The sequence below is a fragment of the Segatella sinensis genome (assembly GCF_040095255.1).
Lineage (GTDB): Bacteria > Bacteroidota > Bacteroidia > Bacteroidales > Bacteroidaceae > Prevotella > Prevotella sinensis.
Window position 1 is genome coordinate 57,672 of record NZ_JBBNGE010000001.1, and the last position, 115,343, is coordinate 173,014.

79 protein-coding genes, 5 tRNA genes and 1 pseudogene are annotated in these 115,343 nt (G+C 46.4%); 42 read left to right on the forward strand and 43 right to left on the reverse strand.

Annotation, left to right across the window (positions count from 1 at the left end; genetic code table 11):
- The first annotated feature begins 151 nt into the window (after positions 1 to 151).
- The 4 genes from rpsT (at position 152) to AAAT87_RS00230 (ending at position 6,095) form a co-directional block, all read left to right on the forward strand.
- Positions 152 to 406 carry a 30S ribosomal protein S20 gene (gene rpsT / locus AAAT87_RS00215; protein ID WP_089544091.1) on the forward strand — a complete coding sequence of 85 codons (255 nt, stop codon included), beginning with the start codon at positions 152 to 154 and terminating at the stop codon, positions 404 to 406.
- Between the two features lie 201 nt (positions 407 to 607).
- Entirely contained in the window at positions 608 to 2,578 is a 1,971-nt protein-coding gene (gene gyrB / locus AAAT87_RS00220; protein WP_295023596.1) for a DNA topoisomerase (ATP-hydrolyzing) subunit B, read from the forward strand.
- A 117-nt stretch (positions 2,579 to 2,695) separates the two neighbouring features.
- The gene (locus tag AAAT87_RS00225; RefSeq protein ID WP_298531192.1) at positions 2,696 to 5,071 is read left to right on the forward strand and encodes a glycoside hydrolase family 95 protein; all 2,376 of its coding nucleotides are present in this window, start codon (positions 2,696 to 2,698) and stop codon (positions 5,069 to 5,071) included.
- A gap of 100 nt (positions 5,072 to 5,171) precedes the next feature.
- Positions 5,172 to 6,095: a hypothetical protein gene (locus AAAT87_RS00230; RefSeq protein WP_349225292.1), complete on the forward strand. Its 924-nt coding sequence runs from the start codon at positions 5,172 to 5,174 to the stop codon at positions 6,093 to 6,095.
- Positions 6,096 to 6,126: 31 nt separating this feature from the next.
- On the opposite strand, the gene AAAT87_RS00235 is transcribed toward AAAT87_RS00230, so the two are convergent.
- From AAAT87_RS00235 to AAAT87_RS15495, 4 genes are all read right to left on the reverse strand, one after another.
- Positions 6,127 to 6,762, reverse strand: a complete 636-nt coding sequence (locus AAAT87_RS00235; RefSeq protein WP_349225293.1) for a DUF3109 family protein — start codon at positions 6,760 to 6,762, stop codon at positions 6,127 to 6,129.
- An 88-nt stretch (positions 6,763 to 6,850) separates the two neighbouring features.
- Positions 6,851 to 7,516, reverse strand: a complete 666-nt coding sequence (locus tag AAAT87_RS00240) for a uracil-DNA glycosylase (protein ID WP_264959364.1) — start codon at positions 7,514 to 7,516, stop codon at positions 6,851 to 6,853.
- An 80-nt stretch (positions 7,517 to 7,596) separates the two neighbouring features.
- A complete protein-coding gene (gpmI, locus tag AAAT87_RS00245; RefSeq protein WP_117587081.1) occupies positions 7,597 to 9,120 on the reverse strand; it encodes a 2,3-bisphosphoglycerate-independent phosphoglycerate mutase in 1,524 nt (507 codons plus the stop codon).
- A gap of 124 nt (positions 9,121 to 9,244) precedes the next feature.
- Positions 9,245 to 10,324 carry a winged helix-turn-helix domain-containing protein gene (locus AAAT87_RS15495; protein WP_428848526.1) on the reverse strand — a complete coding sequence of 360 codons (1,080 nt, stop codon included), beginning with the start codon at positions 10,322 to 10,324 and terminating at the stop codon, positions 9,245 to 9,247.
- Positions 10,325 to 10,526: 202 nt separating this feature from the next.
- Here AAAT87_RS15495 and AAAT87_RS00255 point away from each other — a divergent pair, with 202 nt between their 5' ends.
- On the forward strand, positions 10,527 to 11,390 hold the full coding sequence (locus AAAT87_RS00255) for a GLPGLI family protein (RefSeq protein WP_349225294.1): 864 nt from the start codon (positions 10,527 to 10,529) through the stop codon (positions 11,388 to 11,390).
- Positions 11,391 to 11,477: 87 nt separating this feature from the next.
- The gene (locus tag AAAT87_RS00260; protein ID WP_349225295.1) at positions 11,478 to 14,030 is read left to right on the forward strand and encodes a peptidase associated domain and porin domain-containing protein; all 2,553 of its coding nucleotides are present in this window, start codon (positions 11,478 to 11,480) and stop codon (positions 14,028 to 14,030) included.
- A gap of 271 nt (positions 14,031 to 14,301) precedes the next feature.
- Here the strand turns inward: AAAT87_RS00260 and AAAT87_RS00265 are convergent, their stop codons facing one another.
- The 11 genes from AAAT87_RS00265 to AAAT87_RS00315 form a co-directional block, all read right to left on the reverse strand.
- A complete protein-coding gene (locus AAAT87_RS00265) occupies positions 14,302 to 16,653 on the reverse strand; it encodes a beta-glucosidase (RefSeq protein ID WP_349225334.1) in 2,352 nt (783 codons plus the stop codon).
- A gap of 626 nt (positions 16,654 to 17,279) precedes the next feature.
- Positions 17,280 to 18,050: a tRNA (guanosine(46)-N7)-methyltransferase TrmB gene (gene trmB / locus AAAT87_RS00270; protein ID WP_022121261.1), complete on the reverse strand. Its 771-nt coding sequence runs from the start codon at positions 18,048 to 18,050 to the stop codon at positions 17,280 to 17,282.
- Positions 18,051 to 18,188: 138 nt separating this feature from the next.
- Complete coding sequence (locus tag AAAT87_RS00275) at positions 18,189 to 18,665, reverse strand: hypothetical protein (protein ID WP_349225296.1); 477 nt, start codon at positions 18,663 to 18,665, stop codon at positions 18,189 to 18,191.
- Entirely contained in the window at positions 18,595 to 18,846 is a 252-nt protein-coding gene (locus AAAT87_RS00280; protein ID WP_349225297.1) for a hypothetical protein, read from the reverse strand. The genes AAAT87_RS00275 and AAAT87_RS00280 overlap by 71 nt, the downstream gene beginning before the upstream one ends.
- Positions 18,847 to 18,893: 47 nt before the next feature.
- Positions 18,894 to 19,457: a GLPGLI family protein gene (locus AAAT87_RS00285; protein ID WP_349225298.1), complete on the reverse strand. Its 564-nt coding sequence runs from the start codon at positions 19,455 to 19,457 to the stop codon at positions 18,894 to 18,896.
- Between the two features lie 1,171 nt (positions 19,458 to 20,628).
- Positions 20,629 to 21,336, reverse strand: a complete 708-nt coding sequence (locus tag AAAT87_RS00290; protein ID WP_349225299.1) for an ABC transporter ATP-binding protein — start codon at positions 21,334 to 21,336, stop codon at positions 20,629 to 20,631.
- A gap of 159 nt (positions 21,337 to 21,495) precedes the next feature.
- On the reverse strand, positions 21,496 to 22,893 hold the full coding sequence (locus tag AAAT87_RS00295; protein WP_349225300.1) for a DUF5687 family protein: 1,398 nt from the start codon (positions 22,891 to 22,893) through the stop codon (positions 21,496 to 21,498).
- Between the two features lie 244 nt (positions 22,894 to 23,137).
- Positions 23,138 to 24,094: a family 43 glycosylhydrolase gene (locus AAAT87_RS00300; protein ID WP_153097492.1), complete on the reverse strand. Its 957-nt coding sequence runs from the start codon at positions 24,092 to 24,094 to the stop codon at positions 23,138 to 23,140.
- 61 nt (positions 24,095 to 24,155) lie between these two features.
- Entirely contained in the window at positions 24,156 to 25,280 is a 1,125-nt protein-coding gene (locus tag AAAT87_RS00305; protein WP_118311274.1) for an endo-1,4-beta-xylanase, read from the reverse strand.
- A gap of 33 nt (positions 25,281 to 25,313) precedes the next feature.
- Positions 25,314 to 26,717, reverse strand: a complete 1,404-nt coding sequence (locus AAAT87_RS00310; RefSeq protein WP_349225301.1) for an MFS transporter — start codon at positions 26,715 to 26,717, stop codon at positions 25,314 to 25,316.
- Positions 26,718 to 26,729: 12 nt separating this feature from the next.
- Entirely contained in the window at positions 26,730 to 27,935 is a 1,206-nt protein-coding gene (locus tag AAAT87_RS00315; protein WP_349225302.1) for an SGNH/GDSL hydrolase family protein, read from the reverse strand.
- Between the two features lie 249 nt (positions 27,936 to 28,184).
- Here AAAT87_RS00315 and AAAT87_RS00320 point away from each other — a divergent pair, with 249 nt between their 5' ends.
- Together AAAT87_RS00320 and AAAT87_RS00325 are read left to right on the forward strand one after the other, a co-directional pair.
- Complete coding sequence (locus AAAT87_RS00320) at positions 28,185 to 32,105, forward strand: two-component regulator propeller domain-containing protein (protein WP_349225303.1); 3,921 nt, start codon at positions 28,185 to 28,187, stop codon at positions 32,103 to 32,105.
- Between the two features lie 83 nt (positions 32,106 to 32,188).
- A complete protein-coding gene (locus tag AAAT87_RS00325; RefSeq protein WP_349225304.1) occupies positions 32,189 to 34,192 on the forward strand; it encodes an alpha-glucuronidase in 2,004 nt (667 codons plus the stop codon).
- 173 nt (positions 34,193 to 34,365) lie between these two features.
- Here AAAT87_RS00325 and AAAT87_RS00330 read toward each other — a convergent pair whose 3' ends face one another.
- The 4 genes from AAAT87_RS00330 to AAAT87_RS00345 form a co-directional block, all read right to left on the reverse strand.
- Positions 34,366 to 36,009, reverse strand: coding sequence for a C10 family peptidase (locus AAAT87_RS00330; RefSeq protein ID WP_349225305.1), 1,644 nt, complete (start codon positions 36,007 to 36,009; stop codon positions 34,366 to 34,368).
- Positions 36,010 to 36,110: 101 nt separating this feature from the next.
- On the reverse strand, positions 36,111 to 37,070 hold the full coding sequence (locus AAAT87_RS00335; RefSeq protein WP_349225306.1) for a hypothetical protein: 960 nt from the start codon (positions 37,068 to 37,070) through the stop codon (positions 36,111 to 36,113).
- Between the two features lie 57 nt (positions 37,071 to 37,127).
- Positions 37,128 to 38,735 carry a RagB/SusD family nutrient uptake outer membrane protein gene (locus AAAT87_RS00340; RefSeq protein ID WP_295024196.1) on the reverse strand — a complete coding sequence of 536 codons (1,608 nt, stop codon included), beginning with the start codon at positions 38,733 to 38,735 and terminating at the stop codon, positions 37,128 to 37,130.
- Between the two features lie 29 nt (positions 38,736 to 38,764).
- Positions 38,765 to 41,956 carry a SusC/RagA family TonB-linked outer membrane protein gene (locus AAAT87_RS00345; protein WP_349225307.1) on the reverse strand — a complete coding sequence of 1,064 codons (3,192 nt, stop codon included), beginning with the start codon at positions 41,954 to 41,956 and terminating at the stop codon, positions 38,765 to 38,767.
- 245 nt (positions 41,957 to 42,201) lie between these two features.
- Between AAAT87_RS00345 and AAAT87_RS15500 the strand changes: the two are divergent.
- From AAAT87_RS15500 to AAAT87_RS00355, 3 genes and pseudogenes are all read left to right on the forward strand, one after another.
- Positions 42,202 to 42,489: pseudogene (locus AAAT87_RS15500) on the forward strand (phage integrase SAM-like domain-containing protein); the annotation flags it as partial.
- Between the two features lie 93 nt (positions 42,490 to 42,582).
- Positions 42,583 to 43,212: a site-specific integrase gene (locus tag AAAT87_RS15505; RefSeq protein WP_428848530.1), complete on the forward strand. Its 630-nt coding sequence runs from the start codon at positions 42,583 to 42,585 to the stop codon at positions 43,210 to 43,212.
- Between the two features lie 749 nt (positions 43,213 to 43,961).
- Positions 43,962 to 45,281 carry an ATP-binding protein gene (locus tag AAAT87_RS00355; RefSeq protein ID WP_296971641.1) on the forward strand — a complete coding sequence of 440 codons (1,320 nt, stop codon included), beginning with the start codon at positions 43,962 to 43,964 and terminating at the stop codon, positions 45,279 to 45,281.
- Positions 45,282 to 45,338: 57 nt separating this feature from the next.
- Here the strand turns inward: AAAT87_RS00355 and AAAT87_RS00360 are convergent, their stop codons facing one another.
- Positions 45,339 to 46,595, reverse strand: coding sequence for an ATP-binding protein (locus AAAT87_RS00360; protein ID WP_295024201.1), 1,257 nt, complete (start codon positions 46,593 to 46,595; stop codon positions 45,339 to 45,341).
- 595 nt (positions 46,596 to 47,190) lie between these two features.
- Here AAAT87_RS00360 and AAAT87_RS00365 point away from each other — a divergent pair.
- The 7 genes from AAAT87_RS00365 (at position 47,191) to AAAT87_RS00395 (ending at position 56,489) form a co-directional block, all read left to right on the forward strand.
- Positions 47,191 to 50,178 carry a SusC/RagA family TonB-linked outer membrane protein gene (locus AAAT87_RS00365; RefSeq protein ID WP_349225309.1) on the forward strand — a complete coding sequence of 996 codons (2,988 nt, stop codon included), beginning with the start codon at positions 47,191 to 47,193 and terminating at the stop codon, positions 50,176 to 50,178.
- A 24-nt stretch (positions 50,179 to 50,202) separates the two neighbouring features.
- Positions 50,203 to 51,738, forward strand: a complete 1,536-nt coding sequence (locus tag AAAT87_RS00370) for a RagB/SusD family nutrient uptake outer membrane protein (protein ID WP_302205782.1) — start codon at positions 50,203 to 50,205, stop codon at positions 51,736 to 51,738.
- Positions 51,739 to 51,769: 31 nt separating this feature from the next.
- A complete protein-coding gene (locus tag AAAT87_RS00375; protein WP_349225310.1) occupies positions 51,770 to 52,666 on the forward strand; it encodes a Calx-beta domain-containing protein in 897 nt (298 codons plus the stop codon).
- 136 nt (positions 52,667 to 52,802) lie between these two features.
- Positions 52,803 to 54,941, forward strand: a complete 2,139-nt coding sequence (locus tag AAAT87_RS00380; protein WP_349225311.1) for a M6 family metalloprotease domain-containing protein — start codon at positions 52,803 to 52,805, stop codon at positions 54,939 to 54,941.
- A gap of 195 nt (positions 54,942 to 55,136) precedes the next feature.
- Positions 55,137 to 55,280, forward strand: coding sequence for a hypothetical protein (locus tag AAAT87_RS00385; protein WP_153128801.1), 144 nt, complete (start codon positions 55,137 to 55,139; stop codon positions 55,278 to 55,280).
- Between the two features lie 22 nt (positions 55,281 to 55,302).
- Positions 55,303 to 55,569, forward strand: a complete 267-nt coding sequence (locus AAAT87_RS00390) for a DUF2442 domain-containing protein (protein WP_153097229.1) — start codon at positions 55,303 to 55,305, stop codon at positions 55,567 to 55,569.
- A gap of 56 nt (positions 55,570 to 55,625) precedes the next feature.
- The gene (locus AAAT87_RS00395) at positions 55,626 to 56,489 is read left to right on the forward strand and encodes an Rpn family recombination-promoting nuclease/putative transposase (protein WP_349225312.1); all 864 of its coding nucleotides are present in this window, start codon (positions 55,626 to 55,628) and stop codon (positions 56,487 to 56,489) included.
- Positions 56,490 to 56,578: 89 nt separating this feature from the next.
- Here AAAT87_RS00395 and gluP read toward each other — a convergent pair whose 3' ends face one another.
- A complete protein-coding gene (gene gluP / locus AAAT87_RS00400; RefSeq protein WP_294968829.1) occupies positions 56,579 to 57,787 on the reverse strand; it encodes a glucose/galactose MFS transporter in 1,209 nt (402 codons plus the stop codon).
- A 126-nt stretch (positions 57,788 to 57,913) separates the two neighbouring features.
- On the opposite strand from gluP, the gene AAAT87_RS00405 reads away from it, so the two are divergent.
- Entirely contained in the window at positions 57,914 to 59,107 is a 1,194-nt protein-coding gene (locus AAAT87_RS00405; RefSeq protein WP_296971690.1) for an SGNH/GDSL hydrolase family protein, read from the forward strand.
- A 69-nt stretch (positions 59,108 to 59,176) separates the two neighbouring features.
- Here the strand turns inward: AAAT87_RS00405 and xpt are convergent, their stop codons facing one another.
- Positions 59,177 to 59,743, reverse strand: coding sequence for a xanthine phosphoribosyltransferase (gene xpt / locus AAAT87_RS00410; RefSeq protein WP_117661821.1), 567 nt, complete (start codon positions 59,741 to 59,743; stop codon positions 59,177 to 59,179).
- Positions 59,744 to 59,914: 171 nt separating this feature from the next.
- On the opposite strand from xpt, the gene AAAT87_RS00415 reads away from it, so the two are divergent.
- Positions 59,915 to 60,904, forward strand: a complete 990-nt coding sequence (locus AAAT87_RS00415; RefSeq protein WP_296971693.1) for a YqiA/YcfP family alpha/beta fold hydrolase — start codon at positions 59,915 to 59,917, stop codon at positions 60,902 to 60,904.
- A gap of 2 nt (positions 60,905 to 60,906) precedes the next feature.
- Here the strand turns inward: AAAT87_RS00415 and AAAT87_RS00420 are convergent, their stop codons facing one another.
- Together AAAT87_RS00420 and AAAT87_RS00425 are read right to left on the reverse strand one after the other, a co-directional pair.
- A complete protein-coding gene (locus AAAT87_RS00420; RefSeq protein WP_349225313.1) occupies positions 60,907 to 62,214 on the reverse strand; it encodes a nucleobase:cation symporter-2 family protein in 1,308 nt (435 codons plus the stop codon).
- 137 nt (positions 62,215 to 62,351) lie between these two features.
- Complete coding sequence (locus tag AAAT87_RS00425; protein ID WP_089544843.1) at positions 62,352 to 62,819, reverse strand: nucleoside deaminase; 468 nt, start codon at positions 62,817 to 62,819, stop codon at positions 62,352 to 62,354.
- Between the two features lie 219 nt (positions 62,820 to 63,038).
- Between AAAT87_RS00425 and AAAT87_RS00430 the strand changes: the two genes are divergently transcribed.
- From AAAT87_RS00430 to AAAT87_RS00445, 4 genes are all read left to right on the forward strand, one after another.
- Positions 63,039 to 64,175, forward strand: coding sequence for an AAA family ATPase (locus tag AAAT87_RS00430; protein WP_295023554.1), 1,137 nt, complete (start codon positions 63,039 to 63,041; stop codon positions 64,173 to 64,175).
- A 78-nt stretch (positions 64,176 to 64,253) separates the two neighbouring features.
- On the forward strand, positions 64,254 to 67,760 hold the full coding sequence (locus tag AAAT87_RS00435; protein WP_349225314.1) for a DEAD/DEAH box helicase: 3,507 nt from the start codon (positions 64,254 to 64,256) through the stop codon (positions 67,758 to 67,760).
- Between the two features lie 214 nt (positions 67,761 to 67,974).
- Entirely contained in the window at positions 67,975 to 68,442 is a 468-nt protein-coding gene (greA, locus tag AAAT87_RS00440) for a transcription elongation factor GreA (protein ID WP_117661817.1), read from the forward strand.
- Positions 68,443 to 68,553: 111 nt separating this feature from the next.
- The gene (locus tag AAAT87_RS00445; RefSeq protein WP_089544840.1) at positions 68,554 to 68,955 is read left to right on the forward strand and encodes an HIT family protein; all 402 of its coding nucleotides are present in this window, start codon (positions 68,554 to 68,556) and stop codon (positions 68,953 to 68,955) included.
- A 43-nt stretch (positions 68,956 to 68,998) separates the two neighbouring features.
- Here AAAT87_RS00445 and AAAT87_RS00450 read toward each other — a convergent pair whose 3' ends face one another.
- Positions 68,999 to 70,102, reverse strand: coding sequence for a mannose-1-phosphate guanylyltransferase (locus AAAT87_RS00450; protein WP_428848525.1), 1,104 nt, complete (start codon positions 70,100 to 70,102; stop codon positions 68,999 to 69,001).
- A 199-nt stretch (positions 70,103 to 70,301) separates the two neighbouring features.
- Between AAAT87_RS00450 and AAAT87_RS00455 the strand changes: the two genes are divergently transcribed.
- Positions 70,302 to 70,383 (forward strand) — tRNA-Leu (locus tag AAAT87_RS00455).
- Between the two features lie 50 nt (positions 70,384 to 70,433).
- Positions 70,434 to 70,515 (forward strand) — tRNA-Leu (locus AAAT87_RS00460).
- Between the two features lie 154 nt (positions 70,516 to 70,669).
- Here AAAT87_RS00460 and rnhB read toward each other — a convergent pair.
- The 9 genes from rnhB to AAAT87_RS00505 all read right to left on the reverse strand — a co-directional run bounded on the left by rnhB (position 70,670) and on the right by AAAT87_RS00505 (position 82,796).
- Positions 70,670 to 71,278: a ribonuclease HII gene (gene rnhB, locus AAAT87_RS00465; RefSeq protein ID WP_296997587.1), complete on the reverse strand. Its 609-nt coding sequence runs from the start codon at positions 71,276 to 71,278 to the stop codon at positions 70,670 to 70,672.
- A 60-nt stretch (positions 71,279 to 71,338) separates the two neighbouring features.
- Positions 71,339 to 72,553, reverse strand: a complete 1,215-nt coding sequence (locus AAAT87_RS00470) for a cysteine desulfurase (protein WP_295023549.1) — start codon at positions 72,551 to 72,553, stop codon at positions 71,339 to 71,341.
- A 36-nt stretch (positions 72,554 to 72,589) separates the two neighbouring features.
- Positions 72,590 to 73,933: a Fe-S cluster assembly protein SufD gene (sufD, locus tag AAAT87_RS00475; protein WP_295023562.1), complete on the reverse strand. Its 1,344-nt coding sequence runs from the start codon at positions 73,931 to 73,933 to the stop codon at positions 72,590 to 72,592.
- 14 nt (positions 73,934 to 73,947) lie between these two features.
- Entirely contained in the window at positions 73,948 to 74,703 is a 756-nt protein-coding gene (sufC, locus tag AAAT87_RS00480) for a Fe-S cluster assembly ATPase SufC (protein WP_022120772.1), read from the reverse strand.
- A 43-nt stretch (positions 74,704 to 74,746) separates the two neighbouring features.
- Entirely contained in the window at positions 74,747 to 76,198 is a 1,452-nt protein-coding gene (sufB, locus tag AAAT87_RS00485) for a Fe-S cluster assembly protein SufB (protein WP_295023545.1), read from the reverse strand.
- A gap of 93 nt (positions 76,199 to 76,291) precedes the next feature.
- Positions 76,292 to 79,180, reverse strand: a complete 2,889-nt coding sequence (gene infB / locus AAAT87_RS00490) for a translation initiation factor IF-2 (RefSeq protein WP_349225315.1) — start codon at positions 79,178 to 79,180, stop codon at positions 76,292 to 76,294.
- Positions 79,181 to 79,243: 63 nt separating this feature from the next.
- Positions 79,244 to 80,506, reverse strand: coding sequence for a transcription termination factor NusA (gene nusA, locus AAAT87_RS00495; protein ID WP_089544835.1), 1,263 nt, complete (start codon positions 80,504 to 80,506; stop codon positions 79,244 to 79,246).
- A 3-nt stretch (positions 80,507 to 80,509) separates the two neighbouring features.
- Positions 80,510 to 80,977 (reverse strand): ribosome assembly cofactor RimP, encoded by a 468-nt coding sequence (rimP, locus tag AAAT87_RS00500; RefSeq protein ID WP_153129660.1) that lies wholly within the window; start codon positions 80,975 to 80,977, stop codon positions 80,510 to 80,512.
- A gap of 154 nt (positions 80,978 to 81,131) precedes the next feature.
- Positions 81,132 to 82,796 carry a S41 family peptidase gene (locus AAAT87_RS00505; protein ID WP_296971685.1) on the reverse strand — a complete coding sequence of 555 codons (1,665 nt, stop codon included), beginning with the start codon at positions 82,794 to 82,796 and terminating at the stop codon, positions 81,132 to 81,134.
- Positions 82,797 to 83,006: 210 nt separating this feature from the next.
- On the opposite strand from AAAT87_RS00505, the gene AAAT87_RS00510 reads away from it, so the two are divergent.
- A tRNA-Asn gene (locus AAAT87_RS00510) sits at positions 83,007 to 83,080 on the forward strand.
- 50 nt (positions 83,081 to 83,130) lie between these two features.
- Positions 83,131 to 83,204, forward strand: a tRNA-Asn gene (locus AAAT87_RS00515).
- 320 nt (positions 83,205 to 83,524) lie between these two features.
- Here AAAT87_RS00515 and pnp read toward each other — a convergent pair.
- A complete protein-coding gene (gene pnp / locus AAAT87_RS00520; RefSeq protein WP_089544832.1) occupies positions 83,525 to 85,843 on the reverse strand; it encodes a polyribonucleotide nucleotidyltransferase in 2,319 nt (772 codons plus the stop codon).
- A gap of 194 nt (positions 85,844 to 86,037) precedes the next feature.
- Here pnp and AAAT87_RS00525 point away from each other — a divergent pair, with 194 nt between their 5' ends.
- From AAAT87_RS00525 to AAAT87_RS00565, 9 genes are all read left to right on the forward strand, one after another.
- Positions 86,038 to 87,216 (forward strand): TlpA disulfide reductase family protein, encoded by a 1,179-nt coding sequence (locus tag AAAT87_RS00525; RefSeq protein ID WP_089544831.1) that lies wholly within the window; start codon positions 86,038 to 86,040, stop codon positions 87,214 to 87,216.
- A 120-nt stretch (positions 87,217 to 87,336) separates the two neighbouring features.
- Positions 87,337 to 88,791 (forward strand): sialate O-acetylesterase, encoded by a 1,455-nt coding sequence (locus AAAT87_RS00530; protein WP_298529972.1) that lies wholly within the window; start codon positions 87,337 to 87,339, stop codon positions 88,789 to 88,791.
- Positions 88,792 to 88,854: 63 nt separating this feature from the next.
- Positions 88,855 to 89,388, forward strand: coding sequence for an NUDIX hydrolase (locus AAAT87_RS00535; RefSeq protein WP_298529971.1), 534 nt, complete (start codon positions 88,855 to 88,857; stop codon positions 89,386 to 89,388).
- Positions 89,389 to 89,494: 106 nt separating this feature from the next.
- Complete coding sequence (gene topA, locus AAAT87_RS00540; RefSeq protein ID WP_349225316.1) at positions 89,495 to 91,831, forward strand: type I DNA topoisomerase; 2,337 nt, start codon at positions 89,495 to 89,497, stop codon at positions 91,829 to 91,831.
- Position 91,832: 1 nt separating this feature from the next.
- Positions 91,833 to 92,360, forward strand: a complete 528-nt coding sequence (locus AAAT87_RS00545) for a shikimate kinase (protein ID WP_349225317.1) — start codon at positions 91,833 to 91,835, stop codon at positions 92,358 to 92,360.
- 108 nt (positions 92,361 to 92,468) lie between these two features.
- Entirely contained in the window at positions 92,469 to 94,361 is a 1,893-nt protein-coding gene (gene speA, locus AAAT87_RS00550) for a biosynthetic arginine decarboxylase (RefSeq protein WP_295023532.1), read from the forward strand.
- A gap of 19 nt (positions 94,362 to 94,380) precedes the next feature.
- Positions 94,381 to 95,154, forward strand: a complete 774-nt coding sequence (gene argB / locus AAAT87_RS00555; RefSeq protein ID WP_349225318.1) for an acetylglutamate kinase — start codon at positions 94,381 to 94,383, stop codon at positions 95,152 to 95,154.
- 65 nt (positions 95,155 to 95,219) lie between these two features.
- A complete protein-coding gene (locus AAAT87_RS00560; RefSeq protein ID WP_089544824.1) occupies positions 95,220 to 95,735 on the forward strand; it encodes an RNA polymerase sigma factor in 516 nt (171 codons plus the stop codon).
- Positions 95,725 to 96,225 (forward strand): PG0215 family putative anti-sigma factor, encoded by a 501-nt coding sequence (locus AAAT87_RS00565; RefSeq protein WP_089544823.1) that lies wholly within the window; start codon positions 95,725 to 95,727, stop codon positions 96,223 to 96,225. The genes AAAT87_RS00560 and AAAT87_RS00565 overlap by 11 nt, the downstream gene beginning before the upstream one ends.
- A 655-nt stretch (positions 96,226 to 96,880) precedes the next feature.
- Here the strand turns inward: AAAT87_RS00565 and AAAT87_RS00570 are convergent.
- The 4 genes from AAAT87_RS00570 to AAAT87_RS00585 form a co-directional block, all read right to left on the reverse strand.
- Positions 96,881 to 97,732, reverse strand: a complete 852-nt coding sequence (locus AAAT87_RS00570; RefSeq protein WP_349225319.1) for a hypothetical protein — start codon at positions 97,730 to 97,732, stop codon at positions 96,881 to 96,883.
- A 68-nt stretch (positions 97,733 to 97,800) separates the two neighbouring features.
- Positions 97,801 to 98,634, reverse strand: a complete 834-nt coding sequence (locus AAAT87_RS00575) for a CPBP family intramembrane glutamic endopeptidase (RefSeq protein WP_295023526.1) — start codon at positions 98,632 to 98,634, stop codon at positions 97,801 to 97,803.
- 51 nt (positions 98,635 to 98,685) lie between these two features.
- On the reverse strand, positions 98,686 to 99,624 hold the full coding sequence (locus AAAT87_RS00580) for a bifunctional riboflavin kinase/FAD synthetase (protein WP_349225320.1): 939 nt from the start codon (positions 99,622 to 99,624) through the stop codon (positions 98,686 to 98,688).
- Positions 99,625 to 99,669: 45 nt separating this feature from the next.
- On the reverse strand, positions 99,670 to 102,309 hold the full coding sequence (locus AAAT87_RS00585; protein WP_349225321.1) for a calcium-translocating P-type ATPase, PMCA-type: 2,640 nt from the start codon (positions 102,307 to 102,309) through the stop codon (positions 99,670 to 99,672).
- 176 nt (positions 102,310 to 102,485) lie between these two features.
- Here AAAT87_RS00585 and AAAT87_RS00590 point away from each other — a divergent pair.
- From AAAT87_RS00590 to pafA, 4 genes are all read left to right on the forward strand, one after another.
- Positions 102,486 to 102,559 (forward strand) — tRNA-Ile (locus AAAT87_RS00590).
- A 196-nt stretch (positions 102,560 to 102,755) separates the two neighbouring features.
- A complete protein-coding gene (locus tag AAAT87_RS00595) occupies positions 102,756 to 104,339 on the forward strand; it encodes an ATP-binding protein (protein WP_349225322.1) in 1,584 nt (527 codons plus the stop codon).
- A 403-nt stretch (positions 104,340 to 104,742) separates the two neighbouring features.
- Entirely contained in the window at positions 104,743 to 106,713 is a 1,971-nt protein-coding gene (locus tag AAAT87_RS00600; protein ID WP_428848529.1) for a heavy metal translocating P-type ATPase, read from the forward strand.
- A gap of 81 nt (positions 106,714 to 106,794) precedes the next feature.
- A complete protein-coding gene (gene pafA / locus AAAT87_RS00605; protein WP_349225324.1) occupies positions 106,795 to 108,405 on the forward strand; it encodes an alkaline phosphatase PafA in 1,611 nt (536 codons plus the stop codon).
- Positions 108,406 to 108,543: 138 nt separating this feature from the next.
- Here pafA and aat read toward each other — a convergent pair whose 3' ends face one another.
- The 4 genes from aat to AAAT87_RS00625 form a co-directional block, all read right to left on the reverse strand.
- Entirely contained in the window at positions 108,544 to 109,209 is a 666-nt protein-coding gene (gene aat, locus AAAT87_RS00610; RefSeq protein ID WP_349225325.1) for a leucyl/phenylalanyl-tRNA--protein transferase, read from the reverse strand.
- 6 nt (positions 109,210 to 109,215) lie between these two features.
- The gene (locus AAAT87_RS00615) at positions 109,216 to 111,492 is read right to left on the reverse strand and encodes an AAA family ATPase (RefSeq protein WP_295025284.1); all 2,277 of its coding nucleotides are present in this window, start codon (positions 111,490 to 111,492) and stop codon (positions 109,216 to 109,218) included.
- Between the two features lie 127 nt (positions 111,493 to 111,619).
- The gene (locus tag AAAT87_RS00620; RefSeq protein WP_089545125.1) at positions 111,620 to 111,922 is read right to left on the reverse strand and encodes an ATP-dependent Clp protease adaptor ClpS; all 303 of its coding nucleotides are present in this window, start codon (positions 111,920 to 111,922) and stop codon (positions 111,620 to 111,622) included.
- 10 nt (positions 111,923 to 111,932) lie between these two features.
- On the reverse strand, positions 111,933 to 112,439 hold the full coding sequence (locus AAAT87_RS00625; RefSeq protein WP_349225326.1) for a flavin reductase family protein: 507 nt from the start codon (positions 112,437 to 112,439) through the stop codon (positions 111,933 to 111,935).
- An 811-nt stretch (positions 112,440 to 113,250) separates the two neighbouring features.
- On the opposite strand from AAAT87_RS00625, the gene AAAT87_RS00630 reads away from it, so the two are divergent.
- Positions 113,251 to 115,308 (forward strand): TonB-dependent receptor plug domain-containing protein, encoded by a 2,058-nt coding sequence (locus tag AAAT87_RS00630; RefSeq protein ID WP_349225327.1) that lies wholly within the window; start codon positions 113,251 to 113,253, stop codon positions 115,306 to 115,308.
- Positions 115,309 to 115,343 lie beyond the last annotated feature (35 nt).

Consider the following 115,343-nt stretch of genomic DNA (forward strand, 5'->3'; position numbering starts at 1 on the left):
ATTCAAATAAAAGTAGTAACTTTGCACCCGCAAATAAGCAATGGTCCCTTCGTCTATCGGTTAGGACGAGAGATTTTCATTCTCTAAAGAGCAGTTCGACTCTGCTAGGGACTACAAACATTAATAAAGAATATAAAAATAAAACATAGAGATGGCAAATCACAAATCATCAGTAAAGAGAATCCGTCAGGACAAGAAGAAGGCTTTGCATAACAAGTACTATGCAAAGACTATGCGCAATGCCGTTCGCAAGTTGCGCAACATGACTGACAAGGAGGAGGCTGCAAAGCTCTATCCTACAGTACAGAAGCTTTTGGACAAGTTGGCTAAGATCAACGTTATTCACGAGAACAAGGCTGCAAACTTGAAGTCTGGTCTTACACAGCACATCGCTAAGTTGGCCTAACTTCCAAGTTAAAGCAAAAGAGATAAATAAGGCTGCTATCCTTCATAAAGGGGTTGCAGCCTTACTCTTTTTTATACCCCTTCGACCTTCAACACATCACCACCTTATTTTTTTCTCCTTTTTCGCTAATTTTCACAAAGAAAACTAGCTGTTTCTCAGCTTTTTTTTGTATCTTTGCACGGAAATAAGACAATTCTAAAAATGGCAGAAAATCAAAACACCGCAAATAATTACTCAGCGAGCAACATCCAGGTTCTTGAAGGCTTGGAAGCTGTTCGCAAACGTCCGGCAATGTACATTGGAGACATTTCCGAAAAGGGTCTTCACCACTTGGTAAACGAGACCGTTGATAACTCTATCGACGAGGCGATGGCTGGTTACTGTACCGACATCGAGGTTACCATCAATGAGGACAACTCTATCACTGTAGAAGACAATGGCCGTGGTATTCCTGTGGATATGCACGAGAAGCTTCATAAGTCAGCCCTCGAAGTCGTAATGACCGTGCTCCATGCCGGTGGTAAGTTCGACAAGGGTTCCTACAAGGTATCTGGTGGTTTGCACGGTGTGGGTGTAAGTTGTGTAAACGCACTTTCTACCCACATGTTGTCACAGGTGTTCCGTGGCGGCAAAATCTACCAGCAGGAATATGAGAAGGGTAAGCCTCTCTATCCTGTCAAGGTGGTAGGCGAGACCAACAAGCGCGGTACACGCCAGCAGTTCTGGCCAGACCCAACAATCTTTACTCACACAGTCTATAAATGGGACATCATCGCCAACCGTATGCGCGAGTTGGCATTCCTCAACGCAGGTATCAAGATTACCTTGAAAGATCTGCGCCCAGACGAGGAAGGCAAGACCAAGGAGCAGGTTTTCCATGCGAAGGATGGTTTGAAGGAATTCGTTCGCTACGTGGATCGCCATCGCACCCACCTCTTCGATGACGTCATCTACCTGAAGACAGAGAAGCAGGGTATTCCTATTGAGATTGCCGTGATGTACAACACAGACTATTCTGAGAATATCCACTCATACGTGAACAATATCAATACCATCGAGGGTGGTACCCACCTGACTGGTTTCCGTATGGCGTTGACCCGTACCCTGAAGGCTTACGCAGAAGCTGACCCAGCCATCTCTAAGCAGATTGAGAAGGCAAAGGTAGAGATTGCACCAGAAGACTTCCGCGAGGGTCTTACCGCCGTTATCTCTATCAAGGTAGCAGAACCTCAGTTTGAGGGCCAGACCAAGACCAAGCTCGGAAACAGCGAGGTTCAGGGAGCCGTCCAGCAGGCGGTAAATGAAGCTTTGGCTGATTACCTGGAGGAGCATCCAGACGAAGCTAAGCGCATCTGCGAGAAGGTGGTATTGGCTGCTACTGCACGTATTGCAGCCCGCAAGGCACGTGAAAGCGTACAGCGCAAGAACTTCATGACAGGTGGTGGTCTGCCTGGTAAGCTTGCAGACTGTTCCATGAAGGATCCTAAGGAATGCGAGATTTTCCTTGTCGAGGGTGATTCCGCTGGTGGTTCAGCCAAGCAGGGTCGCGACCGTTTCCGCCAGGCTATTCTCCCATTGCGTGGTAAGATTCTGAACGTAGAAAAGGTTCAGTGGCATAAAGTATTCGAAGCTGAGTCTGTCATGAACATTATCCAGAGTATCGGAGTTCGCTTCGGTGTAGATGGTGAGGACAGCAAGGAAGCCAACACAGACAAGCTGCGTTACGACAAGATTATCATCATGACCGATGCCGACGTCGATGGTTCCCACATCGACACGCTGATCATGACATTGTTCTATCGCTTCATGCCTAAAGTTATCGAGGAAGGCCACTTGTATATCGCTACCCCACCTCTCTACAAGTGTACTTACCGCAGCAAGGTAAGCGAGTATTGCTATACAGAGCAGCAGCGCCAGGCTTTCATCGACAAGTATGGCGAGGGCACAGAAGATAAGAATATCCACACCCAGCGATACAAAGGTTTGGGTGAGATGAACCCAGAGCAACTTTGGGAAACCACTATGGACCCAGCAACACGCTTGCTCAAGCAGGTTACCATCGAGAATGCAGCTCAGGCTGACGAGATTTTCTCTATGCTGATGGGCGACGATGTGGAGCCACGCCGAGAGTTCATCGAGCAGAACGCAACATACGCCAATATCGACGCATAAAGCGAACACCATATATTGGGGGCAGACTCTGCAGGAGTCTTCCCCCTTTTTTAGGTTGCAGCCTTCAAAAAGCAACAACCCCGACATCATGTTTTTACAACTAACAAAACTAAATTTATGAAGCATCGGCTTTTTACGTTTGCGCTAGCTGCCTCAACGTTCTTGAACTGCCAGGCGGCAACAGTTAGTAAAACTCCCCTACCCAACAAGTTGTGGTACAACAAACCTGCATACGCCTTCGAAGAGTCACTGCCACTGGGCAATGGCAAACTGGGTGCGCTGGTTTACGGCGGAGCCAACAATGATTCCATCCAGCTCAATGATATCACCCTATGGACGGGCGTTCCTGTAAACCCTGACGAAGGTGGCGAAGCCTACAAGTGGATTTCCAAAATCAGAGAAGCCCTGTTTAAGGAAGATTACAAGACAGCCGATTCCCTGCAGCACTATGTACAAGGACACAACTCGGAGTTCTATCAGCCGCTGGGCATGATCAATATCATAGACTGCAACCAGGGAGAATTTACTGATTACTATCGTGAGTTAAATCTCGACAAATCCCTTGCTACAGTACAATTCAAGCGCAATGGCATCCAGTACACCAAGGAGTATTTTGCTTCACATCCTGACAAGATGATCGCCATCAAGTTGAGTGCCTCTCAAAAGAGAGCCATCAACAGCGACATATCCCTGACCTCCCTCATTCCTCATCAGGTGAAAGCATCCAGAGGACAAATCACCATGACAGGTCATGTTCTGGGAGATGAAGCCAACAGTACGCATTACTGTGCGATGCTGCATGTAAAGAACACCGACGGACAGGTATGGGCTGACGATTCAGTGCTCCATCTAAAAGATGTAAGCGAGGCTATCATTTATCTTGTCAACGAGACAAGCTACAATGGCTTCGACAAACACCCGGTGAAAGAAGGGGCTCCGTATATCGAAAGAGTATCTGATGATGCCTGGCATCTTGCCAACTTCACCTATGATGAATTCAAGCAGCGTCATATCGCTGATTACAGGAAACTCTTTGATAGAGTAAGCCTGAACCTGAAAGGTGCCAAGTTTGACGCTTCCCGCCCTACCGACCAGCAGTTGCTCGCCTATAGCGACAATCACGAAAGCAACCCTTATCTAGAACAGCTCTACTTCCAATATGGCAGATACCTGCTCATCAGCAGTAGCCGCACCAAGGGAGTACCAGCCAATCTGCAGGGACTCTGGGCACCAGCCCTCCGCTCTCCATGGCGTGGCAACTATACCATCAACATCAATCTGGAAGAAAATTACTGGCCGGCAGAAGTTGCCAATCTTTCCGAGCTGGTTGCTCCTGTAGATGGATTGGTAGAAGGCTTGTCGGTAACAGGTCGCCACAATGCCCAGCACTTCTACGGCATCGATAAGGGATGGTGTGCCGGACATAATACCGATGCGTGGGCGATGAGCAACCCTGTGGGAACCGGAAACGAGAGCCCACAATGGAGCAATTGGGCGATGGGTGGAGCCTGGCTTGTAGAAACCCTCTGGGATCACTACGACTATACCCGTGACACGGAATATCTCCGCAATACAGCCTATCCTTTGATGAAGGGCGCTGCCGATTTCCTGTTAGCGTGGCTCATCCCAGACCCGCACAATCCGAACGAACTGATTACAGCCCCTTGCACATCGCCAGAGGCAGATTATATTACCGATAAGGGCTACCGTGGCAGCAGTTTCTATGGTGGAACCGCCGACCTTGCCATCATCCGTGAGCTCTTCAAGAACACTATCAAGGGAGCGAAAGCCCTAGGTATCGACAGTGATTACCAGCAGCAGTTGCAAGCTGCTCTCAATCGCCTGCGTCCTTACCACATTGGAAAGCGAGGCAACCTGATGGAGTGGTATCACGATTGGGATGACCAGGATTGGCATCATCGCCATCAGTCTCACCTGCTCGGTCTCTATCCGTTCCACCAGATTTCGGTAGCAAAGACACCCGAGCTTGCTGCAGCTGCAACCAAGACTTTGGAAATCAAGGGCGACAATTCTACTGGTTGGAGCACAGGCTGGAGAATCAACCTCTGGGCTCGTCTGCATCGTGCCGACAAGGCTTACCAGATATACCGCAAGTTGCTCACCTACGTTAGTCCTGAGGTTTACAAGGATAGCAAGCATCACAGTGGCGGTACCTATCCTAACCTCTTCGATGCCCATCCACCATTTCAGATAGACGGCAACTTCGGAGGAACTGCAGGTGTTTGCGAGATGCTGATGCAATGCGATGGTGAAACGATGAATTTGCTCCCTGCTCTTCCACAGGAATGGCAGGCAGGAGAAATAAGAGGTCTAAAGGCCCGTGGCAACTATGGCGTATCGCTCGCATGGAACAAAGGCAAATTGACTCAGGCAACCATCACCAGCAAAAACGAGGGTAATCTGACTATCCTCTATAATGGCAAACAGAAAATCCTTACCTTCAAGGCAGGAGAAACAAAGACCATCAGATAAAAGATCCATATCCATCTTATCTATATCTATAGAGTAAAAGACTATAGTTATCTATCAGAATAAAAGACAAAACATTAAAGAAAAGGACAAAAGTAATTCAATGAGATACATAACAACTCTCATCATTTCTATACTTTGGGTACTGAGCTCCCATGCACAGGAGTTCGGTATCCACTGGATATCCTATCCCCTGCCCAACGATTCTTCTGAGGTATGGTTTCGCCAAAGCTACATCATGGACGAGCGCCCTACCCAAGCCTTTATGAACATAGCAAGCACAGGCAACTACAAACTCTATATCAATGAGAGAAACGTAACGGGAAGCCTGAAATTCGATGGTATCAAGGACAGCATTCTTCTGAACCGAACCATCGACGTAACCCGCTTCCTCAAAAATGGCGAGAATGTAATTGCTGTATGGTACGCCCCACAAGGCAAGCCTAGCTACGGCAAGCAACTCTCACTGGAATTCTACGGATGGCAGCAGGACAGCATTCCATTCTATCAGAAAGCAGACGGCAAATGGTTCTGCCGACAACTCAAGGAATGCAGCAATGGAAAAGGCGAACGCTTCCATGCCCGCACCAATACGCAGGCTTGGAAATCTGAGGAATATCACCCTTACGGATGGATTCACCCTACAGGTTGCGTCATCACAGACGAATACAGACAGGATACAGCTTATGTAGCGAATTATAAAGCCTTCTGCGACAAGAAGGTTATCAAGGACGAGAACAAGCTCTACAAGGTATTGAAGCCAGCCTATACATACAGAGACTCCACAGGTTACAACATCGACTTTGGCAGACCTTTCTATGGCACCATCCGCCTTACGCTGCGAGGAGCTGGCAAAGGAACCAGATTAAAGATCAATGATTTCCTGTACATCTGCAACGGAGAACTGGATGAGCAGGCATTCTGCCGATTTAAATTCAGCAAGCAAAAGATATACACACTTTCCTGGAAAGGAATATTCAAGGAAAGTGATATCGTGGATATTGAAGGATTAGAGATTTCGGAATAAGCTACCAAGCTTTTCGAAATCTCTTTTTTTATTAATCTTCCAAGTCGGCAAGCAACTGCTCTGCCACTTCGCAAAGCTCATCATACCATTCCATACCGAACTTCTCAATCAGCGGACCTTCCAGGAACTTATAAACCGGAAGATTCAACTCTTCACCCTTCTTGATGGCATCCTTGCAGATGCGCCATTTGTTATAGTTGATACCATACACCTCGTTGCCGAAATCCTTGGCACGGATTGGATACAAAGCACAGGAGATAGGCTTTTTGAACTTCGACTTTCCTTCGCGATAAGCACGCTCCAAGGCACAGAGACAACAATTCGGGATCGTATGTCCATCGCCCAGGTCTTGCAAATCCTGATAGCAGGTAAACACACAATCCTTACCATTCACGATGCTCGTCACCAAATCGCCTTCAATATCGGTATAAGCCACGCCCTGCTTATCTATGATAGCCTGGGCAGAGGCCGAGAGATCATCCCAAACTACATCCAGCGCATTCTCAATCTCCATAATCTCATCCAAGGTAACAGGAGCTCCCGCATCGCCTTCGATGCAGCACTCGCCCTTGCAGGCATCAAGGTCGCAACAGAATTTTTCGGTGATAATATCAGGTGAAACCAATACGTTGCCCACCTGCAGAATACGCAGTTCGTTTTTCTTCATAATGTTTCTTGAGATGAATAAATGTCTTTGATATATTAAAATAATGATAGCTATCCATGAGTGGATAGCTATATATAATTAGGTATGCCTACCATTGGATAGGCGAAATACCATTCTGCTGCAGATACGCATTGCAGCGGGAGAAATGATGATTGCCAAACCATCCACCTCGATTGGCTGACAGTGGCGATGGATGCACACTTTCCAATATCAGGTGCTTGCTCGTATCGATGAGCTTCGCCTTGCTTCGGGCATAACCGCCCCAGAGGATAAACACCAGGTGTTCCTTATCCTTGCTGAGTGCCTTGATGGCTGCATCGGTAAACTCCTCCCAGCCTTTGCGCTGATGGCTCGCAGCCTGATGTGCACGAACGGTCAACGTGGCGTTGAGCAACAATACTCCCTGCTTTGCCCAGCGGGTTAAATCGCCCGTGGCTGGCATCGGAGTACCGAGATCCATCTGAATCTCCTTGAATATATTAATCAATGATGGTGGAAAAGTGATTCCGTCCGGCACAGAGAAACTCAGTCCCATCGCCTGACCCGGCTCATGGTATGGATCCTGTCCGATAATCACTACCTTCACATCATCAAAAGGACAGAGATTGAAGGCATTGAAAATCAAGCGGCCAGGAGGATAACAGGGCGTACGCAGGTATTCCTCTTTCACGAAGTTGGTGAGGTCAACAAAATACTGCTTGTCGAACTCTTCTCCTATATGCTGTTTCCAACTTTCTTCTATCTTTACGTTCATGCTTAATATAAATTCAAAAGTATCTTAAGATACTTACGCAAGTATCTTAGGATACTTTTTTGAGGTATATAAAATCGTTTTTACTTGTTGTCAGAAATCAAGTTCTCACCAGTCATATCAGCTGGCTGCTCCAAGCCCATGATGTGGAGGATAGAAGGAGCAACGTCTGCCAAACGGCCATCCTTAACGGTAGCTGAGTTGTTGTCAGTTACGTAGATGAATGGAACTGGGTTCAAAGAGTGAGCAGTGTTTGGTGTACCGTCCTCGTTGATAGCGTGGTCTGCATTACCGTGGTCAGCGATGATGATAGCCTCATAATCGTTAGCCTTGGCAGCCTCGATAACGTCCTTTACGCAGTTGTCAACAGCGTGAACAGCCTTAGCGATAGCGTTGTAGATACCTGTGTGACCTACCATATCACCATTAGCGAAGTTTACAACGATGAAGTCGTACTCCTGAGTGTTGATAGCACCAACCAACTTATCCTTTACCTCGTAAGCGCTCATCTCTGGCTTCAGGTCGTATGTAGCTACCTTTGGAGAAGGAACCAGGATACGGTCCTCGCCCTCGTATGGAGTCTCACGACCACCATTGAAGAAGAATGTTACGTGAGCATACTTCTCTGTCTCTGCAGTGTGGAGCTGCTTCTTGCCCTGTGCGCTCAAGTACTCGCCGAGAGTATTCATTACGTTCTCCTTAGGGAAGAGGATGTGAACGCCCTGGAAGCTTGCATCGTATGGAGTCATGCAGTAGTACTGCAAGTCCTTGATGGTGTGCATGCCTTCCTCTGGCATATCCTGCTGAGTCAATACCTGTGTCAACTCCTTGGCACGGTCGTTACGGTAGTTGATGAAGATAACAACATCACCCTCCTGAATAGTACCGTCAACCTTAGAGTTATTGATTGGCTTGATAAACTCGTCTGTTACGTCCTCATCATAGCTTTCCTGCATTGCCTTCACCATATCGTCAGCCTGCTTACCCTTACCCTCAACGAGCAAGTCGTATGCTTCCTTCACACGGTTCCAGCGCTTGTCACGGTCCATAGCATAGAAACGACCTACGATGCTTGCGATGTGTGCACCGTTCTTGTCACAGCAAGCCTGCACCTCCTCGATGAAGCCCTTACCGCTCTTTGGGTCTGTATCACGACCATCCATGAAGCAGTGAACGTATGTCTCCTTCAAACCATATTCCTTACCAATCTCAATCAACTTGAAAAGGTGATCCAAAGAAGAGTGAACACCACCGGTAGAAGTCAAGCCCATCAAATGGAGCTTCTTACCTGTCTTCTGAGCATAGCTGTAAGCGTTGATGATCTCCTGATTCTTCAAGATGTCACCGCTCTCGCAAGCCTTGTTGATCTTAACGAGGTCCTGATATACCACACGACCTGCACCAATGTTGAGGTGACCTACCTCAGAGTTACCCATCTGACCGTTAGGAAGACCTACGTCCTCGCCACAAGTCTGGAGAGTAGAATGTGCAGAAACTGCTGTCAAATAATCGAGATAAGGAGTTGGAGTCTTGAAGATAACATCACCCTTATCATGCTTACCGATTCCCCATCCGTCGAGAATCATTAAAAGAGCTTTTTTTGCCATAATTACATAAAATAATTTAAATTCGAATTTCGACTGCAAAGTTACAACAAAATAGGTGAAGGACAAAATAAATTAAGATAAAAAAACTTCCACCTTTCTAAAAAGATGAGAGTGGATAACAAGATCAACAGGTTCGCAGGATATATCCCTTCTTGATGACGGCTTCGATGCTTACCTTTTCATCCAGGTTCAATGCCCGGCGAAGATAGGTAATCTGCACGTTCAGGGCAAGGGAATTGGAGTATGAGTCATCACCCCATACTTCATTCAGTATGAAATCCCGCTCTACAAGCTGGTTCTGGTTCTCAGCAAGAAGCTTCAGAATTTCAGCTTGACGAGATGTGATGACTACTCTAGAATTACCACATTGCAGTTCATTCTGCGCATAGTAGAAAGCTATGGAACCGATAAAAACAGCAGATTCTTCACCTTTGTCGTCTTCTTTCGGTTGCTTCAACTCATAAATCATATTCTTCAGGAACTCATGACGAATGCCGTCAATGCGTTTCTGGAAGACTATGGTCTTAACCAAATAATACAGACATCCTATCAATATGAAAAAGAGAAAGATGCTTCCTATCAATTGCCACATCATGGCTTTGAGCGTTCGAGTAATAGGAATGGGCACCTGAAAAGAAATACCTTGGCGAAACATTGGATTCGTCTGATACTTCACTGTTACCAGACGTGACCATCTACCTTCGACCTCATATCTTGCACTCAGGAAGACGGTCTTGTAATCCAGATGGCGAAAAGAGGATAGCTTCCCATATCCCTTATCATCCAGCAATCTTTGATAGGCAGCCAAGGAAGGATGCTTACCTATATTAGCCAGATATCTGCTAATGATGAGATAAGCATCATCACCCGTAAGGTCAGGATCATTCAAACGGACAAGAAAGCGGTGATTGTTCCAAAAAGAAAGCGTTGTACGGCTACATCCCTTCTTCATATCATATTCAGATTCTACCTTGAGCATAATCGTATCTCTTCTACCTTTCGTAGATGAATTTTCCTGTAACTTTTTTCTATACTTCAAATCTTGCGCCAACACCTCATCACAATCCTTCTTGAATTGCTCTACCTGCTGGTCTAAGCTATATTGACATTGAAGATGGAGCCAATAAGCCTGCGTGCAGAACAACAATACGATTGCTACTCCACATACCATCCATACTATTTTCAGTTTACTGTTACTGTTCATACTTTCCTGATCTTTTGAATTTGACGGCAAAGTTACTGAAAAATCCGTAAACAAAGGCAAGAGTAATAAAATAATAATAGACGAAAAGAAGCAAAAGTAATAACTCAGTAACAGAAATCATCGATTTCATCGGATGATCTCAGTACCTTTGCATCACAAAAACGAAAGAAACAGATAAAATAATGAATTATAGACGAAGATTATGAAAAAGGTATTATTAATAGCATGGTTTGCATTATATGCTTGCATGCTCCAAGCTCAAACAGTAAACCTGTTCGATGAATCAAGCATTGGCATGGGAGATTCCATTGATCAGGTAAAGTATCAGGTAGTATATGATGCCGAGTATATTTACGAAAAGAAATATACCAAGACCGACACCCTCATTGGCCGCATCGAAGAGAAAATGCTCTTGCAGATTGGCAACAAGTATTCCGCATTCTACAGTTATCCGATATTCCAAAGAGACTCTACCATTTCCGCAAATATGGCAAAAGGAATACCAGTCAATTTCTCCGGTAATGGCGGACAGATTAATTGGAAAGTATATAAGAACTATCCAGAACAGGGCAAGACTGCCTATCTCGATTTCTTTGCTGCTGAGAGATATTTGTGCATTGAACCGATGGAACCGATAGACTGGCAACTCACAGACAGTATCAATTCCATCTGCAGTTACGAGTGCCACCAGGCTATTGCCAAGTTTAAGGGTAGAACATGGATTGCATGGTACACGGAAGACATCCCTATTGACAATGGTCCCTGGAAGCTGAGCGGACTACCGGGATTGATTCTCAAGGCTCACGACTCCGAGAACGATTATGGATTTACAGCTGTAGGACTCACAACAGGCAAAGGCTCCATACCTATCTATTATAAAGGTAAGACTTTCGAGCCTATCGACCGCAAATCATTGGCCTCCATTTACAAGAAATACTATGCCGATCCAATCGGTTATCTGCTTCAAGATGCCAAGTATGCTGCAATTGTAAAAATCAAGGATGAAAAAGGAAATATCCTGAAGCATTCCAAGCGTGCTGAGCCATACAATCCGATTGAAAGATAATTAGCAGTTTACTTTTTTGCCAGACAAGCGTCTTAAAGACATCAGCAAGATTAGTGTCTAAGGTAAAATAGAAAAGAGAGAAAAAAGATGAAAAAAATAATAGTTCTTTTCACTATTCTGTTCGTGGCGTGCCATGCGTTTGCCCAAGAGAAGATTAGCGGTTATGTGGAAGATTCACTTACACACAACCGTCTGACCAACGTATCGGTTACGCTGCTGCGCAATGGAAAGCCCTTGAAGTTTACACGCAGCAAGGAAGACGGAACTTTCCTGATTCCCATAGCACAAAAGCAAACTGGCGATATGCTGCAAGCTTCCTATATGGGCTATAAAAAGCAAAAAACGGCGATTTCATCGGGAAAAGAAACCATCATCAGTATGGCTTCAACAGCTTTTGTCTTGAAGGAAGTACAAGTAAAAGGCTCTCGCATCACAGGGCGGGATACCATTTCTTTCGATCTCACCCGCTTTGCCAATGAACGTGACAACAGTCTGAAGGATGTACTGAAAAAGCTGCCTGGCGTGGATATAGAGAAGAATGGCCGTATCAACTACAATGGTAAGCCCATCAACCGATTCACTGTGGAAGGTCTCGACCTGACCGGTGGCAAATATAACCAACTGGAGGAGAACATCAAGGCAAAAGACGTAAAAAAGGCCGAAGTCATCGAGCATGACCAACCTATCAAAGCGCTCCAGAACAAGACCTTTACGGATAATGTAGCGATGAACATCGCCCTGAAAGACAGTGCCCGCGACAAACTGATGCCCACCCTCAAGCCTTACATGCTCGTAGGGCATCCATCCCACGTAGGCGGAAGCATCAACATCATGCAAATTGGCAAGAAGAAACAGATGATGTATGATGCAGAATACGACAGAACAGGCAAAAATCTCGGCTATGCACTTAACCAACTCGCATCTTACAGCAATCGTCTGGCTCCTGCCTCCCTTCCATCATGGATATCAGTACCATCGCTTGACGCTCCTATCGACGAAGAACGCCTGCGCTTCAACACCTCGCAAAAATACTCCATCAACCATATCAAAAAGAACAAGGACGATGCAGAGACTCGCATAGAAGCCAACTATCTTCGTACGGTAACCCGACAAGAACGAGAGAACATGAGTATCTACGACCTCGGCGGCGAAGCTCCCACAGTTACCACGGAGCACAACCACAAGACCATGATCAGCGATGCCTTCAATCTGCAATGGGAGAACAAGGTAAACAAGGCTGAGCATTATGGCAACGAGAGCATCGGCCTCAGCACAGCACAAAGCGACGGTTTATCAAACATCAACGACACGCTTACCCAACGTGTCCGCATCCCAAAGTTCGACCTCTCGGCAAGTATCTACCGCCTCTTCGTCTTCAAGAAAAGTCAACTCTCTTGGCGTAGCACTGCCGACTATCACCATGGTGTGGCGGACCTCTACATTAACGACGAGCGCAATCGCATCCGCACCAACCTTTGGCATACAGCCCACGCCTTACAGTGGATGAGGAATCGCTTCCACTGGACACAGGAATATAGAATGAGTATCGACCTCAACAACATCTATGCGAAATATCAGGAAAGAAGCGATGAAATCGGCAAAAACAACGGATTCATCGAAAACAGCCACGATGAAATCGGTCAAAACAGTCTTAACATCACAGGGAAGTTCACCCCTTACTGGCAATACAAGACCGAGACGTTCCGTATGTCGTTCTCTCCCGATTTCATCTGGGAACGCTTCACCTATCCACAGAAAACTCTACTTACCATATCACCCTACCTTTACTTATATAAGAAATTGGATTTCCGTAGAGAGTTGACTATCTACACAGGATACAGTACAGGAACAGGCAATGCCACCAACTACGCCATGAAGCAATATCGGCAAAGTTATCGCTCTTGGTACACTTCGAGCGACATCATTCCGATAACTCGTTCTCTTTATAGCAAGTTGAGTTACGACTACAAGCGCCCTATCAAGGAAATCTTCTTCAGCGCATCGGTCAATGCCAGCAAAAACTGGATGAACACGGCATCCGACCTACGCATCGAGGATGGCAAATACTATACCTCATTATATAAGCAGGACAGCAAGAGCGATAACATCGGAGGTTCGCTCTACATATCGAAGGGCTTCTACGACCTGCATCTGAAAACCCGCCTGGAGGGCAGTTACAACTACAGCAAGGGGGAGCAATACAGCAGCGGCAAAGCCATCAGCTACACCGCCGACAACTATACTGTGAAGCCTAGCATCGACTTCTCGCCGTCCTGGTGTGCCTTTAGCTATGAGGGAGAATTCTCTTTTTACAACTCGAAACGTCAAAAAATGGCGAAGTCATCGTTATTTAATTGGCGTCAAAGCGTATCTGCCACCGCTACCATCAGCCATGTGGACCTCTCCTTCTCGCTCGTACATTATCACAATGAGCTGCAAGAGGGCAACCACCTAAACACCCTCCTTGGCGATGCCTCGGCAGTATGGAGAATGAAAAAGCTCCGCCTTTCAGCAGAGCTTCGAAACCTTTTCAACAAGAAGAATTATATGGAAACCATCTATAGCGGCATCAGTACATTGACCGACAGCTATTATCTTCGCCCTCGCGAACTGATGATTTCCGCCCAGTATTCCTTCTAAACAAGAACTCCCATCTCAGAAAAGAGACGGGAGTTCTTTGCTTTTGAGGATAGGAAAATAGGTGCTGCGAAATTCATAAAGAAATAACTTTACAGACCAAATATGGCGAAAAATATCTCTTAAGGGAAGATTTTATTTCCCTTAAGGAAAAATATATTTTCCCTTAAGGAAAAAAATAAAAATCCTTAAGGGAAAATTTTCAATCTCTTCTTCCCCCATTTTCCGGGAGTTTCTTCTAGATTATCTCTTTCTAGAATATTATTTACATAGACTACTTCTGCTTCAGATAGTTCAACTGAACCTTAGGAGCGCAGGCATTGCTTGTCTTCTCGGTATATTCAGCCACCTTCAAAGTAGCAGTACCCTTGATGTTCTCCACATCGCTACCTACCTTGAAGAGATAGTTACCTGCATCTACCTTCCACTGGCTGTTGGCCTCATCGAAGCTAGCAAGATCGCGCTTTTCAAGTGTCATCTTCAAAGTCTGGCTCTCACCTGGATTCAGCAACTTGGTCTTGCCGAAGGTCTTGAGTTCCTTGGCAGGCTTCTCATAAGCACCCTTAGGAGCGGTAACATAAACCTCAGCAACTTCCTTGCCGGCAACCTTACCGGTATTCTTGATAGTTACGCTAACCTCAATATTGTTGCCCTTTGCCTTGACAGATGGCTTGCCAAACTCGAAGGTAGTATAGCTCAAACCATAACCGAATGGATAAGCCACATTCTTCTTGAAGGTGTCGAAGTAGCGATAACCTACATAGATATCCTCCTCGTGGTTGCTATAATCGTAACCCTTGATATTACCCTTGCTCCAATCCAGCAGATTCTTGTAGGTGTACATATCGTAATCCTTGGCAAAGTTGGCAGTAGATGGATGATCGGTAGCAGCGATAGGCCAGGTCATGGTCAACTTACCCGATGGATTCACCTTACCGGTCAGGATATCAGCTACAGAGTTACCGCCCTCGATACCTGGCTGCCAAGCTACGAGAATAGCATCCACACGGTCTCTCCAACTGGCTGTCTCCATCACAGAACCAGAGTTGATGATGACTATCACCTTCTTGCCCTTGGCATGGAAAGCATCAGATACACGGAAAATCATATCCTGCTCTATCTGACTGAGGTTGAACTCACCATTGATCTGGCGATCCATTCCCTCACCTGCCTGACGGCCGATGGTGATGATGGCAGCATCTGCCTTTGGCTCCTCGCCAGCTACACAGCGCTCAGTAATCTCGATTTCATCGAGCTTTGGCTGACCCTGATCCAAGAACCACATCATCGGATTCTTGTCTGCCTTCAACTTAGCCTTGGCATACTTCACATAATTCTGATAGATTTCCGTAAGCTGAGGAGTAGTTGCCACACCGATGTTCTTCAAACCGGTAACCATATCTACAGAATAGCCTACATTAACGGCTCCACTGCCAAGACCACCCGACATGAAATCGTAAGAGTTGACACCGAAGAGAGCTACGGTCTTCAAGCCCTGGATAGGAAGAGCGGCATCATTCTTCAGAAGTACCATACCCTCGGTAGAACTCTGACGGGTGATAGCTGCATGAGCCTTCAAGTCTGGCTCACCACTATATTTATATCCCTTGAATCGAGGAGTCTTCACGATATATTCGAGCATGCGGCGAACATTGCGATCCACATCCTTAATATCCAGCTTGCCATTCTTTACGGCATCAACAATATCCTGCACCTGTGCAGGATAACCCGGCATCATCAGGTCGTTGCCAGCCTCAACTTCCTGTTCCAGAGGAAGGTCGGCACGCTTACCTATCCAGTCGGTCTCCACGATTCCCTTATATCCCCAGTCGTTGCGGAGAATATCAGTAAGGAGGCCCTTGTTGCCCTGGGCATAAACACCGTTTATCTTATTATAGGCAGACATGATAGTCCAAGGATTGCTCTTGCGAACCATCATCTCGAAACCCTTCAGATACAACTCACGGAGAGCACGCTGGCTCAATCGCTCATCCACCTTGGTACGGTCAGTTTCCTGAGAGTTTACGGCAAAGTGCTTGGCACTCACGCCCACGCCCTGACTCTGCACACCCCGTACAAAGGCGGTTCCGATAAGACCCGTTACGATTGGATCTTCTGAATAATACTCAAAGTTACGGCCGCAGAGCGGATTGCGATGCAGGTTCATACCCGGTCCGAGCACAACATCACAGCCATACTCCAGGGTTTCGTTACCGATAGCCTCACCCACCTTGCGTACCAAGTCGGTGTTCCAGGTAGAAGCCAGACAGGTTCCGATAGGGAAACCGGTGGCAAAGTAGCTACGGCTGTCACCTTTGCGATGAGCATCGATATGAACACCGGCAGGACCATCACACTGTACGGTAGCAGGAATGCCGAGACGAGGGATGGCTACAGTAATACCCGCAGCACCCGGCACGAACTTCTTCTGATGTCCGAGCATAGCACCGCTGCCCACGAATCCATCGTTACCACCGCCCACCAGCATCTGGGCTTTTTCTTCCAAGGTCATCGCCTTGATAACTTCGTCGATGTTGTTGGCATTCAACTGAGGTGCCGATTGCGCCATCATTGTAGTTGCCATTGCTCCTGCCGCAACGGTAAGAGCCAATTTCTTGTAGTTCATCATTTTGTCGTTTATTTAGTTAGTTATTACTTTTCTGTTCTTTTAGTCGTTTCTTCCGGTTCATGCAGTCACTTAGAATACTGAATCTTTTAAAAACTTGCTGCAAATATAATAAAATAAGGTGGAAACACCAAGCATTTCCACCTTTTTTTCTTGAATTCAACAAGATTATTCCCGGATTTTACAAAACATATAGAAAGAGAATAACATACTATACATATCCCTAACCTAAGGCTAGTTCTGATATTTAATCTGGAAGTAATCGAGCAGACGCTTATACTGCCATACAATTCACGAGTTATCGGCAAGTTTATATTCATTTTAGACTATAAAATCCATACTTTTTGCCGATATGTGCAAAATTTGCACATACCAAGAAATATGGTCGTCGCAATAACTTTAAACTGCGCACAACAGCTATTCTACAAGTGCACAACAACTGAAAGACATGCGCACAACAGCTGTTGTGCAACCGCATATCAGCTGTTGTGCGCTTCTAGATATTAACTCTTCCAACAATTACTATTAGGCTTTCCGACAACTTCTCCAGTATTATTCGAAGACTTCCGTTGCTTCTTTCAGATGCCGGCGACTATTGCGGGAGACTTTTTATATATTGCGATAACTTACTTCGCTGTATCCTTTGAGCTTCTCTTATCACGGCGATAACTGCGATAATCATCCAGCGGAATCTCAATATCAGGTTCCACCAGCTCGCCCTCACGTGGCAAGGCGAACTTCTGATACTTGATGTTCAAGCCACGCTCTATCCACATACTCTCATAATAGGTCTGGATAGAGAGAATCTTACGGGTTTCCTCATCGATACCCTCCTGATGATAGAGGTCCTCTGTGCGGAAGAGCACAGGCAGATGGTTGCCATCCACCATATAAGTAGTATAGGTGAAGAGGAAGTTGGAGTCCGTCTTCAGATGGATGATACCGCCATCCACGAGGAAGTGGCGATAACGGTTCATGAAGTATGTAGATGTAAGACGCTTGCGAGGATTCTTCATCTGAGGGTCAGAGAAGGTGAGCCAGATTTCCTGCACCTCATCCTCGGCAAAGAAGCGGTCGATAATCTCGATGTTGGTACGGAGGAAAGCCACGTTCTTCTGTCCTTCCTCTATCGCTTTCTTGGCACCGGTCCACATACGTGCACCCTTAATATCCACACCGATGAAGTTCATCTCAGGATAGAGCTTGGCAAGTTCAACGGTATATTCACCCTTGCCGCATCCCAACTCCAGCACGATAGGATTATCATTGTGGAAATACATCTCACGCCACTTGCCCTTCATATCGAAAGGCACGTCATCTACAACACTATATGGATACTGGAACACGTTCTCGAAACGCTCCATATCCGCAAACTTAGCTAATTTTCCTTTGCTCATTGATTCTTTTTTCTTCGTTTGGGTGCAAAGGTACAAAAATTATAAAAACTCTTATTACAATTACATTTATAATTTTTGATATTTAACCAAATCTACCGGAAATTCTTTTCAGAAACGGCAGAACTGTTGCCTCCATCATCAAAAATGAAAGAACATAGACATCAGTATTGTCCTACCTCGCAACTGATACTCCTTGCTCGTACGGGTCAACCCCGAATAAACGGTATAGCCGTAGGTGCGCTGATTGAAAAGATTAAATACCTGCAAGCCTACCTTCATCATTACGGTAAAAGGCTTGAGGAAAAAACCGAGCGAAGTATTGGTATGACTGAAGAATGCTGCCGAACGAACACTTTGATAAGCCGTTTGTTGCGAATTATCAACAGTCAGAGAGTGCGGATTCACCATATAAGCATTATACGTGTTAAAGGTATAAGTTCGCTTACCACTCCGATGCAACAGCTCCAGCTTGTCTGATACTTTATACTTCGGCATCTTGACCTGCTGATGATTAGGATAAGAGCCGGCAATATCCATCATGACATCATTCCAAGCCAGGTCGGTAGAAAGCTGATTGGCAACATACGACTTTTCGCCATTCGAAGAAACTTCCATCTGCCTGCGTCTTGGTAAACTTCAGGATTCTATTGCCGGCAGCAGGTCGGATGGTAACCATCACTCCCTGCAGTCCGTTGCCCGTATAAGCATCTTCCACCTTACCCGACAAGGTGACTTGCTGGGCATAGGTCAAAGTGCTCATACAGATAAACCACAGATATAAAAACAGTTGCTTCATAAATTATCTTCTTGAGAAACCAATCCGTTCTCTCTTTACGTTGATACTTATTCTTTTTCTATCAGATCATATTTCAGAGCCTCATCCGAGCCACCCAGAGATATTCCCGTTGAAGCCTCGTTGATACTGTTCCGATTTTTCAGATACTTATATTTTAATTGCAGGAAATCCTTTCTTGTCGTTTTCTGAAAGCGCTTGAATTCCTTGTCCTGTACCTCAAAAGTAATAGTTTTTGCACTAACCTGCTGCATTCCATTGATACAGAAATAGTATTGCTTTCCCCTATCATACACTTCCATAATCAAGCCAGGGAGTCCGCAGAATTTCCAGGGACCGTCACTTACAGGAACATCCAAGGCAAACCAGGCTGTCCATTGTCTTCCCCGGAAGCAGCAGGTAGCCTTTTGGCATTCATGACCGAGCACCATCTTCGTGCTGTCATTTTCCATATTCCATTCCTGCGCATTCAGGGAATCTCCATAAAGATAATATTGCCCCAACAGGAAATCTGTAATGGTCATTTCCCCTTGCGGATAATTCTTATAAATGGTAGCAGTCATTCTGCGATGGGGTATGGCATTGCGCAATTGTCGCCCTTTTAATCCCTTCACTATCGCTTCGGTCAAGAAGCTATCCCATTGTTTTATGGCTCCTAAGTCTATGAGTTCCGAAGTGGAAAACATAGAGATAAAAGGCAAAGAAAAAAATAACACGGACAAATTGAATTTGTCCGGACAATTTGTCCGGCAGCTTATAAGTTACTAATATTTAACCATTTACAAAGAGCCGGACAAAAGAGCCGGACAAATTCAATTTGTCCGTGTTTCTAATTTAACTTAATTATTTTAACTTTTCTTCGTTCATACACAACGCTGATGCAACTTAGTACCGTTACCAGGCAAGAAGTAGAATAAGCCTTGTCTTAATCTTTCAAACACCCGATAGGAACAACATAAACACCATCTTTTCAAATATTTGATTACGTGTGCAAAGATACCACTTTTTTCGATATTTCCTCAGTTGGCCGGATTTCGTTTCCTCAGTTGGCCGGATTTCGTTTCCTCAGTTGGCTACTTTTTGTTTCCTCAGTTGGCTAAATTACATTTTTCTTGAAGCATAATTTATATTAATAAGGTAAAGAAAAGACGGAAGAGTTCACAGATTGTTCAAACACCCGATGCATAGGAAGCTACTTTCGAAAACACTCTTCACTCTTCACATTCATAATGTAAGCTTATGTGTGTGAGGCACTTATGACGGTGAAGAGTTGAGCTGACTCTTCACCACTCTTCACCACTCTTCACCCTCATCATTTTTTTAAACGCATCATATAAGCAATGGTTCGGTCATCTATTATGACCAGCCCCAATCATCTATTATGACCAGCTCCAGCCATCAAAGATGACCGAGCTTCGCAATAAGGTGAAGAGTGAAGAGTGAAATCGAGAGTAGGGTTTTTCTCACGCAAACCGACTCCACCTGCAACCAGAAAGCTTCTGCCGAATCGTAGTAACAGTCCTATTGAAATTTATCTCCCGACGTATTATTTTATGCCTGGCAATGGCACAATATTGCCCCAGTTAAGGGCAACTTTGTGCCATAGCCAGGCAAAAAGTGGAATAAGCCTTCTTTCGAATTTAAATAAGGCTCATTCGTTGATGCTCCATACTTTACAGACAGAGTGAAAGAACTGGATTTTAAAAAAAGAATCGCCAGGAAGCTATTCTGTTGCTTCGCTGGCGATTCAGAGAGGGAGATTTATCTATGTGTAAATTATGTTTGCTATTCTGCCTGAATACCGAAGTACTCGTTGAGTTCGGCGATGGCAGCGCCATCAGCATTCGGAAGATCCTTCACCAGCTTGCCTTTCTCCAGCAGGAGGATGCGAGAGGATATGTCGGCAACGAAGTTGAGGTTATGGCTGGAGATGATGACCGTGGTGCCCTGCTCCTTGCAGATGCGCTGAATCATGTGGGCGATAGTCATCTGAGAAGATGGGTCGAGATAGTTGAATGGCTCATCCAGGAGAAGAACCTTCGGATTGATGATCATCGCTCCGATGATGCCAATCTTCTGTCGGTTGCCCTGAGAGAAATCACGGAGATACTTCTTGGTTCCCATGATTTCATCGTGCATAAAGCCCTCAAACTGCGCCAGTCGCTCCTGCAAGGTTTCATCGTCGATGTTATAGACATCAGCGATGAAATCGAAGTATTCCTCAGGGGTGAGGAAGTCGATGAGGAATCTGCCGTCGATGTAACTGCCGGTATATTCCTTCCAGGTTTCACTCTCGTTCACCTTTTGTCCATTGCTTTCCACGAAACCATCATCTGCCTGAATCAGGTCGAGAATCAGGCGGAGCAAGGTGGTCTTGCCCGCACCATTATTACCTACGAGTCCTATCAGCTCGCCCTTTGCAACACCCAGATTATCAATATCGAGTACGGTATTGCCATTATATATCTTTTTGAGATTCAGAATCTTAATCATATTACTTTGAACTTTATTGTTACTTTGAACTTTGAGCTTTGAACATTGAACTTTATGATTACTTTGAATTTTGAACTTTATGATTAGTAAAGCTATTGAATTGTCTTTCCCTTCGGCCGCCGAACGTTGTTTCTTCACTCTTCGTTCTTCACTCTTCACTTAACTCATGAACTTCTCCATGCGCTTGTACTTGTTCTTCTCGAAGATGGCAGCAATCTTGGCGATAAACCATTTGTGGATGGCGATGCTGATGACTGCCAGCGCTACGCAGGTGATAAACCATGCCGTCTCACCGAAGAAATGATAGATGGCACAGACGCCTGCCAGCGGGAAGAGGAAGGCGATGGCATAAAGATTGATCTTCAGATTCACTCCCTGCATGCTGAACATGGAAGTCTGGAATATCTCCAGACGGGAAGAGAAGAGTGCTGTAGGCAGATTGAAGAGATTGATGAATACTGCCAGACAGAAACCGCTGATAAGCACCTGGATTCCGATTCCTGCCTGCAGGAAAAGGAACGGAAGGGTGAGCAACAAGGCGACAGCACTCACTACCATATAATAATAGAAGCAATTCTGCAGCATCTGCTTCACCTTTACCGGCTTGGTCATCAATCCATGGAAGAAGTTTGCCTCAATACCAAAGGTCCATTGCGACAACACCACCGATGGCAGCAGGATGGCACCTGCCACATAGAGGGTAGTCATAGCCACCTTGTCCCCCATTTCCTGTCCCGGCTCTAAAGGCATCAGGGCGAAGAGATAGGCATCGAAAAGGAAGATGGCGGTAATCATAATCACCATCGTACGGACACGCTTTGCTCTCAATGTGCCGATATATTGCAGACTGAAGAGGTTGACATGGCTGAATCCACGGAACCTGGAAACCTTCTGTTTCTGCTCGTTATAAATCTTTTCGTGATAGAGATAGGCGGTAAGTCCGGTGAATACCGCTCCAGCAAGGAAGAAGAGACCTATCCATCCCATATATACCGGGAAGAAGGAAGCCACAAACATATACCCTATGAGCACGGCAAACATTCCCATCCATCCCAATATCAAGGGCCATTTCAAAATCCACTCCGTAGCCTTGCGGTAACAGGTGATGTAGATGCCGTTGATGAAAGAGAACTCCAGGAACAGGAAAAAGCTGGCTACAGCCTCACTTGCCGGCAAGAGATAGATGAACACCGGAAGCGTAAGCACCGGAAGCACATAGTTCCAAAAGCTCACGAGATTGGTAGTGAGCAGGAACTTGTTCCAGATTTTCTCAGGCACAGGGCGCGACTTCACATAATCATCCATTGCCGTAATATCCCGCTTCATCACCATCTTCATGATGATGTCAGGAATCAGCATGCCGATTACGATGCCCGCACCCAACAATGCCGGCATTTCTTCCCCCTTCAGTTCTCCTCCACTCTCGGTGAAGCCCTGGTAGAAGCCCACGCCCACCATCACATACAGAAAGATGATGTAGCAAGCCACGAAGGCGTCTCTCTTGCGGAAGTTACGGCGCTGTTGCAGCCACCATAACCTTAACAGTAATTTCAACATAATTCTTTCATTTCATTGGTTTATGGATGCAAAGGTAAATAAAAAACCGAGAAATCTATGACAAAACGAAAGAAATAACTTAAAAATAACATTAGATAAGAAACAATTTGCAAGAAGAACTGAGAAGTTATAAGAGAAAAAACAAAAAAGCAGCATCTTCATCCCGAAGATGCTGCTCGTTTCTAACTAAAACTAACTCATGTATCAACTATTCTCCAAAACTATTAAAACCTAAAAAACAATTCTATTTTACCGGCAAGATGTTACCCTCCTCATCATAGAAGAGAGGAGCCACCTTTACGCTGCGAAGCCAGGTTGTATCATTAGATGGCACACAGTCGTGATGGAACAGATACCACTGACCCTTATACTCGCAGATACTGTGATGGGTTGTCCAACCTACCACCGGCTCCAGAATAACGCCCTTGTAAGTGAACGGACCATAAGGATTATCACCTACAGCATAGCAGAGATAATGGGTATCACCTGTAGAGTAGCTGAAGTAATACTTGCCCTTGTACTTATGCATCCAGCTAGCCTCGAAGAAGCGATGAGGATCATCGGCTGGCAATACCTTACCCTCCTCGTCAACAATGACAACAGGCTTTGGCATCTCAGCAAACTGCTGCACATCATCAGTCATCATGGCTACACGAGATGGCAACGGATTCTCCTTGCCCTCTGGAAGATGCTCATCCTTCAGTGCCTTGTTGTCCTTGTACCACTGAAGCTGACCGCCCCAGATACCACCGAAGTAGCAGTAAATCTTGCCATCATCATCCTTGAACACGCAAGGGTCGATGCTGTATGACTTGCGGATTGGGTCGGCATTCGGTATGAAAGGACCTTCCGGCTTATCAGCCACAGCCACACCGAGATGGAACACGCCATTATAATCCTTGGCAGAGAAGATGAGATAGTACTTGCCATCCTTCTCTACTACATCGTTGTCCCACATCTGCTTCTCAGCCCATGGCACATCCTTCACATCGAGAATCACACCATGATCGGTTACTTCACCCTCCATCACGTCGTCCATAGAGAGAACATGATAGTCTTTCATCTGGAAGTGACCGCCATCATCGTCGAAACTTTCACCGCTATCCCAGTCATGAGATGGGTAAACATACAGGCGACCGTTAAACACATTGGCAGATGGATCTGCCATATAATCCTTAGGGAACAAATATCTTGCTTTCATTGTTATCTTATATTTAAAGAGATTGATAATATTATCTTAAGAGATTCTATTTGAAGAGATCTTATTTAAAGAGATTGACGATTTCCTTCACCACTGGCTTCACCTCGTTGTTGCGGTCGATGAGCAGCGGATAGTTGGTTCTGCCTGGGATAGGCCAGCCATTCAACCAAGAGTGACCATCGTTGACACCCCAGAAGGTAACACGACTGATGACATCCTTGTGACGCTCTACAATCTTGAAGAGATCGAGATAACGCTGGTTGAAGAGTTTCTGCGCCTTCTTGTTAAGTCCCTTCACGTATGGATTGTACTTCTTCTGAAGTTCAAACTTCTGGCTGATTTCCGCACCGCCGAATCCTTCCGGATTAGGAAGCATGTTCATATCCAGCTCAGTCAGCATCACCTTCACGCCTTCACCAGCAAAAGCCTCGATGCTCTTCTCATACTCAGCATAATCAGGATAATCAAAACCATTGTGGCTCTGCATACCTACAGCATCGATGCGGAGACCCTTCGCCTTCAAATCGCGAACCAGCTTGCAGATAGCCTCTCGCTTGGCTGGCTTCGAAGTAGAATAATCATTGTAGTAGAGTTCTACGTTTGGATCAGCCTCATGAGCAAAGCGGAAAGCCAGTTCGATGAACTCCGGACCGATAATCTTATAATATAGAGACTTGCGGTAAGAGCCATCATCCTCGAAAGCTTCGTTCACAACATCCCATCCCTTTACTCTACCTTTATAATGAGTAACCACATTCATGATGTGATTATACATTCTGCCGATGAGCACTTCACGGCTTACCAGATTACCCTTATCATCGGTAAACATCCACTTAGGTGGCTGAGAGTGCCATACCAGACAATGACCTATCAAGGTCTTGCCGTTCTTCTCAGCCCAGTCAGCCAGCTTATCGCCATCGGTGAAATCAAAGCGATTCACCTCCGGATGATTTTCCTCGCCCTTCATACAATTCTCGGCAACCACCTGGTTAAACTGCTTCTTCACTACTTCCTCACCTGCCGGGTCTTGTCCGTCTGTCAGAGAAGTATTAACGGCTGCACCAACCAGGAAATATTTGCCCATGGCCTCCTGGAATGTTGGGATTGTCGTATTATTATTGCCTTTCTGGGCAAAAGCTGCAGAAGCAAGCATCAAGCCCAATGCAAAAGTCGATATTTTCTTCATGTCTAATTTTTATATTTTTCTCAATTTTAAATGTTACTTTTTCTGTTTGTGCCGATCCTCAATCTTCTTGTTGATATCATCGATAACCGCATCTGTCAACTCATACTTCGAGATAATGAAGATGGCGAGCAGCAACAAGGCAGCAGGAATGACACATACCAACCAGAGAATACCCTCCTGAGCCTCAGGAGTCTGCTCCACGGTCTTCGGATTGTAAGCCACGTAAGCAAGGATGGCTGGAGCCACCACACTACCCAAGGTCATACCCGCCTTGAAGAAGATGCCCGTCAAGGCATTCACGATACCTGCAATACGCTTGCCACTCTTATACTCTCCATAAGAGATAACCTCAGGAACCAGAGCCCACATATAACCCGTAGCTACAATAACACCCGTTGACTTAACAAACTGGGCGATATAGACGAGCATCATACTTGGCTGTTCCATCTTTGCTACCAGATAAAGGAATGCCATACCCACGATGGCGATGCCCAGGAACACATAGAACATGTTCTTCTTGCCGATTGCCTTCTTGATCATAGGCACCAGTGGCATGAAGATGAACGATGGTGCCGAACCCAAACCCATGAAGATGGAAAGCTGCTCGGAGGTTCCGTGAAGGTTGCAGTTCATGAAGTAAGCTCCTGCCGCATTGCCGATAGACATCATGGCGAAGGCGGTGATGAAGAAGAAGGCTATGATACGCAAAGGACGGTTGTGGAAAAATTCCATCCAAAGGTCGCTTATCTTCACATTCGCACTCTCCTCGGCATTCATTACCACACGCTCCTTACACTGTGAGAAACAGAAGAGGAGCAACAACAAACCAATGACGGCATAGATGGTCATGGTGGTAAACCAAGCCACCGGATCCTTAGGCAAACCATCCGACTGCTGGTCGGTAAAGTATGCGATGAGCAACGGAAGGCCTGAGCCTACAGCCAAACCGCCACAGTTTGCCATAAACATACGAACTGACGTCAACACCGTGATTTCATCGGTATCACGAGTCAGCGATGAGTTCAAGGCTCCATAAGGTACATTGATAAATGTATAGAGCAATGTCATGGCAATGTATGTGATATAGGCATAGAGCAGAGATGGTGCAAAGCCATTCCAGAAGCAGAGGATGGCAAAGCCCGAAAGTGGGATTCCTACGAATACCAGATAAGAGCGATACTTACCCAACTTAGGATTGTGCTTATCTATAAGGGCACCTACAATAGGGTCCCAAATCACATTTGCAACATTTCCTACCGTAAACATCACGGAAACGTCAACTGCATCGAGTCCATAGATATCGGTATAGAAGAACAACAAGTACATACATGTTGTCTGGAAGATGAGGTTTTGTGCCAAGTCACCAGAACCGAATCCGATGCGCTGTAACCAACTCAATTTGTAGAATCCCTGGGATTCCTGTGAATTCTTTTCCATATCTTTATTCTTTTATTTCATTTTTTCTGCGGCAAACTTGCCCATAGCTTCATATCCCTTAGGGTTGAGATGCAACCAGTCGTCTGAATATTCAGCCTTCAGGCGCTGAGGGTCTTTCGGGTCACGGGTTAATTCATCGAAATCGATGACCTCATCAAAGGCACCGCTCTTTCTGATCCATTCGTTCACGGTTTGGCGCATTGCCTCATGCCAGAAAGAATACCATCCGTTGCCCTTGGTTGGGGTGATCGTTCCGCCATATACCTTGATGCCTTTAGCCTTGGCTTTTGCTATCAGCACCTTGTAGCAAGCTATCAGGGTATCTGTTACATGTTCATAATTTCCTCCGCAGCAACCGATATCGTTGGTTCCTTCGAAGATAATGAGCTTATCCACACCTGTCTGTCCCAGGATGTCACGGTCGAAACGCTTCATAGCTGGTTCGCTCAATCCGCCTTGCACCACGCAGTTGCCACCGATACCGAGATTCAATACACCGTATGGTCTCTCTGCATTCAGGGCATCCGAGAGGAAATCGGTCCATCGGTTCTGATGGTTGGTGGTACTTCCACGGCCATCGGTAATAGAGTTTCCGAGGATAGCCACCACAGGGGTAGTCTTATCAGTCTTCACATCAATGGCTGAAAGATTATACCAGTGGTCAGCCTTCTCCTGCTTATCGAAAGCAACATCCGTTGGCTTCACCGCCTTGCCCTTCACATTACTAACAATATAAGATGTGGTACGTGATCCGCGATGAGATGTTGCATTCACAGGAGTCTGCGTGCCATAATCGATGGTAATCGTAAGGAGCTGACCACTCTTCAAGGCATACTTCAAATCATCAGAGAAGATAGCCTTTCCAGGAGCAATGGTCACATTCTTCTTACCTCTGAATTTAAGATACTTCACCGTCTTGGTCTGAATTCCCCAGTTACTAGGAACATCTGTATCTGCAATATACACCGATTTGATTTCCACCGGTTCCTTGCTCTGCTCATTACTGAGCTTCACCCTGAGTTCCTCTCCGCCAAAGGAAACATGAACCACCTGTCGGCAAGAGCGGTTGCTCAAGCTTTTCTTAGGCATATCTCCTTTGCCAGTCCATTCCACTGCAGTAGCCCAAGATCCTTTCCATACCTTCTGGGCAAAAGCTACAGAACTTGACGCAGCCAACACGAGTGCCAAAGATAAGATTTTTATTGCTTGTTTATTCATCGTTATTATGATGCCTTTAATGTTTCTATTGTTGTTGACGATGCAAATTTACTAATAAATTATGAAAGAACAGGTATTTTATAGTTACCATTACTTTTCTATTTGTTTCATACTCACAAAAATGGCACAAAAAGATAAAGAAACAAAAAGAAACGAAACATATTGTTGCATTAGAATTTGTTTCTTTCATTGTTTTTCGTTACTTTTGCAGCCGTAATAACCTATTTAAATAAGAAACGGACAAAAAATATGAAGCATATCAGACATTGCCTCACAGCACTCTTCGCTATCGCCTTATCGCTTATGGTATGGGCCGACAGTGGTGAACTCTTCACTTCGGGCAAGCTATCCAGTTCGCTTATCAACTGTATTGTGCAAGACAAGTATGGCTATATCTGGGTGGGCACGGAATACGGACTCAGCAAGTTCGACGGCTACCGCTTTACCAACTATCTGCACAACGAAGAAGACACAACCTCTATCACCGATAATATTATCTCCGACCTTCTGGTAGATAAGAAAGGTAACCTCTGGATTGGTTGCGCCAAGGGGTTGATGCGCTATAATTATGAGACGAACAATTTCTCCCGTCTCCAGTTTCCTGATGGCAGAAAGCCACGCATCTATTCGATGGTAGAAAGCCATCGCGGCGATATCCTGCTGGGCACTGCAGGTTACGGTCTCTACTCCGTGAAGAACAACGGCATAGAGAAAACGGCAAACAACAGATTCACCATCAGATGGGAAAGAGCATACGCCGAGCGCGACTCGGATGTATTCTTCACCCATATCTACGAAGACAAGCACCACTATCTCTGGCAGAGCAGTCACCTGTTAACCTTCACCCGATTCATCGAGAAGCAAGGCAAGGTGCAGCGCAAAGACTTCAAATCGCCATACGGAGCCCCTGTGGCATTCATCCAGCATCGCCCGCAAGCCATGCTCATCGTCTGCATGTATGGCATCATCTACTATGACTATCGAACGGGGCGTATAGCCGATGCCGGTTACGACCTGGGTACTTTCAAGAATCATGTAACCATCAACAATGCCACCTTCGACCACGATGGCAACCTCTATATCAGCACCTCTGAACATGGAGCCCTGATTATCAAGAAGGGAAGCAACAAGGTGGAACAGCTGGAAAACAGCAACAGCAATTTCAATCTTTCCACCGCCTTCGTCAACGATATCATCGAAGACAAGGACAACAACCTCTGGATAGGCTGTTACAAGAAAGGTCTCTATCTGCTCAACCAGCGCCAGCAAGCCTTCAGCAGCTGGAGTTTCTCGGCACAGAACTACATCATCGGCAGCAGCGTTTCTTCCATTGCCCCTGGCGAGAATGGCGAAACATGGTGTACGGTGCAAAACAGTGGCGTATTCTGTTTCGATGCTTCAGGAAAGATTATCGCCCACCCTACCTCGCCAGCAGGCACCTGCATCATCTACAAAGACCGCCGGGGTGCATACTGGATCAGCAACGGAAGTGCGCTCTACAGCTACAATCCGCATACGGGAGCCTATCAGGAAAAGCTCACCTTTACCAGCGCAGGTATCTACTGCATGACAGATGACAATCAGGGCAATCTCTATATCTCTGTATATAGCAAGGGCCTATATATATATAATGTGGAAAGCGGAAAGGTTACCGTACTCAATATGCGACAGAGAGGAAACAAGGGATTCCTCTGCAACGACTGGGTGCGCAGCATGGCATTCGACCATACCGGTCATCTGTGGATAGGTACTTCAAATGGCGTTTCCTGCCTCAACACGAAGACACTCAGCTTCAAGGACTTCGGATGGAATAACATTCTGAAAGACAGACAGGCGAATGGCATCTGCGAAGGAAAGAACGGCAATATGATTATCGGAACGGAAGAAGGACTCTATCTTTTCGACCGAAAGAACAACAAGACCCTTGCTCTCCCTCACGCCGAAGTTCTGAAGGGAAAGCAGGTGTGCAGCATCATCAAAGACCATCAGGGCGACTTGTGGATAAGCACCACCATGGGCATCTGGCAGTATGACCAGAAGAACAGACAGTTTATCGGGCACATCAATGGCAACGGACTCACCACCCGTGAATACGTGCTGGGGTCCTCCATGCATACCGCCAGCGACCTCATCGCCTTCGGAACAAGTGACGGCATCACCACCTTCTACCCGGAAAGAGTGAGAGCCAAGAAGATGGAACTGGGAGATGTACACCTCACCAACTTTATCATCGACGGCAAGCCAATCAACTGTCTGACGGATGAGTTCACTATACCATACGAGGAGAATTCGTTCACGCTGGAGTTCTCGCTGCTCAACTACAGGAACACCGACAACATCAGCTTCCAATATCGTATCAACGAGGGAAAATGGAACAGCACCAACGAAGGCTCCAACGCAGTATCATTCAACAAGTTGAAACCGGGCAGCTACACCCTGGAGGTAAGAGCCATGAGCAATGGCAACTTCTCCAAGAAGTCAACCATCATCCACATCAAGGTGTGCGACCCTTGGTATGCTTCCACCTGGGCATTTCTCCTCTATTTCCTGACAGCAGCAGGCATCGTCCTGTATATCATCTACCGATATGAGCGCCATCGCAAGGAAGACCTGGAGGAAACCAAGATGCAGTTCCTCATCAACGCCACCCACGATATCCGTTCACCGCTGACATTGATTATGGGACCGCTCAACAAGCTGAAGACAAGAATCACGGATGCCGAAAGCAAACAGGAAATCGACACCATCGACCGCAACGCCCAGCGCCTGCTGCTTCTGGTAAACCAGATACTCGACGAGCGAAAGATAGACAAAAACCAGATGCATCTGCACTGTCAGAAAACCCAGCTCAGGGAATTCCTGAACGGCATCATATCGCTCTACCGTTTCAATGCAGAAGAGCGCAACATCACACTCTCGCTCCAGGAAGATGCGAGCCTCAACGATGCCAATGGCAAGTTGCCTGTATGGATAGACCGCATCAACTTCGACAAGGTGATTTCCAACCTGCTCTCCAACGCCATGAAGTATACTTTCAATGGCGGCACCATCACCCTCATCATGGGCAAGGACGAGAAGAATGCCATCATCAAGGTACAGGATACCGGCATCGGACTGAAGGAAGAGAAGACCGACCGACTCTTTGACCGGTTCTACCAGGGCAACAACAGCAGCGACCTTCACATCGAAGGCACCGGCATAGGACTGAACCTCTGCAAGGCATTCGTAGAGATGCACGGAGGCAAGATCAAGGCATACAACCGCACCGATGGAATCAAAGGTTCCTGCTTCGAGGTAAACATTCCATTGGGCAAGGAACACCTCAAGCCAGAGGAGATCCTGCAGGAGGATGGCACAAAAACTGCCGAATCCACCGGTAAAAGAACGCAAGCCAACCGCAATTTCAACATCCTGATAGTAGATGACGATGCAGAGATTGCTCATTATATCAAGACCGAACTGAGCGACTGGTACCGATTTGAACATGCCAGCAACGGCAAGGAGGGTCTCAAGATGTTGCTCACCGGCAAATATGATCTAGTGATAAGCGATGTGATGATGCCGGTAATGGATGGTGTTACCATGCTCAAGAAGATTAAAGGTAACTCTAACGTAAGCGATATTCCAGTCATCCTGCTCACCTCCAAGAGCGAGGTAGAGAACCGACTAGAGGGATTGCGCAAGGGTGCCGATGCCTTCCTGGCTAAACCTTTCAATATGGAAGAGCTGCATATTCTCATCGACAATCTGGTAGATAATGTCCGACGCATCCGTGGCAAATACAGCGGTGCGCAGGGACAGAAGGCTAAGATTGAGCAGATACAGGTAAAGGGCAATAACGACGCTCTCATGGAGAGAGTGATGAAATATATGAACGAGCACCTCACCGACCCTGACCTCAACGTTGAGAAACTGACAGAGGATGTAGGCATCAGCCGTGCCCAACTGCACCGTAAGCTGAAAGAAATAGCAGGCGTCTCTGCCGGTGAATTCATCCGTAACTTACGATTGGAGCAAGCTGCACGTCTTATCGAAGAAGGACAGATTAATATCACGCAAGTAGCTTACTCTGTGGGATTTAACAACCAGACCCATTTCTCTACAGTGTTCAAGAAACACTATGGCATGTCACCAAGTGAATATGCTGAAACAAAGAGAAATAAGAAATAAACAACAAATAGAAGAGAATAAGGTATTTTTTCGTATCTTTGCAGCAGAAACAATAACAATACAAACTAACGATCTGCAAAGATATGAAGAAATACCTCATTTTATTATTTACGGTACTTACATCACTCCATGTTTCTGCAAAGAGTGACGGTTCACAGTTATGGCTCGGAAAGCAGTATGCTAACTCATGCCAAGTCATCTCACAGTTGCCTGATGATGCAACAGCCAAGATTGCCAAGCTGGAGTTGGAAAACAACTGGCGTGGCAAGAATGTTGAGCTCAAGATAGACAAAGCTCTGAATCTTGGCGAGGGCTATAACATCTACGCCCGTCCTGCCCAGCAAGGCGACAACATTCAGTACGAAGCAACTATCACCGCCAGCAATCCTATCGGTTTGCTCTACGGTGCCTACGAGTTGATTCGACTTCAGAACACCGATGCCTACAACACTGGTAGCGGCAATCAGCAGAACTTCAGCAAAGCTATCGATGAGACCGAGAAACCACAAGTGGGTCTTCGCATTCTCAACCATTGGGATAATCTCGATGGCAGCATCGAACGTGGCTATGCCGGCAAGAGCATCTTCAAATGGGAAGAAATCAAACTCGGCAAAAACGGCAAGGGCGGCAGCATCAGCAAGAGTCTTCACGACCGTCTCATCACCTATGCCCGTGCCAACGCATCGCTCGGTATCAACGGAAGTGTACTGAACAATGTAAATGCATCACCAAAGATGATGACGGCAGAATATATTAATAAGGTGAAGGTCATCGCCAACATCCTGCGTCCTTACGGTATCCGAGTGTATCTCAGCATCAACTTTGCTTCTCCTATGGCATTGGGCTATACCAAGACTGCAGACCCATTGGATAAAAAGGTTCAGCAGTGGTGGAAGAAGAAAGCAAAGGAGATTTATGCTGCCATTCCAGACTTTGGCGGATTCCTGGTAAAAGCTAATTCTGAAGGACAACCTGGTCCTGGCGATTACCAACGCACTCATGCCGAGGGAGCCAACATGCTTGCCGATGCCGTGAAACCATACGGTGGCATTATCATGTGGAGAAGCTTTGTATATGGTGCTAATCATAAAGGCGAAGACCGTGTAAAGCAAGCTGTCAGCGAATTCAAAGGCATGGATGGAAAGTTCCGTGACAATGTAATTCTCCAGTCAAAGAACGGTCCACTCGACTTCCAGCCTCGTGAACCATACGCTCCTATCTTCGACAACATCAGACAGACACCTCAGATAGCAGAACTTCAGATTACCCAGGAATATCTCGGACAGTCTAAACACCTCACCTATCTCGCCCCAATGTGGAAGGAATTCTTCGGATTCGTCAATCCAAGTAAACTGGTAGGTATCTCTGGCGTAGCCAATATCGGTAATGATGCCAACTGGTGCGGTCATCCTTTCTCACAGGCTAACTGGTATGCTTTTGGCCGATTGGCATGGAATCCTTCGCTTACAGCCGAAGAGATTGCTCATGAATGGCTCGTACAGACCTATGAGAACCAGGACGAGAAGTTCACCAAACCTGTAGAGATGATGATGATGACCTCACGTGAAGCTTGCGTCAACTATATGATGCCATTGGGCTTACATCATATCTTCAAGTTCGATCACCACTACGGTCCGGAACCAGATGGTTTCATTGCAAGTTATCCTCTGGAATGGTGCCCTGTTTACTATCACAAAGCAGATGCCAAGGGTATCGGTTTCGACCGCTCATCCAAAGGTACAGATGCCGTAGGTCAGTATCCGGAACCATATCGCAGTCAGTATGACAACATCGAGACTTGCCCAGAAGAATATCTCCTATGGTTCCATCATGTAGCTTGGAATTACAAAATGAAATCAGGCAGCACCCTCTGGCAGGAACTCTGCATGAAGTACAACATGGGTGTAGCGATGGTTGAAGTTTACCGAGACTTCTGGCACACCTCAGCCAAACAGTATATGAAGGGGCATGAACAGGAATGGCAACATACCGATTCATTACTAAATGTGCAGTTGGAAAACGCCAAGGAATGGCGCGAAACCTGTCTGAAATACTTCCAGACCTTCTCAAAGATGGATATCCAATAAAAGCGGAAACAAGGAATATCGAATATCTATCAGCAAAAACAAAATACTATCAAAATAAAAAAGGTGTATCCTCGCTTGCCCGATATGTTGGGCAAGAAGGATACACCTTATTATATATATATTGTATGATGCATCTCTTGAAGATGCCTATGCATCATTTTTCTTATAAAGACCTATTGCATCACTTTCTTTCCATCCTTGATGACGATACCGTGATAGCTGGAGTCAACCTGCTGACCATTGATGTTGAAAGTCTTGGCAGCATTTTTACTTACTGGAACCGAAATAACAGGAACAATAGCTGTAGTTGTTGCCATCCATCCTGCAGCATCATCCATTACCAGCGAGATAATGCCACCATCTTTAATTGTCATCAAAGCACTATTAGGACTATTATCCACCGTCCGGAAAGGAGAGAATTCTGTCTCCTTATCAGATTTTGATGCAAAGAATAATCTATAATCGCCATCACTTAACTTTTTTGCAATAGTAATATATGGTTTTACAATATTACCATCTGTAGCAAAATAATAGGCAGGCACTGTATTTATCGCCAATTTGGCAATATCCTTGCATTCTCCCGTTGCGAGATTACGAGCCACAACATAAAGACTTCCCTGATAAGCATCTCCATCTACGTTGATAGGGCGATTAGTTGTAGAAGCTTTAATATGGGTGGCATCAACCATTGAAAAATCAACAGCCCCCTCATTTATGGCAAATCTCGAAGAATAATGAGGATAAACACCTTTGTTTGTTACGGGAATAAACTGTTGCTGCTGAACATATCCATTCAATGTCTGGATATTAAACATTCCGTCGTCCTGTCCTCCCCATCCCCAGTTAACCGAGAAAAGACCATCTTCATCATAACCATCCAAAATAAAACAATGACCACCTTGATCAGAAGCTCCAGCAAAAACAACAGGAATCTTTGCGGCAATAGAACGGTACAAAGCAGGATAAAACTCATCAGAACTTTCAAACATCAAGGAATGCAAAGGAAGTCCTGCATCAAAAGAAAAATTATTCCTCAAAGCACTGACTGCAGGTGTCATCTGCGTTCCACTACCCGATGCTGTATATTGCATATCGACCGAAGCACCACAAACCATCATCAACTCTGCTACAGCCTTGGCTTGCTCTTCAGTATAATCAGACTTATAGATAGGTATCATGTGAGACCAATCCAAAGGATAGTTATCCAACTGTACAGAAACCGTTTCCTCTACACCAGAACCTGGATCAAAGCGATATGTATGCTTACCCACTCCCTTTTCCGGATGCTTATAGTAAAACATTGCTTGTGCCATAGCTGTTGCCACACATCCTGTAGGATAATGTTTGGTAGCCCCATTGCTCGTGTACGACGGACATAGATTGTTATAAGGAGCACCCTGATTCCATTTAGTAGCTACATAAGAAGCAACTTCTGCAGGAATACCATCAGGCTTAGAAGGCTGAAGGGAGGTTGCCCTAGTGCTCAAGGCATGAGCAGCAGCTTTCAGCCAAAGCTGGAAACCTGGATTATTACTATCTGCATCGAAAGCAGAACTAGAATAACCCAATACAGGACTAAAGGCATCATCTTTAGCCAATACCACGAAGCCACCCTTTTGATACCCCGCAATTGATATAGTGCTATCATCATAGAGCATTCGGATATTATCTCCACCTCGTGTAGGAGTTATAGCCATATTAAGCTTCGATTCCAGCACATTTCCTGCAATACTAACCAATTGTCCTTGTGTGCGGTCAGCAGCCTGAACACCCTGCAGGGCAAGAACAGAAAAAACAAAAAGCGAAAAACGTTTCATAAGCCTATATTTTGAAGATTCAAAAGTAAAAGAGGCACTTGCATTAACTATGATAGAAAACGCAAATGCCCCAATTACTAAATTTATTTTTAAGAGAGAGATTACTCCTCCATAGATGCCTTGTAATCCTCTGTACTCAAGAAGAGATAAGCAGGTCCCTGGTCACATGGTACTGCCTGACCATCCTTGTAACCAGCCATACTGATAAACAAGGAACTTGCTGGCCATGCAATTACACCACCGGTCTCTGATGCCTTGAAGACACCAAGTGGATAGCTGGCAATATTACTACTCAAGTTGTCATAGATCTGACCGATGGTAAATTCACCATAACCAAAATCCATACCCAACTGAACAGGAGCCAAAGAAGCACCGTCCTTAGTAACGGTAATGACGAAAGTACCACCATTGCTTGTCAAGTCACCTTCCTCTGCATATGGATAACCATTGAATACACCAAGTTCATCCTGACTAGTACAAAGAACGTATGGACTCTTGAAACGGTACTTAACAGCTGTAGCTGTAGTAGCCTTCTCAATGGTTACTGCCAATGGCTGAGGATCAACACCAAAGAACGTATTGATAACATTAGCCATCCAAACACCAGAACCAGCAGCTTCCCACTTGATAACAGTTACGCTAGCAGTGAAATCCTTGATGCCCTGTGTATATGGATTAAGATTGGCATCATCAAAAGTCAACTCCAAAGAAAGAGGAGTTCCCTGAGCAGCACATTCCTTTACTGTTACCTTGATATCCTTCTCTGTCTCACCTGCAGCAAAATCTACTGAAGCAGGAACATTGAAGTTGTCTGCACCTTCAACTACCTTAATAGGATATGAAGCTGCATCTGTTGCCTTACGCTGTACCTTGAAAGATACAGATGGGTCAGAAGGATCTACCTCAAATGAGCTCTTATTGGCTGTACTGAACTCTACAGCTGGGCAAGATGCCTCAACAGGAGCTGTTGTAGAGTTACCCAACTCCAAATCGTCGTTGCCACAAGCTGTAAGCAACATGGTTGCTGCAGCAAGGCTCAGAAATATATTTTTAATCTTCATTGTCTCAATATTATATTTGTTTATAATACTTGTTTATTACAACACGACTCCTTAGGATTACTCCTCGTCTTTTACAGGCTTTGGAGCTGGAGTTGTCTCATTGTTGTCTGCATCAGAGATAGCAACGTTAGCATTGATCTCTGTCTGTGGAAGACGCCACAACAAGATTGGATCACCTGGCTTGATATCAAATACGACAGTAGCATCGAAGCCACCACCACGGCGGTCAATACCCTTGTTCAAACGCATTACGTCATACCAGATAAGACCTTCACCCCACAACTCAATACGCTTCTGGAAGTAAACTGCCTCCTGAACATCACCATTGCAAGTGTAAGAAGGATCACGATAAGTCTTAACGAAGCTCTCAAGGAAGCTCTTACCATCCTGACCAGCCTTAGCCATAGCCTCAGCCTTGATGAGATACATCTCCTCAACACGCATCAGAGGAATATCATTTGCATTGGTTGAGCATCCCAATGTACCATCATAAGTATTAAACTTACAGCTAGTGTAAGCTGGGAAGCTGTACTTTGCAAGATAAGCATTGTACTTATCGTCCAAGTGGGTATTCTTACCATCCTCACCTGACCACCAACCCTTACGAACATCAGTCTCAGGTATCTGGTTGTAGAGTTTCTTGTTGATCTGATGACCACCAGAGTACTGGCAGTAACCATAGTTGAAGGTACCATTGTGAGAAATCCAGTTAATAATACCAGTTGCAACTACATCATCAGTCTCCTCAACGTAGATGCACCACATAAAGTCCTTGCAAGATCTCTTGTTAAAGTAAGGCAAGCTTACATCTGCGATAGAAGCTGGCTCAATGCCAACCTTCTTTGCCTCATCAATGGCATTCTGCGCATCGCTGGCTGCCTCTGCCCAGTTCTGCATAACAAGATTCATACGAGCACGGATACCGTATGCTGTTGCCTTAGAGATATAACGCTTTGCATCACCATCACCAGCAACATACTTAGTGCTAGTCAACAACTCGATAGCATGATCAATATCGGTCTTTACCTGTGTATATACCTCCTGGACAGTAGCACGTGGAGCACCATTTGCAGCTGCTTCGTTAGAATTGGCATCTGTGATGATTGGTACACATGGCTTACTCTCGTTACCCTTGTAAGTAAACTGATAAAGCTGGGCAAGATTCAGATACATATAAGCACGGGTAGCAAGACCCTGTGCATAGAAGAACTTACCCTGATCGTCTGTAGGATCACCAGCTGCGTATGATGCACATACATTGTTTGCTGCATAGATAGCCTGATAGTGGTCGTTCCATACCATCTGGCTCTCGTAGCTAGTATAATTGCGATCGGTTAATTGCAAGCTATTACCAGACCAGTTGTAACCATTATTGCCTGCAGACTGATCCTCTGTATTGGCATCTGTGAAATACAAGACAGAGCCATAACCGAAGTCACTATGACGAGTTGATTTACCCATTGCAACATAATTTGGGCAATACTGGTTCAGGGTAGAGAAAATGGCACGTACGCCAGCCTCACCACGCTCAGGCTTTGCACCAATAATCTCGTTCTTCTGGTCAGAAGTAACTGTGTTACCTTCTGGTGCTGTATCAAGATCTGTACAAGAAGTCAATGCTACAGAAGCAAGAACAAAACTTGACAATAAATATTTTACGTTCATTTTATTATTCCTTAAATATTATGTAATGTTTAGAATGCAACGCTGATACCACCTGAAAGGGTACGGATTGCTGTATAAGTAGAAACATCGGCAGAGATGTAGCTCTGACGTGGGTCAAGACCCTTACGAGCAGTCAAGAGTGCCAAGTTATCACCAGAGAAGTAAACACGAATCTTTGAAAGGCCCAAGCTTCTAACAAGCTGAGATGGCAATGTGTAACCAATTGTCACGTTATTGAGTGAAAGATAGTCACTACTTGTCAAGAAACGTGTTGATGTATAGCTAGCATAGTTAGCATTCTTTGAAATAGAATTCAAACGAGGAACATCAGTATTCTTGTTCTCTGGAGTCCAAGCCTTGCGAATATCAACATGCCAGTTCTGACCAGCTGTAGTATTGTTGCCACCATGCATAATGTTAGCATAACCGCTATCAAAGATCTGACCACCGAGCTGATAAGATGCCTGAATTGAGAGGTCGAAACCATAAGCCTTGAATGTTGTTCCGAAACCACCATATACTGTTGGAAGGAGGTCATCGGTTGCAATACGGTTCTCAGTCTGGGAAGCAATCGTGTAATCATTCGTCTTCTCACGAGTAACGTTACCATTCTCATCCTTCTTGTTGTAGTACCACAATGCATCACCATTCTCAGGATCTACACCTGCCCACTCTGGCAAGAGCATACGATACATAGACTCACCCTCCTCATAAATACGTGCGCTCTTGATGAGCTTACCACCCAAGTCTGGGTGCAACTTATTGATCTTGTTCTTGATGAATGTACCGTTAGCATTTACATCCCAAGCTACGTTCTTTGTGTTAAGGATATTGTAGTTCAAATCGATTTCCAAACCAGAGTTGGTCATAGAACCGATGTTCATTGGCAACTGAGAATAACCAAGAGAACCTGCTACAGGTTTGTAATAGAGCATATCAGATGACTTACGAGAGAAGTACTCGATAGAACCATTCAACTTGTTTTTGAACATACCGAAGTCAAAACCAACGTTGAACGCGGTCTGAGTCTCCCATGTCAAGTCTGGATTTCCCTTATATGAAAGTGTACCATCAGAGAAACCTGAAGAATCACCTGTCATAGTGTACTGATCGAGGTAAGCATAGTAGTTACCAATATTATCATTACCCTGCTGACCAACAGATGCCTTAAACTTCAAGAGGTCAAGCCATGTAACGTTCTTCATGAAGTCTTCCTTAGTCAATACCCATGCCAAGCTACCAGAGAAGAAGGTACCCCAACGGTTATCCTTAGAGAAACGGGAAGAACCATCACGACGTACAGCTACGTTAGCAATGTACTTATCCTTATAAGAATAGTTAGCACGACCAAAGAAACCGGCAGTTGCGTATTTATCCAAAAAGCCACCAATACCATAGTTAGCTACTGCATTACTTACATAGAAGCTCTCTGGATTATACAGGTGATCTGCATTAGCATTCAAATACTTATACGAATAGCTGTAACCATCATAACCGAGAGTAATATCAATGTTATGCTTGGCAGCGAATGTATGGGTATAGTTTGCTATATACTGCTGGTCGAAACCATAAACACGTGTATGTGCCTGAGAAGCACCACCCTGCAATGAAGCGAACTGACCCATATAGGCATTCTGCAAAGAATTGAAGTTGGTGTTGTCAATATTAAGAGCCCACTGTGCCTTCAAGCTCAAACCTTCGATTGGAGTCAGGTTGATGTACCAGTTATTGCTCATGATGTCAGCAATAAACTGACGCTTGTCGTACTTGAGCTGACCACCAGGGTTAGAGATAGACATAAAAGAACGGTCACGTGTACCATCATTGGCAGTACCATAGTCGTATGTCTTACGACCATTGTTCATCAAGATGTTACCTTCTGCATCACGAACATAGAAAGGATAGATAGGAGCCATTGTATTGGCCAAAGCGAAGGCATTGCCAGAAGAAGCACTAGATGTCTGATCATCAGGATAGAAACTCTCGCTGTAAGTGTATGAGATATTAGCACCTACAGTCATCCATTTGTTTACCTTATAATCGTCCTTCAAACGGAGTGATGTACGCTTGAAACCAGAACCGGAAACAAGACCACCATCATCCAAGTAACCTGCTGAAGCATAGAAGCTGTTACGATCGCTTGCGCCTGAAATAGTAGCATTGTACTCCTGACGGAGAGTTGGCTTAAACATCTCGTCCTCCCAGTTATCTGGAGTATAATAGCGGTTGGTTGCCTTATCTGTATAACCCAATGTAGCATTAGGGTTCAACTTACCGTTTGTACCGAAAAGATACTCACCCTCTGGAACTGTATAAACCTGATAGCCGCTACCGCCATTAGTATTGGTAGTGATATACTTGTTCACCCACTGCCAAGCCTTGGTTGGATTGTAACCGAGGTCAGAAGTTGCAGCGTTATACATAGCAGAATACTCTGTCTCAAGATATTCCTGTGCGCTACGGATAACATCGTAATTCTTGATAGCACGAGAGTTAGAACCCCATTTTGCATCCAAAGTTACAGTAGCCTTACCAGCCTTACCCTTCTTAGTAGTAACCATAATGATACCATTAGCACCACGAGCACCATAAAGAGCTGTAGAAGCAGCATCCTTCAAAACGGTGAGGCTCTCAATATCAGCTGTATTGATAGAAGAAAGATCACCATCGAAAGGTACGCCATCTACTACATAAAGAGGATCAGCACCAGCATTGATAGAGCCGACACCACGCACACGTACTGTAGCAGAAGTACCAGGCTGACCGTTGCTGCTCTGAATCTGAACACCAGCAACAGCACCAGCAAGAGCGTTAGAAACATCAGAAACCTGACGAAGTTCCAACTTGTCAGACTTCATCACACCAGCAGAACCTGTGAAAGAGCCCTTGGTTGATGTACCGTAAGCAACAACTACGACATCATCCAAAGCGTGATCATCTGCATCCAAAACAATCTTCATGTTCTTGCCTGCCTTTACAGACTTGCTCTGCATACCAATATAAGTAATCTCCAACTTGGCACCAGCAGGAGCATTCAATGAGAAGTTACCATCAACATCGGTAACTGTACCTGTGTTAGTACCTACAACCTTGATAGAAGCACCGATAACAGGGCTTCCATCCTCAGAAGCAGTAACTTTACCAGAGATTTGACTTTGTGCAAAAGCCATGCTCGTACTGAGAGCAAGACCTGCAACTACTGTCATGAGTCTTTTTTCCATAAATCTCTCTCGTTTTAAATAAATGAATATATAATGTTTATAATTTCTTTCTCTCAACTTTTCTTATATGATTACTCACAAGGAGTTATCATCATCTTTTTGCCCCCTCCTCTTGCCCCGAGGTGGAGATTTATGGGGAAAACGGCGATTTTTCATAATAAAGCTATTGGAATTAACTGGATGTATCATACCTTTGGGTATATTTTCGTAAATTCTTTATTTTTAATCATTTAAACATTTAAGTTATGGCGTATTTCAAGTTAGAATTCGGTTTCGGAAGAAGTAAGAGTGAGGGTAAGATTTCAGATACTGCGAATCTGGTAGATGAGCAGGTTGCGTTGGAGATTCCTGGATGGGATTTCGTGAATGATGAAGTGGAAAGGGCAAAACAGCAAGGACGCTTTAAAGTTGCTGGTAATTACCTTACTGCTGCCCGTTCCTTTACAAAGTTCATTGGTACTGACAACTGGCTTTTTTCTGATATGACGGCAGAAAAGCTGGAAAGCTATCAGCGATGGCTGCTGGGGCGCAATATCTGCCTGAACACATGTTCTGCTTATATGCGGGCTTTGCGGGCTATGCATCATAGAGCATTGCCGGTTCTCAATGCTGCTCCATTCAGTAAAGTGTTTACGGGGAGGACCAAGACCGAGAAACGTTGTATCTCACAATCAGAAATTCTGCAACTCAAAGCCTTGCCGCTACAGCCTGGAGGTTCTCTTTCCTTCGCTCGTGACATCTTCCTGTTTTCTTTTTATGCGATGGGAATGCCTTTTGTTGATATTGCCTATCTCAAGAAAAGCCAACTGAGAAACGGATGTATTTATTATGCCCGGCATAAGACGGGACAGCAGATACAGGTAGCACTATTGCCTGCGATGCTTGAAATCATCATGCGATATGAACAAAGAGATTCAGAATTTGTCTTTCCGATACTTTCTGACAAGGTGGAAGATTCTGTTTCCTCACCATCTGTTTCTGCCCTACTGCATCGTCAATATACAGCTCGATTGCGCCAGTACAACTACAATCTGCATCAGGTGTCTAAGATGCTGGGGCTGGCTAAACCCTTATCTTCTTACGTGGTTCGTCATTCTTGGGCAAGCATAGCTTATCTTCATCATCTGGACATCAGCTTGATAAGCAAGGCTTTGGGACATACCAAATCTTCAACTACCTTTATCTATATAAAAAGCCTTTTTGATTCCGACCTGTTCGAAGCAAACCAGACTTTGATGGAAGATCTGGGGTTATAGTCCTGTCGGGAAGTAGGCTCCTTTCGTTTATTGTCTGGTTACGGCAAGATATTGCCCTTTGGCAGGGCAATTTTGTGCCATTGCCAGGCACGAAACGATACGTCGGGAGGAAGAATTCTTCAGAGCTGCCATCTGTGATTTGGAATATGGTTTGCTGCCAGAGCCGTTTTGCTGGTAAAAATCCTACTCTCGATTTCTCTCTTCACTCTTCACCAAATCGTCTGAAACCCCGATAAACACAGGGGTTGCGAGAGGTGAAGAGTGCATAGCCACTCTTCACCACTCTTCACCACTCTTCACCTGATGCAAGAGGATAAACGCTGAGCCGCTTACTTATCACGAAGCTCGGTCATCATTGATGACCAGCGCTGGTCTTCAATGATGGCTGAAGCAGGGAGCATGGAATGATCTCGGAGCCTCAAAAAATACAGGGTGAAGAGAGGTGAAGAGTGGTGAAGAGTGCCTTGTTGCTCTTCACACGCGCAATCTTCTTATATACAGTTGGTTATGTCGTATTTGTGAAGAGTGAAGAGTGTTTTTGAAAGTAGCTCTCTATTCATCAAACGCAGCAAAACTCCTTCGGAAAATGTGAGAGATTGCAGCAAAACTCCTTCGAAAAATGTGAGTATTTAACATAAAACTCCTTTGTAAAATGTGATAAATATATTTAAAACTCCTTCGAAATATGTGATTTTTCTTGCTTAATACCATGATTTTTAGTACTTTTGCAAAAAACAAATAAAAAGCGTATGGAAAGACTTCTAATTCACCAATTGTTAAAATGGAAAGAGAGCACCCATCGAAAACCGCTTGTCTTAGAAGGAGCAAGACAGGTAGGCAAAACCTGGTTGTTAAGAGAATTCGGCAAAAAGTATTTCAAAGATGTTTGCTATATCAACTTTGAGCAAAAAGACAGGTTGGAAAGCATCTTTGCGGGCGACCTTTCGCCCCAATTCATCATCGAGCAACTATCCATCTATCATGGAAAGCCCATCAAACCACAAACCACACTCATCGTATTTGATGAAGTGCAAGAAATGCCTCGTGCCCTTACATCACTAAAGTATTTTTGTGAGGAAGCACCCGAATACGCCATTTGTTGTGCGGGCTCTCTGCTGGGCATAGCATTGCATGAAGGCACATCTTTCCCTGTTGGGAAAACTGACTTTCTGCATCTATACCCTCTAACATTCAAGGAGTTTCTTCTTGCCAACGGCGAGCAGATGTTAGTTGACTATATACAGCAAGGCAACAGAAACGTAAAAGCTTTCGAACCGCGACTCATTGATTATCTCAAGAGATACATGATAGTAGGAGGAATGCCTGCTGTTGTTAACGAATGGCTTGACACCAAGGATTTTACGAAGGTAGAGAAAATTCAGAAACAACTGATTGCTGCATACCAAAAAGACTTCTCCAAACATGCACCTCATCAAATGGTCGAGAAAATAAGATATGTGTGGAATAGTATCACCTCCCAACTTGCCAAGGAAAACAAAAAGTTTGTTTACGGTTTGGTAAGAGAAGGAGCCAGGGCAAGAGAATATGAGGATGCCATCATGTGGCTTTGTGATGCAGGCGAAACTATCCGCACCCACAATGTTAGCAAACCAGACGTTCCAATATCCGCATATGTTGATTTGAAATCATTCAAGGTATTCCTGCTGGATGTTGGCTTGCTGAGAGCCATGAGCGGAGTGTCGCCTAAGGTTATCTTAGACGGCAGCAGAATTTTTGAGGAATTTAAGGGCGCATTGACAGAACAATTTGTCTGTCAGGAGCTTCAGCAATTTTCTGACACCCTCCAGACCAATTATTATTGGACGTCCTCTGCCACCTCGGAAATAGACTTTATTATCTCTGATGGCCTTGATGTCTATCCATTAGAGGTAAAAGCAGGCGTTACGATGAATGCCAAGAGCCTCAAGCTCTATGTGGAGAAATACTCTCCCAAATGGGCTATCCGTACCAGCCTCTTGCCATACGAGCGTAATGCCGAGGCTAAAATGCTGAATATTCCTCTCTATATGCTCTTTGTTCTCGGAAAGGAGCTGGAGACTGAAAGCTAGAATTTAAAAGTGTCCTCACTGACGGACTTTGCTGCCCCAGTGAGGAACAAACAACAACTACGAGGTAAGCAACCACTTCCATACTGGTATCACTTCAATCTTCAAGTCATCCAGTTCTATCGTCTCCTCTTCATCCATCGTAATAACAAAAAGTTTACTTCCTGGATACCTCTTCTGATAAGCATTCAAAGCCCCCAATTCTCGCTCACGAGTAGCAGCATCCTTGATACTATACGACACTTGGAAAGCACATTGATGCTCAAAGAGACAAAAGTCCACCTCCACATTATTATGATAATAGAAGAGATCTTCCCCATACTTCTCATGCAGGTGAATGGCTACCAGATTCTCCAAGAGAGATGTTTCTGGATCAAAGAGGAATAGACTCAGAAAACCATTATCTATAAAGTAATACTTCTGGTTCGACATTCTATCTTGTAATTTTGCGCAAATGTTTTCTGTGGAGAAGACCAGGCAAGTGTCCTTGATATATCTCAGATAGTCCACTATCGTCTCTTGCTTTACCTTTCCAGCCACAGTAGAAACCAGATTAGCCAGTCTGTTATAAGACTGTGGCTGCTTTACGCTCTCAGAAAGTTTACGTATCAAAGTCTTCATAGCCAGAGGGTTACGGATTCCGTATCTGGTAATTAAATCTCCAAAGTAAATCTTGTTGTATAGATTGCCCAACCACTCTCGCTTAAACTGATTATCAACAATCACCAATTCTGGCAAACCGCCAATATGAAAATACTCCAGAAAAGCCCTCTTGAGGTCAGAATTTTGTAGATACTCCCATTGCGCAGGCAAGGAGATATGCTGGGCTGTCAAGTATTCCTGAAAGGAGAAAGGAAAAACGGGCTGCACCATATATCTGCCACCAAGCGTAGTAGAAATCTCGCTACTCAGCATCTTGGCGTTGCTACCAGTGATATACACTCTATATTTCTGGTCAGCAAGTCTGCGTGCAAATTTCTCCCACCCATCAATGATTTGTATCTCGTCGAGCATGAAGATAGGCTGATGCCCATACATCTCCTCGTAAGCCTGCTTGATGGCATCCAGGTCGGAAAGCTGGAGATTTTCCAATCGGTCGTCCTCAAAATTGAAGTAAAGGATTTCCTCTGGCAGATGTCCCTGAGCTATCATCTCTTGGGCACGCTGATATAGCAAGTAAGACTTACCGGCTCTTCTTAGTCCTACCAGCACATAGTTAGAATGAGATTCGAAGCTGATGTTTCTTTTCACCATCTCCACATTTTGAATCATCCTTTGGTTCTCCGCTATCAGCAGTTTTGCTATTCTCTTGTCCATATCTTCCGTTTTATGTTAATCTGGGTGCAAAGATACAACATTTTCCTTTATAAAGGAAGAAAAGTCATAAGATATTTCCTTTATAGGGGGAAATTTTTCTCAAAAACTTTCCTCTATAAAGGAAACTTTCTTTAAACTCCTTCGGAAAATGAGGATTCCAAGATACTGGATATTCCTCTCTATATGCTCTTTGTTCTCGGAAAGGAGCTGGAAACTGAAAGCTAAAATCCTGAATGGGCGATGGTTTTTAAATGAACTGTCGCCCGTTTCTTTACATTTTATAAGAAAAAGTGCATAAAAACTGGATTTTTATAATAAAATGCAGGGCGAAGTGCAACTTTTTCTGAAAAAAGTTTGGCGGTTTCCTAAATAATGCTTAATTTTGCACCCGATTAAAAATATTCTTTAAAATTAAGTAAGTTTTAGACTTACAGACCCTTATATAATAAGGTATAAAAAGCGAACTCCTCCACCTCGGGGCAAGAGGTGGGGGCAAAAAGATGATGATAACTCCTTGTGAGTAATCATATAAGAAAAGTTGAGAGAAAGAAATTATAAACATTATATATTTATTTATTTAAAACGAGAGAGATTTATGGAAAAAAGACTCATGACAGTAGTTGCAGGTCTTGCTCTCAGTACGAGCATGGCTTTTGCACAAAGTCAAATCTCTGGTAAAGTTACTGCTTCTGAAGATGGTAGCCCTATTATCGGTGCTTCTATCAAGGTTGTAGGAACTAACACAGGTACAGTTACCGACATTGACGGTAACTTCATGCTCACTTTACAGAAGCCTAATGCTGAGTTGGAGATTTCATACATTGGTATGGTTTCCAAGAGATTGAAGGCATCTGCAAAGATGAACGTCTTGTTGGACTCTGAAAGTCAGTCACTCGAGCAGGTTATCATCACCGGTTATGGTGCTGCTAAGAAGCTGGGTTCTGTTGTTGGTGCTATTTCCAACGTTGGTGAGAAGAAGTTGCAGACTATCGTGACCCCTAACTTTACCGATGCGCTTGCTGGTCAGGTTTCAGGTTTGTCTGTATTGACTTCTGCTGGTGACCCTTCACAGTCGGCTTCTATCCGTCTGCGTGGTGTCAACTCTATCAACTCATCTAACCAGCCATTGTTCATTCTCGATGGCTCACCTATTTCTTCAAGCTTCTTCAGCACATTGAACCCTTCTGATATTGCTAATATCACCGTATTGAAGGATGCTGCTTCTACAGCTATCTATGGTTCTCGTGCTGCTAACGGTGTTATCGTTATCACCAGCAAGCAGGGTAAGTACAACGAGTCTGTTCAGATGACAGTAAAGGCTCAGTATGGTATTTCTACTCCAACTGCTGATGGTACTACTATGATGAATTCAGAGCAGTACATCCAGTTCCGTGACTTGATCGGTCAGCCTGTTAGCGACAATATCAGAAACCTGGTAAGCAAGTATGGTATCAGCACCAACTGGCGTGATGAGTTGTTGAGCAGCTCAGCTCCAACATCTGATATCAATGCTACATTGCAGGGTGGTGGTCAGACTATGAACTACTATCTCTCTTTCAACCACCACGAGCAGGATGGTTTGATTGAGCAGTCAAACATGCGCCGTTCTACATTGGCAGCTCGTATCAATGCACGTCTTAACAAGTTCTTCAAGGTTGGTTACAGCTCTAACTTTGGTGTGCAGGATTATGCTGTAAACTCTGCATGGAATGATGATAGCGGAATCTATCTGAATAACCCATTGGTTGCTGCCCGTATGGCTTTGCCTTACGATGCTCCTTATTACTATTCTTTCGATGATAACGGTAATATGATCAAGGGCGACAGAGCAGCTAAGCTCCTCTATAGTGGTATCACTATGCCTTGGTGGGGTATCTCTAAGAGTGATGTTTCACGTAAGCGTGTTACATTGAATATGTCTCTTAATGAGCAGCTTACTCCAATCGAGGGCTTGACATTTACAGCTGTTCAGTCTTTGTTCGGTTATGACTATACATTGGATGGTAGAAACTTGCCTTATGATAAGGTTACTACTCCAATGGGACAGACTATTGCTGCAAGATCTGGTAGCGTACAGACAAACTTCTCTCGCTATTATGCTTATACCCTCACACATACTGCTGAGTATCGCAAGAACTTCGGCAACCACTATCTCAATGTATTGGTAGGTGAGGAAACACGTCTCGAGAAGTCAAAAGGTTTTGGCGCATACTCACAAGGTCAGACTGATGAGCGCCGCCTGTTGCTTACTGCTGGTACAACAATGAACCCTGCTTCACAGTCTGATAGTCGTGAGAAGGTTGTTGCCAACTCTATCTTCGGTAATGTAGAGTACAACTACCTGGAGAAGTATTATGTTTATGGTTCTCTCCGTCGTGATGGTAGCTCTAAGTTCGCTCCAGATCACCGTTGGGGTACATTCTGGTCAGCTGGTTTGAAGTGGGATGCTAAGAAGGAAAACTTCCTCAAGAACGTTTCTTGGTTGGATGCCCTCTCTCTGAGCGCTAACTACGGTACAACCGGTAACGACTCTGGTGCTGGTGCTTACGACTATTATGGTTTGTTCGGTAACGGTTCTAACTATAATGGTGAGGGTTCTATCACAATCTCACAGGCAAGTAACTATACCTTGACTTGGGAGACTGTAAGCAAGTTTAACCTTGGCTTGAACATCGGCTTGTTCGATCGTTTGAATCTCGAGGCTAACTACTACATCAACAAGACTTCTGATATGTTGATGGACATTCCTTACTCAATGACTACTGGTTTTGAGTCTGGTGCTGGTAACATCGGTGCCATGACCAACAAGGGTTTTGAGTTGTCTGCTAACTTGGATCTTATCAAGACTAAGGATATCCGCTGGACTCTTTCTGCTAACGTAGGTTACAACAAGAATGAGATTACTGAGTTGTTCGCTGGTCGCGATGAGTATGTAATTGCCAATACAGGTTTGAAGCTCCAGGTAGGTCACCCTTACGGTGAGTTCTACAGCGTTCGCTATGCTGGTGTTGATCCTCGTACTGGTGAGCCAATGTACTACGACAAGAACGGTAATGTTACTAAGAATTATAATGAGGAAGAGAACTCTGTATTCTTGGGTAAGAACCGCTATGCACCATGGATCGGTGGTTTCGGTACCAACTTCACATGGAAGGGTCTCAGCATTATCGCTGACTTCGCATGGCAGTCTGGTAAGTACATGACCGTAAATGATAACTACTTTATCATGAATGCTAACCAGGGTACTTCTTTCAACCAGAGCGTAGAGATGTTGAACATCTGGACACATCCTGGTCAGATTACTGATATCCCAGCTTACGGCTATGATATCCAGTTCGATGACCACTTGTTGAGCGATGCATCATTCTTGCGTATGAAGACTCTTACTGTCCAGTATGAGTTGCCTAAGAAGTGGATGGCTGCAACACGTTGCCTCAAGGGTGCTAAGGTATTCGGTATCGCACGTAACCTCTTTACCATTACAGACTTCAAGGGATATGACCCAGAGCCAGATATCAACTTGGTTCAGTTCAACTATCCTAACACCCGTCAGTTTGTTATTGGTGCAGAGTTAACATTCTAAACTTAACAAAAAAAGAAAAAAAATATGAAGAAGATATATTTTTCATTGATGCTTATTGGTGCATTGACTTTCTCATCTTGCTCCATGGACGAGGCTCCTTTCGGCAAGTTGGATGACAAGACTGCTATTCAGAAAGCAGCAGACCTTCGCCAATTCCGCAATCAGCTTTATAGCAACATGCGCTCAGTAACATCTGGTGTTTGGCTTTACCGCTCAGACATCCAGATGGACGAGTTCCACGGATTGATCAACAACGGTAACCGTGAGGGTGTTTATTCTAATGGTACATTCACATCTGCCGATAACGACCTCAAGGGTATGTGGCAGAGCGCATATAATGTCATCGCTAAGTGTAACTCTGTTATAGAGAATGCAGCTAAGTTGTCTGCTGATGCAACTATTGCTGATGCTGACAAGACAGATTTCGTACGCTACGATGCAGAGGCTCATTTCGTACGTGCCTATATGTATTTCTGGTTGGCAGAGCACTACTGCCAGACCTATACAAAGGCAGAGCCATCAAAGGCAGCTTCTGGTCTTCCTTTGACCACAACTTATAATCCAACTGGTGATATCGCTACCTATCCAAGCCGTAGCACACTGGATGAGACTTATCAGTTGATCGAGGATGATATCAACGTAGCATTGACAGGTCTTCAGAAGTATGAGGCTTCAGGTGCTGCAGATGTAAAGGATATGGTTGCTGCGAATGCAGCTTATGTTTCTTCTTATGCTGTACAGGCATTCAAGGCTCGCGTTGCCCTTGTAAAGGGTGACTGGAAGACTGCTGCTGACAATGCTGAGGCTGTTATCAACTCTGGCAAGTTCCCATTGACAGAGATTGCAGACTATGCTAAGATGTGGACAGATGATGAGGGTACTGAGGTAATCTTCCGCCCTACGATGACCCCTACTGAGTTGGGTGGCTCTAATGGTGCAGAATACATCAACTCTTCAGAGACTGGTGCTGACTATATCCCAACATTCGCAGTATTGAATCTCTATGGTGAGGGTGATGTCCGTTTCAATACTTTCTTCAAGGTATATCAGAAGCTTGATGTAGAGGGTACAAATTATCAGGCATACGTATTGAATAAGTTCCCTGGTAACGCAGCACTCCGTACTGGTACAACCAACAACATCATGAACATGAGCAAGGTGTTCCGTTCTTCAGAGATGTATCTGATTGCTGCTGAGGCTGAGGCTCGTCAGGGCAGTACAGAAAATGCCAACAAGTACTTGAAGGCATTCCTGGCTAAGCGTATCGAGGGCTATGAGCCAAACGATTACTCAGCTAACACCATCTTGTCTGTTATCCTGAACGAGCGCCAGAAGGAGTTCATCGGTGAGGGTATGCGTATGATGGATGTTCGTCGTCTTGGCAAGGGTTTTGCACGTTATGCTACACATGATGAGAATCCTGATCTCGACGGTATCGTTGTGAAGATGGGCCAGTCTCTCTCTTATGCAGCTGATGATCATCGTTTCTTGTGGCCTATTCCAAAGACCGAGATGGATTCAAACCCTAACTTGGCAGGTCAGCAGAACCCAGGTTATTAATCTAGTTGTATCACAATAAAGAATAGAAAATATGAAATATATAAAATTGTTCATGTTGATGGCTGCAGTAACCTTCTTCGCAGCCTGCTCTAGCGACGATGATTCATGGAACTCTGCTTCAGATGTTACTGTTGGAATGGCGCAAACTGAAATGACAGTAAATGAGGGTAAGGGTCTCTTTAACGTTCCAATCGAAGTGAAGGGCGAGACCAACGGTAATGTCTTCGTTACTGTTGAGCTTAAGGAAGTTGGTGCTAATCCTGCAAAGGAAGATGTTAACTATTATGTTACTGATAAGACTATCAACATCTCTGATGGTGTAGGCAACGTAGAAATCGAGACTGTAGACGATGATGATATCAACGATCCTCGTACTTTCCAGGTTACCATCGTAGATGCAAAGGGTGCTAAGATTTCTGAGAATGCAAGCACAACCATCACCTTGAAGGATAATGATTCTGAGTTCTACAGCAAACTTCAGGGTAAATGGACTTTGAGCGGTGTTGACAGAAGTGGTAAACCTATTTCTTGGAATGTGACTATTTCTGGTGCTTCTGATGAGAGTGAGGCTGACTTCAATAAGAAACTTTATGTAAGCGGATTTAATGGCGAGTCAACCTGTGTAGCAGAGCTTTCATACTATTTTGACAAGGAAACAAAGAAGGGTCGTGTAGTATTTGAAGATATGGGTCAATATGCTTTGGGTGCTTATAACTTTGGTGGAGAACTCGGTCCTTGTTACGTACTTCCATTCAATTACAAGGATGGTAAGTTGACAGAAGATCCAATTGAGGGTACATGGTCTGCTGATATGAAGACTGTTACCTTTGAGGAGGGTATGATGGCAGGAATCCTTTACACTTATCCTGATGTGAAACCTACAGGTCGAGCATTCTTCTTTGTTGGTAATATGAAGCTGACACGATAAGCCTTATGGCTTAATCAATGATAAAAATAGGAGAGAATGACGGTTTCAATAGAAACCGCCTCTCTCCTTTTTTCTTTTAAATCGTTTTTCTTATTTTATAAGAATCATCTGACAATCAATCATTAATTAGCTCGTTATGAAAAGAAAACTAATTTCATTCATTATTTTAGCTTTGGCCACAGTTTCTCTTTATGCCATTCCTGCCAAGCCTGGTATCTGGAAGACGCTGAAACTAGCCAATAGTCAAACAATCGAAGTACAGCTTCGGGGCGATGAGTTTATGAAGTTCTGGCAAGATAAGGATGGCAAGAACTATACGATGACCGAAAAGGGGCTGGTTACAGCCAATATGGAGAATCTTGTACAGCGCAGCAAGGAACTCAGAGCCAGTAATCAGGGACCTTATCTTACGAGAGGTGGCTTGGTTAAGACCAATGCCCGTACCAATGCCCGCCAGAAAGTATCCTATATAGGAAAGAAACGCTGCCTCATTATCCTGGTTCAGTTTTCCAACAAGAAGTTCTCGATGGCTGATCCTAAGGCATTCTATAACAGAGTAGCCAACGAAGAAGGCTTCAGCGAAGGAAACTTCCGTGGTAGTGTCAAGGACTATTTTCACGCACAGAGCAACGGTCAGTTCGACCTGACCTTTGATATTGCTGGTCCTTATACCCTTGCCAATTATGAGGTTTATGGTGAAAACTCAAAGGATGGTGGCGACAAGAATCCGCAAGGCATGGTAGCAGCAGCCTGCCAGAATGCCGTGAATGATGGTTGGAATCTCGCTCCTTACGATTGGGATGATGACGGAGAAGTAGATCTTGTATTTGTCCTATATGCAGGTCGTGGTGAAGCTACAGGTGGAGATGCCAATACGATATGGCCGCATAAATACAATTTGCCAATGCCTACTGCGTATGGAGACAAAAAGGTTTATACCTATGCATGCAGTAATGAGTTGGCTTCTGATACTAGAATAGATGGTATCGGAACCATCTGCCATGAATTCTCCCATTGCTTAGGTTTCCCTGATGCTTATGATACGCAGTATAAAGGCTTTTATGGCATGGGAACCTGGGATTTGATGTGCTCTGGCAGCTACAATGGCAACAGCTATTGTCCTGCCGGATATTCAGCTTACGAGAAGTATGCTGCCGGCTGGATAGAACCAGTTGAATTAACCGAGAATGTTGAAGTGACCGGTATGGCTACAGTAGCCAAGGGAGGTAATGCCTATAAATTCACAAACCCTGGTTTCAGTGATGAGTATTACATCATCGAAAACCGCCAGCAGGAAGGCTGGGATGCGGGTCTGGCAGCTTCGGGTATCATCATCAATCATATCAACTATGATGAAAAGATATGGGAAATCAATATGCCGAATACCAATGATCCAGAATATAACCAATTTGAGCATATTACATTCATTCCTGCTGATAACAGCAAGAAAGAAAATGATGAAAAGGGCGACGCCTGGCCTTATAATGGGGTCAATGCCTTAGGTAGCAAGACTACTCCTGCCGCAACCACTCAGCATGAAAATACGGATGGTAAGAAACTGATGAATATCTCTATCAGCGATATCGCCATGGCGGAAGATAAGACGGCTTCTTTCAAATTCATCAACTATAATGTAGCCTCTTCACAGGATGGATACATCTTCCACGAGTCCTTTGACAAGTGTCAGGGTACGGGTGGCAATGACGGCAGTTTCGTACCACCAATGTTGAGTCATGACTTTGCTACAGGAACCTTTGCACCTGATGTTGAGGGATGGACCTGCAATTATCAGAAGGGTGGAAACCAGTGTGGTCGTTTCGGTACGACTTCGGCTGCTAATGTCACCCTCACATCTCCAGAGTTCGAGTTGAATGGTGAGGCAAAGCTTACCTTTAAATGTGCTCCTATTGGTAAGGCTGATGTTACGCTCAATTTGTCAGCAGAGAATGCAGAATTGGATATCCAGAGCATTCCTATGAAGAATGGTCAATGGAACGAAGCTGTTGTGACAGTAAAGTCAAAGGGCAAGACAAAGCTCACCTTTACTTCTTCCAAGGCATTCTTCCTGGATGAAGTTTATCTGCAATCTACTACCACGGGTATCGGTCAGCTGATAACAGATGCCAAATCTTCTTCTCCTTATACCTATGTATATAATGCAGAAGGTCAACAGGTATGCAAGATGAAAACCTCCGAGTTCCAGAAGAACAATATCCCAGGCAACGGCTTGTTTATCCTGAAGTGTGGAAACAAGACAACAAAGATTGTGAAATAAGCAATCGGACATATATCTCTCATATATATAATAAGGTGTATCCTTCTTGCCCAACATATCGGGCAAGCGAGGATACACCTTTTTCTTTTTATCTCCCTCACTCTCAAACATTTTCCAATAATTCCTTGCATCTTTCAGAAGAAAAGCGTATCTTTGCAGCACGAAAGTTGAATCATTAAAACAAGGAGGTAGAATATGGATTTATTTGATAGCAAAAGACAAGAAAGATTAGAGGCTGCAAGAAAGGCTGCAACAGCTAGTAAAGAGGCATCTTTGAAATTTCTTATAGATGCAGGAATTTTGGATAAAAACGGAAACTGGGCTTCACATCTTAGATAATGGTATACAAAAACAAGATATTATGGAGCAATATAGAGTAAATCGCGTTTGGGTTGACGATGCCCATATTTGGGCAGAAACCCAAAATGGCTGGAAGGCTAACTATCCTTTCAGTCGTTGGAATCGTCTTGCTAACGCCACACCAGCCCAGCGTAAGGCTTTCGTATTGAGTAGATATGGTATTCATTGGCCTGAATTAGACGAAGATTTATGCTTTGAAGGACTGTTCGCAGATGCTGGTATATACAAACCGTCAAATGCAGAAGATACTATTTATTATCAAGCATAACAAAAGTTTTTTTGCAGCAGAAGGATAAGTGAATCATTAAAACCAAGGAGGTAAATATGACAGAGCTAAGAGATAGATACATACGTTTTGACTGGGCCATCAAGCGTTTGCTTCGCCAGAAGGCGAACTTTGGGGTGCTTGAAGGCTTCCTGACTGTGTTTCTGAATGAACCTATCAAGATTATTGATATTCTGGAAAGCGAAGGCAACCAGCAGGCAGCTGAAGATAAATTTAATCGTGTAGATATCAAAGCCAAAAATAGCAAGGGAGAAATTATTATTGTCGATATTCATGCATTCCGTATTCTATATTATTGTGAAAGCATTTATTTTAAGTGGAATCAGTCTATTTTCGATCATATCAATCTGGGAAATACCTACAAAGAGGTGAAGAAGGTATATTCAATCAGCATTCTGTACTTTGATCTGGGCAAGGGATCAGACTACATCTATGTGGGACAGAACAATTTCGTGGGCTTGCATACCCAAGACCACCTGATTATCAGTACCAAGGAGAAAGATACGATAGTGAGGAAATCGCCTTCAGAGATATTCCCAACCTATATTCTGGTTCGAGTTAATGAATTCAATAAGGTGGCTAAATCACCATTGGAAGAATGGGTTGAATACCTGAAAAATGGAGTCATCTCTCCAGACACCCAGGCACCAGGTCTGCAGGAAGCTCGTGAGAAACTGAAATACTATTCCATGTCGGATGCAGAACGTTATGCATACGATGAACATATCAATGCCATCATGATTCAAAATGATGTTTTGGGAAATGCAAGACTGGAAGGTATGGAAGAAGGAAGAACCAAAGAGAAAAATGACATTGCCCGCAAAATGCTGGCTAATGGATTGAGCATAGAGCAGATAGCTTTAATTACTGGTTTGACAGAGCAGGAAATTAAAAGACTATAATATAATAAGGTGTATCCCCCTAGCCTTTCATCATCGAAGGCTAAAGAGGATACACCTTATTTTATGATCTCAGCTGATAAGAAACGATACTATGAACGAATCTTATATCCGTGAATGCTGTAATACAAAATGTAGAGGAAGCAAGGGAGACAGAGCCAATAAGCCTGCTGAGCACCTACTGCATCCTTCAGACTGCCATAGAGCGTAGGAAGAACGGCTCCACCAAACATCGCCATGATGAGCAATGAAGAACCTGCCTTGGTAAACTTACCCAGATCTGCCATTGCCAATGGCCAGAGAGCAGGCCACATCAGAGAACAACCCAATGCCATCAATGAGATGAAATAGATGGAAATCTCGGCTGGGGTAAGAACCACCAGCAAAGCTCCGGCAATTGCCAGGAACGAACAGAGCTTCAAGGCTACTGCCTGACTGATGTACTTAGGAATCAGAATGATACCGCAGATATAACCGATAACAATACCGATAGGAGCTATCCAGGCATAGTTAGCAGCACCAGGCAAACCCAGAGAATTGGCATAATCTACCAATGTACCGAGAGAAACCGTCTCAACACCTACATACAGGAACAGTGCCAGACAGCCCAAAAGCAAGTGAGTGAACTGGAAGACAGAGGTCTTGGTTGCAGCATAAGTGCAGGCAGCAGACTCCTCTTCCTCAGAATCATCCTCTCCGGCAGCCTTCACCTCTGGTAATGGAGCCAGGAATGCCAGAACACCCAAAGCCAGGAAGGCTCCGATGATGATCCAGAATGGCTTGGACAAATCCTCGATTCCGATGAGATGCACATCCTTGCCCAACAGCCATACGATGAACATAGATGGGATTGGCCACGCCAGCTTGTTGCAGATACCCATCATACTGATGCGCTTGGCTGCACTATCCAAAGGACCCAGAATGGTGATGTAAGGGTTGACAGATGCCTGGAGATAGGCATTGGCAGCACCACTTACAAAAGATGCAAGCAGGAACAGTGGGAAACTCTTCTCATCGGCAGAAAGGATGAAGAGATAGAATGCTGCTGCGAAGATGACAAACGACAGCGACATCGTCTTCTTGTAACCGATAGCCTTGATGGTGAGTCCGGCTGGATAACCGAAAATCAGGAACGGAATGAAGGTGGCTGCGATGATGAGATAAGAGGCAGCATTGGAAATACCCAGCGACCCCTGCAATACAGGCACCAGCAAGGAATTAATACCCAGGGCAAAGCCCAAAGAGAAAAACATGATTCCAATGAACGACAATGGAATCGCAAAACTTTTTGTTGGTTGCATAGACTTATATTTTAGTTAGAATTTTGGGCAAAGGTACAACTTTTCTCAATATTCTCCAAAGTTTTATGAAAAAAGTTTTTAAATTTCTTGGTTTTATTGCCTTTTCTATCTAACTTTGCACGTATGATGAAAAGATTATTAGTTTTCTTAATGATGTTCTGTGCCCTATCAACTTATTCTCTGGCACAGAACTGGGTAGGCACCTGGGCCACAGCTCCGCAAACTGTAGTCAGATCATTTATGCCCTATAACAATTGCATGACTAACCGTTCGGTACGCCAGGTGGTAAAGGTTAGCATAGGAGGCGACGTGATCCGCCTCAAGTTGAGCAACATCTATTCGATGCAACCCGTAGAGATCCGATCTATCTACATCGCTCATGCCAAGGATTCCTCCGACATCGATGCCAAGACGGCGCAATACTTCAAGTTCGGCAACAGCTACAAGACCATCATCCCTGCCGGCAAGCAGATTGTGAGCAATGCCCTGAAGTTCAAACTCAGGAATCTGGAGCGTGTAGCCATTACCATCAACTACACATCGGCTCCCGAAATTCCAACCGTGCACATGGGTTCGCGCACCACCTCCTATATCATGAAAGGTGTAACCAATGCCCACTCCAACTTTGCGAAGGCTTTCCGGGAAAACCACTGGTACAACATCAGCGGCATCGATGTCTATACGATGAGCAACAACATGAGCGCCATCGCCATCATCGGAAATTCCATCACCGATGGCAAATGCTCTACCGACAATGCCCAGAACCGATGGCCCGACGTGATGTCGGAGATGCTGCAGCTGAAGCATAAGATAACCAATCAAGGTGTGCTGAACCTGGGCATCGGCAACAACCGCGTAACCGTACCGGGCGGCTTCGGAGCCCTCGCCAAGGAACGTTTCGACAGAGACATCCTGATGCAGAGCGGCGTCAAGAAGGTGGTGATCTTCGAGGGAGTCAACGACATCGGTGCAGCCAGGAGCGGCAGCAGCGAAACCGTAGCCCGGCAGATCATCGAGAGCATCCATGGAATGGTGAAGAAGGCGAAAGCCCGGAAGATGAAAGTTTATCTGGGAACCATCACTCCTTTCAAGGGCGCAGGATATTATACCCACTTCCATGAAGCTGCCCGCCTCTATGTAAACGACTGGATCCGAAGTCAGGCAAAGAACGTGGATGGCATCCTGGATTTCGCCAAGCTGCTTCAAGATCCGAATGATGACAGAAGAATGAAGCGGGAATACGCCAGCAACGACTGGCTCCATCCTAACCCAACAGGCTATAAGGCGATGGGAATCTATGCAGCAGACATTGTAAAATAGCCGATATAAAAAACAGCAAAAGCCGCCCATATAAACAGGCGGCTTTTACAATATATAATAATAGGTGTATTACTTCAAGACAATCTTGCAATCATCCAGGCTCTCTACGGTTGCGAGCGCCTCATAACGGATACCCTCCTTGCGCAGGAAGTCGCCACCATGCTGGAAAGCCTTCTCGATGATGAAGCCCATCGCCTCAATCTTGGCACCAGCCTTCTCGCAGAGATCCATCACACCCTTGGATGCGTTACCGTTGGCGAGGAAGTCATCGATGAAGATCACGTGATCCTCTGGAGTCAGGTAGCTGTTGCTCACGCAAACCGTATAGTCACGATCCTTGGTAAAAGAGTGAACCACCGAGGTAATCATACCCTCCATCGTCTTAGGCTGCTTTTTCTTGACGAAGACAACAGGAAGATTGGTCAGATAACCCACCATGATGGCTGGAGCGATGCCCGAAGCCTCGATAGTAACAATCTTGTTGTACTTGATGTCCTTGAAAAGGCGCACGAATTCCTTAGCCAGGTCCATCATCAGGATTGGGTCCATCTGATGATTTACGAAGCTATCTACTTTTAAGATTCCACCAGGAAAGCAGCGGCCCTCCTGCATAATTCTTTCTTTCAGTAAATCCATTATGACTTGAACTTTAATATGGTTATTGGGTGCAAAATTACTACTTTTTTCGGAAACAGAAAAGTTTATCACCCAATAATTTTGTTTTGTCTGCAATTTACCGTAATTTTGCAGCGAAAATAACTGGGAGTGAAAGAAGTTAAAGACTTACCCCCCAATAAAAATTATAAGATTATGAATTCATATATCAAGCAATTCCCCGACCTGATGTCGGGCAAGAAAATCATGTATGTGCACGGTTTCCTCTCTTCTGCACAGAGCGGTACCGTGAAGATGTTGCAGGAACTGATGCCGAATGCTACCCTCGTGGCTGAAGACATCCCGGTTCATCCGGAAGAAGCCATAGAGATGCTGCAGAAGATGGCAGAGACAGAGCAACCCGACCTCATCATCGGTACTTCGATGGGCGGAATGTACACCGAGCTGCTGAAAGGATTCGACCGCATCCTCGTAAACCCAGCCTTCGAGATGGGCAACACGATGAGCAGCATGACCGGAAAGCAGGAGTTCCAGAACCCGAGAAAGGATGGAGTGAACGAACTGATGGTTACCAAAGGTCTTATCAAGGAATACCGCGACTTCACCGAGCGTTGCTTCCAGAACATCACTCCCGAGGAACAGGAGCGTGTATATGGTCTCTTCGGCGATGAAGACCCGGTAGTGCATACCTTCGACCTCTTCCACGAGCACTATCCACAGGCCATCCACTTCCATGGCGAGCACCGACTCATCGACAAGGTGGCATTCCACTATCTCTGTCCCGTAATCCGATGGATTGACGACAAGCAGAACGGCAAGGAGCGCCCTATCGTATATATAGACTTCGATGCCCTGCACGACAGTTACATGAAGGCAACCAGCTCGATGCACAAGGCTTACGAGATGCTGATAGAGCATTACAACGTATATATCGTAGCCCCAGCGCCAACCAACGACCATGAATATATGGCGAAGGTGCAGACCTGGGTAGAGGAATATCTCTCTACCCCAGCCTACAACCACATCATCTTCTGCAATCAGAAGAACCTGCTCTACGGTGATTACTTCATCGACCCTCGCCCATGCGATGGTTTCATGGGTACAACCATCGAGTATGGCAGCGATGAATTCAAGACCTTCGAGGAAATCATCACCTTCTTCGAAAGACTGGGAGGACAGTAATCTTATGCCTTATCCAGATTCTTTGGCAATACGAGGTTCAGGATCACGGCGAGCAGGAAGACTACAGCCACACAGTTATCTGCAAAAACGGTGCGCACAATCTCTGGGAAGATATTGAACATACCTGTTGCTGATGTAAAGCCGAGACCCACGCTGAGTGAAAGACTCACGATGACCATGTTGCGCTGAGAGAAACCCGTGCGAGCCATCATACCGAAACCGGCAAAGAGGATGCTACCAAACATCATAATGGTACAGCCTCCCAATACTGCCTGAGGAATGGTGGTGAGCACATATCCGATAGCCGGGAACACACCACCGATAATCATGATGATGGCACCCAAGGCAATGGTAAAGCGGTTTACGACTCCAGACATGGCTGCCAAACCTACATTCTGGCTGAACGAAGTGATAGGAGTACATCCGAAGAGACCCGATACTGAGCTTACGAAACCATCACAGCAGACAGCTGCACTCATCTCCTTGGTATTAGGATCGCGCTTCAAGGCACTGTTGCAGAGCGCAGAAGTATCACCGATGGTTTCTGTGGCAGAAACCAGATAAACAGCTATCACCGAGAGGATGGCACCGACATTAAACTCCGGAGTAAATGGAAGGAGCTTTGGTAAGGCAACGATAGAAAGACCGGAAAGTCCGCTAAAATCGATCATTCCTATAAAGAGAGCCAAGACATAGCCTACCAGCAGACCAACCAATACCGACAGAGAGCGGAGGAATCCCTTGGCAAAAATCTGGCAGAGGAGACAAGCGAGCAAGGTTACTGAACCCACGACCCAATTGTTCATGCTACCGAAGTCGGCAGCACCCTGACCACCGGCAAAAGAGTTGGCGCCTACAGGAAGCAGCGAGAAACCGATGGCTGTTACCACAGTAGCGGCTACTACAGGCGGAATGAGCTTGATCCAGTACTTGGCAAAGAGACCAAGCGTACCTTCTACCAAACCGCCGATAATGACTGCACCAATCAGCGTACCCATGCCATGAGCACCGGCGATGGCGATGGCAAGCGAAAGGAAGGTAAAGGAGATACCCATCACGATAGGAAGACGGGAACCGATGCGCCATACCGGATAGAGCTGTAACAGAGTACCGATACCGGCGATAACCATACAGTTCTGGATGAGCACAGCGCTCACCGAACTATCCAATCCTATCGCACCGGCAAGGATCATAATTGGAGCAATGTTACTTACGAACATCGCCAACACATGTTGAAGACCAAAAGGGAGTGCTTTACCGACGGGCACTCTACCGTCAAGCTTGTAGAGATTTTCTATTGACTGTTCCATTGTCGTTATAATAATTAGAGAATTTCCATCTTCCAGAATTCAGGGCTTTCTGAAATTGGCGGCAAAATTACAAAGAAAATCTGAGAAATCGGTTCTTTTAGTAGAATAATTCGTTGTATAAAAGAAAAAACGGAGTATTAATACTCCGTTTTTTCTGTATTTTCCTCCCACATGCGGAAAGCACCCAGCGCCTCATCTCGCATCAGGGCAATCATCGGCTTATGGCGGTCTTCTATCTTGCGGTCTATCTCCTCGTAGATAAACTCATCATCGAAACCTATCTTGGCTGCATCCTTTCTGTCGTTGGCATAATAGATACGGTCGAGATGTGCCCAGTAGATAGCACCCAGACACATCGGGCATGGCTCGCAGGAGGTATAAATCTCGCAGCCCTCCAGATTGAAGGTCTTCAGCTTGAAACAAGCCTGGCGCACACAGTTCACCTCGGCATGTGCCGTAGGATCGAGGTCGATGGTTACGCTGTTGGAAGCCTCAGCGATGATGATTCCGTCCTTGGCGATAACGGCACCGAAAGGTCCGCCACCGGTCTTCACACTATTCTTTGAGAGCTCAATAGCTCTATGCATCAATTCTTCTTTTGTCATTCGTTTATTTTTTTAGATTAATAATATCCCATCTTTCATTTGGGGGCTACAAATATACAAAAAAGAAATGATACGGCAAGGCTTTCATACGAAAAAAATACTTAATGGAATACTTCTTTTTCCCATCACCTCGTTAATTATCCATAATTATAAATGCATTTATTATAAGAGTATTTATAATTTTTGTAACTTTGCGCCATCACTTATAAAAAATTGATTATGGATATACCCTTTATTTATGGAAGACTCGCTGAGAAAGAGAGTTTTATCGACAGAGTAGAAGACAGAAGGGAACTGAAGAATTTCCTTCGCCACGGCATCAACGTCATCTTGGTATCTCCAAGAAGATGGGGAAAATCTTCGCTTGTCAGAACCTCTATGGAAGAATTAATGCAGGAAGAATCCAAAATAAAGGTTTGCTTCATGGATGCCTCCAAGATTCATACGGAGGAAGAATTCTACAACAAATTTGCCTCCATCGTGATACAAGGAGTTTCTTCCACATTGGAACAGAAATTATCTGACTTAGTGAAATTTATCAATCGTTTTACCCCAAGCATCACGATAGCTTCCGACCCAATGAATAGCGTAGAGGTCAACCTAAAGGTGAATCCTGTAAAGGAAAGTCCTGAAAACATTCTGCAACTCCCCGAAAGGATAGCCGAGGCTAAAGGCATCAAGATTATCGTCTGCATCGATGAGTTTCAGCAACTCGCCAACCTGCAAAAATGGAAGAACCTTGAAGCTATGCTGAGGGCTGAATGGCAGTTGCAGCACCATACCACCTATTGTCTCTACGGCAGCAAGATGCACATGATGAAAGATATTTTCAACAAGGCAAACAGTCCTTTCTTTAAGTTTGGACAACTGATGAACCTGAAGAGAATAGCCAAGGAATATTGGATTCCATACATCATGAGCAATTTTAAGAAGACAGGAAAAACTATCTCTGAGAGCCAAGCAGAATGTCTATGCGAAAGAGTGAAGTATAACTCTTGGTACGTACAGCAATATTGCTTCTTCCTATGGTCACACACAGACAAAGAGGTGACACAAGAACTCCTCGACAACCAGCTCCAACTGGTTTTGGACACCAACGAAGACTTGTTCTTGACAGAGATGGACGAGCTCACTCCCACCCAAATCGGCATGTTGAAAGCCATCGCTTCTGGCGAAAAGCACTTCAATGCCAAGGATGTCGTAGAGACGTATGGTCTGGGGCAGCCACAGAGCATCACACGTAACAAGAAAGTATTAGTAGAGAAAGATCTCGTTGAGAAACATCTTCAAGATTTCTCATTCGTCGATCCTGTCTTCGAACTTTGGCTGAAAAGAGAATACAACATTTTACCATAATGGGAATAAAAACAGCCAATAATCGCATTTTCGAGGAAAAAGATGAGGTAAACATCTTTCAAGATTAAGCAACAATTCATGAATCAGAACAATATCAGCGCCGCAGAACTATTTCAAAGGGTAAGGGAACTCCTGATGCTCCCAGAACTGGAACCGCAGACCCGCAACAAGATGATGCACGACACGCTCATCCTCTGCTGCCACGAAGGAGTAAAGGATACGAAACAGGCTTTCGGTAACCTTTTCTCACAGGTGGACTATCTCTGCAAGGCACGCGGCATCAAGGTGGCAGACAAGATTGCCATCCAGACCATGCGCCGACACAGCAACTCGCAGGAACCGCTTTCGGGCGAAGACCTGAAATACGATGCACGTGCCCTCGCCCTCTTCATCTCAGCAGTCTTCGGAGTGGATGTTCCCCACGAACTCAACGTACTCATTCCGCATACTCCCCGACCTTATCAGAAGGGACTGGAAATCAACAACCGCCGTATCCGATGCATCGTGAAGAACTGGGACGGAGATTTCATCCGTGTGGACATCGACCAGGATGCCGATGAGGAGGAATATCTCGTGCAGTTGAAGGATGAGGAGAATCATATCGACCATACCTATCTCTGGGATATCCTGAAGGAAGGGATGCAGCTCAACCTGCTCGACTGTCAGGTGAAGCAGCCCATCATCACTCCCCGCCTCATCGTGGTGGAACCGGATTATCTGGTAGATATCAGTAGCATCGCCACCTGTTTTACGGCTTTCGGTCATCATCCCCTGCTCTATCTTCTCAACCTGATGAAGCCCAGAGCCAACACCCAGGCTACCCTGCTGGGTAACTTTGCCGGAGCTGCGCTGGATGACATCATCAACAGCCACGGCAAATACCAGATGAACGAGACGGTGAAGACAAACTTCCGGGAGAAAGCCCTGGAATTCTGCACCTGTCCCTGGTTTGACCCCAAGAAGTTCTATACCGATGCCAGCCTGCAGGCTTTCAATCTGCAGCAGGTAGTGGATATCCTCTTTCCACGCACCGCATCTCAGGCACAGATGACGGCTTTACGTGGCGAAAGTCTTTACGACCGGAAGAAAGCCATTCTGGAACCTTCGTTCGTCTGCGAAGCCCTTGGCATTCAGGGGCGTGTGGATCTGATGACCACCGACTGCAAACTACTGGTGGAACAGAAATCAGGACGCAACATGAATATCGAAACCCATCAGGTAGATCCGGGTTATCACAGTTATCAGCTGGAGCCTCACTATGTGCAGCTCCTGCTCTACTATGGTGTATTGCAGCACAACTTCAAGTTGAGCAACGACCGCGTGAACATCCGATTGCTCTACTCCAAATACCGTCCACAGGACGGACTGATGGTGGTAGCCTACTACCAGAAGCTCTTCAAGGAAGCCATCCAATACCGCAACCAGCTGGTAGCCGCCTCCTTCGAGATAGCCAAGGAGGGTTTCGAACATGCGCTGAACGAGTTTACCCCCGAGGTATTGAATGTGGCAGGCACTCAGGACTTCTTCTACAACAAGTATCTGAAACCACAGATAGAAGCCATCACCAAGCCGCTCCATACCCTATCGTCCCTGGAGGAAGCCTACTTCTGTCGCATGATGACCTTCGTCTTGCGGGAACAGATGATCAGCAAGGTGGGCGCACAGGAAGGAACGAACACATCAAGTTCTGACCTCTGGACCATGCCACTCACCGAGAAGAAGGATGCCGGAAATATCTATACCGACCTGCACATCATCCGAAAGGAACAGAGCTGCGCCGGAAGCGGATATGATACCATCACCCTGAGCGTACCCGACCAGGGCAAGGACTTCCTACCCAATTTCCGCATCGGCGATATGGTGTATCTCTATACCTACAAGCTCAAGGAAGAACCAGATGTGAGAAAGGCTATATTATATAAAGGTGTGCTGCAGGAGATTCACAGCGATGAAATCGTGGTTCACCTGACCGATGGACAGCAGAACGCCGACATCTTTGAGATGAACCTGCCGTATGCCATCGAACACGGAACGAGTGATGCCTCTACGGGGGGAAGCATCCGCAACCTGCACCAGTTTATCTGTGCACCAAAGGACAAACGCGACCTTCTTCTGGGCCAGCGTGTTCCAGAGAGAGACACTTCGCAGGAATTGACCAGACACTATGACGATGTATTGGACGACATCATCCTCCGTGCCAAGCAGGCACAGGATTACTTCCTGCTCGTGGGACCTCCTGGAACAGGAAAGACCAGTCGTGCCCTGAAGTTCATGGTGGAAGAAGCACTGAACGACGGAACTGGAATGCCTACAGCAGAAAGCATCGCCGCCGGAGGCAAGTCAGCTTTTCAGCCTGCTTCCTCTATCCTGCTGATGAGCTATACCAACCGTGCCGTGGATGAAATCTGCGAGATGCTGGTAGATTCCGGCATTCCATTTCTGCGCCTCGGCAGCGAGTATTCCTGCGATGAGCGATTCCGCCCTTATCTGATAGAGAAGGCTATCAGCGACTGTCCGAAGCTGGAAGCCATCAAGCAATATATAATAGGTACGCGCGTGATTGTGGGCACCACTTCGATGATGACCTCCAAGCCCTTCATCTTTACGCTGAAGCACTTCAAGCTTGCCATCATCGATGAGTCGAGCCAGATACTGGAGCCTAATCTCATCGGTCTGCTATCGGCAGTAGATAAGTTCATCCTCATCGGCGACTACAAGCAGTTGCCTGCCGTCGTGCAGCAGAGCGAGAAGGATTCGGGCATCCCTACCATCAACGACAGTCAGAAAGGGGGTGTCATCGATATGAGTATCCTGCAGGACATCTGCCTCACCAACTGCCGCAACTCCCTCTTCGAGCGCCTGATCAGATGGGAAGACCACGAGGAGCGCACCGAATTCATCGGCATCCTGCGCCGACAGGGACGGATGCATCCGGAAATTGCCGAGTTTCCAAACCGGATGTTCTATCGCCGGGAGAAACTGGAACCCGTACCTTGTCCGCATCAGTTGGAGTCGGAACTGTCGTACACCCTCCCATCAGAAGATGCACTTGATGACCTGCTGAAGGAACACCGCATGATCTTCCTCCCTTCCAGATTCTGCAAGGAACCGAATGTGTCGGACAAAATCAATGCCAACGAGGCAGAAATCGTAGTGGATATGCTTCGCCGCATCCACCGTTTCTACGGCGACAGGTTTGATGCCCAGAAGACGGTGGGCGTCATCGTACCCTATCGCAACCAGATAGCCATGGTGCGCAAAGGCATCGAAAAGCTGGGCATCCCGGAACTGGAAAAGATCAGCATCGACACCGTAGAGCGCTATCAGGGCAGTCAGCGTGATGTCATCATCTACAGTTTCACCATCCAGAACATCTGGCAGCTCGATTTTCTTGCCGGCAACAGCTTTGTGGAAGACGGAGCCATCATCGACCGCAAGCTGAATGTCGCCATTACCCGAGCCCGGAAACAGATGATTATGACCGGTAATCCGGAGATACTGCGCAATAATCAGATTTTTAGCGAATTAATAGAATACGTAAGAGGCAAGGGAGGATATTTGGAAAGAAAAGCGACGGAAAGTTGAATAAAAGCAGGAAAAGCTTCTCGTTTTGCAAAATTTCCCCCAAAAAGTTTGGTGATTCAGAAATAAAGTTCTATCTTTGCAATCGGATTACAAACAAAAGGATAAACAAGAGACACAATAAGATATAGGATTCCGGTGCTCAACAGGCACTGGAATTCTTTATTTTTTATGCCTCCTGCCAACTTAATTAATAACAATAAACAAAAAGAAAATTATGGCTTACATGTCACAAGAAGGCTACGACAATCTCGTAGCTGAGCTGAAACAGCTCGTAACTGTAGAGCGCCCTAAGGCATCAGCCGCAATTGCTGAAGCCCGCGATAAGGGTGATTTAAGTGAGAACTCTGAGTATGATGCCGCTAAAGAGGCTCAGGCTCATCTAGAAGATAAGATCAATCGTCTGAAGCTCACCATTGCCGAGGCTAAAATCATCGACACCAAGCAGCTCAGCACCGACAGCGTGCAGATCATGTCGAAGGTAGAGATGACCAACATGGCTAACAAGGCAAAGATGACCTATACCATCGTGAGCGAGAGCGAGGCTAACCTGAAGGAAGGCAAGATTTCCATCAAGACCCCTATCGCACAGGGATTGCTCAACAAGAAGGTTGGTGAAATTGCAGAGATCAAGATCCCTCGTGGAACCATTAATCTTCGCATCGACAAGATTTCATTTGAATAAAAAGAATAAAGGAACTATCATACGGACAGTGATGCCCGTATGACGGTTCCTTTTTATGTTATATGTAAGCCCATCAAGACATATTATTCATTTTAAACAGAAATAGAGATTATGGCAAGCATTTTTTCAAAGATTGCAGCAGGAGAGATTCCTAGCTACAAGTGTGCAGAAAGCGACAAGTTCTATGCTTTCCTCGACATTAGCCCTATCGGCAAAGGACATACTTTGGTGATTCCTCGCAAGGAAGTGGACTACATCTTCGATATGGAGGATGCAGACCTGGCTGAGTTTGAAGTATTCGCCAAGAAAGTAGCCAAGGCTATCAAGGCAGCCTTCCCATGCAAGAAGGTGGCTCAGGTGGTTTTGGGACTGGAAGTTCCTCACGCTCACATCCATCTCATTCCTATGAACAGTGAGGCAGACGTGAACTTCCGCAAGGAGCACCTCAAGCTCTCTGAAGAGGAGTTCAAGGAAATCGCCAACAAGATTTATACAGAATTCCAGAAGTTATAAGCAATAAAAAAGAGCAGCAAAGATTCGCTGCTCTTTTTCTATCCTATACGTATTCATCGCCCTTCTTCATCTGTATCTCATTCACATACTTGCGAATAAGGGCAGAAGAATCTTCCTTCTTGCATACCAGGAGCACATTGTCTTTCTCGGCAACGATAAAGCCATCAAGACCATTGAGTACGGCAAGCTTACCCTTCGGCATTTTCACCACCGTATTATGGCAATCCTCGATGAAGACGTCGCTGTCTATCACCACATTGTCATCCTCGCTCTTCTGCATCGCCTCATAGATACTGTGCCAGGTACCCAGGTCGGCCCATCCGAAGTCGCATTTCATCATGCAGGCATTGGATGGCTTGTCCAATACGCCAAAATCTACCGAGATATTAGGGTAAGAAGAAAAGGTCTCCTTCATATAGGCATTCTCCGTCTCTATGCTGAACTCCGGATATTTCTTGTCATACTCACGAAGCACAGGAGGCAGAATCTTGCAGAAGCACTCACGCAGATGCTTGACATTGCTCAGGAAGATACCTGTATTCCAATAGAACTCTCCACTCTCAACAAAGATCTTGGCGAAATCACGCTCAGGTTTCTCCGTAAACGACTGTACGGCATAGATATCCTCTTCTACCACATCGCCCATCTGGATATAACCATAACCCGGTTCTGGACGGGTAGGCTTGACTGCCATCGTCAGGAAACGGTCGTTAGCTGCAACAAACGCCAAGCCCTCCAATACATTCTTGCGGAAAGCCTCTTCATTGAAGATGGCCTGATCGGAAGGAGTATTGATGATGCACGCATCAGGGTTCAGCATGGAGATGCGATGGTTAGCCCAAGCCATACTTGGAGCCGTATTGCGATGAATAGGCTCAGCCATAATGCGATCGGCAGATACCTCAGGCAACTGCTCTTTCACCAAATCTACATATTCCTCGTTGGTATTGATATAAATATGGTCGGCAGGTACTATCTTTGCCATGCGATCGAATGTCTGCTGCAATTGGGTACGTCCGACTCCAAAGAAGTCAATGAACTGTTTTGGATGACTGCTCCGACTGCATGGCCAAAGTCTTCGACCTTTTCCACCTGCGAGAATCACACAATAATTATTATTATCATTAAGTGTCATATTATAGTTCATTTTTTATAAGTTACTAAATTCAAGTGTAAAATTACTCATTATCTGCGAGAAAGCCAAATCTTTTCTAAGAATTTAATAAAGAATAGGAGAAATAAAACACATTTTTAGCTTTTTTCGCCCTTGGAATTGTTTTTTCAGAAAAAAAATCACCAAAAAGTTTGCTATTTCAATTTTTATTTGTACCTTTGCACCCGCAATCGCCCAGATGGCGGAATCGGTAGACGCGCTGGTCTCAAACACCAGTGGAGCAATCCATCCCGGTTCGATCCCGGGTCTGGGTACAAGGAGCTGCAAGTTTTTACTTGCGGCTCTTTCCTTTGCAAACACCATCGCCCAGATGGCGGAATCGGTAGACGCGCTGGTCTCAAACACCAGTGGGGCAACCCATCCCGGTTCGATCCCGGGTCTGGGTACAAGGAGCTGCAAGTTTTTACTTGCGGCTCTTTTTTTGCCTGATTATGAAAAGGGCATCACCCTTGACTTCTAATCAAAATTAAAAGCCGCTCAACAGGCAAATCTGTTGAGCGGCTTTTTTATATGGAAATCATAGCACTGCAGCTATGATGCCTAGTCTTTAAAATCGAGTGAGAGTTCACCTGTGCCTAGAAGATTGTAGCTCTTGCGATGATAAGGCGTAATACCAAACTCCCTGATGGCAGCACGATGCTTCTTAGTAGGATAACCCTTGTTGCCCTTCCAGTCGTACTGTGGATATTCCTCTGCAAGCGCATCCATATAGTCATCACGATAAGTCTTGGCAAGAATGCTTGCCGCAGCTATCGAGAGATACTTTCCATCGCCTTTTACGATCGTGGTATAAGGCAGGTCCTTGTAAGGCTTGAAACGATTACCATCCACAATCACCGCCTCAGGACGTACCTTCAGCTGGTCCAAGGCACGATGCATCGCCAGGAAACTCGCATTCAGAATATTGATCTGATCGATTTCTTCGGGAGTAACAATGCCCACAGCCCAAGCCACAACATCACGCTCTATCTGTTCACGGAGCGCCTTGCGTTTCTTGTCAGTCAGCTTTTTGCTATCATTGAGGTCAGGGTTCTGATAATCGGGAGGAAGAATCACTGCAGCAGCATAGACGCTACCTGCCAGACAACCTCTGCCCGCCTCATCGCAGCCCGCCTCAATCATATCCTTATAATAATGACTTTCTAACATATTCTTATCTACTTAAGAAGATAAATGAAGTTAAGAAGACAAACAGGTTCACTGTCCGACCTAGAACATCTGAGAAACGCGTTTTACGCCTGCTATAAGCGCATCAACCTCTTCCTTGGTGTTGTACAAGGCGAAGCTTGCACGAACGGTTCCCAGAATTCCATAGCGGTCCATCAAAGGCTGTGCACAGTGATGGCCTGTACGAACGGCGATGCCCAGGCGGTCGAGCAAGGTTCCCATATCCATGTGATGAATATCACCAACCAAGAAGCTGACAACGGCGTCCTTGCCTTCCTGCTCACCAAAAAGTCTGATTCCATCGATGGTTCTCATCTGGTCCATGCAGTAGCGGGTGAGTTCCTGCTCATGCTTGGCAATGTTATCCATGCCGAGTGCAGAGACATAATCGATGGCCTTTGCCAAACCATGGGTAGCTACATAATCAGGAGTACCAGCCTCGAACTTGAAAGGCAGTTTCTCGAAAGTGGTCTTCTCGAAACTTACACTCTCAATCATTTCGCCACCTCCCTGATAAGGAGGCAACTTGTCGAGCCATTCTTCCTTACCGTAAAGCACACCGATACCGGTAGGACCATAAATCTTATGTCCGCTGAAAGCGAAGAAATCGCAATCCATATCCTGTACATCCACTGCGAAGTGAGGAGTACTCTGGGCACCATCCACCATCACAGGCACACCGTGCTCGTGAGCAATTTTGATCATCTCCTTCACTGGATTCACTGTACCCAGCACGTTGCTTACCTGGGCAATGCTCACAATTTTGGTGCGCTCAGTGAATAAACCGGCGAATTCATCGAGGTTAATCTCACCTTTATCGTTGATTGGGATTACACGGATGGCAATTCCCTTCTTGGCAGCCTGCAACTGCCAAGGCACGATATTGGAGTGATGCTCCATGGTAGAGATAATCACCTCATCGCCCTCGCTCATAAAGGCATCGCTGAACGATGAAACCACGAGATTCAGACTCTCGGTAGTACCGCGGGTAAAGATGACTTCCTCAACCTTAGGCGCATTGATAAACTTGCGCACGGTTTCGCGGGCTGCCTCATGAAGGTCGGTAGCCTGCTGAGAGAGATAGTGAACGCCACGATGCACATTGGCATTTACATTGAGATACTCGTCGCGCATGGCATCGAGCACGCACAATGGCTTCTGCGTGGTTGCCGCATTATCCAGATACACCAATGGCTTATCATAGACCTTTCTCGATAAAATCGGGAAATCTGCTCTTACTTGATTGATATCATACATATTTTTAAGAACTTAACTCCTTTAAAAGGATATTATCTACTTGCAAAGCTTGCAGCCCTCGCACTTATTGAGTTCACCACGGAATCGCTTCTCTACAAGATGATGCAGACGATCACGTAATGGCTCCAGCTCCATCTTGTCTATGACTTCGTTGATAAATGCAAACTGAAGAAGCAACTTGGCCTCCTCACGGCTCACTCCACGCTGCTGCATATAGAACAATGCCGCATCGTTGAGCTGACCGACGGTACTACCGTGTGCACATTTCACATCGTCGGCATAGATCTCCAGCATCGGCTGGGTGAACATGCGGGCTGTCTTCGTAGCACAGAGGTTTTGGTTGGTTTCCTGCGAAGTGGTCTTCTGGGCACCATGACGAACCAATACTCTGCCAGCAAAAGCGCCACGTGCCTCACCATCGAGTACATACTTATAAAGCTCGTTGCTGGTGCAATGACCCACCTGATGATCGATAAGCGTATTGTTATCTACCACCTGGTTCTTGTCGGCAATCACACAACCATTACAGAAGCACTCGGCTCCCTCGCCCTTGAATACAAGGTCGAGGCGGTTGCGGGTGATACCGTTATGAAGCGTGATTACGTTATGGTTCACGCGGCTGTTAGCCTGCTGCTCAATGTAAACGTTACTGACACGACGGTTCTTGTAATGAGTCTCCTCCAGACAATAGAGGTCGAGACTGGCATTCTCGCCCACATAAGCCTCGATTACCTGAGTAGCGAGGAAGTTCTTGTCATCGGCAGCATGATCGCAGAAGAGGAACTTAGCCTCAGCGCCCTGTTCCATCACGATGAGCACACGGCGGTTTACCATCAAATCTACATCCGAACGGAGAATATTGATGACCTGAATGGTTCGCTCCACCTTCACGTTCTTTGGTACGTAGATAAGCAAGCCATCCTGTGCCAGGAATGTATTCAATGCCGTGATGCCATCTTCATCGGTTTTGGCAATCTTAGCGTAGTATTTCCCGATGAATTCAGGGTTTTCTGCAGCAATCTTGTTCAAAGAGTCCACGATAACACCCTCTGGCAACTCTACCTTTGGCAATGCCTTGCAATAGAAAGCATCGTTTACCACGAAGTAGAGCGAAGTGCTCAGGTTAGGCACATCGCAGCGGAAAGCCTCGTATGGATCTACCGGAATTTCCAGGCGATTCAAGTTCAAGCCATAGTCTGGCTCGAAGATGGCGCTCATATCTGTGTACTTGTATCTTTCTACCTTACGGGAAGGAAAGCCCAGGCGACGGAAGTCCTCGAATGCTGCATCGCGCACCGCATTGAGCACCTCAGCACTGTTCTTCTTGATCACTCTCGAAGAAGACTGATACAAGTCTAAATATTGTTTTTCTGAAAGCATAGCCATCCTCCTAATTATTTCTCATCTACTTCAGCCTTGATCCAGTCGTAGCCACGAGCCTCAATCTCCTTGGCAAGTTCAGGACCGGCAGTCTTCACGATTCTACCCTTATAGAGTACGTGAACCACACTTGGCTTAATCATATCGAGCAGACGCTCATAGTGAGTAATGACGATAGCAGAAGTCTTGTCGGTATGCATCTTGTTTACACCGTCAGCCACAATACGCATCGCATCCACGTCGAGACCAGAGTCGGTTTCATCGAGGATAGAGAGCTTTGGCTCCAACATTGCCATCTGGAAAATCTCGTTGCGCTTCTTCTCACCACCCGAGAAACCTTCATTTACAGAACGGCGAGCCAACTTGCTGTCCAGTTCCACCAACTCACGCTTCTCGCGCATCAGCTTCATGAATTCGCTGGTGTTCAATGGCTCCAAGCCCTGATACTCGCGCTTGGCATTGATAGCCGCACGCATAAAGTTGGTCATGGATACACCAGGAATCTCCACTGGATACTGGAAAGAGAGGAACAATCCCTCACGGGCACGATCCTCAGGCTTCATATCCAGGAGGTTCTTGCCGTTGAAGATAGCCTCACCCTCGGTTACGGTATAGAGAGGGTTACCTGTGAGCACAGCGCTCAAGGTTGACTTACCGGAACCGTTAGGTCCCATGATAGCATGTATCTCACCATCGTTGATTGTCAGGTTGATACCTTTCAATATTTCTTTGCCTGCAATAGTAGCATGCAGATTCTTAACCTCTAACATAATTTTAGTCAATTTTTATCGATTTCATCGAAAATGATAATGATTATCCTACGGTTCCTTCGAGTGAAACACTCAGAAGCTTCTGTGCCTCTACGGCAAACTCCATAGGCAATTTGTTGAGCACGTCCTTGGCATAACCGTTTACGATCAGGCCGACAGCCTCCTCGGTAGGAATGCCTCGCTGATTGCAATAGAAGAGCTGGTCTTCTGAAATCTTCGAGGTAGTTGCCTCATGCTCGAACACGGCTGTGTCGTTATGGGCATCCATATATGGGAAGGTATGCGCTCCACTATCGCTGCCCAGCAACAAGGAGTCGCAGGAACTGTAGTTGCGGGCATTATCGGCATTGGATGTAGCACGAACCAGACCACGATAGGAGTTCTGGCTATGACCAGCCGAAATACCCTTCGAGATGATGGTACTCTTGGTGTTCTTACCCATGTGAATCATCTTGGTACCTGTATCGGCCTCCTGATAGTTGTTGGTAACAGCTACGCTGTAGAACTCAGCTACAGAGTTGTCGCCACGCAAGATACAAGAAGGATACTTCCAGGTAATCGCAGAACCCGTCTCTACCTGAGTCCAGCTCAACTTAGAGTTGACACCACGCAAGTCGCCTCGCTTGGTTACCAGATTCAGCACACCACCCTTACCATGCTCATCACCAGGATACCAGTTCTGAACGGTAGAGTATTTCACCTCAGCATTATCCTTGACGATAATCTCTACGATAGCCGCATGGAGCTGGTTCTCATCACGCATTGGCGCTGTACATCCCTCCAGATAAGAAACGTAGGCATCATCATCGGCGATGATCAATGTACGCTCGAACTGACCGGTGTTACGGGCATTGATGCGGAAGTAACTGCTCAACTCCATCGGACAGCGAACGCCCTTAGGAATATAAACGAATGAGCCATCACTGAATACGCAACTGTTCAAGGCTGCATAAAAGTTATCACGATAAGGAACTACGGTTCCCAGATACTCTCTTACCAAATCAGGATGCTCCTTCACTGCCTCGCCGATACTGCAGAAGATGACGCCCTTCTCACGAAGTTTCTCCTTGAAGGTAGTCTTCACCGATACAGAGTCCATGATGGCATCCACGGCGGTACCGCTCAATGCCAAGCGCTCCTCCAGAGGAATACCGAGCTTATCGAATGTCTTCTCCAGCTCAGGATCAATTTCCTTGTTCTTTGGCTTCTTTGCCAAAGGGTCGGCATAGTATGAAATCTCCTGGTAGTCAATAGGTGGCACGTGCACGTGACCCCATTTTGGCTCCTTGAGCGTCTTCCAGTAATTGTAGGCTTTCAGACGAAATTCGAGCATCCAGTCTGGCTCTCCCTTCTTCTGCGAGATCAGGCGCACAACATCCTCGTTGAGACCCTTTTCTATGATTTCAGTATGTACATCGGTGGTAAAACCATACTCATATTTCTGGTCTATCACATCCTTGACAACCTGATTCTGTTCTTTCTCTATTTCTGCCATTTTATTTAGAATAACCTTTCGTTATTTTAACCCTAAATAGGGATAAGCCGCTGAGGACTCATCCCTACCTTATTATATATAATATATGCTATATTACAACTTCTGCTCTACCTCGATCTCTGTGAAGGTCTCGATAACGTCGCCTTCCTGGATATCGTTGTAGTTGACGAGGCTCAAACCGCACTCCATACCGGTAACCACCTCCTTGACATCGTCCTTGTAACGCTTCAAGGCACCGATTTCTGCAGTACGGAGCACGATACCGTCACGGATGACGCGAGCCTTATCCTTAGCGTGTACCTTACCCTCGGTAACGAGACCACCGGCAATAGTACCCACCTTGGAAATCTTGAAGGTCTGCTTCACCTCAACCTGACCGGTAACGATTTCCTTCTTCACCTTGTCGAGCATACCTACCATCGCACTCTTGATATCGTCGATAGCATCGTAGATGATAGAGTAAGTGTTGATTTCAACACCCTCACGGTCGGCAGCCTTGCGTGCATCGGCAGATGGACGAACCTGGAAACCAACGATGACTGCATCTGATGCAGATGCCAGCATCACGTCGTTCTCCGAAATCTGACCTACCGCCTTGTTCACTACGTTCACCTGGACCTTCTCGGTAGAAAGCTTGATGAATGAGTCGCTCAATGCCTCAACAGAACCATCGGTATCACCCTTTACGATGACGTTCAACTCGTGGAACTCACCACGTGCGATACGGTGAGAAATATCACCCAAGGTCAAGCGCTTCTGAGTACGCAAGCCCTGTTCACGCTGTAACTGCTCACGCTTGTTGGCAATTTCACGAGCCTCCTGCTCTGTCTCGATTACGTGGAACTGGTCACCTGCTGTAGGCGCACCATTCAAACCGAGGATGATAGCTGGCTCTGCAGGAGCAGCTGACTTGATATTGGCATTACGCTCATTGAACATCGCCTTCACACGACCCCAAGAAGTACCGGCGAGAACGATGTCGCCTACCTTCAAGGTACCGTTGGCAACCAATACGGTAGAAACATATCCACGACCCTTGTCGAGAGAAGACTCGATGATGGTACCTGTGGCACGACGGTTAGGGTTAGCCTTCAAGTCGAGCATATCAGCCTCGAGGAGCACCTTGTCGAGCAGATCGTGAACACCGATACCCTTCTTGGCACTGATTTCCTGGCACTGGTACTTACCACCCCACTCCTCAACGAGCAGGTTCATGTTAGCCAAGTCCTCACGGATACGGTCTGGGTTAGCACCCGGCTTATCAATCTTGTTGATAGCAAATACCATTGGCACACCGGCAGCCTGTGCATGGGCGATAGCCTCCTTGGTAGTAGGCATCACGGAGTCATCGGCTGCGATGATGATGATGGCGATATCGGTAGCCTGAGCACCACGGGCACGCATGGCGGTAAACGCCTCATGACCTGGAGTATCCAGGAAGGTTACCTTGCGACCGCTGTTCAGAGTCACACTGTAAGCACCGATATGCTGGGTAATACCACCCGCCTCACCGGCAATCACATTGGTATTGCGGATATAGTCGAGCAAAGAGGTCTTACCGTGGTCAACGTGACCCATCACGGTTACGATTGGAGCACGTGGAACCAAGTCGTTCTCATCATCCTCTTCCTCGCTCACTGCCTCCTGAACCTCGGCACTCACGTATTCGGTCTTGAAACCGAACTCCTCAGCCACCATATTAATGGTTTCAGCATCCAGACGCTGGTTGATAGATACCATGATACCTACACCCATCAGGGTAGAGATAACCTGAGTAACGCTGATATCCATCATCGTAGCCAACTCGCTAACGGTAACGAACTCAGTAAGCTTCAGGGTCTTGCTTTCCTTCTGCTCCTGGCGAGCCTGATCCTGCAACTTCTCCTGAACAGCCTCACGCTTCTCCTTACGATACTTAGCACCCTTCTTGTTCTGGCTCTTGCTGGTCAAACGGGCGAGAGTCTCCTTTACCTGGCGTGCAACAGCCTCGTCGTCCACCTCAATCTGGCGCTGGTTGCCGCGGTTGTTATTGCCGCGGTTGTTATTATTGTTATTATTATTATTTCTATTCTTGTTTCTATTCTTCTTGTTGTTGCCACCATTGTTGCCCTTATTCTGGCCATTACCATCGGCACTGTTGTTCTTAGCCTCGGCATTGATGTCAACACGCTCCTTGTTGATACGAACACGCTTCTTGCGATCATTGTGCTGCTGCGCCAACTTCTCTTCACGCTCCTTGCGGCGCTCCTCCTTAGACTTCTTCTTAGGACGAGTGCTCTGATTGAGAGAAGAAAGATCAATCTTACCCAACACCTTAGGTTCATTTGAAGTATATTTCTTCTCACTCTTCAATGTGAACACGCTAGAAGGCTGGCTGTTGTCAGCAGCCTTCTGCTCAGCATTCTGCTGCTGAGCCTCTACATTCTTGTTACCTTGTGCAGCATTCTTCTGACCCTTAAAGTCGTTCATCTTTGGCTGCTGTGACTTTTGCTGATTCTCTTGTTTCATCTCTTGTTTTTGGTGAGATCCATGGGTAGATCTCTGGTCATGTTTTGGCTCATTACGATGAGCATCTTTCACTGGCGCATGACTGACGGCAGCAGTCTCATGCTTCGGTGCCTCCGACTTTTTAGCAGCAGACTCTGCAGACTTACCCTTTCCGATGCTATCCAAGTCGATCTTACCCAACGGCTTATACTGCTGCTGGTTACCCGACTCCAATAAGCTTTCGGCACGATGGTCCTTCTGCTCAGGCGCACGCTTCTTATCCTTGGTCTTCTTGGTGATGAGTTTCTCGGCCTGATCACGAACCTCCTTATCTTGACTGAAGGCATCGTTCAATGCCTTGTATTGCTGGTCGCTGAGTTTGAAGCTCGGTTCGGCCTTGACCTCTCCCAGGTCCTTTCTTTTTTCTAGGAATTCAACTGCCGTCTGAAGTCCTATATTCAATTCACGTAGTGCTTTATTTAATCTGATGCTCATAAATTATTTTATTCTCCTATTTTTAAAGTTAGATTCCCTGCAAGCACTCGCCAGCTAGGGAAATTATTGTTCGAATTCAGCTCTCAATACCTTGAGTACGTTATCCACGGTTTCCTCCTCAAGGTCAGCCTTCTCTACGATCATATCACGTGGTGCATTGAGCACCTGCTTAGCTGTGTCATAACCGATACCCTTGATGGCATCGATAACCCACTGGTCAATCTCGTCAGAGAATTCATCCAAGTAGATATCCTCGTCAGCCTCATTCTCATCTACCTCACGGAATACATCGATGGTATATTCTGTCAACATAGAAGCCAACTTGATGTTCATACCGCCACGGCCGATAGCCAGGCTAACCTCCTCAGGCTTCAGGAACACCTCTGCCTTCTTGTTCTCCTCATCGATATTCACAGACGTAATATTGGCTGGTGCCAAGGCACGCTGGATAAACAGCTTGGTATTAGAGCTATAGTTGATGACGTCGAGGTTCTCGTTGCAAAGCTCGCGAACGATACCGTGAACACGGCTACCCTTAACACCTACACAAGCTCCAACTGGGTCGATACGCTCATCGAAGCTCTCTACAGCAATCTTGGCACGCTCGCCAGGGAGACGGGCAATGCGACGGATAGCAACCAAGCCATCTGCAATCTCAGGAACCTCAGCCTCCAACAGGCGCTGCAGGAAGATTGGCGCTGTACGGCTCAAGATAATCTTAGGATTGTTGTTATCATTGTCAACACGAAGGATGACAGCGCGTACAGTCTCGCCCTTACGATACATATCGCCAGGAATCTGCTCCGTCTTAGGCAACATCAACTCGTTGTTCTCGTCATCAACGATAAGAACCTCGCGCTTCCATACCTGATAAACCTCACCAGAGATTACCTGTCCAACACGGTCTTTATATTTATTGTAGAGTGAGTCGTGCTCAAGTTCAAGAATCTTAGAAGCCAAAGTCTGGCGAAGAGTTAAGATGGCACGGCGACCGAACTTATTGAAATCTACCTTCTCGCTCACATCCTCACCTACCTCATAGTCAGGCTCAATCTTGCGTGCTTCGGTAAGCGTAATCTCCTTGTTCTCATCTTCTACCTCACCATCAGCAACAACGACACGGTTACGATAAATCTCGAAATCGCCCTTGTCTGGGTTTACGATTACATCGAAATTTTCATCACTACCGAAAATTCTGGCAAGTACATTGCGGAAGCTTTCCTCCAATACACTTACCAATGTTGTACGGTCGATATTCTTGGTTTCTTTAAACTCGCGGAATGTATCAATCATACTCGCTGTTAATTCTTGCTCTTTTTTAGCCATAGCTTATTTGAAACTGATTATATATTTTGTATATTTTACTTTATCCATCTGGTAAACATGGTCAACCTCCTGCTTTACAGGACGCTTCTTGCCCTCTACCTTCACTTTTTCTTCTACGCCTACTGTGAAATCATTGCCATCCACAGCCTTCAAGATGCCCTTTACCTTGACACCATCAGCATCGAGCACCTCTACCTCCTTGCCAATGAAGTTGATATACTGCTGTGGAACCTTGAATGGTTGACCCAGACCAGCAGAACCTACTTCCAGCTCATAGTCCTCGTCATCACGACTCAATCGTTCCTCGATATATCTACTCAAAGCCACACAATCTTCAATCCATACACCATCTACATGGTCAATCTCGACTACGATACGATTGTCTGGACTGATTTCAATGTCCACCAAGAAATATTCCTGATCTTGGAGCCATTCATCAACTAATTTTTTTACGACGTTTTTATCTATCATATATACCTATTTAAAATAAAATGAGGAACTCTTGCGAGCCCCTCATTCCACTGAACGTGTGCAAAATTACTAATATTTTTGAAAATCTCCAAAGATTTTTCTATTTTTTATTCATAACCTGCGCAATTTTAGGCGATTGTGCAGGTTTTTGTTGTTATTTCTTCACAGGATGGAGTATTTTTCCGTATTCTTCCGGAGAATTTAACAAATTGACGGCAGCCTTGACCTGCTTGTCGTAACGCAGGGAATTCTGGATGGCTCCAGCCTGGAAATAATAAGCTGCCACGATGTCGTTTTCCAAAAGCTGCTTGATGTAGTCTTTATTGAAATCCAAGTCTTTTGCCACATTGTGACTCAACTTCTTTTTCAACGCCTCGAACTCAGGTCTTGCATCCTCGTAATATCCTTCAAACTTAGCGAGTTTCTCCAAATCCTTGAGATATTTCTCGGTCTCACGGTCGTACTTGAAATCCGCTTTCAGAACGCGGGACTTGAACTCATCATAGTCGGCATCTGTCAAAGCAAAATCCTTGGCAGGTGCGATAGTAGGATGTTTGGCGATATAATCCACTTCGTAGTTGAGCATCACCTCATTACTGTCGCGGGCACCGGCGAGATAGAAAGCAATGTTTGGCAAGGAATCCGGCTTTACCTCTACATCCGGCTTCACACCGCCTCCATCACGCACCTCTCTGCCACCGGCAGTATAGAACACCTTGGTAAGTGAATCTGGAACATGCTCCACATAGCCGCCTTTGGCATGCTTGTAATTAAGTGCCTGCACGCATCTGCCACTTGGAATGTAATACTTGGCTGTAGTAAGTTTCATCTGTCCATTGTATGGCAAATCCATAGTGGTCTGTACCAGACCTTTTCCATACGTGCGCGTTCCTAATATAATAGCACGGTCATAGTCCTGCAGACTACCGCTCATTATCTCGCTGGAACTGGCTGTGTTTCCACTCACCAGAACTACCATCGGCATCACGGAGTCAACAGGTTCTACCGTAGTCTTGTATTCATTGTTGGAGCGTTGCAATCTACCCTTCATTTTCAATACAGTCTTTCCCTTTGGCAAGAACATATTGACGATGCTCACGGCCTCGCTCACCGAACCACCGCCATTACTTCTGAGGTCGAAGACGAGTCCCTTGGCTCCCTGCTTCTTCAGGTCGATGAAAGCACGGCGCACATCCTTGGCACAATTATCGGTGAAAGAATTGAAGTTGATATAACCGATACCACCTTCCATCATTCCGTAATATGGCAGGAAAGGCATCTGGATAGTACGGCGAGTTACCTTTACCTTCAGAATCTTACCAGTACTTGGTCGCTTTACCTTCAACATAAAGGAAGAGCCCGGTTCTCCACGAAGATGATCGCTTACATAGCTCACTTCCTTATTGGTCATATCCTCGTCATCGATACTCAGGATGATATCACCCTTCTTCAATCCCACTTCTGCAGCAGGCATATTGGCATAAGGTTCACTGATACACACACGCTGCAACTGGAAGTTATAGCGCACCACAGCACCCACACCAGCATATTTGCCGGTGAGCATATTCTTCAGTTCGTTGACTTTTTCCTCCGGATAGTAGGTAGTATAAGGGTCGAGGCTTCCCAACATCGCCTTAACGCCATTGCCCACCACCTCTTCGGCATCGAGCGTATCAACGTACATCAAGTCAAGATTCTTATAGATGGCATTGAAGATATCCATATTCTTAGCCATCTTGAAGTCGTGATCTTTATCTGTTTGTGCAATAGATGGCACCACGAGGAGCGCCATCAGCAATGAAACCAATACTTTTTTCATGTTTACCTTGTTATATGATTATTCGACCACAAAAGTACTCATTTCTTCTCGAAAACTGCCATAATTGATGCAAAAAGTAGTGAAAACCACCGAAAAATGCACTTTTTTAAGGAAAAACAGAAAAAAGTTGCCGAAAAATTTGGCTGAATGAAGAAAAGTTAGTACTTTTGCACACGCAAATAAGGAACGCAACTTTCCGCAATGCAAAATGCTTCAATAGCTCAGTTGGTTAGAGCACCTGACTGTTAATCAGGGGGTCGTTGGTTCAAGCCCATCTTGAAGCGCAAAAGAGTCGCAGGTTTTACTTGTAACTCTGTTCTTTTTCAAACCAAATGCTTCAATAGCTCAGTTGGTTAGAGCACCTGACTGTTAATCAGGGGGTCGTTGGTTCAAGCCCATCTTGAAGCGCATTACATAAGCCTTGCAAGTTTTCACTTGCAGGGCTTTGTTGTTTTTAGACATCTTAAAGTTCCCCTCTGTTTACACCCAATGTTTTTAGACTATCCCCCTTTACACTCATCACGAATTTTTACATATAATTCTGCAATTAAAAGTGTCCTTAAGGAGAATATATTTTTTCCTTAAGGGAAAATATTTTTTTCCTTAAGGATATTTATTTTTTTCCTTAAGGAAACAGTTTCATAGGGTTCTGACAAAAAAACGGGTGCATTCCGCTTTTTTTGACGAAATGCACCCATCTATATTTATTAATGTATATAATACCAGGATTATTCTACATCATTGTTATGATCCAAAGAATCGTTGAAATCCTTAGGAGCCTGCTCCTCGTTACGATGCTCGTAACGACGTGGCTGACGAGCTGGACGCTCACCACGACCCTCATGACGATCATCACGACGACCACGACGCTCACCGCGCTCTGGACGTGGACGACGCTCACGCTCCACGTAACCCTCAGGTTTCTCCATCAACACACGGTGAGAGAGTTTGTACTTGCCAGTCTTAGGATCAATCTCCATCAACTTCACCTTGATCTTGTCGCCTTCCTTGATGCCAGCCTCTTCAACTGTCTCAAGACGCTTCCAATCGATCTCAGAGATGTGGAGCAAACCATCCTTACCTGGGAGAATCTCCACGAAGCAACCGTAAGGCATGATAGAACGAACAGTACCCTCGTAAACCTCACCAACCTCAGGAACAGCTACGATAGCCTTGATCTTAGCCAAAGCAGCATCGATAGAATCCTTGTTAGGAGCAGATACCTGTACGTGACCCTTACCATCAGTCTCCTCGATAGTGATAGTAGCACCAGTATCCTCCTGCATCTGCTGGATAATCTTACCACCAGGGCCGATGACAGCACCGATGAACTCCTTAGGAATATCGAATGCTACGATACGTGGAACCTGAGGCTTCATCTCAGCACGTGGCTCAGAGATAGTCTCCATCATGCAGTTGAGGATGTGCTCACGACCAGCCTTAGCCTGCATCAAAGCCTCCTCGAGAATCTCGAAGCTCAAACCGTCGCACTTGATATCCATCTGTGTAGCGGTCAAACCATCGCGGGTACCTGTGGTCTTGAAGTCCATATCACCCAAGTGGTCCTCATCACCGAGGATATCACTGAGGATAGCATACTTGTCCTCACCTGGGTTCTTGATAAGACCCATAGCGATACCAGAAACTGGCTTCTTCATAGGAACACCTGCATCCATCAGGGCGAGAGTACCGGCACAAACAGTAGCCATAGAAGAAGAACCGTTAGACTCCAGGATCTGGCTTACCAAACGAACTGTGTAAGGGAAGTCTGCAGGAATCTGACCCTTCAAACCACGCCATGCCAAGTGACCGTGACCAATCTCACGACGGCCTACGCCGCGCTGAGCCTTAGCCTCACCTGTAGAGAATGGAGGGAAGTTATAGTGAAGGAGGAAGCGCTGGTAGCTCTTCTCGAGCACACCGTCGATAAGCTTCTCATCCATCTTTGTACCAAGAGTACATGTAGAGAGAGACATAGTCTCACCACGCTGGAAGATAGCGCTTCCGTGAGGCATTGGGAGTGGAGACACCTCGCACCAGATAGGGCGGATATCTGTAGTAGCACGACCATCAAGACGCAAGCCCTCATCGAGGATGCAACGACGCATAGCATCGCGCATTACGTCATCATAGTAGCGGGTAGCCTCAGCGTGCTTCTCCTCCAAGTCTTCCTCAGAGAGATCGGTATGAGCTGCGTCATACTTCTCAAGGAAGTCTGCCAAGACCTTGTCGAAAGCATCCTGACGAGCATGCTTCTCCAAAGCCTGGTGGTTGATATCATAAGCAGGCTTGTAAAGCTCAGACTTGATCTGCTCACGGAGTTCCTCGTCGTTGATCTCATGATCATACTCACGCTTCACGTCAGTACCCTTCTCCTTAGCCAACTCATACTGGAGTTCGCACATAGGCTTGATAGCCTCGGCAGCAGCCTTGAGGGCGCCGATCAGATCCTGCTCAGCAACTTCCTTCATCTCACCTTCCACCATCATGATGTTCTCCTTGGTAGCACCAACCATGATATCCATGTCAGCCTCTTCCATCTGCTGGAATGTAGGGTTAACAACATACTCACCATTGATACGAGCTACACGGACCTCAGAGATGTAGTGCTCGAAAGGAATATCTGAACAAGCCATGGCAGCTGAAGCAGCGAAACCTGCAAGGGCATCTGGCTGGTCAACACCATCGGCTGAGAGCAACATTACCTGTACGTAAACTTCTGCATGGTAGTTAGAAGGGAAAAGTGGACGCAAAGCACGGTCCACAAGGCGAGAGGTAAGGATCTCCTCGTCGCTAGCCTTGCCTTCGCGCTTGGTGAAACCACCAGGGAAACGGCCAGCAGCACTGTACTGCTCACGGTAATCTACTTGCAAAGGCATGAAATCTGTACCCGGAACTGCATCCTTTGCTGCACAAACAGTTGCGAGAAGCACTGTGTTACCCATGCGGAGAACCGCAGCACCATCAGCCTGTTTTGCAACTTTTCCGGTCTCAATTGTGATGGTTCTTCCATCAGGCAACTGAACACTTTTTGTAATTACGTTCATCTAATTATTAAAACTTATTGTTTTGTCTAACATCTAATATCTAAAACGGTGCAAAGATACCTCTTTAATAATTAATAAACGAATATTTGGGCAACTATTTTCTACTTTTTTAATAATTTTATCTATCTAAGGTGCATTATTCCCGATTTTATTACTACCTTTGCAGTCGATAATTTCGCAAAATACTAAAATTCATGAAGATATCTAGAATCTATTCAGCGGCAGTGATTATGGTAGCTGCGCTGGCTCTCACTTCTTGTAACAACAAGAAATTTCATATCAACGGTAATATTACCGAGGCTCAGGACTCTATGCTCTACCTGGAGAACCTCAGCCTGAATGGTCCGGTGAAGATTGACTCGGTGAAACTGGGTGAAGATGGATCCTTCGCTTTCGAAGAGAATGCGATGGACAGCATCACTCCAGAATTCTACCGTCTCCGCATTGCCAATCAGAGCATCAACCTCAGTATCGACTCAACCGAGACCGTCAACGTGAAGGCAGCTTATCCTCAGATGAGCTACAAGTACGAGGTGGAAGGCTCAGAGAACTGCAGCAAGATCAAGGAACTTTCGCTCAAGCAGATGACTCTGCAGAGCAACATCAATGGCATCATCAAGAGCCCTAACATCGGGGTAGATTCCATGGATGTCATCGTGGCTCGCATGCTGGCTGCATACAAGCAGGATGTAAAGACCAACTACATCTTCAAGGAGCCGATGAAGGCTTCCTCTTACTATGCACTCTTCCAGACTATCCAGTTGGGCAACACCAACTCACTCATCTTCAACCCTCGCAACAACAAGGATGACGTGAAAGTATTCGCTGCCGTAGCTACAAGCTGGGATACTTACTATCCAGGCGCAGAGCGTGGCAAGAACCTGCACAACATCGCCATCGAGGGCATGAAGGATATCCGCATCATCGACAGGCAGCGTGCACAGCAGCAGATTGAGGCAAGCAAGGTGAGCGTAAACGGATGCATAGAAATTGCCCTGCAGGACAACAAGGGACAGGTTCGCCGCCTCTCTGATCTCACCGGCAAGGTGGTATTGCTCGATTTCCATATCTTCGCCAGCAACGAGAGCACCAAGCGCATCATGATGCTCCGTGAGCTATACAACAAGTATCATGCTGCCGGACTGGAAATCTATCAGGTTTCCGTAGATCCAGATGAGCACTTCTGGAAAACATCTACCGCTGCCCTTCCATGGATCTGCGTACGTGAAGAGAACGGCATCCAGGGAACAAGTCTCCAGCTCTACAACGTGCAGAGCATCCCTACCTTCTTCCTCATCGACAGAAGCAATACTCTGAGAGCTCGCGACATACAGATCAAGGACATTGATGCAGCCATCAAGAACCTTCTTTAATACGAGCTTTCATACAACAGATAAGTCGGAAGTCTGGACTTTTCTCCAGACTTCCGGCTCCTATTATCCAATACGAGCTACAATAGATTAACAGCAACTATAAATTTTAAGCACTAAAAAATGAACAAGAAACTTTTAGCTTTCGCAGCATTGGCTCTCGTAACAGCAGGAGCAAACGCTAAAGTAAAGTTGCCACACATCCTGGGTGACAACATGATTATCCAACAAGATTCAGAAGCCAACCTCTGGGGTTGGGACAAGCCTGGTACTCTGGTAGAGGTAAGCACCTCATGGTCGCAGCAGAAATATTCTGCAAAGACCGGAAAGGATGGCAAGTGGGCTGTCAAGGTACAGACTCCAAAAGCTAGCTACACTCCACTCTCCATTACCTTCGATGATGGCGAAAAGACTACCCTCAATAATATATTGGCCGGTGAAGTATGGGTCTGCGCCGGACAGAGCAATATGGAGATGCCGGTGAAAGGTTTCGGCAACTGCCCTGTAAAAGGCTACAACAAGGCTGTATTGGAAGCCAACCGATATAAAGGTGTACACTACGTGAAGATTCCTAGCGTGATGAGCAGCAAGCCACTCGATGACGCCAACTGCGAATGGAAGGAGATTAATCCGGAAACCGTGGGCGATGCATCTGCCACCGGATATTTCTTTGCCCAGGTAGTAAACAAGGCTCTCGATGTGCCTGTAGGTCTAGTTATGGCAAACAAGGGCGGAAGCCGAGTAGAAAGCTGGCTCGATCGTGACTATCTGAAAAAGAACACGAAAGAAGACCTCGACTCCCTCAAGATGACGAAGAATCCTAAGTTCAAGTGGGACTTCCTCTACCCTCTTCTCTGGGGCAACGGAACCTTCCATCCTATCCTCAACTATAGCGTGAAGGGAATCCTCTTCTATCAAGGCTGTTCCAACGTGGGCGACCCGGCAGGTCAATACACACAGCGTCTTGCCGACCTCGTAGCCCAGTGGCGTAGAGACTTCAAGCAGGGCGAACTGCCATTCTATTTCGTGCAGATTGCACCTTATCATAATGGCGATGTGAATGGTGATGCAGGTCCAAGACTTCGCGAGCAGCAGTTTAATGCAGCCAAGATCATCCCGAACAGTGGCATCGTCTGCACCGAAGATCTGGTTTATCCATACGAGGTAGAGCAGATTCACCCATGCCAGAAGCAGCCTGTAGGTGAGCGTCTGGCTCTTCAGGCACTCAGCAAGACCTACGGTATGAAGGGACTCTTCTGCGAGAGTATGACTTTCAAGGAGATGAAGATTGTTGGCGACACTGTGAAGGTTCACTTCGACAACACCTACGGAGCCTATAACCGCTTTGAAGGCATCAAGGGCTTTGAGGTAGCCGGCGAAGACAAGGTGTTCCATCCTGCCACAGCCAAGCATTTCTGGCAGGAAGGCAACGACGGATGGAACGAGTGCATCGTCGTAACCAGCCCTAAAGTCAAGAAGCCGGTAGCTCTGCGCTACTGCTTCCGCAACTTCCAGCTCGGCAACATGGCGAATGCAGGCGGTCTGCCTCTCTTCCCATTCCGAACAGACAATTGGTAATTAATAACATAGCGGTCGATCTTTGTGAAATCCAAAGACCGACCGCTCTTTAACATATATATTATGAGTCACGTTTTAGACAAATTCAAGTTTTGCCCGGTTTGCGGCTCTCAACATTTCGAGATCAACAACTTTAAGAGTAAAAAATGCAAGGACTGTGGATTCACCTATTATCTGAATCCCAGCAGCGCCACAGTAGCCTTCATTCTCAACGAGAAAGAAGAACTTCTGGTGGTTCGCAGAAAAAACGAGCCAGCCAAAGGCACCCTCGACTTGCCGGGCGGATTCGTAGATATGGATGAAACCGGTGAAGAAGGCGTGGCTAGAGAAGTAAAGGAAGAAACGGGTCTGGAAGTAATCGGGGTGAACTATCAGTTCAGCATCCCTAACCTCTATCTCTATTCCGACTTCCTGGTTCATACCCTGGATATGTTCTATGTGGTAAAGGTGAAAGATCTCTCTCATGTGGAGGCGATGGACGATGCCGAGGAGTCATACTGGATTTCTCTCAGCAACCTCCATCCCGAAGAGTTCGGATTAGGATCAATAAGACAGGGAGTGGCCAAATTTCTTGCAAAACACAAGACGAAAGAATGAAAATACGCCCCAAAACATTTAAAAAACCAAAAAAATCACTATATAATAAGGTATAAGCAAAAAGTTTATTTACTTTTGCAGACCAAAAGAAATTGTGTAGAAGCGTATGCAAGAAAATTTAGTAATCGTCGAGAGCCCAGCAAAGGCCAAGAAAATCGAAGAGTTTTTAGGTAAAGACTTCAAGGTGATGTCTTCTTACGGTCATATCCGTGACCTCAAGAAGAAGGAACTCAGTATAGACGAGAAGACCATGGAACCTTGTTATGAGATTCCAGAGGAAAAGAAAAAGCTCGTCACAGAATTGAAATCAACAGCGAAGCAAGCTAAGAAGATTTGGTTAGCATCCGATGAGGACCGCGAGGGAGAGGCCATCAGCTGGCACCTTTGCGAAGTACTCGGACTGGATGAAGCGAAGACAAGCCGTATTGTCTTCCATGAAATTACCAAACCTGCCATCTTAGACGCTATCGAGCACCCACGCCATCTGGACATGAACTTGGTAAATGCCCAGCAGGCACGTCGTGTGCTCGACCGCATCGTGGGCTTCAAGCTCTCTCCTGTGTTGTGGAGAAAGGTGAAACCAGCCCTCTCTGCCGGTCGTGTACAGAGTGTTGCCGTACGCCTCATCGTGGAGCGTGAGCGTGAAGTCCAGAAGTTCAAGAGCGAACCATACTATCGTGTCAACGCCGTATTCGCCCTGATCAGCGAGAATGGCGCAGCCACAGAGGTAAAGGCAGAGCTTGATAACCGTTTCAAGACCCATGAAGAGGTGGAAGCCTTCCTGGAGAAGTGCAAGGACGCCAAGTTCACCGTAGAGGCTGTTACCAAGAAGCCGCTGAAGCGTACACCAGCGCCTCCTTTCACCACCTCAACCCTGCAGCAGGAAGCAGCCCGCAAGCTCGGCTTCACCGTAAGCCAGACCATGATGGTGGCTCAGCGCCTGTACGAGAGTGGACGCATCACCTACATGCGTACCGACAGTGTGAACCTCTCTACCCTCTGCAGCAATGCCAGCAAGGATGAGATCATCAAGGAGTACGGCAAGGAATACAGCAAGCCACGTGCCTATCACACCAACTCCAAGGGGGCACAGGAGGCTCACGAGGCCATCCGACCTACCTACATGAGCGAGACAAGCATCGATGGCACCAGCCAGGAGAAGCGTCTTTACGACCTGATTTGGAAACGTACCATCGCTTCACAGATGGAGGATGCACAGTTGGAGAAGACTACCATCAATATCAGCATCGACAACACCAGCGAGAAGTTTGTTGCCAATGGTGAGGTTGTAGTATTCGATGGTTTCCTCAAGGTATATCGTGAATCTACCGATGAGGATGAGAACGTAGAAGATTCAACCCATCTCCTGCCAGCCATGAAGAAAGGCGATGAGTTGCAGCGCCGTGAAATCATCGCCACAGAGAAATTCTCTCTGGCACCAGCAAGATACACCGAAGCAAGTCTGGTGAAGAAGCTGGAAGACCTCGGCATTGGCCGTCCATCTACCTATGCTCCTACCATCAGCACCATCCAACAGCGTGAATACGTTGTGAAGGGCGACAAGCAGGGCGAGGAGCGTACCTACACCGTAGATACGCTGAAGGGTTTCATGATTACCCAGAAGACCAAGAAGGAACAGGCTGGCTCGGAGAAGGGCAAGCTTCTCCCTACCGATATCGGAATCGTGGTAAACGACTTCCTGATGGCCAACTTCCCTAACATCATGGACTATAACTTTACGGCCAATGTAGAGCAGAAGTTTGATGATATCGCCGAGGGAAAGACCGAGTGGACCAAATGGATGAAGGACTTCGACAAGCGTTTCGAACCGGAAGTGAAGGGCGTGATGGAAGCACGCAGCGAGCACAAGGCCGGTGAGCGTGAACTGGGCAAGGACCCAAAGAGCGGGCGCCCTGTATTCGTAAAGATCGGAAGATTCGGTCCAGTGGTTCAAATTGGTACCGCCGAAGACGAGGACAAGCCACAGTTTGCCCAGTTGCCTGCCGACAAGAGCATTGAGACCATCACTCTGGAGGAAGCATTGGAACTCTTCAAGCTGCCTCGCCAGGTTGGTGAGTTCGAAGGCACTACCGTAACCATCGGAAGCGGCCGTTTCGGTCCATACGTACTCCATGACCGTAAGTATGTATCCATTCCTAAGGAAATCGACCCAATGACCATCACCCTGGAACAGGCAGTGAAACTTATCAACGAAAAACGCTCTAACGAGCAGAAACGCCATATCAAGACCTTTGAGGAAGACAACAAGCTGGAGCTCCTGAACGGGCGCTATGGTCCTTACATCGCATTCGATGGCAAGAACTATCGCATTCCAAAGGCAAAGCAGGAGAACGTAGAGTCACTCAGCTACGAGGAGTGCATGACCATCATCAAGGAAGCACCAGAACCAAAGGCAAGAGGCAGAAGAAGTAAAAAAGAATAAAATGAAGTCTATCATCATCATTGGATATATGGGAGCCGGCAAGACTACTGTCGGTAAAGCCCTCGCCAAAGAGCTTGGCGTGATGTTCTACGACCTCGATTGGTACATCGAGAGCCGTATGCGCAAAACCGTGAAGCAGATCTTTGACGAAGTAGGAGAAGAGGGATTCCGCCAGATAGAGCATAACATGCTACACGAGGTGGCGGAGTTTGAAAACGTAGTGGTTAGCTGTGGCGGAGGAACACCCTGTTTCTTCGACAACATGGAGTATATGAACCAGTCGGGCAACACCATCTACCTCAAGGCAACGCCAGAAACCCTCTATGCTCACCTCAAGATGGGCAAGGGCGTACGCCCCCTGCTGCTCAACAAGACTCCGGAGGAAGTACAGGTATTCATCCGCGAGCAGCTGATGCAGCGCGAGTCTTTCTATGAGAAGGCAAAACATATCATAGACATCAATGTGATGGACAACTTGGATAAAGTAAACGAAACGGTACAGGAGGTTCGTAGCCTGCTGAACGTATAAAGATAAAAGGTAAGCCACCTCAAGACAAGAGACGGCTTACCTTTCTACGATTTATCATAAACAGAAAATATCATAAAACAAACTTTTTAGCAAGACCAAGAACAGAAAATGAAGAAATGGACTATTGAAGACTCGAAGGAGCTCTACAACATTGGTGGTTGGGGCACTTCTTACTTTGGCATCAACGACAAGGGTGATGTCTATGTAACTCCATGCAAGGACAACACGCAGATAGACCTGCGCGACATCATGGACGAGTTGGCATTACGAGACATCAACGCTCCCGTACTGCTCCGTTTCCCAGACATACTCGACAACCGCATCGAGAAGACAGCCAGCTGTTTTCAGAAGGCCAAGGAGGAATATGGTTACAAGGGGGAAAACTTTGTCATCTATCCTATCAAGGTGAACCAGATGCAGCCGGTTGTAGAGGAGATTATCTCTCATGGAAAGAAGTTCAACCTGGGACTGGAAGCCGGTTCCAAGCCTGAGCTTCATGCCGTTATCGCCGTACAGGCACAGAGCGACTCACTCATCATCTGCAACGGTTACAAGGACGAGAGCTACATCGAACTTGCCTTGCTCGCACAGAAGATGGGTAAGCGCATCTTCATCGTGGTAGAAAAGCTCAACGAGCTGGATATCATCGCTAAGGTGGCAAGCAAGCTCAACGTGAAGCCAAACATCGGTATCCGCATCAAGCTCGCTTCTTCAGGCTCTGGAAAATGGGCTGAGAGCGGTGGTGATGCTTCGAAGTTCGGTTTGACAAGTGCCGAACTGCTCACCGCCCTCAACAAGATTGAGGAGATGGGATTCCACGACTGCCTGCGCCTCATCCACTTCCACATCGGAAGCCAGATTACCAAAATCCGCCGCATCCAGACGGCTCTCCGTGAGGCAGCACAGTTCTACATCAACCTCCACAAGATGGGCTACAATGTAGATTTCGTAGATTGTGGCGGTGGTCTTGGCGTAGATTACGACGGCACCCGTTCTGCCAGCAGCGAAAGCTCTGTAAACTACTCTATCCAGGAGTATGTAAACGACTGTGTCTATACCTTCGTTGATGCAGCCAACAAGAACAATATCGAGCATCCTAACCTCATCACCGAGAGTGGCCGCTCGCTCTCTGCCCACCACTCCGTATTGGTGATTGATGTCTTGGAGACTGCTTCCCTGCCGGAAATGCCAGAGGAGTTTGAAGCAAAGGAGACTGACCACCAGCTAGTGAAGGATCTCTATGAGATATGGGACAACCTGAATCCTCGCAACATGCTGGAAGACTGGCACGATGCCGAGCAGATTCGCGATGAGGCATTGCAGCTCTTCTCTCATGGTATCGTAGATTTGAAGACCCGTGCCGAGATTGAGGCGATGTACTGGAGCGTGTGCCACGAGATCAACAACCTTGCCAAGCACATGAAGCATGTGCCTGAGGAGCTGAGAGGACTGGACAAGATTCTTGCCGACAAGTATTTCTGCAACTTCTCATTGTTCCAGAGCCTGCCAGACAGTTGGGCCATCGACCAGCTCTTCCCTATCATGCCTATCCAGCGCTTGGACGAGCGTCCAACCCGCAACGCTACCTTGCAGGACATCACCTGCGACAGCGACGGAAAGATAGCCAACTTCGTAACCGATGGCCATATCGGCAACGTTCTCCCACTTCATCCCTTGAAGAAAAACGAGCCATACTATCTCGGTGTATTCCTTGTAGGTGCCTATCAGGAGATTCTGGGCGACATGCACAATCTTTTCGGCGACACCAATGCAGCCCACATCTCAGTAAAGGATGGCAAGTACTGCATCGACCAGATATTCGATGGCGAGACCGTAGAGGAGGTTCTGGATTACGTACAGTACAATCCAAAGAAGCTCGTCCGCCAGTTGGAGCAGTGGGTAACCAAGAGTGTGAAGGAAGGCAAGATTTCACTCGATGAGGGCAAGGAATTCCTGGGCACCTATCGCAATGGTCTCTTCGGATACACTTATCTTCAGTAAACATTCAACATAAGATAAAATGGAAAAAGTAACAGTAGTAAAGGTAGGCGGTGCCATCGTTGAAGACAGCGAGCAGCTGGCACAGCTCTTGAAGGATTTTGCAGCCATTTCCGGCAAGAAAGTATTGGTACATGGCGGTGGCCGCCGTGCCACCAAGGTAGCCGCAGCCCTCGGCATCGAGAGTAAGATGGTAAACGGCCGTCGCATCACCGATGCAGACATGCTGGAAGTGGTTACCATGGTGTATGGCGGTTTGGTAAACAAGAATCTGGTTGCCAAGCTTCAGGCTAACGGCGTGAATGCCCTCGGTTTGACAGGTGCTGATATGGATGTAATCCACAGTCACAAACGCCCATTGAAGGACGGCATTGACTTCGGGTTCGTAGGCGATGTAGAGCGTGCCAACGGCAAGATGCTCCAGACCCTGATTAACGAAGGCATCACCCCAGTGATGGCTCCGCTGACCCACGACGGCAAGGGCAATATCCTCAATACCAATGCCGACACCATCGCAAGCGAGACAGCCAAGGCTCTGGCTCCTTACTACGACGTGACATTGATATATAGTTTTGAAAAGAAAGGCGTGCTCAGCAATCCTGAGGATGACGACAGCGTGATTCCAGTGATTACTCATGCCGATTTTGAGAGATATAAAGCAGACGGTACCGTAGCAGGCGGCATGATTCCAAAGCTGGAGAATGCCCTTGCAGCCATCGATGCAGGCGTGAAAGAGGTGATTATCACCCTTGCTACCGCCATCGACGGAAAGCACGGAACTGTTATTAAGAGTTAAAAACAGAAATAATTCAGAGTTGCTTGTAACTTTTTTACAGGTGAGTCGTCATTAATTATAGAGGGATGAAAAAAATCAGTTTCCAAAACGATGTTTTGCCACTGAAGAATAAACTCTTCAGGCTGGCCCTTCGCATTACTCTCAACCGGGAGGAAGCGGAGGACGTTGTGCAGGATACCATGATTAAAGTCTGGAATGCCCGCGACAGATGGCAGGAGCTCGACTCCATCGAGGCCTACAGCCTCACCATCGCCCGCAACCTCTCGCTCGACCGCATCAAGAAGATGGACAATCAGAATGATTCGCTGGAAGAGCAGACCACGGAAAGGCTCGACGAGACATCATCCACTCCTTCCGAACGAATGATTCAGAAAGACAAGCTGAACATCGTAAGGAACATCATTAATGAGTTGCCCGAGAAGCAGCGCAGCTGTCTGCAACTTCGAGACATCGAAGGAAAATCCTATAAGGAAATAGCAGACATCCTCAGCATCACCGAAGACCAGGTCAAGGTGAATATCTTCAGGGCTCGACAAACAGTAAAACAAAGATTTCAACAATTCGACAGTTATGGATTATAAGTACATCAACCAACTTTTGGACCGCTATTGGAAGGCCGAGACTTCTCTCGAAGAAGAGGAGATTCTCCGTGCATTCTTCAGCCAGGACGAGTTGCCTGCCGAGCTGAAGCCATATCAGGCGCTCTTCTCTTACGAGATGGGCGAGGCTAAGCAAGAGACACTGGGTGATGACTTCGACCAGAAGATGATGGCGATGATTGAAGATGAATACACCAAGGAGCCAAACAAGGCGAAGGTCGTTTCATTGACAGAGCGTCTGAAGCCTCTCTTCAAGGCTGCTGCCGTGGTAGCCATCGTCTTGACCTTGGGCAACGCGGCCCAGGTTCCTTTCCAGAACGATGTCGATAATCAGATTGAAAACGTAGGATACACCAAAAGTGGCAAGGGCGTTTCCGTAGCCATGGGCGATTCTGCTTCGGTTGACTCCATGCAGCGCACGGGCATCGACCAGATAAGCACCACCACCGCTTCTCCTACGATACTGAAGTAGTTATTTCTATGCTTTCTCTATATAAAAAATCATGTTTAGTAAAACAATTCTGAAACTGTGAAGTTTCAATTCTCTCAAATTTTTCATAACATACTAACGTATTAGGGCTGCCAGGATGTACTGGCAGCCCTTGCTGTTTTATAAATAAACTAATTCATAGTTTCGTGGGGCACAATTTATCGCCATCAAGAGTCATCATTTAAGGCTCCTGCCGGTCATCATTGATGACTCTTGCCGGTCTTCATATAAGGCTCCAGGCTAGCTTAAGAAGGAGGACTTGAAAGGGTGGTTTTCCTGATGGGGGTTAACAGGTTAACAGTTAACAGCCCGAAAATGCATACTACTCCCCACTCACATATTATAATAAGTATATATATATATTTATATAATATAAGGTATGGGAAAGAGGGGGAGGATGCAAAAAAACAGCTGTTAACTGTTAACCTGTTAACTCCTTGCCCTCTTTGTTAACGAATCTAACTCATAGTTTTCTCCCCCAAAACTCACCGTTTCTTGGGTCAGAAGTCATTAAAAAAATAACACGGACAAATTGAATTTGTCCGGACAAATTGTCCGGCAGCTCATAACACACTGATTATTGCTCAGTTACAAGCACACGGACAAACGAGCCGGACAAATTCAATTTGTCCGTGTTTTATTTTTCAACCGAAAATCGAATATAAGTTCTATCATCGAAGCTCTTATTGCCCTCAACGATGCCCTTGGTGGCGATAAAGGAATGGATGTTCTGAGGGTCGTTGGCAATCTGCTCTGCCAATGATGCCTCGCTCGCTGCCAAGGTTGGTTTCAGGAAAGGATAGCCATCGCTCGCCAATACTACTTCATTGAGAGATAAAACAGGCTTCGTTTGCTCTTGAAAGTATGTTTCAATGCTACTTGAAGCAGGCTTCATTTTTAACGCAACAACCTTCACTCCCTCCCGATAGATAGGAAATCCATCGATAACCGTATAGGTCCGGTTCTGCCCCGAAAGCATCGCCTTGATAAGCAATGGCTCTATCTGCTTTCTAGCCTCGGCAGGAGAAAGGCCCTGTTCTATCAGCTCCACTCGCTTCCTGGCAATCTCCTGCTCATAAGGCTTGCCGTTCTCATAGAGCTTTCCATCGATGATGGCCTGGCAATCGCCCACCATCCAGACTTCATTTCTTGTCCGGCTATAAAGGATAGCCGAGGCGGTAAGCCGCTCTTCCGGATGTTCCTTCAACCGCTCTTCCACCCCTAGCTTTTCATACACCTTATTATATATGTAGGCTGTCACACCCTGGCAGAAATCATCTACCGAGGCATCCGCTTTCAACTCCTCACGAATATACTCCGAGATAAGCATCATGGCGTATCTTCCGTTCTTCATATCAGGATTGAGATGCTTCGGAGTCTTGCTCGTACTGCCATCAATCACAGCGATGAAATCATCGGTAACTACCATTCCATCCTCACAAGCCTCAGGGCTCTTCTTTCCTATGATACTGCTTTCTATTATCTTCATAAAATCTACTGATATATCTGAAAAAAGGCTACCCATTCAGGTAACCTTTTTACTCGTTTATTTATCTCTTAAGCCTTTGCTTTCTTTAATCTGATAATCATCTGTATGAAACTTGGAATCATGATGCAGAGAGAGAAGCCTACGGCATAATACATGGTCTTCTCATCGCCATGGAAGAGGTCGATGAGTTTGCCATCGCTCTGAGGCATGATATTGGATAGAACATACGCCATCGTATTGTTCACCCAGTGGAGCAGGATGCCCGGAACAAGACTCTTGGTGCGATAATACATCCACCCCAGGAGCAAGCCCATCAGGAGGGCATTGACAAACTGCGCTACGTTGGCGTGAGCCAGACCGAAGATGGCAGCCGAAATCATGATGGCTACCCAATGGTTCTTCTTGCTCATAAGACCCAGCAGGGTGCGGAGAACGGCTCCACGGAACACAACCTCCTCAGCAAAAGGCGCCAGAACGCCGATAGCCACATAGCCCCAAGGCTCCTTCATGAGCGATGCGAATATCTGCTCGGTATTCTCGTCCATCTCGATGCCTATCTGCTCATAGATGAACTCCAGAGGAATGATGGTTCCCAGGGTGAACAATGCCACCCAGAGAAGCGTTGCCCAAGGCTTGGAAAGCAGATAATCGCGGGTCAGCGGTGTCCACTTCGTCTTCAGGAAGATGACGAGGGTGATAACGTTGCTGAACGCTGAGGTAAGCGCCGTCAGGATAGGATTGCTGCCCGAACTGATAGCCAGGAGCGTTGCCTGGTAACCTTCGCCCTTAATGCCCGCCCAGATTCCTACGCCAGCATACATCACGATAATCTGTACTACTATAAATATAATAAGGTAGAGGACGATATCCGTCAAACCTCTCTTTAAATTAATCTTTGCCATTGCTTTTACTGTTTTATAATTAATCGTTTATAGTTAATAGCATTCTCGCTATCATTCCGCTTCCTTTTCAAAGAGATCCAGCACGGTCTGCTCATCGTCTTTCAGCTGCGCCGCCAACTCCTCGGGACTGTCAAACTTCTGTTCGCCCCTTATTCGCTTCACAAAGCTTACGAGCAAGAGCTGGTCGTAAATATCGCCTTCGAAATTGAAGATGTGCGTCTCTAGCGTCAGTTGTCTGCCATTGAAGGTTGGGCGGTTGCCCACATTCATCATTCCCCGTTTCCATATCACCGTATTCTCCAGTCTTACCTTTACGGCATAGACACCAGGAGCAGGAATCAACTGTCCGAAATGCGAGATATCGAGATTGGCTGTAGGGAAGCCGAGTTTTCTGCCTTCATGGAATCCATTCACCACCTTTCCGATGAGGGTGTAAGGGAAACCGAGGCACTGGGCTGCCATCTCCACTTCTCCCTCTTTCAGGAATGAGCGGATTACGGAAGAAGAGATGTTGATGCCATCTATCTGGAAGGCCTCGTTCCGGATTACCTCAATGTCCATCTCCTTGCCGTAGCGCACGTAATCCTCAAAAGTCTCTGCACGGTTGTGACCGAATCGATGGTCGTAGCCGATGAAGAGTTTCCTTACGTTGAGATGGTCGTGGAGCACCTGCTGCATAAACTCTCTTGCCGACATCGCAGCCATCGCCTTGTCGAAATGCAACACCACAGCATTATCCACTTCCGTCTTCGAAAGCAGCAGCAGCTTGGAGTCGAGTGTGCTCAGCATCTCTGGCTGATAATCTGCCTGCAATACCTTGCGGGGATGCGCATCAAAGGTGATGACGGTGGATTGCAAGCCATCCTTTCGTGCCGTCTCTACGAGATGATGAATCAGGAACTGATGTCCCCGATGCACTCCATCGAAGAAACCGATGGTTGCCACACAAGGCGGCAACTGCACGATATCATTATAATGTATTGTATTCATAAGGACTGTCTTTAACATTCATATCAGAAGAAGAACTCCGATGAATTATCTTCTCTTTGCTATCATTCTCTTGAAGCCTCTCCACAGCTCGCCCACCCAGAGCACAACAGAGGTGGAACCGATGATGAGCAGCCACTCGTGGAGCGACAATGGTGTGGTGCGGAACATTTCGCCACCAAAGGTTACGATAATCCACTGACCCACCAAGACCAGTACAAGCACCAGAATCATTCCCTTATCCTTCAGGAAATGGCGGAAGGCGGTGTGATGACTCATCAGCGCCTTGGCATTGAAGAGGTTCCAGAACTGAATCATCACGAAGGTGGTGAAGAACATGGTCAGTTCATGCACATCTACTCCACCCTTGCCTCTGCGCTCACAGTAAACCAGCAGGGCGAACATCACGAGGAAGAAGACGATGCCGCAGAACAGGATGCCGAAACCGATACTCTTGTTGATGATGAAATCGGATGCCTTGCGTGGTTTATCCTTCATCACCTCGTGAGATGGAGGCAATGAGGCGAGCGCCAAGGCTGCAAAGGTATCCATGATGAGGTTCACCCAGAGAATCTGAGTAACCGTCAACGGCATCTCGGTTCCGATGACTGAGCCGCCAAGCACCAGCAGGAGGGCTGCCACGTTAACTACCAACTGGAAGAAGAGGAAGCGCTGCAGGTTGCGATAGAGCGAGCGTCCCCACATCACGGCGTTGGCGATAGACTTGAAGGAATCATCGAGCAGGGTCATATCCGAAGCCTCCTTAGCCACGGAAGTTCCCGAACCCAGCGACAAGCCCACGTGGGCATAGTGAAGTGCCGGAGCATCGTTGGTACCGTCGCCTGTTACGGCAACCACCTCGCCACGCTTCTGGAGCATAGCCACCAGTCGCTGCTTATCGGTAGGACGGGCACGGCTCATCACACGGATATCCTTTGCCCGCTCGTAAGCCTCTTCATCAGAAAGAGCCTCCCACTGTTCGCCCGTAATCATCTGCTGGTCGAGCGAAGTCAGAGAGCCATCCGCTCCGATGTTCTCAGGTTCATCTTCGAAGACACCTATCTGCTTGCCTATCTCCAAGGCGGTGGCAGCCGTATCACCCGTAACCACCTTTACCTCGATACCCGCATGGCGGCACTCCTGCACGGCAGCAGGAACATCCGGACGGATAGGATCGGCAATGGCTGCAATGGCTTGCAGCTGAAGGTCGTTGGCATCGAGAAGTGCTACCACTTCGGCAGTAGAGGTTCTGGAAGTTCTCATGATAGAAGCTTCTACCTTCTTATAGGCGAACGCCAGGGTTCTCATCGCCTTATGCTGCCACTCGTCGAGTTCTTCAGCAGTCTGTTTCTGCATTCTATCCTCGATGATGCATTTCTTCATCACGATTTCAGGCGCACCCTTCACGAAGAGATAGGTCTCGCCATCAACTTCTGCCAAGGTTGCCATCATCTTTCTCTCGGTAGAGAAAGGCAACTGCTTGAGCACGTTCACCTGCTTGCGGAGTTCTTCATAATCCTTGCCCTGGGCATCGAGCCAGAGCAGGAGAGCCGACTCGGTAGGGTTTCCGATAGGTTTGCCGTCATTCAACTCGGCTGTAGAGTTGAGGGCGATGGCAGTATCGAGCAGCGCCTCATCGCCCTGCTTGAGTTCCAAGGCGCTCACCTGCATCTTGTTCTGGGTAAGCGTACCGGTTTTATCGGTACAGATCACGGTAACGGCACCCATGGTTTCGCAGGCATGTAGCTTGCGCACCAGATTGTTCGACTTCAGCATTCTTCGCATGTTGAGCGCCAGAGAAAGGGTAATCGCCATCGGCAATCCCTCAGGCACCGCCATCACAATCAGGGTAACAGCCATCATGAAGTATTTCAGCACGATTTCTGCCATATAGAAATAATCCTTGCCGCCCCATGCCGGGTTGGTGAGGATATCGTGAATCAGGAAGATGAAGAAGGCTGCCACAGATACCACGGAGCCTACCTTGGAAATCATTTTTGCCAACTTATCGAGCTGCATGTGTAGCGGTGTCTCCACCGAAGTCTGTTCAGTAGATTTCTTCGCCACCTTACCAATCTCGGTAGCATCGCCCACGGCAGTAACCACGAACTCGCCCCTGCCATTCATCACCATGGTAGAACGGAGGATGACGTTGCTAGGATAGGCTCCATCCCCACCGCCTTCCAGAGATTTCTCGGCAACCGGTTCGCCCGTCAGGGTAGATTCATTAATCTGCAGGTCGTTGCAGACGATGAGTTCGCCATCGGCAGGCACCTCGTCGCCCACTTCCACGAGTACCACATCTCCCACCACCACATCGTGGCGTGGAATTTCCATCACCTTACCATTGCGGCGCACCTTTACCGGCTGCTCTTCGCTGAGCGCCGTGAGCAGATTAAACTTCTTAGCCGCATCGCGCTCAAAGTAGAAGCCCACGGTGGTAGCAAGGAAAACTGCCACGAAGATACCGATGGTCTCCATGAAATTCTTTTCGATGAAAGCGAGGATAAGGGAAACGAAAGCCGCAACGAGGAGTATCTGGATAATCGGATCGCGATACTTTTCCAAATACAGTTTCCATAATGAGGTACGTTGAGGAGGGGTGAGCACGTTTTTGCCATGCAGTTCCCTACTCTGTTTTACTTGTTCGTCGGTAAGACCGATTCTTTTGTTTTTGTCTATGTCCATTTCTGAATAGAAATACTTTTCTTTTGTACGATTAATAAGTACATACGCACGTGTGCGCACATAATTTTGGTGCAAAGATACGCTATTTTTCTGATTCAAGGAAAATTTTTAAGATTTTATTTGGTTATTTGCCTAAAATCTAGTATCTTTGCACTCGAATTTGATAAAAATTCAATGGACTTGTAGCTCAGTTGGTTAGAGCAACAGACTCATAATCTGGAGGTCCTAGGTTCAAGCCCTAGCTGGTCCACTTTGAAAATCAAGCAGTTAAGCAGAAATAGCTTAACTGCTTTTTTCATTTTCAGGAAACAATGATTGAAACCGCGCATTCAAGCATGCAGAAAGAATGTACATCCTAAAAGCAACACCGTAATTCCTCTTTTAAAATTTGGTGGTTTCAATTATTTGCCGTATCTTTGCGCCATACAAATAAAGGAGAAAGGATTATGGCAAACAATGAATACAGAAAGCTGCCTATAGGCATACAATCTTTCAACAAGATAAGAGAAGAAAACTATCTCTATGTTGATAAGACTGACATCATTTGGGATTTGGCGAACAAAGGTAGAAGGTATAATTACTTGAGCCGTCCTCGCCGATTCGGAAAGTCTGTGCTCATTGATACGCTACAATGTTACTTTGAAGGAAGAAAGGAACTCTTCGAAGGTCTCAAAATCATGGACTTGGAGAAGGATTGGAAGGCATATCCTGTGATTCGACTCGACATGAGCCGTGGAGGCGCCAATGCAGAAACCTTGCGTTCGTACCTGAATCTGCGATTCGGATACTACGAAGAGAAGTATGCCATCACTCCCGATCCTACCGCCCAGCTTGCCGACCGCTTTGATGCCATCATTACGACGGCATACAAACAGACGGGCTTGAAGGTTGCCATCCTCATCGACGAATATGACTCTCCACTCCAGCACTCTTGGAAGACCCCGGAACACGAAGCATGCACCGAGGTATATCGTGAAGTCTTTGCCATTTTAAAGGCCGATGATGAATACGAGTGTCTGGTCTTTATCACGGGCATCACCAAGTTTACGCAAATTTCCCTTTTCTCCGTGCTCAACAATTTAACCAACATCAGTTTCCTCCCTGAATATGCAGCCATCTGCGGCATCACTGAGGAGGAGATAAAAGAAAACTTCAAGCCTGAACTTGAAAAAATGGCAGAGGTAAACGGATGGACTTTACAGGAAACCCACGACAAGCTGAAGGACTACTACGACGGTTACCATTTCAGTCGCAGAAACATGGTTGACGTCTACAATCCTTTCAGCCTCATCAATGCGCTTGACACCCAGGATCTCAACAGTTATTGGGCATCTTCGGGAGCCACTTCCATGCTGCCGAAGTTCATTAAAGATGCTGAGTTGCGCCTACCGGATTTTGAGGATTGCATGATTCTCCGCAACACATTGGAGACTTCCGATGTTACTGGCGGAGGTCCAGAACTCTTCTTATATCAATCAGGTTATCTCACCATCAAATCGTGCGTAGGAAATATCTATCACCTAGGTTTCCCAAATGAAGAGGTAAAACAGGCGCTCTACGAATGCGTACTGCCTGCATTGACCATGCGACAAGAGGCTGATACGCAGTCTCTGCAAGCGCAGTTGTACCAATATCTGGAATACAAAGAGTTAGATAAAGCGATGAAAGCGCTCAAAGCATTGGTTGCCGATGTGCCTTACAGCAACAAGAAGTTGGCATCCATGGATATGGAAGAGCGTTACCGTCTGATCATCAGTACCATCTTGAATGCCATCGGTTTGAAAGTGGAAGTAGAGCACATGCTTTCTACTGGCAGAATCGACCTCATTGTCAAAACAACTCATCACATCTACGTAATAGAGTTGAAGTTAAGAAACAATGGTGGCAAGGAAGCTGCCATCAAGCAAATTCATGACCGACAATACCTGGAGCCTTTCAAGGCCGACAAGCGAGAGGTAGTAGGCTTAGGCATAGAACTAGACGAAGAAGGCAAAGGCGTTTTGGATTGGGAAATGGTAAATGAAGAATAAAGCAATAGGGGCATGTCGTTACTTGATACGGCATGCCCTTCATTTTCGAGAATGTCTTCTCGATGAGCTATCATCTTCACGTTTCTTCTTAATTTGCCCAAGAAGCCAAATGACTGAGTAAGAGAATCCGGCAAAAAAAGAGGGCAACTAGGGCTTTTGCAACCAAGTTGCAGAAACCTTTTCGTAATTTTGCAACCGAAATAGAAAAAGGAACTGAATGTTCCGGGATATATAGAACTAAAAGTATTGCAAAATTATGGAAGAAATGAAACATTCTCACGAACATCATCATGAATGCCATTGTGAAAATTCTCACGAACATCATCATGACTGCTCATGCTCCACAGAAGAACATGAGCACCTGGGGTGCGGTTGCCACCACCATCATCATGAAGAAGGCGGTTTGAAATCCAAACTCTTTCTGATAGGAGCAACCATCATCCTCCTGATTATCGCTGTTTTCATCGAAAAGAATTACGACCTGGCTACCTGGCAGTTACTCCTCGTCTATCTCATTCCTTATTTATTAATAGGACACGAGACGCTGGACGAAGCTGCAGAAGGTATTGCCAAGGGCGATATGTTTAACGAAAACTTCCTGATGGCTATCGCAACCATCGGAGCCCTTTGCATCGGATTCTTTCCTGGATCAGACACAGAATTCCCGGAGGCAGTCTTCGTGATGCTCTTCTTTCAGGTGGGCGAACTCTTCGAAGGATATGCGGAAGGAAAGAGCCGCGACAGTATTTCGCATCTGATGAATATCCGACCAGACGTGGCGAATGTTGAAAGAAACGGAAAAGTAGAGTCGGTTTCGCCGGAAGACGTCAAGATAGGAGAAACTATCGTAATCCGTCCGGGAGAGAAAGTGCCTTTGGATGGTGTTGTTGTAGAGGGCAATTCAGCCTTGAATACCATTGCCCTGACAGGTGAGAGTATGCCACGGGATTTGAATGAAGGCGATACTATCATGTCCGGTTGCATCAATCTTTCAGGAGTAGTTCGTGTACGCACCACCAAGAGTTTTGGCGAAAGTACCGTATCCAAGATTATTTCTCTGGTAGAGAGTGCAGACAAGAACAAGTCGAAGAGCGAGGCTTTCATCACCCGTTTCGCCCGAGTCTATACTCCTATCGTTGTTTTCGCAGCCATTGCCCTGGCTTTTATTCCTCCATTCCTGGCAGCTACGGGAATCGTTGGCGAAGGAACCTTTGGCGAGAACTTCCCGTTATGGCTCAACCGCGCCTTGATATTCCTGGTAGTATCCTGTCCTTGCGCCCTGGTCATCAGCGTGCCCCTCACCTTCTTTGGCGGCATCGGCGGAGCATCCCGGAACGGTATTCTCATCAAGGGCAGCAACTATATGGATGCTTTAGCCAAGGTGGGAACCGTTGTGTTCGACAAGACGGGTACCTTGACCCACGGAGAGTTTGCCGTGGCAGCTGTTCATGCAGACGCTTCCTGCCCAGACCATCCATCCCACAATGCAGATAATGTGCATATTGGCGAATATTCTGACAAGGAGAAGATTCTGCTGCATTTGGCGGCTCATGCTGAACATTTCACTACCCACCCTATCGGAGCAGCCCTGCGTACTGCCTTCCCTCAAGAAGCAACGGATGGCTGCGAGGTGACCGATGTAGAGGAGATTGCAGGACAGGGTATCCGTGCCAAAGTGAACGGCAAGGAGGTTTGCGTGGGCAACAAGAAGATGATGGAAAACATCGGCGCAAAATGGCACGACTGCAACCAGGTGGGAACCATCATCCACGTCGCCATTGATGGCAAGTACGCGGGACATATTGTAATCAACGACACCCTTAAGGAAGGAAGCGCCCATGCCATCAGAGAGCTGAAAGAACTGGGAGTGGAGAAAACGGTAATGCTGACGGGCGACCGCAGAGAAGTGGGAGAAGATGTTGCCCACAAACTGGGACTGGACGAGTGCCGCGCAGAACTGCTGCCAACCGACAAGGTTTCGCATGTAGAACAACTGCTGAAGACGAAACCTGCAGGCAAGACGCTCGCTTACGTAGGCGATGGCATCAACGATGCCCCTGTATTGAAACGTGCCGATGTGGGCATTGCCATGGGTGGACTTGGAAGCGATGCAGCCATCGAAGCTGCCGATGTAGTACTGATGGATGATGACCCTAGAAAGATTGCCCTTGCCGTGAAGATAGCCAGAAGAACCATTCATATCGCTCACGAGAACGTGATATTTGCCATCGGAGTGAAGGTTGCCGTACTGATTCTCGCCACCATTGGTCTCGGCACCATGTGGATGGCTGTCTTTGCCGATGTAGGTGTTACGGTACTGGCTGTATTGAACGCCATGAGAAGTTTGGGTAAAAATCGTCTTTTTTTTCGTTAAATACCAAAATAAGTTGTATCTTTGCAACCGAATTGTAATATACAATACTGAATGGTTATGTATAAAAAAGACATTTTGACTATGAATAAGATTTTTAAACTCATCTTCGTGCTCTGCTGCTTCTGCGGCATCGCACAGGCTCAGCCTCAACGACCTAAGCTCGTTGTAGGCATCGTTATCGACCAGATGCGATGGGATTATCTCTATCGCTACTACGCCCGCTACGGCGAAGGCGGATTCAAGAGAATGCTCGGAGAAGGATTCAGCGTAGAAAACTGCAAGATTCCTTACATCCCTTCGGTTACAGCCATCGGCCACTCTTCTATCTGGACCGGTTCCGTTCCTTCCATCCACGGAATTGCAGGAAACAACTTCGTGAAAGATGGAAAGGTAGTGAATTGTACTGCCGACGAAACCGTCAACCCTGTAGGTTCTGACAGCAAGGCTGGCAAGATGTCGCCTCGCAATCTGTGGGTAACCACCATCGGCGATGAACTCCGTCTGGCTACCAACAACCGCTCTAAGGTGATTGGTGTAGCCTTGAAAGACAGAGCATCCATCCTCCCTGCCGGCCACCACGCCAATGGCGCTTACTGGTTTGATGACAAGTCGGGCAAGTTCATCACCAGTACCTTCTATATGGATAAGTTGCCAGAGTGGGTGAACAAGTTCAACAAGCAGAAACTCCCAAACAAGTATCTTTCCAAGAAATGGGAGACGCTCTACCCTATCGATTCCTATAAGGAGAGCACCAACGATGACAACAACTACGAGAACGGCATCGCTGAGGGCGAGAAGGCGGTATTGCCACTCGACTTGCCTGCCTTATACAAGAAGCATGGCTACAAGATTCTCCGCAACACTCCATTCGGCTGCAACCTGACTTTCGATATTGCCAAGGCTGCCATCGAGGGCGAGAACCTGGGTAGAAACACAGATACTGACCTGCTGACCATCAGCTGCTCTAGCACCGATTACATCGGTCATCAGGTGGGCGTGAACGCCATAGAAACAGAGGATTGCTATCTCAGATTAGATAAGGCACTGGCGGATTTCTTCGCTTATCTCGACCAGACCATAGGCAAAGGAAATTATCTCACTTTCCTCACCGCCGACCACGGAGGCGTAAACAACGCTACCTTCCTGCAGGATCAGCGAATCCCTGCCGGCATCTGGAACAAAAAGGGATTGGTAGAAGAGCTGAATCAGATTCTGAAAGCTAAGTTCAATACCGACAAAGATCTCGTGAAGACCATCATGAACTACCAGGTGTTCTTCAACACAGATATCATCGAAGAACTCGGTTTGGATTACGCAGCCATCAAGCAGGCAGTGGTAGATAGATTGAAGAAAGACAAGGATGTGCACTATGCCTTCGACATGGAGAAGACCTCCACAGAGAGCATTCCTGCAGAGCTGAAGTTCCGTGCCATCAACGGTTACAACCGTGAGCGCAGCGGAAGCGTCCAGATTGTACTGAAGCCTGCCCACTACGAATACGGCAACGGAAAGGGAACCAGCCACGGAGCATGGAATCCATACGACATCCATATTCCTTGCCTGTTTATGGGTTGGGGCATCCAGCACGGCGAGAGTGCCCAGCCTCACTATATGACGGATATTGCCGCTACCGTCTGTGCGATGCTGCATATCCAGGCACCTAACGGTTGCATCGGCACACCAATATTCTAAACAAAACAAAGGCTAGGTTTCCCAGAATCGGGAACCTAGCCTTTATTATTTATTTCCTCTTCAAAAGAGAAACTCTTTTATTCTTTCATGCAGATTGTATTCTTCATGCATGATTATATTCTTTCATGCATGATTTTCCTAATCATCATTCATGATTTCCATATACTCCTCGTAGGAAATATATCTGCCACCCATCGACTTGAGATGCGGGGTTTCCAGCTGACAATCTATCATCTTACCTCCATGCTCCTGCAGATAACGAGCCAGGAAGATAAGGGCTATCTTAGAGCCTGATGGAACCTTGGAGAACATGCTCTCGCCAATGAAGACCTTGCCGATGGTGACGCCATAAAGTCCGCCCACCAACTCTCCAGTTTCATTATCCCATACTTCCACGCTTGCCGCAAAGCCCTGCTCATGAAGGGCGGTGAATGCCTGGATGATGTTTTCGCCCAGCCAGGCACCCTCTTCCTCATAGCGGCCATTGGTCTTGCTGCAGGCACGAATCACAGCATCAAAATCTTCGTTGATTCCCACGCTATACCTGTTCTTTCTCAGCAAGGTTCTCATGGAATGACTGATGTGGATTTCGTCCGGGAAGATAACGAAGCGCTTCATCGGACAGAACCAGAGTATCTCCGGCTGGTCGCGAAAGCTATACCAGGGAAAGATGCCGTTGCTGTAAGCCAGCAGCAGGCGGTCGATGCTCAAGTCGCCACCTATCGCAAAACATCCGTCATCATCGCCGTAATGCGGATCGGGAAAATAAATCTCTTCCGCATTTTCATCTATCTGTAATATCATCGCTTTCTAACAATTAATCACCAATTCCTTACCATCGAAATCTACGCAGCCCTTGCCTGCCTTCTTGAGCTTGCCGAAGAGCAGAGCCTTCATCAGGATAGGCTTCAGGCGGTTGCCGATGACACGGTCCATCTCGCGGGCTCCATATTCCTTGGTGAAGCCCCACTCCAGAATCTTCTCTCTTGCCGCATCGGTAAGCGTAATAGAAACTCCCTTTGCTGCCAACTTTGCATCGAGCTGACGAAGCTTCTTGGCAAGAATCAGTTCTGCCATGTGCTTATCCATATCGTTGAACACCACGGTATCGGAAAGTCGGTTGATAAACTCTGGCTTGAAGGTCTTCTTTACCTGAGCCAACATCGCCTCACCACGGGTTACATTGCCGCTGAAACCTACATTTGCCTGCGAAGCATACTGCGCTCCGGCATTCGATGTCATCACGAGGATCACGTTGCGGAAGTCTGCCTTCTGCCCCTTGTTGTCGGTCAATCGGGCATAGTCCATCACCTGCAGCAGGATGTTGTAGATGTCGCTATGCGCCTTCTCAATCTCATCGAGCAGGAGCACGCAGTTTGGTGTCTTGCGGATGGCATCGGTCAGAAGACCGCCATCTTCATAACCCACGTATCCGGCAGGCGAACCGATGAGCTTAGCCACGGTATGCTTCTCGGTGTATTCACTCATATCGAAGCGCACCAGCTCGATGCCGAGCTCCTTAGCCAGCACACGGACCACCTCGGTTTTACCCACTCCCGTAGGCCCCACGAAGAGCAGCGAAGCCATCGGTTTGTCATCGTCCACCAGTCCTGCCTTCGCCATCATCACAGCCTCAACCACCTTATCCACAGCCTTGTCCTGACCATAGATCTTGTCGAGTATGCGCTGGCGGAGTGTAGCCAGAGAATCATTGTTTTCATCCTTGATGGCAGCCGCATCTATCTTGCAGACCTTGGTAAGAATCTGCTGGATAATCGCCTTGGTAACATAAGAACGCTGGCGATATTCCACAGGATGCACCTCCAGATAAGCACCCGCCTCATCCATCAGGTCGATGGCCTTGTCTGGCAGACAGCGGTTGCTGATGTATTTGGCACTGGCACGGACGGCATATTCCAGAGCGTCCTTGCGATAAGTCACGTTGTGGAACTTATTGTATTTATACTGCAAGCCCTCCAATATCTTGATAGCCTCCTCCTCGGTAGGTTCCTTGATATCTATTTGCTGGAAGCGGCGCACGATGCCCTTGCTCTGAGCCATGTAGCGGTTGAACTCCTCATAGGTGGTGGAACCAATGAATCGGATATCGCCTGCCTCCAGATACTGCTTGAGCATATTGGATGCATCAGGTCCACCATCAGAGCCACGACCTGCACCTATCATATTATGAATCTCATCAATATAGATGATGGTGTTGCCTTCCTTGGCGGCTCCCTCCATCACCATCTTGATACGCTTTTCGAAATCGCCACGATACTGGGCGCCGGCAAGCATCTGTCCCATGTCCATGCCATAGATGCGTGCTCCCTTGAGACGATCAGGCACCTGATTCTCGTTGATGAGTTTGGCAAGACCATAAACCAGGGCTGTTTTACCTACGCCCGGTTCGCCGATGTGGAGCGGATTGTTTTTTTCGGCACGACAGAGCACCTGGATGGTTCTATCCAGTTCCTGCTCTCTGCCGATAAGCGGATTATGCTCCTCCACTTGATCAGAGATGCAGGTAACCAACTGATGCCAATCCTGAGGCTGTCGGCTTCTGCCTTCCTCCTCGTCTTCATCATAGTCATTGTCATAATCGTCGTCATCATAGTCAACACCTATGCCCATATTAGCCTCCGCAGCCTCATTTTCCAGCGGATAATAGCTATCCACACTCGCCAGGAATTCGCCCTGACGGTCGCCCACATTCTTGCACAACAGGAATGCAGCTTCAGAGTTCTGCAAGCCAAACATTGCCTGTACGAAATGAGGCACGTTCACGAGTTTTCGGTCAGCGGCAGCAGCCAAGGCGCATGCCGTACCAAACATCGTCTTGAAGAGCGATGAAGGCTCAGGCAGATATTTGATATTTTCAGGCACACGCTCCTGCTTGGCAAGCCATCCCACCAAGTCCTCATGCATCTTGAGACTATCTACGCCTTCCTCCTGCAATGCCTGACAGAAGGCGTACTGCCTGAGCAAAGACAAGAGCATGTGCTCCGGCATCACAAACTCATGATCGAAGAACCGAGCCTGCTTCATTGCGTCATCCATCAAGACACTCATATATCGGGTTAATCCCATACTGTCCATTCTATTCTTTTCCCTTCTTTTTTATGGGGAAAGCGAAAGAAGTAAATATCATCCTAGGGGCTATCGTCCCCCAAAAATCACTCTAACTTGCCTTCACTTCCCTCTAAATTCCCATTTATTATTCTGGCATATAAGTGAGCTTCAGTGGATACTTCTGCGTACGGGCTTTCTCCATCGCTTTCTCCACTTTGCTCTTGGCGATGTCATAGCTGTAGGTGCCCACCACGGCTTTCTCCTCGTGATGAACCTTGAGCATGATTGCTTCAGCCTCAGCCTGCGACTTGAAGAAGATGGATTCGAGGATTTCTACCACGAAATCCATCGGTGTAAAGTCGTCGTTGAACATCATTACCACGTAACGCCCCGGCTCCTTGAGCCTGGTTTTCTGGCGTTCACGAATTGCTGTCTGTTCTTGAGCCATATTTGAATTATTACTTTGTATAAGCATTGGTAATCTCCACGACATAGACATCGTGGAATCCGCCCTTGGCACCATACCACTGCAGCAAGTCCTTATCGAGGAACTTCTCCGCCGTCATATTGTCCTTATAGAGTTTGCGGCATTCCAGAGTGAGTCGAGATTGCTCGAATGCGATGCTGCCGTTATCGGTCTCAACAGGAGTCAATCCTGTTTCCTTTGCCTTATCGAAATCACGTCCACTCTTAGAACCGCAGAAGTTATATATCTTTCGAGCCTCCTCGCTATGACCGAGGAAAGAGAGGGTCATGAATTCATTCTCCTCGATGATGCCGTGGGTAAAGCGTTCCGGACGGATAAATACCACAGCCACCGGCTTGTTCCAGAGCCATCCCAGGCAGCCCCATGAGGCGGTCATCATATTGAACTTATCCTTGTTGCCGGCGCAAACCAGCATCCATTCCTTACCTATCGTGTCGAAGATATTATCATTCAGTTCTTTTACGTTGATCTTTTCCATTTTATCTGTTTCTTTCTTTTTATTTACTAATAGTTTTAATGATGAAATCATACAGCATTCAGCAAAAGCCATGCCAAGTCATTGCCGAAGGCTGCTCATATCAGTTGCAAAGATACAAGAATAATCTGAAAAAGCAAATGATTCTCCAAGAAAATCGCAAAATAGATAGGAATAGATTGCATCCTGCTCAAAACAATTGGCATAAAAGCCACTCTCGATTTTACTCTTCACTCTTCACCAAATCGCCGGGAACCCCTGTGTTTATCGGCATTACGGGAGGTGAAGAGTGGTCCTTCACTCTTCACAACTCTTCACAACCCTTCACCTGAACAGCGTCCTGACGTTCAGTTTTTTATCTCAGGAGAGCAAGATATTGCCCTTGCCGTGGCAATATTTTGCCCCGACCAGGCACAAAACGAAACGTCGTGACAGAAAAAAATCTTCTACAGGACGATTATTTTTTCCTAGTAAGAGAATCCTCGCATTTAGTGCAGGAACGGACCAAAAGCCCTAAAACAACTAATCCCAAAAGGGCGAAAACTTCAAAAAAAGGTGAAGAGTGGTGAAGAGTGGGCACCCACTCTTCACCTCTCACACCCCCAGTGTTTATCGGCATTTCAGGCGAAAAGGTGAAGAGTGAAGAGTAAAATACAAATTCGCTTGATTTAAATTAAAACTTTACGATGGAAATAAAATAAATCACATTTTGCTTTGTCTTTTCGAGGAAAGGCATTACCTTTGCACCCCGAATGCCGAAAACCGAGCAGGCTTGCGGCTTCGAATTATTAATCATTTATAAACATTTTATTTAATGTACAAAACAATTTTCAACAAGCGCAACAGCTTGAAGTTCAACCGATTCTCTAACAAGAATTACTCACTCTTCGCAGTTTTGGGAAGAGAGGTACTTGTTGGTGCACTCAGCGTTGCTACCCTGAGCCATGCCAAGGCAGCAGGCGTAAGCACAGAGGGAGCCAAGGTTGATTCTACCCTCTACAAGGGCGGAAAGGCTTACGAGCTAGATGCGGTGAGCGTTACCGGATCTCGTGCGCCGATGACTGTAGAGCAGTCACCTAAGATTGTGTCTGTCATTACCCGCGACGATATTCATCGTGCGGCTGCGCAGACTATCAACGATGTATTGAAATTAGCTACCGGCGTGGATGTCCGTCAGCGTGGTGGCTTTGGTGTTCAGACGGATATCTCCATCAATGGTGGAACCTTCGACCAGATTACCATTCTCTTGAATGGTGTCAACATTTCCAATCCACAGACTGGTCACAATGCTTCTGATTTTCCTGTAGCTCTTGCCGACATCGACCACATCGAAGTGCTCGAGGGGGCAGCATCGCGCGTATTCGGAACTTCAGCCTTTAATGGTGCCATCAATATCGTGACCAAGAAGGCAAAGAATGATGGAGTATCTGCAAGTGTAGAAGGCGGAAGCTTTGGAAGTTTCGGAGCACAGGGACGTGGGCAGACGGCTTATGCCAAAGGCAAGTGGACACACGCCTACTCTGCCAGCGGAGGCTACAAGCGTTCGGACGGAGGAACAGACAACAGCGACTTCGAGAAAGGACAAGGTTTCGGACAGGTTAACCTGAGCTACGACCAGTGTTTCGACATCAATGCTCAGGTGGGGATCTCTACCCAGAGCTACGGTGCCAATACTTTCTACAGCGCCAAATATAACAACCAATATGAGAAGACTGACCACGGTATGGCTTCTCTCAACCTGAGTCTGCACAACCAGGAGAAGACCTGGGAGATTGCGCCTCAATTCTATTATAACAATTTCAAGGACCATTATCAGTTGATTCGTGGAAAGGCTGGAGCTGCAGCAGGCGAGAACTATCACGACCTCGATGTTTATGGTGGTGGACTGAATGCCAACGTAGCTTGGGTTTGGGGTAAGACCGCAGTGGGTTTCGACATCAGCAAGGAGTGCATCTACTCTACTGCATTGGGCGAGGAACTCGCAGAGAAAGACTATAAGGACATCTCAGGTTCTGACCGTCAATATACCCGAAAGGGCGAGCGCACCAATACCAACATCATGTTGGAGCACAACTTCATCTTCGGCGGCTTCACCTTGTCGGCTGGTGTCTTGGTCAACAAGAACACCGGTTTGGACAACGACTTCCGCTTCTATCCTGGTGTAGATATGAGTTATCGTCCTAACGACAACTGGAAGTTCTACGCATCCTGGAACAAGGCTCTGAGAATGCCTACCTACACCGACTTATATATAAGTAATGTGGTGCAGCAGGGCGACATCAACCTGAATCCAGAGAAAAACTCCACCTTCAAGGTAGGAACCCAGTATCGCCAGACTGGTTTTACCGCAACCGTAAGCGGATTCTACGCACACGGCACCAACATGATTGACTGGGTTCAGACTTCCGTGACCGAACAGAATGACAGCAAGTATCATGTGATGAACATCGGAAAGCTCAACAACATGGGCTACAACGTAGATGCTACTATCTACATGAGAGAGTTGGTACCAAACAGTTTCATTACCCGCATCAAGTTGGGTTATGCTTACATCTATCAGGATCATAAGACCGAGACAAACATTCTGAAATCACTCTATGCATTGGAGTATCTGAAGCACAAGGCAGTATTCGGTCTGGATCATCAGATCTGGAACAAGCTTTCAGCTTCCTGGAGCGTAAGATGGCAGCAGAGAATGAATGGCTATCATCCATACACCAAGATAGATTGCAAACTGATGTGGGACGAGAAGAAATACAATATCTTCGTGAAAGCCGACAACATCACTTGCCACCGCTACTACGACCTCACAGCTGTTAAGCAGCCAGGTTTGTGGATTATGGCAGGAGCCAGCGTAAATCTCGGCTGGTAATATAAAACAAAAAAGTCTTCAAGCCAAAATGGCTT

Bases quoted from the DNA above. Each gene is read 5' to 3' on its own strand.
- rpsT (WP_089544091.1), top strand. From the start codon at position 152: ATGGCAAATCACAAATCATCAGTAAAGAGAATCCGTCAGGACAAGAAG.
- gyrB (WP_295023596.1), top strand. From the start codon at position 608: ATGGCAGAAAATCAAAACACCGCAAATAATTACTCAGCGAGCAACATC.
- AAAT87_RS00225 (WP_298531192.1), top strand. From the start codon at position 2,696: ATGAAGCATCGGCTTTTTACGTTTGCGCTAGCTGCCTCAACGTTCTTG.
- AAAT87_RS00230 (WP_349225292.1), top strand. From the start codon at position 5,172: ATGAGATACATAACAACTCTCATCATTTCTATACTTTGGGTACTGAGC.
- AAAT87_RS00235 (WP_349225293.1), bottom strand. From the start codon at position 6,762: ATGAAGAAAAACGAACTGCGTATTCTGCAGGTGGGCAACGTATTGGTT.
- AAAT87_RS00240 (WP_264959364.1), bottom strand. From the start codon at position 7,516: ATGAACGTAAAGATAGAAGAAAGTTGGAAACAGCATATAGGAGAAGAG.
- gpmI (WP_117587081.1), bottom strand. From the start codon at position 9,120: ATGGCAAAAAAAGCTCTTTTAATGATTCTCGACGGATGGGGAATCGGT.
- AAAT87_RS15495 (WP_428848526.1), bottom strand. From the start codon at position 10,324: ATGAACAGTAACAGTAAACTGAAAATAGTATGGATGGTATGTGGAGTA.
- AAAT87_RS00255 (WP_349225294.1), top strand. From the start codon at position 10,527: ATGAAAAAGGTATTATTAATAGCATGGTTTGCATTATATGCTTGCATG.
- AAAT87_RS00260 (WP_349225295.1), top strand. From the start codon at position 11,478: ATGAAAAAAATAATAGTTCTTTTCACTATTCTGTTCGTGGCGTGCCAT.
- AAAT87_RS00265 (WP_349225334.1), bottom strand. From the start codon at position 16,653: ATGAACTACAAGAAATTGGCTCTTACCGTTGCGGCAGGAGCAATGGCA.
- trmB (WP_022121261.1), bottom strand. From the start codon at position 18,050: ATGAGCAAAGGAAAATTAGCTAAGTTTGCGGATATGGAGCGTTTCGAG.
- AAAT87_RS00275 (WP_349225296.1), bottom strand. From the start codon at position 18,665: ATGGAAGTTTCTTCGAATGGCGAAAAGTCGTATGTTGCCAATCAGCTT.
- AAAT87_RS00280 (WP_349225297.1), bottom strand. From the start codon at position 18,846: ATGAAGCAACTGTTTTTATATCTGTGGTTTATCTGTATGAGCACTTTG.
- AAAT87_RS00290 (WP_349225299.1), bottom strand. From the start codon at position 21,336: ATGATTAAGATTCTGAATCTCAAAAAGATATATAATGGCAATACCGTA.
- AAAT87_RS00295 (WP_349225300.1), bottom strand. From the start codon at position 22,893: ATGTTGAAATTACTGTTAAGGTTATGGTGGCTGCAACAGCGCCGTAAC.
- AAAT87_RS00300 (WP_153097492.1), bottom strand. From the start codon at position 24,094: ATGAAAGCAAGATATTTGTTCCCTAAGGATTATATGGCAGATCCATCT.
- AAAT87_RS00305 (WP_118311274.1), bottom strand. From the start codon at position 25,280: ATGAAGAAAATATCGACTTTTGCATTGGGCTTGATGCTTGCTTCTGCA.
- AAAT87_RS00310 (WP_349225301.1), bottom strand. From the start codon at position 26,717: ATGGAAAAGAATTCACAGGAATCCCAGGGATTCTACAAATTGAGTTGG.
- AAAT87_RS00315 (WP_349225302.1), bottom strand. From the start codon at position 27,935: ATGAATAAACAAGCAATAAAAATCTTATCTTTGGCACTCGTGTTGGCT.
- AAAT87_RS00320 (WP_349225303.1), top strand. From the start codon at position 28,185: ATGAAGCATATCAGACATTGCCTCACAGCACTCTTCGCTATCGCCTTA.
- AAAT87_RS00325 (WP_349225304.1), top strand. From the start codon at position 32,189: ATGAAGAAATACCTCATTTTATTATTTACGGTACTTACATCACTCCAT.
- AAAT87_RS00330 (WP_349225305.1), bottom strand. From the start codon at position 36,009: ATGAAACGTTTTTCGCTTTTTGTTTTTTCTGTTCTTGCCCTGCAGGGT.
- AAAT87_RS00335 (WP_349225306.1), bottom strand. From the start codon at position 37,070: ATGAAGATTAAAAATATATTTCTGAGCCTTGCTGCAGCAACCATGTTG.
- AAAT87_RS00340 (WP_295024196.1), bottom strand. From the start codon at position 38,735: ATGAACGTAAAATATTTATTGTCAAGTTTTGTTCTTGCTTCTGTAGCA.
- AAAT87_RS00345 (WP_349225307.1), bottom strand. From the start codon at position 41,956: ATGGAAAAAAGACTCATGACAGTAGTTGCAGGTCTTGCTCTCAGTACG.
- AAAT87_RS00355 (WP_296971641.1), top strand. From the start codon at position 43,962: ATGGAAAGACTTCTAATTCACCAATTGTTAAAATGGAAAGAGAGCACC.
- AAAT87_RS00360 (WP_295024201.1), bottom strand. From the start codon at position 46,595: ATGGACAAGAGAATAGCAAAACTGCTGATAGCGGAGAACCAAAGGATG.
- AAAT87_RS00365 (WP_349225309.1), top strand. From the start codon at position 47,191: ATGGAAAAAAGACTCATGACAGTAGTTGCAGGTCTTGCTCTCAGTACG.
- AAAT87_RS00370 (WP_302205782.1), top strand. From the start codon at position 50,203: ATGAAGAAGATATATTTTTCATTGATGCTTATTGGTGCATTGACTTTC.
- AAAT87_RS00375 (WP_349225310.1), top strand. From the start codon at position 51,770: ATGAAATATATAAAATTGTTCATGTTGATGGCTGCAGTAACCTTCTTC.
- AAAT87_RS00380 (WP_349225311.1), top strand. From the start codon at position 52,803: ATGAAAAGAAAACTAATTTCATTCATTATTTTAGCTTTGGCCACAGTT.
- AAAT87_RS00385 (WP_153128801.1), top strand. From the start codon at position 55,137: ATGGATTTATTTGATAGCAAAAGACAAGAAAGATTAGAGGCTGCAAGA.
- AAAT87_RS00390 (WP_153097229.1), top strand. From the start codon at position 55,303: ATGGAGCAATATAGAGTAAATCGCGTTTGGGTTGACGATGCCCATATT.
- AAAT87_RS00395 (WP_349225312.1), top strand. From the start codon at position 55,626: ATGACAGAGCTAAGAGATAGATACATACGTTTTGACTGGGCCATCAAG.
- gluP (WP_294968829.1), bottom strand. From the start codon at position 57,787: ATGCAACCAACAAAAAGTTTTGCGATTCCATTGTCGTTCATTGGAATC.
- AAAT87_RS00405 (WP_296971690.1), top strand. From the start codon at position 57,914: ATGAAAAGATTATTAGTTTTCTTAATGATGTTCTGTGCCCTATCAACT.
- xpt (WP_117661821.1), bottom strand. From the start codon at position 59,743: ATGGATTTACTGAAAGAAAGAATTATGCAGGAGGGCCGCTGCTTTCCT.
- AAAT87_RS00420 (WP_349225313.1), bottom strand. From the start codon at position 62,214: ATGGAACAGTCAATAGAAAATCTCTACAAGCTTGACGGTAGAGTGCCC.
- AAAT87_RS00425 (WP_089544843.1), bottom strand. From the start codon at position 62,819: ATGACAAAAGAAGAATTGATGCATAGAGCTATTGAGCTCTCAAAGAAT.
- AAAT87_RS00430 (WP_295023554.1), top strand. From the start codon at position 63,039: ATGGATATACCCTTTATTTATGGAAGACTCGCTGAGAAAGAGAGTTTT.
- AAAT87_RS00435 (WP_349225314.1), top strand. From the start codon at position 64,254: ATGAATCAGAACAATATCAGCGCCGCAGAACTATTTCAAAGGGTAAGG.
- greA (WP_117661817.1), top strand. From the start codon at position 67,975: ATGGCTTACATGTCACAAGAAGGCTACGACAATCTCGTAGCTGAGCTG.
- AAAT87_RS00445 (WP_089544840.1), top strand. From the start codon at position 68,554: ATGGCAAGCATTTTTTCAAAGATTGCAGCAGGAGAGATTCCTAGCTAC.
- AAAT87_RS00450 (WP_428848525.1), bottom strand. From the start codon at position 70,102: ATGAACTATAATATGACACTTAATGATAATAATAATTATTGTGTGATT.
- rnhB (WP_296997587.1), bottom strand. From the start codon at position 71,278: ATGTTAGAAAGTCATTATTATAAGGATATGATTGAGGCGGGCTGCGAT.
- AAAT87_RS00470 (WP_295023549.1), bottom strand. From the start codon at position 72,553: ATGTATGATATCAATCAAGTAAGAGCAGATTTCCCGATTTTATCGAGA.
- sufD (WP_295023562.1), bottom strand. From the start codon at position 73,933: ATGCTTTCAGAAAAACAATATTTAGACTTGTATCAGTCTTCTTCGAGA.
- sufC (WP_022120772.1), bottom strand. From the start codon at position 74,703: ATGTTAGAGGTTAAGAATCTGCATGCTACTATTGCAGGCAAAGAAATA.
- sufB (WP_295023545.1), bottom strand. From the start codon at position 76,198: ATGGCAGAAATAGAGAAAGAACAGAATCAGGTTGTCAAGGATGTGATA.
- infB (WP_349225315.1), bottom strand. From the start codon at position 79,180: ATGAGCATCAGATTAAATAAAGCACTACGTGAATTGAATATAGGACTT.
- nusA (WP_089544835.1), bottom strand. From the start codon at position 80,506: ATGGCTAAAAAAGAGCAAGAATTAACAGCGAGTATGATTGATACATTC.
- rimP (WP_153129660.1), bottom strand. From the start codon at position 80,977: ATGATAGATAAAAACGTCGTAAAAAAATTAGTTGATGAATGGCTCCAA.
- AAAT87_RS00505 (WP_296971685.1), bottom strand. From the start codon at position 82,796: ATGAAAAAAGTATTGGTTTCATTGCTGATGGCGCTCCTCGTGGTGCCA.
- pnp (WP_089544832.1), bottom strand. From the start codon at position 85,843: ATGAACGTAATTACAAAAAGTGTTCAGTTGCCTGATGGAAGAACCATC.
- AAAT87_RS00525 (WP_089544831.1), top strand. From the start codon at position 86,038: ATGAAGATATCTAGAATCTATTCAGCGGCAGTGATTATGGTAGCTGCG.
- AAAT87_RS00530 (WP_298529972.1), top strand. From the start codon at position 87,337: ATGAACAAGAAACTTTTAGCTTTCGCAGCATTGGCTCTCGTAACAGCA.
- AAAT87_RS00535 (WP_298529971.1), top strand. From the start codon at position 88,855: ATGAGTCACGTTTTAGACAAATTCAAGTTTTGCCCGGTTTGCGGCTCT.
- topA (WP_349225316.1), top strand. From the start codon at position 89,495: ATGCAAGAAAATTTAGTAATCGTCGAGAGCCCAGCAAAGGCCAAGAAA.
- AAAT87_RS00545 (WP_349225317.1), top strand. From the start codon at position 91,833: ATGAAGTCTATCATCATCATTGGATATATGGGAGCCGGCAAGACTACT.
- speA (WP_295023532.1), top strand. From the start codon at position 92,469: ATGAAGAAATGGACTATTGAAGACTCGAAGGAGCTCTACAACATTGGT.
- argB (WP_349225318.1), top strand. From the start codon at position 94,381: ATGGAAAAAGTAACAGTAGTAAAGGTAGGCGGTGCCATCGTTGAAGAC.
- AAAT87_RS00560 (WP_089544824.1), top strand. From the start codon at position 95,220: ATGAAAAAAATCAGTTTCCAAAACGATGTTTTGCCACTGAAGAATAAA.
- AAAT87_RS00565 (WP_089544823.1), top strand. From the start codon at position 95,725: ATGGATTATAAGTACATCAACCAACTTTTGGACCGCTATTGGAAGGCC.
- AAAT87_RS00570 (WP_349225319.1), bottom strand. From the start codon at position 97,732: ATGAAGATAATAGAAAGCAGTATCATAGGAAAGAAGAGCCCTGAGGCT.
- AAAT87_RS00575 (WP_295023526.1), bottom strand. From the start codon at position 98,634: ATGGCAAAGATTAATTTAAAGAGAGGTTTGACGGATATCGTCCTCTAC.
- AAAT87_RS00580 (WP_349225320.1), bottom strand. From the start codon at position 99,624: ATGAATACAATACATTATAATGATATCGTGCAGTTGCCGCCTTGTGTG.
- AAAT87_RS00585 (WP_349225321.1), bottom strand. From the start codon at position 102,309: ATGGACATAGACAAAAACAAAAGAATCGGTCTTACCGACGAACAAGTA.
- AAAT87_RS00595 (WP_349225322.1), top strand. From the start codon at position 102,756: ATGGCAAACAATGAATACAGAAAGCTGCCTATAGGCATACAATCTTTC.
- pafA (WP_349225324.1), top strand. From the start codon at position 106,795: ATGAATAAGATTTTTAAACTCATCTTCGTGCTCTGCTGCTTCTGCGGC.
- aat (WP_349225325.1), bottom strand. From the start codon at position 109,209: ATGATATTACAGATAGATGAAAATGCGGAAGAGATTTATTTTCCCGAT.
- AAAT87_RS00615 (WP_295025284.1), bottom strand. From the start codon at position 111,492: ATGGGATTAACCCGATATATGAGTGTCTTGATGGATGACGCAATGAAG.
- AAAT87_RS00620 (WP_089545125.1), bottom strand. From the start codon at position 111,922: ATGGCTCAAGAACAGACAGCAATTCGTGAACGCCAGAAAACCAGGCTC.
- AAAT87_RS00625 (WP_349225326.1), bottom strand. From the start codon at position 112,439: ATGGAAAAGATCAACGTAAAAGAACTGAATGATAATATCTTCGACACG.
- AAAT87_RS00630 (WP_349225327.1), top strand. From the start codon at position 113,251: ATGTACAAAACAATTTTCAACAAGCGCAACAGCTTGAAGTTCAACCGA.